The following is a 114,022-nucleotide window of genomic DNA, read 5'->3' on the forward strand; positions in this document are numbered from 1 at the left end:
CCTGCGTATCCGAAAAGCGAGGGCCACCGTAAATAATCGGGAAAGGCAGCGAGAAATCAGGAAACTTGCTCCATTCAATCTGATTCGGCTGCGTAACCGGTGTAAAGCTGAGTCGCTCGGCACATTGCAGCTGAGCCGTCGCAACAGACAACAGGCCCGGCCAAAACCCAGCAAAACAGAGGAAGAAAAAGCCAAATGAAACGCGCATTGCTTGAAGTTTCGCCAAAACTACGGAATTTTAGGAGCGTAAGAAGCGATTAGAATTAATCGCTCGTTACTGTTTTACATATGAAACGAAATAAACAACCCCATCCCGTTATGCATCCCATTCGCATTCTGTTCTTCTGTACAGTTCTGTTTACCGCCCTGACCGGTTGCTCGACGGATAACGGCACCGACCCGAATCCAACTTCAGCATCTCAGTCAGAATTGCTCGTTGCCAACAACTGGGTAACCAATCGGGTATCCACGCCCGACGGGCAGGAAATCAACAGAAACCGGCTAAACCAGTCAACTCAGGTTCTCTACGACCTAAACATGCAGTTCCGGAACAACGGTACGGTTCGGGCGCTCGACCCCAAACAGTCTAACTCAGTGGTTAACCAGGGCACTTGGGTGCTGGCTTCCGACAGCAAATCCATTGATGTCAACGTGCAGGGATTCAGAGGTAATTTCCCGATTGTACAGCTAACGAAGAATAAACTCGTCCTCCGCCAACGCGCGCCCGTCGACGGGAAAGACGCGGATATCAATCTGGAATTTATACCAAGTTTGTAAGTCTTTTTAGTCGGTAAGTCGCTGAGCAACGTTCACCCACTCCCCAGAAATGAAATTTAAAACCGAGCCGGGCTTTTTTATCCATGCCGACGCCTGGGGTGACCCGCAGAACCCACCCGTATTGCTCCTGCACGGGGGCGGCCAAACCCGGCACTCCTGGGGCGATACAGCAACTGTGCTGGCCGACGCTGGCTGGTATGCCGTGGCCCTCGATGCACGCGGGCATGGCGACAGCGACTGGTCGGACAAGGCCAACTACAGCATCGACTACCTGGCCAGCGACCTTCGGACAATCTGTGCTACCTTCGACCGGAAACCCGCGCTTGTTGGGGCATCCATGGGCGGTATGACGGCCCTTGTAGCGGAAGGCGAACGAGGGCCATCCTACCCGGAGCCTATTTGCTCGGCCATTGTACTGGTCGATATTGCCCCGCGCAATGAACAGAAAGGCATCGAACGTATTTTCGCTTTTATGAGCCAGAATCTGGACGGCTTTGCCACCCTCGACGAAGCCGCCGAAGCCGTGGCCGCTTATCTGCCCAACAGACCACGCCCGTCAGATAACAGCCGACTGGAGAAAAACCTGCGACTGCGGCCGGGACCCAACGGCAATCAGCGTTATTACTGGCACTGGGACCCTAACATGCTGACCATCTGGCGGCACAGCACTGGTCCGGACAAACAGACAGACAACGCAAATCGATTGTATCAGGCGGCCCGCTCGCTAACCGTTCCAACGCTGATTGTTCGCGGAGGCATCAGTGATGTGGTGAGCGAAAAGGTTATGGCCGAATTTCTGAACGCGGTTCCCCATGTTCAAAGCATCAGCGTGGCCGACGCCGGGCATATGGTGGCGGGCGACTCAAATCATGCCTTCACCAGGGCAGTAATTGACTTTTTAAGTGGAGTTAGTGAGGTAAGTAAATAGTGAAGTAAGTTTGTTGGCCCCCAACGAGTAACTTACTTTACTCACTTTACTTAATCAACCTACTCCACTTACTTCATAGTTTTCCCCTTGAAAAACTCCCCCCGTACACTAACTGCCTGGACATACTATGACTGGGCCAACTCGGTTCATTCGCTGGTAATTGTATCGAGCATCTTCCCGGTTTATTTTTCGGCTACCGCCCTTAACGAAACTGGCGGGCCGATTATCCGCTTTCTGGGATTTTCACTCAAGAATTCGGTGCTCTTTTCCTATACCATTTCGGCGGCTTTTTTATTTACCGCCCTGCTCTCCCCCATTTGCTCGGCCATTGCCGATTATAGCGGCCACAAAAAAGCCTTCATGAAGTTCTTCTGCTATCTCGGGGCCATCAGTTGCAGTCTGCTTTATTTTTTCACCCGAGAAACCACCACCTTTTCGGTGATCTGCTTCTGGCTGAGCCTTATTGGCTGGAGCGGCAGCATTGTCTTTTACAACTCTTACCTACCCGACATTGCAACCGAAGACCAGTACGACCGGGTGAGCGCCCGTGGCTTTTCCATGGGGTATATTGGTAGTGTGCTGCTCATGATCATCAATCTGGTCGTCATTCTGAAGCGGGAGTGGTTCGGCAACATTTCCGAAGCGCTGGCTTCCCGTATCGCCTTCCTGACCGTGGGCATGTGGTGGATCGGCTTTGCTCAGATTCCGTTTAGTAGATTACCGGAAGGAGTCAAGAAAGTGACGCCCCAAACTCAAAAAAGCAACTATTTACTAAACGGCTTTAACGAGTTGCGGCAGGTGTGGGCCAACTTGCAGCAGCGTCCGCTGGCCAAGCGATTTCTCGTGTCCTTTTTTGTGTATAACATGGCGGTGCAAACAGTCATGTATGTGGCCACCATTTTTGGTAGTGATGAATTAAAACTACCGGGACAAAGTCTGATCATCACGGTATTACTGATTCAACTGGTCGCTATTCCGGGCGCTTACGGTTTTTCCCGACTTTCCGAATGGCTCGGCAACACCTATGCACTCATGGTGGCGGTTGTCATCTGGATCGGTATCTGCGCGGGTGCGTATTACGTGCAAACGCAATCGCAGTTTTTTATGCTGGCGGCCATTGTCGGGCTGGTTATGGGAGGAATTCAGTCGCTTTCGCGGTCTACGTACTCTAAACTCATTCCGGCAACTACCGACACCGCATCCTTTTTCAGCTTTTACGACGTAACCGAGAAGCTATCCATCGTATTGGGAACGCTCGTTTATGGACTCATCGAACAAATTACGGGGAGTATGCGCAATTCGGTACTCGCTCTGTTACTGCTGTTTGTAATTGGGTTCCTGCTTTTATGGCGAATTCCTTCACAAAAAGTTTACCATACCCCTTTGGAGAACGCAGAAGTTTTGTAAGTTTGTGGCCCGATCAGCCATCATTGATCAGGCACGACAAAGGAGGTTAGCTCAGTTGGTTCAGAGCGCTGCTTTGACAGAGCAGAGGTCAGCGGTTCGAGCCCGCTACTTCCTACACCGATTACCAAACCTCGAAAACGCCCCGTTTTCGAGGTTTTTTTATGCCGCTCCGGCATCTCTGTTCTCCATCAATTTGCTTGTTCAACACCCTCCGCATACTCCGTTTTAAGCCGGACCAGAGATGGCTTCCATTGGTCAAACATAAACGATTATATATATTTACCGATCAAGTACTCTATATACACTCTATATATACTCTTATTGACTGGAATAGCTGAATAAGCGTGTATGACTGCCGCGAACAACGCATTCAACCAATAAAGCCACAGTCTGATTATGTCGTATCGGCTTGGCTTAAGTAACCCCACGACCTGCTTTATTCTCTTCACGCTAAATCTGAGCCTGTTCCTGACCGGTTGCAGACTCGTATTATCATTTTTCGAGGTGTTGACTACGACCTGTGCGGTCAGCAACTTTTTCTGTGAACACAATCAATACAATACCCTTTCTCTCCGCAGCATAACCATGAAAAAAAATCCACTCCTACTTCTTCTTCTTTTAGTATCCACTTTTTGCCGGGCGCAGGAAATACGAGGCTTAGTCCGGATTGTTGACGGAGGTACTTCCCAACCCGCGTCGCTGAGTATTGTGGGGCCCGATTCACTTGGGGAAGGAACGACCAAACCCTACCGTATCATCCTGACTTCGCCAACCGGCACTACCGCTGATGTTTCTGAAACGGCTCGTTTCTCCGCCAGCCGGGGTAGTGCATCCGGCCTGACCATTACTCCGGGCAAACCGATCAATTTGACCAACGCCAACAATACCGTTCGGGGTGATGACCGCATTACTACACTCCGGGCAACGTACGAAACCCTTAGTATAAGCCGGGAAATCGTGCTGACCGACGCCACCGCCGGCTATGTAGCGGTGGCCCCGCGCCTGGTAAATGCGACAGATATAAACAGGTGGCCGCAAATGAAAACCGGTGACCTGATTGTTGAAGGGGCCACATTCGTTGTCGCCAATCAGGGCGATTACTCCATCCAGATTCGATCAAGTCAGAATAATGTACCCACCTTGCAGCCAGGCGCTACGGTCTGGATCAAGGGCGCTAGGTACATCAATTTTACCCTACAGCTCAACCAGTCGCGGGTACCGGTCGGCCAGCCACCCATTCAGGTGAGGAACTACGATGGGCAGGTAGAAATACAGAACACATTGACCCTGCTGGGGGCGCAGGGAGCAAAAATTTCGGGGAAGTACGAAGCGGCTACGGGCATGGGCGATGCGGATTACCAGGGACATGGCAAGGGAAGTTATGCTTTTACCACCGGCCGGTATGGCTGGCTGCTCAATAACAAGTACCTCGACAAAACAAGACCTGCCCTGACTATGGACGGGGGCGTGCGCGATATTGAATGGGAGTTTATGGAAGTCAAGGCTGGCTATTTTACGGCCATGCTGTTCAATGCCCGCAATTACGACATGAACATCCCCACGTCGACAACTTACCTTCCCTTCGAAAACATCAACATCCACGACTTCTACATTCACGATCTCGATGGGGAAGGCATTTACCTGGGGTCGACCGAATTAAACCTGAAAGCCCATTTCAAGGGCGGCAGCTTTTACAATTCACGGGTGTTACGGGTTGGCAATGAAGGGCTTCAGTTTGGCCAGCTGAATGCAGGCATGCGTGTGTTCAACAACGTTGTCCATAGCAATTTCAACTGGCGGGACCCTTTCCAGAAGTATCAGGACAATTCGCTTCAGCTTGCCTTGTTCGAAGGCGTGAGGGTGTACAATAATCTCTTTCTGAGTGGAGGAGAAAAGCAGTTTACTGTCCTCGCCAGGGGCGATACGGCAATTGGCAGCATTGCCAGCCGCACCGATACACTGCTCATTCGCAACAACGCCTTCCTATACAACCGGGGATGGTACGAAGGTTTTCTGAGCACCCTGGGGGTGGCTGGTGTCAGAAACCCAATCAAAAACCTGACGCTGACCATCGACCGGAATCTATTCGGTAAAAATACATACGCCTATAACCAGGTTTACACCAATGTACCTGAACAGAACTACCTGCTCCTCTTCGATTTACTGGGTACCGATACCGACATACGGGTCACTAACAATGTTTATGATGGCAGCAGCAAGGCCCGGACAAGGTGGGTACTGAACTCAGGTCCCACCCCCATTTTTGAATCGGCAAATAGTCTGAACGGCATCGTTCCCCATCCCGCCTTTGAAAATTATTTGGGACTTCCCCCTGACTATCACTACTCCCGAATCGAGAAATGGGCCGGGGTCGTAGGCAGTGAAAGCGGATTTACGGCACCCGGTACTCTTAAAGGTACACTCATCACCGTACCCATTGGTGATATCCGCTTTCGGAATGGCATCGGCTATGAATCGAAAGCAGCCAACAATACCAACATTGAGCCAGCCGTAGCGTCAAATTGGCAGAACTACTGGAATGTCCTCTATTGGGATCGACGGACGGGCGAGTTGATCCGTAACCCAACGAACCTGTCTAACCTTTCCACAACGCCACCAGACAATACCAGGCTACTTAACTTTTATAAAGATCGGGGTATTGGTGTCTACTGAGTTGGCGTAGACCCTCCGGGGTAAGGTTACTATCCCCAACGAGTCTGGTCAGGCGGCTATAGGCATCTTTCCGATTCTCGACGGACGAATCGTCAAAGCGTTTGTAAGTCACCCAGTCGACATAAGCGGTGTTTTGATCAACATCGAGAATGCCCCCTCCTTCAACGGCCTTCCCATCGAGTTCAGGTACGTAAAGGACAGTAAGCGTAATAGCGGCTTCGCCTTTAGGATAAAATGTCCAGGAGAGTTTCATCGTTCGCTCTTAAGTTAAGACCAGGTAACCGGGCTACTATTTTATTTATAAAATAAAACTTCCTTAGTCTACCACTGTTAACTTAAGTAAGTTCTAGTTTTACGTTTTTCCGTTACCAGTAGTTCACTTGAAACCCTTTACAACACACGATTTCCAACAGGCGAAAGCGAATCATTTATTGTTTAAACGTCAGTTGTCGGCTAGCTTATACAACCAAACAACTGAACAAGATATTCGCATCCTGTCTCAATATGCCTGTACACTTGGTCAATGGCTTTATAATCATGCCTTGATTGACCATGAAGAAATTGATGAAGTGTATGAGTTAGAACGAGTTCACGCCTTAGTACATACCCGTAGCCGGGCGCTGCTGAAGACGTACACTACGGGGCATGTCGAGGAAGCCCGTCGGGGACTTCCGGAACTGGAGCAGGCAACGGATCGACTTGTGGAATTGCTCGATACACTCGAAAGAAAGCTCCTTCCCGGCACCCCGGAAATTCTGGATCAGGCAATTATACCGGGACCTGAGATACTGCAAGACTTCTTTGTGCACTCACCAGTAATTCATTGCATCCTCACCGGTCCCACGCATATTTATTCGTTTGCCAACCCGGCCCATGAAGCGTTGGTTGGCGGACGAAAGGTAGTAGGAAAGCCCATTCGAGACGTATTGCCTGAGCTGGCTGATCAGGGTTTTTTCGAGTTGCTCGATGAGGTGTATACCCAATCGAAACCCTATGTAGGCAGAGAAATGTCGATTGTGCTGGATAACGGCCGGGGAACAAACCGGCAGGCATACCTAAACTTCATTTACCAGCCCATAAAAAACGCCCTAGGCCAAACGGAAGGCATACTGGCTTATGGAACTGAAGTCACGGACCAAGTGGCCGCGCGAAAAAAAGTGGAAGAAAGTGAGGCTCGTTTCCGCTCGATCATTGAAGAGGCTCCAGTTGCTACCTGTCTTTTTGTAGGCCCCGACATGCGCGTTGATGTAGCCAACGATTTAATGCTTCGCTATTGGGGTAAAAGCCGGTCTGTATTGGGTCAACCCCTCATAAAAGGGGTTCCCGAACTGGTGGGCCAGCCCTTTCTTGACATTCTCGACACGGTATTCAAAACAGGAAAAACCTACAAAGCTAAAGCTGCCAGTGCAGAACTTAAGCTGAATGGTGTTTTGGGTACTTACTATTTTGACTTTACCTACAAGCCGCTTTTTAATGAACAGGGGCAGGTATACGCCATTATTGACACGGCCATTGATGTTACCAACCAGGTATTGGTGCAACAGCAGCAGTTACAGTTAGCCGCTATTGTGGAGAAGGTGCCCATCTACGTCACGATTACCAGCTTAGATGGCAACATTCAGTACATCAACCCTTTCGGTCAACAATTGCTGGGCCTTACCCCCGACGAAGTACGCACGAAGCACCTCCGTGATTTTTTTGTCGAAGAGGATATGAATATTCTGGGTAACGAGGCCTTACCGGCTTTACTGACCAGTCACCATTGGGAAGGCAAACTGCACATGCGCCATTTTCAAACCGGCGAATTAATACCTTTTGACACGACCTCCCTGGCACTAACCGATCCAACTACGGGTAATCTTGAGGCACTGGTTGCCGTTAACCGCGACCTGCGCCCCGAGCTTTTGTCAATGGCGCAGCAGGATCAGATCATGCAGGAACTCAAAGCCAGTGAAGAGCGCTACCGCCGTTTGTCCGCTCAACTGGAGGAGCAGGTAAACGAGCGCACGGCAGAACTGGCGGCTATTAATGAAGAGCTTGCTGCTACCAACGAAGAGCTTGCCGTCACCAACGAAGAATTAGCCTCTGCCAACGAGGAGTTTGCCGTTACGAACGAAGAGCTGGAAGAAGCCAACCAGTTGTTTAGCCGTTCCAACCAAAACCTCGAACGATTCGCTTACATTGCCAGTCATGACCTACAGGAGCCGCTTCGCAAAGTTCAGCAGTTCGGCGATTTACTAAGCACTCAGTACGGTTCTCAGTTGGGTGAAGGCATCATGTACCTTGAGCGTATGCAGGCAGCCGCCACTCGCATGTCGACTCTCATTCGGGACTTACTAAGCTTCTCCCGCATTTCCACCTGGCAGGACGTTACCGCCCTGGTTTCGCTAACCAATGTGGTAGAGACCGTACTCAATGATTTAGAACTGCGTATTCAGGAAACCGGGGCCATTATACAGGTAGAGCCTCTGCCCAACATTCAGGGCGACCGGTCGCAGTTGGAGCAGCTCTTTCAGAATTTGCTGAGCAATGCCCTGAAATTCAGGAAGCCGAACCAGCCTCCCCAAATTCATATTCATTACCAGGGTATTAGTGCCAAAGACCTTCCTCCCACGGTAAAACCAGCCCGGCAGGCACGGGCGTATTACCAAGTGCAGGTGTCGGACAATGGAATCGGCTTCGACGAAAAATACGTGGACCGGATTTTTCAAATCTTTCAGCGCTTACACGGCAAAAGTGAGTTTGCCGGAACCGGCATCGGGCTGGCTATCTGCGAGAAGGTTGTTACCAACCATGGCGGAGCAATTATTGCCAACAGCGAGCCGGGCCAGGGTGCCACGTTCAGTATCTATTTACCAGTCCAATCTTGACTTATTCTGCTAGCATCAGGGTAATTCATATTTTAGATTACCCTGATGCCGGTTCAGTCAGCCCGAACGAAACAGTCCCGCTTCGTTCGGGCTGACTGAACCGCACTTTGTGTGCCGACAAAATTCGTGTACCTTGGGTAATTCTAGTCGCCACCCATTGTAAACGCCCTTCCCCTATGCCTGTGCGATTTAAGTACGCACGTCTGCTGATTGTATTTATGCTGATCCAGGCAGGCGAATCCTTCAGTCAATCCAACTGGCTTCCTCCCTCTCTGGAGAATGCCCCCGACTCAGCCAGGGTGTGGACACTTGGGCAGATCGGCGATTCGCTGGTCAACGTAGGGCAGTTGAAGAATGCCCGGCAGGCATATCAGCAGGGGTTATTTTTAGCCCAGCGCATGGGTACACCCAGATCAATTGGGCTGGCCTATCGGGGAATGGGGTACTGGTACGAGCACGTGAGCGATTACACGCAGGCCATAGTCTACTACCAACAGGCCCTGTCAGAGTTTAAAAAAGCAAATGACGTTCGGAATACGGCCAGCACCCTGTATTTTATCAGCTTTAGCTACGATCAGCTTCATAACGACAAACAAGCATTCCACTACGCAGAACTGGGCATGAAACTGGCCCGCCAGGCTGAGATAAACGAAGTGCTGGTGCAGTTCTATGAGCAAATGGCTCATCTACTGAGTCATGGCAAGGACGAAAAACAGGCAGATGCCTACATGCAGAAAGTGCTGGCCTACTATAAAGACAAAGGCGATTCGTCAACCTACTACACGGCCCTGTTCAACTCGGCGTTGATGGACAAAAACTGGAAACTTTACACCCTGGCAGAAGACAAGTTCCGCCGGGCGGAGCAGTTTGCTACTAAGCAGAAAGATGCTTATTTCCTTGGGTTTATCTGGGCGAGTTTGCCCTACGCGCTCATTCCTCAAAACAAACTCGATGAAGCCGAAAAATACTGCCGGCAGGCACTCCGGTGGGTTCAGGAAACGGGAACAAATAAATATAGTATGCTCGCCGACATCAACGACCATCTGAGTCATATTGCCGAGAAACGGGGCGATTACCGGCAGGCGTTGTTCTACTATAAGCAGCAGGTAATTAACCGGGATAGTATTGTCAATGAAACAAAGAACCGCCAGTTGGCAGAATTGGAAACCCGGTATCAGACACAGCAAAAAGAGGTGGAAATCAACCAGCTTCTTGAGACCAATGCCGTACAGGAACGCCAGATCTGGGCGGGTATTGCCGGTCTGATTGTGCTTACCCTGCTGCTGGCTACTCTATACTGGCTTTACCGGCGCGTCCAGCACAGTAGGTTACACATTCAGCAACAGTCCGACCAGATGGCTCTGCTGATGAAAGAGCTTCACCACCGGGTCAAGAATAACCTCGCCATCGTTTCCAGCCTGCTCAAACTCCAGTCGAATCGGCTAAGCGATGAGAAAGCAGTGCAGGCCGTTCGGGAAGGGCAACAGCGTGTAGAAGCCATGGCCCTTATTCACCAGCGTTTGTACCAGACCGAACAGGTTACAACGGTCGATATGCGCGAGTACCTAACCGATCTGTCGGCCAGCCTGATGCGGGCGTATGGCCACGAAGCCGACGAATTCGACCTACAGTTGACGGTCGAACAGCCCAAACTGGACGTAGATGTAGCCATGCCCCTCGGGCTGATCGTTAACGAATTAGCAACTAATGCCTTTAAGTATGCCTACAACAGCAAACACAGGCCCTTTCTGCGAATAGCCTTACTAAATCAAGAAACGGAATCGGGTATTACCCTTGAAGTGCAGGATAACGGACCGGGAGTTGATGTAGCCGCCTGGCAACTGACCTCTGGCCCTTCCTCGTTCGGAAAACGCCTGATTGCTTCCCTCAGCGAACAGTTGGAGGGCGAGTTTAAATTTCACCGGCAGGACGGCACTCTGTTCCGGCTGTATGTGCCCGAAGTTCGCCTTCAGGCTTGAGCCAATACCTGTTCACGCGGTAGTAAAAGTTGCGGCTCTCCCACTTTTCGCATCGACCGTTTCGCGTATTCTTTTATCCATGACGACTGCTCAAAAAATCGAACCCGTTCAGGCAAAGCCCCGGGCTTTTACCCATAAAATTCGTATTGTCACCTCGGCATCCCTGTTCGACGGCCACGATGCCGCCATTAACCTGATGCGTCGGCTCATGCAGTCGTCCGGGGCCGAAGTTATTCACCTGGGCCACAATCGTTCTGTAGCCGAGATTGTGGATTGCGCCATTCAGGAAGATGTACAGGGCATTGCCGTGACCAGTTATCAGGGTGGCCATCTGGAGTTTTTTAAGTACATGTATGACCTGCTGCACGAACGCGGGGCTGGCCATATCAAACTGTTTGGTGGTGGGGGCGGCACCATTCTGCCCACCGAAATCGACGAGCTTCATGCCTTTGGTATTACCCGAATCTACTCCCCGGACGATGGCCGGGCGATGGGCCTGCAGGGTATGATCGATGATGTATTGACCCAGTGCGATTTCGACACGCCCGCCCCTACGCAAGTCAGTACACCCTCACAAACAGACACTCAACTCATTGCTCAGCTGATTAGTCAGGCAGAAAATCATCCGGATCGGTTTGTCGGCCAGTTACGTGTTCCGGGCGCTGTACGGCCAACACCCGTATTGGGCATCACTGGCACGGGTGGAGCCGGGAAGTCCTCTCTGGTCGATGAACTGGTACTTCGTTTTTTGCGCGCCTTTCCCCAGCAGACGATCGCCATTATTTCCGTTGATCCGTCCAAACGCAAATCGGGGGGTGCGCTGCTCGGCGACCGAATCCGGATGAACGCCATCCACTCGCCACGGGTGTACATGCGCTCGCTGGCTACCCGTCAGTCCAATCTGGCCCTGAGTCGCCATGTTCAGGATGCCATTGATGTGTGCCGGGCAGCTCAATTTGACCTGATCATCGTGGAAACGTCGGGCATAGGACAGTCCGATACAGAAATTACGGAACATGCCGACAAAACGCTTTACGTGATGACGGCCGAGTACGGAGCGGCTACGCAATTGGAAAAAATCGATATGCTCGACTTTGCCGATGTCATTGCCATCAATAAGTTCGACAAACGTGGCTCACTCGATGCCCTTCGTGATGTGCGCAAACAATACCGGCGCAATCACAACAGTTGGGATACTCCAGATGATCAACTTCCTATTCTGGGCACCATTGCGTCGCAATTCAACGATGCGGGCATGAACCAGCTCTTCGACCGGCTGATGCGGGTGCTGGGCATGGAGCATTCAGCAACCAACATGTCGTCTATGGCCAATGAGCCGCAGCCCGCTCCCGCTGCCATTATCCCCACCGATCGAGTTCGCTACCTGGCCGAAATTGTGGAAGAGAGCCGACGGTATGCCGATTTTGTGGAGGAACAAACGACCCTGGCCCGGCAACTCTATCAGCTTGAAGGGGCCATCTCGCTGATACCCGACGGGGCTGCCAAGGAAGAACTTCAGCGTCTACTCGCTGACCGGGAGGGGCGTCTCGCTCCTGACAGCCGCCAGCTTTTGCGGCAGTGGCCCGCTATGCAACAACGATACACGGCCGAGTTTTACGAATTTACGGTGCGGGATAAAGTGATCCGCCAGCCACTGTATACCGAAACCCTTTCGCACCTGAAAATACCGAAAGTCAGTTTGCCCAAATACAACGACTGGGGCGATGTACTGCGCTGGCTGCTGACCGAGAATGTGCCGGGAGAATTTCCGTTTACGGCGGGCGTGTTCCCGCTCAAGCGCGAGGGCGAAGACCCCACCCGGATGTTTGCCGGTGAGGGCGGACCGGAGCGCACCAATCGCCGGTTTCACTATGTGTCGAAAGGTTTACCGGCCAAACGACTCTCTACCGCCTTCGACTCCGTTACCCTCTACGGCGAAGACCCGGCCATGCGACCCGATATTTTTGGCAAAATTGGTAACTCAGGCGTCAGCATCTCTACCCTGGATGACGCCAAGAAACTATACTCGGGCTTCGACCTCTGCAATCCGTCAACGTCGGTGTCGATGACAATCAACGGACCGGCCCCTATATTGCTGGGCTTTTTCCTGAATGCGGCCATCGACCAGCAGTGCGAGAAATGGTTGCGGGCCGAAGGTAAATTCTACACACAAGTCAATGGTCCGACCTATCAGGGCGAACTTCCGGAAGGAAATGACGGGCTGGGGCTGATGCTGCTGGGTACCACCGGCGATCAGGCAGTGCCGCGTGAGGTCTACGAACAGCTTAAAGCCGATACGCTCCGAAAAGTACGCGGCACCGTACAGGCCGATATTCTGAAGGAAGATCAGGCCCAGAACACCTGTATTTTCTCGACTGAATTTGCGCTCAGGATGATGGGCGATATTCAGCAATATTTCACCGACAACCGGGTACAGAATTTCTATTCCGTTTCCATTTCTGGCTATCACATCGCCGAGGCCGGGGCTAATCCGATTTCCCAGCTGGCCTTCACCCTGTCGAACGGGTTTACGTTCGTTGAGTACTACCTGAGCCGGGGCATGTCTATTGATGCTTTTGCGCCTAACCTGTCGTTCTTTTTCTCGAATGGCATGGACCCGGAATACACGGTGCTGGGTCGGGTGGCCCGCCGGATCTGGGCCAAAGCCATGCGTCATAAGTACAAAGGGAACGAGCGTTCCCAGAAGCTGAAATACCACATACAAACGTCGGGGCGGAGTTTACACGCGCAGGAAATAGCCTTCAATGACATACGCACCACCTTACAGGCACTACTGGCCATTTATGACAACTGCAACTCCCTGCATACCAACGCCTACGATGAAGCCATCACAACTCCTACCGAAGAGTCGGTCCGGCGGGCCATGGCCATTCAGTTGATCATCAACCGGGAGTTTGGCCTGGCCACAAACGAAAACCCCTTGCAGGGCGCATTTATCGTCGATGAACTGACGGAGTTGGTGGAAGAAGCCGTTTATCAGGAATTCCTGGCCATCAACGAGCGGGGCGGGGTATTGGGCGCTATGGAGCGGATGTACCAGCGCAGTAAGATTCAGGAAGAGTCGATGTACTACGAAACCCTGAAGCACAATGGCACCCTGCCGATTGTAGGCGTCAATACCTTCCTCGACCCGGCGGGCTCCCCTACCATTGTACCCGCCGAGGTTATTCGCTCGACGGAGGCAGAAAAACGCTATGCGGTCGATTCGTGCCGGGCGTTTCAGGAAACCCACCGGCAGCAAGCGGAGCGAGCACTGACTAACCTGCAAACAGCAGCCCTCACCAACGAAAATATTTTTGAAAGCCTCATGGAAGCCACGAAAGTCTGTTCGCTAGGACAGCTGACCAATGCCCTCTACGCCGTAGGCGGGAAGTATCGACGAAATATGTAAGGCTTTTTCGGACAACCAGCCCCGTGACGACTAATCGGGCATCACGGGGCTGGTTGTCCGAAAAAGTATCCTCGCCTGATCGTCCTCACCATTGGCATACCCATTCCCCGGAGTTGAGTCAGGGTCGGCCTGATCCGTGCTGGCAATCTGCGCCTGGCTCGTGAAAGTGCCGGTTTTGAGTGCTTTCACCAAATACTTCAGCGTGGCCGACTCCCCTACGGCAAGTTTACCAATTTTACCACTGACCACGCCACCAGCAACACTCATTCCCGAAACGGAGGATACAAACTGACTATTGGAAGCTAGCGGACTGCTTACCACCGTATTCGTGGCTTCGGCTCCCCCCCGATTATGAACCATCAGGCTAACCTCTATCGGCTGACCAACCGCAGCGGCAAGCTGGTTTAACCAGATTTGCAGGCTCAGATCGGCTTTGCCGGGGTCAGACGCAGGTTCATTACTGATTACCGATGCTATCGGGGCCTGCGCTGGATTGGGCGACGTATACACAGCGGATGAATTCGCTATCGTCCTTAAGTCGACGAGTGCCTCATCCATTTCGCCATTTGCCGAGCCATCGTTCGAAATCGCATTGTCATTTTTATTGGCCATAGCCGTTATTTCGGACGAAATCTGGTAGTAGCCGGGGGCAGTAACCCGAGCCACATACTGGCGTACTATTGTTTCTCCCGACAGTATAGCCGGTATAGTTGTACTTACGGCCTTATTGTCGAACGTCACAGCCGGACCTAACGAAACAACGCTAACAGTTGATGGAAGACGGCTGGTTACGGTAACGGAAGCAGCATCGCACTCACCCGTATTGCGCACGAACATGCTGAACCGGACACTATCGTTCAACGCCACTACGCGACGGGATGTCTGCATACGTAACTCCAGATCAACACTGGCTAACCCAATAGTTTGTGATACCCCACCCGAAAGGCAGCCGTAAACCGGATTTTTAGCTTTCAGGGTGTATACCCCCGGTTGGGTAACCCGTATGGATGCCGCCGTAGCTCCACTACTCCACTCCGTCCACGCGCCGGCTGATGACGTTAGCGTCAAACCGGTGGAACGACAGATCGTCCAGCTCTCATTTTCGGAGGTTACCGTTGGCGGGCTGGGCAGAATGTCGGGGGGTACGGCAATGGCAGGTGGAAAGAATATTGTGGATTGTGGGCTTTTAATTCGTGCGGAGTACGTTCCGGGCCCAGCAGTTATGGTTTGTAAGGTACTGCCGTTTGTCCATTCGTAAGCGTAGCCGGGCGGCTGGCTAAGCGTTAGCGCATTGGCTCCGGCACAACTGATACTGGCCAGAGGTTGTAGCTGGGCAGGAAAGGGCGTTATCGAGCGCAGCACATTGTTTATGGCGTTAGCCCATGACTCCGCTGCCTTAACCTGACCCGCTGTAGAAAAGTGAATCCCATCAGGGCGGTCATCCTGCGAGTTTATATTATCCAGATCAGGGCCCATATACGTTTCGAAATTTGGCTGGCCAATGATCCTGAACTGAGCCGACCTCACATTATCGAAACGAGTATCAACAAACGACGATATAGCCACGATGAAACCCAGCTTCGGCATCCGAAACTCCGTTCTTACCTTTTCAATAACCTTTTGGTAATACTTATAGGTTGAGTCTTCAGGATTTCTCCGATCGTTTTCGCCATGCTGGACCAGAACGGCCCGAATACCCGTAGTGGGTACGTACATATTCATGACATTCCGGACATTGACATAGGGCATGCGCAGGTCATACCGAATAAACGAATGCTGAAACGGAATATCATACGCAGCATTATAATTGTCTTTCATGGTTGTACCCCCGAATCCAGCATTATAAAACAGCACGGGTACATTGATGCGTCGCACGAGTTCATCCCCCATATGCCCCCAGAACCAGGCAATTTCGGCAAAAGGCGAACTCCCACTTTTGGCAAGCAACTGACTGAATACGAGACCAGGCAAATAGTGGGTATCGGCCGTATTTCGGTACTGCTCCATGGCCGCACTGTTTTGGTCAACACCAACAACATTCACCCGTTCATCGGAGGCACCGTCTAGTGACTGGCATTTATTTACCCCATCGAAAAAACACGTTGTTCCCTGCGCATTGGAATGGCCCATGATCAAAAACACCTCACCGACCCCAAAGCGGTCAATTGAGTCGACGGCGACAAGGGTACCGTTTTTTGACCCTCGCACAAGAATTTTATACCAGCCTCCGGCAACGTTTATACGGCCGTTGAATTGACCATTTTTAGGGTTAGCCTCTACCGTTAACCAGGCCGTTGTAGTACCTTGACCGGCATTTTTGGCAATGACGCGGGCCTCAACAAGGTCTATTGACTGGCTGTAACTACCGGCAATTTGTACGGATGCATTATTGTCAGCATCGCGCTGAACGACCATTCGGCTGACAGGGTATGTAATTTTTAGTTGAGCTACTGACTTGACTGGGAACAATAAAATACTCAGACATAAAAAACTAGCAACAAAAAGTGCACAGATACGCAAATTCATTTTGATCAGGAAAAAGTTCGTTACGGTTGCTGCTATAGCCTCATAACACAGAACTCACCCAACCATTATCTTCTTGACAATCAAAGGAATAATCAAGCTTTAACCGGTAGTATCAGGACTAAAAAGAGGCCAATAAGCAGATATTTTTATTGAAGCTGGCCATGGATAGACGTAGTAATGACTGACTTTACTTAGAGTAGAATCTATAATTTCGTTAACTCTACATCAAGTAAGAGATTATATATTCAGGCAAATGTACACAATTAGTTATTTATACTTCTTATATGTATACAATTTTAATTTTCTTTTTCTCTATTGTTTAATCAAATGCATTTAAGTTTGCCCCTGTCTCAGGAGACCTCTGACAAGACATCATCATAAATAAAGGCAGAGATTTGAGTAGCGGCTGTATTGTCGATTAATCCTAACTAAACCGGATGCACACCTCAGTATTTTGTAGGTACGTAGCCTTTCTGATTGAAACTGATTGAAAGTCTTTTCCAGACAACCGATTTAACATTCCAGAACTATTGATTTTTTCGTCTGAAAAGCATTTTTCACCGAAAAATTGGCCGCTCAACGGAGCAGATGATTTAGCTCACCGAATACGCTGACATTCGTCAGTGAGCAAGCTAATTAACCGCTATACATTTGAATGAACGTAACAATTAACCTTCATGCTATTATTATTCACAACCCAGGACATTAACGCTAGCCAGCGAAATTTTTCATGGTGGTTTACTACCATAGAGACAGCCCTTGACGCACTCAGCAGTATCGCATCGAGAGAAAATAAGCTTATTAAAGCGGAGCTAATTGATGAAGATCATCGCATTTCACTTCCTGTTGATGCCTTCGACGGCAGCTTCTTATCACCTGTAATCAACGAGCTAGAACTAGAGTGGCAGTTTCTATTAAATGAACCTGCCTAACGCAGGTAGTACCTGTTCCGTTTAAGACTAATTTCAATAAGCATGGAGTAAAATCCCACCGTTAACTTTTACTGCATAAACCGTAACTAGGCTTAATTTATAATTCGTTCTGCAAGAGATATTACCGTAACTGAAGATAACATGAATGATTGCAAGGTCCGGGATTAGGCCTCAACTGGCTTAATCCCGCCTTAACTTAGTGTAGTCATAAACCATACTGTTGCCTATTACTTTAGTAGCTATATATACTATTTACCAGATTAAATGCTTTACACCCTACCCTAAACTTGTAAATGAATAACACAAGCGGACAGGCAGGTGGTGAAGTCTCTCCCGGGTGGCACGTTAGCCGTTCGGGAGAGTTTTTTTACAGGCATCTTAGTTAAAATGTTCGGGCTCTTAATCGCAAACAGTAACATAGTATTGTTGTACTGCTTATTTCTGTACGTATTTTGCATTAATTTGTAATTCGTTGCACTCCAATAAATCCAGCTCTTTCCTCATGCGTGCTACGTATACCAAACGACTCGGCCTGTTCCGAAATCCGGCAGTACAACACGAATTGGAGCGTCTTGACCCCATTCGCGACAACCAGCGTATGGTGCACTTACTATCGGCCTACGAATTTCCCTTCGATATTACCCGGGCACTGGAACTGGCCTTGTTTCACACTTACGCCAGTCCGCGCGTATCGGGTTTACTGGCCCGCACCGGCGAATTTGAGCGACACGGACAAAAGCGGTACGACGACACCAGCCGCCTGATTTCAGAGTTCCTCGAATCAGGCTACGACAGTGATAAGGGCATGCGGGCCATCACCCATATGAATCAGATTCATGATCACTACAAAATCGATAATGCCGATTTTCTGTTTGTGCTGGCCACGTTCGTGTTTTATCCCATCGACTGGCTACGCCAGTACGGGTGGCGAAAACTAACGGTGGCGGAAGAGCAGGCATTCTTTTATTTCTTCCGGGAGGTAGGGCATCGAATGAACCTGCGTGACCTTCCCGATACCCTTGATGAATTTCGGACGGCTACCGACGCCTATGAAAACCGGTATTTTCGGTTTACGGAGAGTAATCGAAAGATAGCGGATGCAACTGTTCGTATCGTTCAGGGCTGGTTTCCCCGCCTGCTGCACCCGGTTGTGCAGCCCGCTTTCTCGGCACTGATCAACGATAAACTACGGCTTGCATTTGGCTACCAGAAACCGCCGGGCTGGTTTACGGGGTTGATATCGGCCTCCCTATGGATTCGTAAATGGCCGCTCCGCTGGATTACCTTCAAGCCTTACCCTGCCCTCATCGAAAACGCAAGCTTTCGCTATTATCCGGACGGCCCACCCGATATTGAAGCTGTCGGCCCGGAACATCTTGTAAAGGGGCAACCAGAAATCTAGGGGGCAGTATTACTTTAATCTCCTGCCAGTATGTACCGGCAGGAAGACGCTAACAGCCGGATGCATGGTAAAAAGTCGAAACTCAGACCCGTCATTCACCAGAATTCCACTCGACCGATTCCCGCCGACGATAGGATTACCGTTGTATTTTGTCCAGTGAATCAAGTCTTTCGATACCGCTACGTTAGTAGACCATTCCCGCCAGTCGGGAAAAGCCGATGCATGGTAATAGGCATAATAAGCTCCCTTATAACGAATTACCTGATTCATTGCCACCGCGTAGCGATCGTACTCGGCTGGTCCTTTGGTTAGGACCGGCTCATCCTGCACATTGGTCCAAACGGTCAGGTCTTTGGATGTTGCGAGCCAAACGGCCGCATCCTTCCGTTCATAAAACAAGTACCATATTCCTTTTTCCCGCCAGATTGTGGGCGTACCGTAAGGCCCTTCACTCAGTGGCTGGTTATTCGTGTACCGAATATCAAGCGGCCCCTGTTCTTTCCAGTGGATTCGGTCGGTGGAGGTAAGCAGGTGAGCCACATCGTTCTCCCCTTCCGCAAACATGTAGTATATAGAACCGGATTTACTTACCGACACATCTTCAACCCAGGAGGTGGAATGGATTGGATTGCCTTTGTAACGGGTCCAGGTGAGCCCGTCCGGCGAGGTGGCATATCCTAAAGAGCGGTTTTGATTTGCCCCGTCCCGGTAACCCGTATACCACATGTGGTAGATCCCGTCTTCGTGAAGAATATACCCTCGCTCCCGAATCTTCTGATCCCAGGTGTCGGCGCCTGTTCCCGTAAAAACCGGATTGGACGGACCCGGTGAGAACGTAGTCAGCTCAGCCGGGAAAGTTGGTGCCGCCGGTTTAGAAAACGGGCTAACCGGCACAAACGACAAGCTGACCGCCACAAGAACCAACGCTGAAAATACGGTATAAGGGGCTATTCTGACGGAGGTTTGCATAAGTATTTTAGAGGGTAGAAACCGGCGAAACTGTAAAAAGCATTTATATTATGTTACCAGACCAGGCTTCCTACAGCACCACTGGCCAGCGTCAACCGGGCGTGTCTGCCTTTATTTATAATACGAACGGGCTGCGCGGATGGGCTATCGTTCAGCACGATCACAACCGTTTTTCCGTCAGGTGTTTTAAACGCAACGTTGGGTAGAAACGCAGGCAGGTTAGACTCAATGCGAACAGAACCCGGCCGGACAAATTTTGCCGCCAGCGCAACAATGTAATAGGCCGGGTTGCGCTTTACGGTATTGCCCCTGATGGTCAACGCACCCAGGCATTGATCGCATCCGCCGGGTGTATGCGGCTTTTGTTCAGGATCAGCGGCCAGATTCCATTCCAGTACGGTGCGGCTCCAGTTGCGGGTAGCTCCGATAATCAGCTCCCGAACATGCCAGTTCAGGTCGCCTTTCAGATTGCCCGGCGCACCGATCCACTGTTCAGTGAAATAGATATTCTTATCCGGATACGCTTTATGCACCTCCGAGAGGGCGCTGATCGGACCAGCATACAGATGAAACGCCGACCCATCAACGTATTTTCGAGCCGCTGGATCAGCCAATACCGACAGGGGGTAGTCGGGCCGATCGGCATTATGATCGTAAAGAATAATTTTAGTTTTAAGTCCGGCTTTTTCGAAGGCTGGCCCCAGGCTTTTCCGAATGAAAAGTGCCTGTTCGGCAGGCAGCATCAACAAACTGGGGTTGTTGCCCGGATGTAATGGCTCATTCTGAATAGTAATCGCATCAATCGGAATACCCGCCTTCTTCATGTCCTGAATGTAACGGACAAAATACTGTGCGTAAACATCGTAGTATTCCAGTTTCAGACTTCCCCCCTTTGAGTTTCCGTTGGATTTCATCCAGACGGGTGGCGACCAGGGCGAGCCAAGGATTTTGAGCGCAGGATTTATTGCCAGAATCTGTTTTAGAACCGGAATCAGATATTGCTCATCAGGGGCCAGGCTGAATTTAGCCAGGGTTGGGTCGGTTGCTCCCGCTGGCAGATCGTCATACGAAAACACGCGTTCATCCAAATCCGATGCGCCGATGCTTATCCGCAGATAACTAACCCCGATTCCCTTCCCAGCCGTCGAAAAAAGTTCGGTCAGCAGGGCCTTCCGTGTTGTAGCTTCCATCTGATCGATCAGCTGTGCACTACCTCCCGTTAAGGTATACCCGAACCCATCAATAGACTGATAGGTTTTAGTCTCGTCTACCCGGATTGTGGCTGGCAACTCTGCTTTGAGCGCGCCATCATGAAAGGCAAGCGGAGTCTGCTTCCTAAACAAAACAGCATGAACAGGGTCTGTCAGCCAGAATTCGACTTGCCCTGCGTTACCCGATTTTATGGGCGATTGGGCAGCGGCAAGCCCACAAACAGATAGAAGCAGGCTGAGAGAAAACCAGCCAGGCGGTTTAAATCGTTGCATAAGTGAGTTGACAGCGAGCCGCAGACTGGGCTTTTGTCTGATCGAAAAGACACATATGCCCGCGTCTCTACTGAATTGAACCGGTAATCGGTAACGTATCCGCCTGTATTTCCGTTGCTCCGCGTTTTCGTTTACGCTGGTTCAACACCACATTTTTCAGTTCGTACCGAATGCCCTGAATGGATGCTATGTCCTGGTAGTCATGCAGCATGTTGTAAATATCGTGGTCGATAAACAGGGCTTTACTTCCATCAATCAACACATCGTCGCCCGGTTGTAGTGAATTGAGAGCTTCCTTGAGTTGTGGCTTACTCAAAAAATAGAGGTCTTTCTGAAAGTCAATCGTTACATGGCTACCCTCGCGAACCAGGCTGAACGTTGACTGGAAATTGGTGTAAAGCACATAGATAATCCCTATTACCGATCCCAACGCAATACCAATCAGCAGGTCGGTAAAGACAATCCCCGCCACGGTCACCATGAAAGGAACAAACTGGTTCCAGCCATCATGATAAGTCTTCTTAAAAATAGCAGGCTTTGCGAGTTTATACCCCACCATAATCAGTACGGCCGCCAGACAGGATAACGGAACGTAGTTTAATAGCGGCCCGCCCAGAAAAACAGCCACGACTAAAAACACACCATGCAGAATAGCCGATATGCGTGTACGCGCTCCCCCGTATACGTTAGCTGACGTGCGCACAACAACCGACGTGACGGGCAACCCGCCAATCAGCCCCGATACGATATTACCGATACCCTGAGCCACTAACTCCTGACTTGTGGAGGATACCCGTTTGGCGGAATCCAGCCGATCCGAAGCTTCCAGATTCAACAGCGTTTCAAGGCTGGCAACCAGGGCGATGGTTGCAGCAATACCATAAATTTTAGGGCTTAACAGCACACTGAAGTCCGGAAAATCAAAGATGGACAGTATACTCGTGCCCGGTGTTAGGGTCGGTATCTGCACCATATGCTGATGGGCCGTATTACCCAGATACCAGTCTGGAACAGCGACCCGAAAATACTCATTGAGGGCAACGCCTAACACAACGACAACCAGAGCCGCCGGAAAATTCTTAAAGAAGGCCCGCGTACTTCGTCCCGCTGTTCGCTCCCATACAATCAGAAAAGCCATTGATATAAGGCTGATTATCACGGCACCGGTGCTGGCCGTTTCAATAGCCCGGTAAATTTCTGAGATCGTATTTTCACCATCAGCCAGTTGCTGAAATTCAAACTCACCTTCGTAATCGTTATCGCGGCCCAGCGCGTGGGGAATTTGCTTCAGGATAATGACAATGCCGATAGCCACCAGCATTCCTTTAATGACGCTGTCTGGGAAAAAACTACTAAAACGACCGGCCTTGATCAACCCAAAAATCAACTGGATTAGGCCAGCCAATACCACAGCCGCTAAAAATGCCTCATAAGAGCCTACTTTTGCAATGGCATCGGCAACGATAACGGCCAATCCAGCAGCAGGACCACTCACACTAACTTCCGAACCCGAAAGCAGCCCAACCACAATGCCCCCAATTACACCGGCCACCAGGCCCGAAAATAAAGGAGCTCCAGAGGCCAGGGCAATGCCCAGACAGAGCGGTAGGGCCACTAGAAAAACGGATAACCCGGCCGGAAAGTCATAGCGAAAGTAACTCGCCTTGTAGTGCGTGAGGGTGTGAAGCGGATTAACACGTTTCATACGAAGAGTATAATAGTTGAGTAGGCTTACCCGCAACACTGAGGTATCAATCCAGGAGGCAGAAATTAAAAAGAGATTAAAAGGAAATTAATACTGATCGTGACCATGCTTTCTTTACCTGAACGGGTGTACATACGAAACCACCTGACCGACGATGTCCGGGCCTTATTACTGAAGACCGCACCGGCTGGGATGGACATCAGAAAACTAGCGGCTCAGATAGCGGCCCGGCAGAAAGCAAAAGAGAAATTACCTACCTGGTATGCCAACGATGACCTAGTGTTTCCGCCGGGTCTTTCGGTTGAACAGGCTTCTTCTGAACAGACAGCCCGGTACAAAGCATCGTTCGTGAGCGGGCATCAGCTGCTGGATCTTACTGGCGGGATGGGTGTTGATACCTGGGCTTTCGCTGAACGAATGGAACGGGTTCTCTACGTAGAACGTAATCCCGAATTGGCCACTCTGGCCGCGCATAACCTTCCGCTTCTGGGTGCGACCAATGTTACCGTCCAAACCGGTGATGGGCTGTCATTACTCACAGCATCAGACAATGCGCCCGTCGACTGGCTTTATCTGGACCCCCACCGGCGGGACGAAGTGGGGGGCAAAGTTGTTCGGCTTCAGGACTGCGAACCCGATATTACCCGGCCCGAAACCCAACTGGCTTTACGAGCAACATCGAAGCGTATTTTATTGAAAGCCTCCCCCCTGCTCGATATCGATCTGGCGATCCGTCAGTTGGCAAATCCCGTGAAATCTGTGCATATCGTGGCCGTTGAGGGCGAAGTTAAAGAGGTATTATTTATCCTTGACAATCAATACATTAACCTTGATAAGATAGAAGTTAACACCGTTAACCTACTCTCTGATCGACGCATAGAATTCGGTTTCAGCTGGGATGATGAGCGTTCGGCAGATGTTGCTTTCGGCGACCCGCAGACCTACCTCTACGAGCCCAATGCCGCTGTATTGAAAGCGGGTGCCTTTCGGCTAGTGGGGAATCGGTTTGGTTTGACAAAGCTGGCACCTAACAGCCATTTGTACACCAGCAGCGAACTTCAGGATGATTTTCCGGGGCGTATTTTCAGGCTTCAGCAATTAATTAAACCCGATGCAAAAGCGCTTAAACTGGCAGTACCTCATCTAAAAGCAAACCTGACAGTTCGAAACTTCCCGCAAACGGTAGCTGAGTTAAGGAAAAAATTATCTTTACGCGAAGGAGGAGACGTTTACATCCTTGCAACTACCCTCCTCAACGGCGATAAGCGCCTGTTGATAACCGAAAAAGTTGCCTGATCTTTTTTATCAACTCACGCCCGGCTCGGTGCCAGGCTTACCCACTACCCCATGAAATCCATTCTACGTATCATTCTGATCTGCTGCCTTTTAGGCCCATTCTCTTCAACGGTTGCTCAAACTGTCTATACAGGTGAAGGCACCGTTGACAAAACCAAATTAACAGGCCTTTATTTAACCATTCAGGGCGATGGCAAGCAGATTGAAAAAGATTGGGAAACCAAACTGCAGACGTTTGGGCGCCTTATTTCATCAAGAGGAACGTATCGTGTAACCAATGCCAGTATCCCATCTATTTCATCAGAGCCTATTAATCTGGTAAGCACGGTAAAGTCAACACGTACATCGGCTACGATTTTTTCATCTTTCGATCTTGGCAGTGGGAATTTCGTAACAACCGGGGGCACGGGTTACGCGGCAGCCGAAACCCTTCTGAAAGAATTTTCGAATAGTACGCTGTTTGGACAGGAGGTTCGACTGGCAGAAAGCAGCTTCGATGAGGCACAGAAGAATCACCAGAAACTTGTGCGTAATGGAGAGCGACTTGTGCGTGAAGTTGAACAGAATGCAAAAGAAAAAGAACGGTTGCTAAAACGCATTGACGAAAACGCCAAGCAACTCGAACAATTAAACAAAGATATTACGACAAACAAAACTGATCAGGAAGCAGCGCTTGTCGAGTTGGAAAGCCGAAAAAAGAACGTCGAAGCGGTGAAGGCGAAAAAGAGTAATTAAGGCCACACTGCAACCGGTTACCAATAGCTTCTCTGCAAGGCTTCCGTAATTTTACCACCACGGTCGTACAGCCTACGATATGATTTTATCAATTATTAATTCACTTATACTAACCTTTAGCTCAGCTGATGAGTTAGTTAATAAAATATTTTAAGTTTAAGCTCAAATTAAGCTGATATCTGCCAACAATCTGTGCTAACAAGACGTTGAAATCACTAGAAGGCGGGAGACTGCTTTCGTAGGGGTGCTCAGGTATCTAATTTGAGCGCTCCTAGGTGTGGATAGATAGCGGAAAGCCCGGTTACACTGTAGCCGGGCTTTTTTGTAGGTAAGCTCCAAAGATTTTATAGACTTGATTTGCTTGAGTAAGTAGTTTTAAATTCCTGAAGCCTTCTCCTACTATTATTATAAATGGTATAGGGAATCAACCGCCCGGCTGCAATGTGGCTGGGCGGTCTTGTTAAAAAACACGTCAATCGAACAGATCAATATGAAAATCTTTAGTATCGCGTTTGCTCTTCTGGTTGCTTTTTCCGGTCTGGCCTCTGCACAGACAAAGTCTATCGAAAGCGAAAAGTTTGTTCTACTGAACAATGGAGCCACCCTTGGCATGATCATTAAATCAGTCATCAAAGCGGATAAACAACGACTCAAATTAACCGATCAGCAAGTGCCGAAAGCTAAAGAAATTATTACCAATGCAGTCGTAAAATTTAATGACGGTGTAAAAAAACTGAAGTCATCCGGATTGACGAATAAAAAACTACGAGCGCTCGCAGTAGCCATAGAAACAAATAAAGTACTTGATTACAAAGCCATATTAACACCGGCCCAATACTCCATTCTAGTAGCCAGCCATAAAAAGATATATCCGGAAAGTAACGTTTGAAAATGGATAGACTCTTACAGTTTGATCAATATAAAAAACGCCAGTCCAAACATGAACTGACGTTAGTATATTCACAGTAAAATTGTCAACCTATTCAAATATAAATCGGAAACGATTTAATTGAATCAATATATGTAATTATTATAATTTAAACTTGCTGAAATGTAATGCTTTTCTAAACGCTGCTGGCGCATGAATTATCTACTCCTCCTCATCGGCTTGCTACTGCTTTTGGCCTGGTACATCCGGGACAGAATACTTGAAAAGAAAAAACCGGCAGCTCCACCGGGCGACTATTGGGGAACTGTGCTGAAGCCGACAACCGGTAAGCAAGTGGAGGAATGCTCACCAGATAATACTATGGATTCAACCGCCAACCCGACACCGGGCAATGGGCTAGGTCGATTGTATTATGGTGTTCCTGGCCGAAGCTACAAAGGCTATATCTGGAATGGGCGTATAATCACCAGGAGAAGTTAAGACACAGCCAGGCGTCCGTTTTCTCCCGGTGACATTTTGTAATCCGGCCTAATGACCGGCTCCTCTTTTAGTTTCCTTCCTTAAAAAACACGCGCTTGACCCGCTCACTTACGCTGGTCAGAATTTCGTACGGGATGGTTCCCATTCGCTGGGCCAGGTCTGTAATAGGAAGCTCAGGGCCAAAAATAATCACCTCGTCACCTTCGCTGACCGATGCGCTCGTCACGTCGATCATGGTCATGTCCATGCAGACACTCCCAACGGTTGGGCAGTGGGTGCCATTGACCCATACATCTCCAACTCCATTCCCCAGCCGACGGTCGTACCCATCCGCATAGCCAATCGCCAGGGTGGCAATACGGGCGTCGTGGTCCAGCACGCCCCGGCGGCTATACCCAACCGACTCACCTGCGGCAACCGTTTTAATCTGGCTGACAATGGTACGAAGGGTGCCGACTGTTTGCAGGGCTGACTGCTCGGTGCCGGTTGCTTCGACGCCGTACAAGCCGATGCCTAGCCGTACCATGTCCAGTTTGTAGTCGGGGAAGCGAACGATACCCGCCGAGTTGAGCAGATGACGCTTGGGCATATAGCCAAGCTCTGCCGCCAGAAATGCAGTACACCGCAAAAAGGTCTCGTACTGCTGTCGGGAAAAAGGGTTAAACTGGGCATCGTCGGCCCCTACCAGATGACTGAACACCGTGGCAACGTGCAGGCTTGGCTGGCGTTTCAGAAAGTCGGCAACGACGGTCAGTTCACGCTCCAGAAACCCAAGCCGGTGCATTCCGGTATCTATTTTGAGGTGGATGGGATACGTTGTCGACTGCGCACTCCCCGCTGCGTGCTCCCGACCCCTTAAAAACTCCTCCCATTCCCGCAGAAGCCGCAGGCTGTAAATTTCGGGTTCCAGCCTGTATTCGAGCAGGGTGGCGAAGGTTTCGGGAGCGGGATTCATGACCATTATCGGCAAATCGACGCCATTCTGTCGGAGCGATACCCCTTCATCGGCATAGGCGACGGCGAGGTAATCGACCCGGTGAAACTGAAGCAGTTGCGCCACTTCGGCACTGCCGCTGCCGTAGGCAAATGCCTTGACCATCACCATAATCTTCGTTTCGGACGGGCCATCGTCCCGACTGATGCGCTCGCGGTAGTAGTTCAGATTATGCGTCAGCGCGTCGAGATTGATTTCCAGAACCGTTCCGTGGACTTTACGTTCAAGCCGGTGTACAATCCGCTCGAACGAGAACGGCCTTGCTCCTTTCACCAGAACGGTACTGTCTCGAAGCTCGCTAAACGAAAACTGCGCCAGAAACTCCTCCGTTTTTGCAAAGAATTGACTGCCATCGGCGAAAAACTGCCTGTTCCGGCTTACGACCGGTCCAATACCAATGAACTGCCCAATGTCATTGGCCCGCATCAGGTTACCCACCTGCTCGTACAACTCCGCTTCGGGCTGGCCCGTTTGCAACACGTCCGACAGAATGACGGTACGTCGGCTGCGGGTGCCCTGCTGGTTGAGAAAACGAAGGGCGAGTTGCAGGCCAACCATGTCGTTATTATACGAATCGTCGATCAACTCACAATTGTTGATACCTTCTTTTTGCTCCAGCCGCATGGATACGGGCCTTAGTCGATTCAGGCGACTTTGCAGTTCAGTAGCCGACCAGGTCCGTAACGACAGCATCGTTACCAGGCAGTGCATCAGGTTTTCGACCGAAGCCGGGTCTGTAAACGGGAGGGTCAATGACTGATCAAACCCGATGTTATTGCCCGTGAGACTGACCTGATCGCCCTCAACCCGTCCCTGATAAGTCGCTTTTTGACCGGTTACCGACCACGTGATGAGCCGCATGTCGGGATTAACGGCCTTCAGCAGTAGGTTTACTTCCTCGTCGATATCTGCGTAGTCCGTGCAGTAGATGAGCGTACCAGCATGAATAAAGAGCCGGAGTTTCTCGGCCACTTTCTGCTTTCGGGTGCGGAATCCCTCATCGTGGGCGGTGCCTATGTTCGTAAAGATGCCGATGGTAGGCCGGATCATGGCTTCGAGGGCCTGCATTTCCTGGGTTTGCGAAATACCGGCCTCAAAAATCCCCAAGGTATGACTCTCGTTCAGCTGATGTACAGACAGCGGTACGCCTAACTGCGAATTGTAGCTTTTTGGACTTCGGGCAATCACGTACTCATCAGCGAGGAGTTGCGCCAGCCATTCTTTTACAATCGTCTTTCCATTACTTCCGGTAATACCAATAACCGGAATACGAAACTGCCGGCGGTGTTCAGCAGCCAGCGTTTGAAGCGTTTGTAAACTGCTGTCGACCTCGATAAACTGAGCCTCGGCATAGGTTGTCAGTTCCTCCCGTCGCTCGCGGGTCAGTGCTGATCGCTCAATAACAAACTGGCGAATACCTTTGCGATACAGATCGCCGATGAACGCGTGTCCGTCGTGGTGCTCGCCCTGAATGGCGAAGAAAACAGCATCATTTGCCAGCGAATCCGCTGCATGCCCCGTTACCTGCCTTGAATCGGTAAACCATTGGCGGTTTACCGATTGATTTTTTGTTGTTACCATATCCTTAATTACATCCACCGTCGCCGACGAAAATAGGCGATCATGCCAATTGTTACCAACGTCATGATTGCCCAAACAACAAAGTATCCATTCCTGGTGTGAAGTTCCGGCATATTGTCGAAATTCATTCCATACACGCCCACAATAAACGTCAGTGGCATGAAGATAGCCGAAAAGATCGTCAGCGTTTTCATGACCGAGTTCATCCGGTTGCTCACGATGGAATAATACACATCCATTAAACCGGCAATTAATTCCCGATACGAGTCTAGGGTTTCAATTACCTGATTGACATGGTCGGACAGGTCCCGCAGATACGGAATTGTGGTATGCTGGATCATGTCTGATTCGCCCCGAAGCAATGTACCGACAATATCCCGCAGCGGGTTGATGGTTCGCCGGATAAAGGCCAGTTCGCGTTTGAGTTTATAGAGCGTAGACAAGGTTTGCTGGCTGGCTCTTTCTTCCACGATTTCCTCTTCCAGTTCATCCATTTTTTCACCAATCCGTTCGGTGATCAGCAAATAGTGATCGACCATCACATCCATCAGTGCATAGAGCAGGTAATCGGCCCCGTTGCGACGGGTTTTTCCCGACGACGCTTTTATGCGTTCAATTACCGGCTCAAAAATATCCTTCGATCGCTCCTCCTGAAACGAGATAAGGTAGTTCTTACCGAGCACCAGACTAACGTGCTCAATATCGATTTCCTGCCTCTGGCGGCTGTGGTGCAGGTATTTTAGGGTTATGAATACAACGGTATCGTCGTACAGATCAAGCTTTGGCTTCTGCTCCGTATTGACCACATCTTCGAGCAGCAGTGGGTGCAGGTGATACTGCTGACCAATAGCCGATACCACTTTAGGTTCGTGAATGCCATCTACATCCACCCAGCTCACAAAAGGAGCTTCGGCCGGAGGAATTTTGCAGGCACTCAGTTTACTGCTATCGTCAATGGAATAATCGGTGGCGTTATAATTTATTCGTTTGATTTTCGTAGCGTGTTCGATCTCCTGCCCTACATAAGTAAGCGTGCCGGGCGATGTGCCGAGCAGTTTTTCGGCCGAGCGATTGTGCCGGTGTTTCGACATAAAGTACTAAGTAGTCCGTCTGGTAAACGGGTGTAACGTCTCGCAAAGATAAATCAACTACACGGCACGTTCGGGAATGTTCAGAAAATGATGTTTTACCGGCCAGCGTGTCTAGTCAAACAGCCCGTCCTCCTTACCTTTGCCCATCAGCCCAAACGCTGACTCACAACGCTATACTTCCTATGAAAAAAGTTCTTTCTATCGTTACCCTTGTGCTGGTGCTGCTCGGGCAAAATCTGTTGGCTCAAACCACAAAATCGCATCCATATGTCGTCATCGGCTACGTAACCGGCAACGGCTGGACAAAAGATCAGATCGAAGCGCAGAAACTGACCCACATCAACTATGCATTTGGCGTTCCGGACGAAAAAGGCGAAATCGCCCCCCTTACCGCCAAAGATGGCGAGAACCTGGCAAAACTCACTTCGCTCAGAGCCAGCAATAAAGATCTCAAGATCTTACTTTCCATTGGTGGCTGGGGCGGCTGCAAATACTTTTCTGATGCGGCTCTCGATGATGGCTCCCGCCAAAAATTCACGAACAGCGCCGTTGCGATCTTAAAAAAACACCAGCTCGATGGTATCGATATCGATTGGGAATACCCCGATCAGATCGGTGCCGGGAATATCTACCGCCCCGCCGATAAACAAAACTTTACCCTGTTCCTGAAATCCCTGCGGGATGGGCTGGATAAACAGGGGAAGCTGGACAAGCGCACGGGCAAAAATCATTACCTGCTCACAGCCGCCACCGGGGGCGACACGGCTTTTGTGAACCATACGGAATTAGGCCAGGCCCAGAAATACCTCGACTATGTCAATATCATGACCTACGATCTGTATCATGGCAACGACAAAGTGACGGGCCACCATAGCCCACTGTTTCAATCGGCCAAGGGCGACCATTCCCGAAACAGCAGCGCCGATGCCGTCGATGGGCACATACGGGCGGGCGTACCGGCGAGCAAAATCGTGCTCGGACTCCCTTTCTACGGGCGAGGGTGGTCCGAAACACGGGATCAGGATAACGGACTTTTTCAACCATCGACGGGTAAACATTACTTTATCAGCTACGATGAACTGATGGCTAAGTACATTAGCAAGAATGGATACACCCGCTATTGGGACTACGATGCCAAAGCCCCGTATCTCTGGAATCCGGACTCGCGTACGTTCATCTCCTACGCCGACCCCGAGTCGTTCATCTACAAAGTTGAGTACGTAAAATCGAAGAAACTGGCCGGGGTGATGTTCTGGGAATACATTTATGACCTTCAGCAGAAAAGTATACTGCTGAACACATTGGTCGGGGAATTAAACAAACAGAAGTAAACTGGATTATCGTACGCATAGGCACGGCGACAACAGCGCTTTTATAACCTGACTTATAGCTACTTACCCGCTGTATTCTCCGTGTCTATGCACTTAGTAACTACGTTTTATTGCTCAGGGCAGTCGTTTACCCGGTTCAAACTGACACAACATCAACGATGACGGATATCAATTCTTCTGCCCTGACGCACCTCGCTCAGGACCCGGTTATGGCCCGCATTATAGCGGACACCCCAGCACCTAAACTATTTAACGACTATGCCGATGATGTGTATCTGGCGCTGCTCGAAAGCATCGTTTCACAGCAGATTTCGGTGAAAGCGGCCGATGCCATCTTCAGCCGCTTCCGGGCGCTGTTTCCAGATAAGTACCCTCAGGCGAATGCACTGCTCCTGAAAACCACCGATGAACTGCGGAGTGCCGGTTTGTCGTTTCAGAAGATAAAATACTTACAAAGCGTAGCGGAGTTTTCGCTTGAGAAACCCATCGACCGAGTACATCTTGATGCGCTAACGGACGAAGAAATTGTGCAATACCTGCTCCCCATTAAAGGGGTTGGCCGGTGGACGGTCGAGATGCTGCTGATGTTTGTGCTGGATAGACCTGATATTTTCCCAATCGACGATCTGGTTATTCGTCAGCGGATGCTGCGGGCTTACCCCGAACAAACCAATGGACTGACGGGTAAAGCCTTGTACAAAGTCCTGCTCAGCATTGCAGAGCCCTGGAGACCGTACCGAACTACCGCCAGCCGGTACCTCTGGCGATGGCAGGCAACCTAAGCACGAACTCCTTCCGCCGTGCCCGTTGCTGCTTTAGAAGCGTTTGACCTTCACGGCTACTTTCGATTTCACCTTGATTAATAGCTGCACTCCATCGGGTCGGATCACAATTCGCTGAGGCACCAGTCGGAAGGTATCAATATTCAGCGCCGTCTTCTGTCCGACTTTAGCTTTAGCAAATGCCGTTTCGATCTTGTCGGGAATGGATGATATCTGTTGACGTAGTGGAATAACCATGGCCGCCTGAATGGTGTCGCGGAGGTGATCATGCAAAAGCCAGTCTGCGGTAGCGAACAGCCGCTCTTTAGTATCGACGTCAAAGTCGACATCATTCATGCGCAGGGTGTTGGTAAGGGTATCGTACTCTGGATTGCCGTGAAAGAACAAAGAACCGGATACTTTCCCACCCACGTTTGCTTTCAGAATCAGCTTGCGGCCACTCCCATATACCGATGCGCTTTTGATAGTGATGTGCCCACCAACGAGGTTCAGTTTCTGTTTCGCGAGTGTGCGGGCCAGGACTGTGTTCACCTCCGAGTATGGAATGAAGGCCAGCACTTCAATGCGGGCAGAATCGGGCAGACTTTTTCGGCGCAGCAACCGGGGCAGCATGATTAAAGAATCAACCATTGGCTTGGGTCCCAGATGCGTTTTTACCCGAAAAGCAATCTGGATGGGCACTGTTATCTGCGTTGCATTGCCATAAACAGGAGCCACAGCAATACTGAACGGTTTGGGAAGCAACCAGAAATTGTCGGGCACTTTGGCAATTCGCAGCGGATTTTGCATGTCCCGCCATACCTTACTCACCTCCCTGTCGAGACGCAAACCGTCATACACCGCCTTGTCGATAGCCTTCTCTATATCAGCCTTTCGTTTGTTAAGTATTTTTTCGGCAATACTTTTCACGTTGACCTTTATTCCCAGCAGTTGGACTTTAGGTTCCTGGAGCCATTGGTAGTTTTCAAACCTGGATTTAGTAGCAAGCCGCCAGCTTGTTCCAACACCAACGGGACTATTAAACGTTACGGAGAGTGCGCAGAGCGTACGACTCTTGCGTTTTGAGCTTTTACGGAGTCCGATAGGGTTCGTGTACCAGACCTCCAGCGGAGCAGAGAAATAAACTTTTCGATTGGCATATCGAATGCGAACCGGGCCGGTTCGGTCTACCCGGAACCGCCAGGCTTCGCCTTTGTGGCCTTCAAAGGTCTCTTCCGGTACAAGTGTGGTCTTTAACGATTTATTTATTTTGGCTTCCAGATCACGGATATTGAAGGTCAGGTTCCCGGCCATGTAGGATACGGGTTCCGTGATTGGGGGTTCAAACTCTTCCTGAACCGGCGCGTCCGGACGAACGTGTTTGCACGCTTCCAGACTAAAAACAAAAAGAAGTATAGTGAAAAATACGGTGATTCGCTGAGTATTCATTTCCTCAACAAACAACCGTATTTTAAAAATGTTATCCGCAAAATCCAATATTCATTTTTCGGCAGCCCTGACCGATGCACGGGTATCGGTCGCACAGCCACAGCCCTTGCCGCAGCCCGCTTTTTTAGCCGAAAAACTCTGGTACGCCCGGTTGCTTAAATACACAATCGCGACAGCAAAAATCAGAAAAATGATGAGTTCCTGCATGGTGTATAGGTATGCTGTAGTATGAACGCCATTTGATTGCCGCAAGTAGTATCTACCTCATACTTCCTATATTATACACTTTTCTCAAGCCATCCGTTCCGTTCGGCCAGGCGGTAAGCATGCTGGTAATGGTGCTCACCATGCCACGCATACATTGCAATCACCTCCCGAAGGCCAAATGTACGCTGACTGCCCGGGTGAAAATAGGTACGATCCAGATCAGTATCCGTAAGCGACTCCAGCACGGTAACCCACCGGCGATGAAGGTTTCGCAGAATAACCAGCGACGGAGCAATATCGAGGGTGGAGTCGGGCAATTTAGCCCATTCACCTTCCTCATAGGGCGTAATCGTTGGGTTGGTTTCGGTGAGGGCCAGCTTTGTGCGAACGTACGCATTGATGTGGCTATCGGCAATGTGGTGTACCAGTTGCCGGATTGTCCAGCCTTCGGGTCGGTAGGGCGTATCCAGTCGCTCATCACCCCATTTTCCAACCAGTTCCGTCAACTTAAAGGGCATCTGATTGATCGCCTTGATGTGCTGCGCTGTCTCCCCAGCCGAAAACGACTGACCATAGGTAAAATCACCAATTGGGTACTTCAGGTTTTGTAAATCGTTCATAAGACTAATTATGCTTTACGAAATAACTACGTCAAAATGGCTGAAGCCCCGGCTGGGGCAGAATAATAGGGATGCGGCCCCGAAGTACCAGATAGCCTTTGGCTGTCTGTAAAATTACTGTTCAGTAAAATGTAAACTCGTTATCGGCTTTAGTCAGACAGCCAGAAACTGTCTGGTGCTTCAGGACCAAAAGCTCTGAATCACCTTAATCAACTCCGTGTGAACGCCACTACCAGCCACCACATCACCCCGAAAAAGGAAGGCATCGCCCCCTTCGAAATCAGTCACCAGTCCGCCTGCTTCGCGAACGAGTAGTACTCCGGCGGCCATGTCCCACGAGTTGAGATTGTATTCGTAAAAGGCATCAAAACGGCCACAGGCTACATAAGCAAGATCGATAGCGGCAGAGCCCATCCGGCGCAGGCCGTGGGTTTGCTGCATCAGCGACTCCAGAATCTGTAGATAAGGCTGCATCTGAGCAAAGGTGTAATACGGGAAGCCGGTAGCAATCAGGCTTTCGCCCAGTTGAGTAGCGGGCGATACAGCGATCGGGTTCCCGTTGCAAAATGCTCCTCCACCCTGCCAGGCCGAAAAACACTCGTTGCGGTTGGGATCATAAATGACTCCGGCAATGGGAGTACTCCCCTGCGCCAATCCGATACTTACCGAAAAAACGGGCAGATCATGAATGAAATTGGCGGTTCCGTCGAGCGGGTCGATGATCCAGTTCAGGGCCGATTGGTCAGCTTCCTGACCGGTGGTGCCTTCTTCTGTTATAAATCCGGCTTGGGGCAGTAGCTTACTCAGCTTCTCGACCAGTTGCTTTTCGGTCTCTTTATCTACGTACGAAACGAGGTTATTCAGGCCTTTGTATTCGATAGCATCGCGCTGAAACCGGCTTCGCTCCTGAAGCAAAAAAGCACCGGCATCCATAGCGATGGTGCAAATTTCGCGGGTAACCGCAGCTAAATCAATGGTCATGGTATAAATAAAGTTGGTCTGTTAAAAGGAAGACGTTTGCTGACAGTATAATGGCAGGATAATCGCTGGCGCGGGTTTGAACCGCACAGGTGACCCTGCCGTGCCGTTCAAACCCGCGCCAGCCATACACTACTTATGCCATTATCTTACCCAATGCATTATCATACAGATTCTTTGCTTCGGCCAGCGTCATCACCGGCGCATTATCGACAACAAACGCAGGGGATGTGCTCGTTACCGTTCCTAATAACATAAACGGCATGATGGTATCGTGCAGGTAACCCTCAACTGTCTTTTGATGTTCGGGCGATACCGTTACTACGACGCGGCTCTGGCTTTCACCGAACAGGAACGAGTCGAGCCGATGCCGGTCGTCCGATACGATCTCGAAACCTTTATTACCCGCCATTGCCGACTCGGCCAGGGTAACGAACAAACCACCGTCCGATACATCGTGCGCCGAAAGGATCCAGCCGTTCCGGTTCATGGTTTTGATACCTTCCTGAACGTGCCATTCATCGTCGAACTCGAAATAAGGTGCGGGCGAAGCTTTGATGCCCAAGTATGAATACAAGTATTCCGAAGAGGCAATATCATTGGTCGACTGCCCGATGAGGTAAATCAAATCGCCCTCGTTTTTGAAGTTGAGCGTCAGTTGGTGAGCTGGATTTTCCATGATACCGAGCATACCGATGGTTGGCGTCGGGAATACCGGGCCATCGTCGGAGCTTTGGTTGTAGAAACTCACGTTACCGCCCGTTACGGGGGTGCTGAACCGGCGGCAGGCTTCGCCCATACCCTGAACGGCCTCTACGAAATGCCAGTACACTTCTGGTACATACGGATTTCCGAAGTTCAGGTTGTTAGTCACGGCGAGCGGCTCGCCCCCGCTGCAAACAATGTTACGGCAGGCTTCGGCAACGGCAATCTTCGCCCCCTGACGCGGGTTGGCGTTCACATAGCGACTGTTGCAGTCGACGGTAATCACGATGGATTTATCCGTTGCCGGAATGCCCGGACCTTTCACGCGCACCACAGCCGCATCAGACGGTGCGTTGGTGCTGCGGTTGCCCGTACCCACCATAGAATCGTACTGTTCATACACCCACTTGCGCGAGCAGATGTTTGGGTGCGACAGCAGGTGCTCGGCAATCTCCCGGATATCCTCCCGCTCAATGTCGTCTACATCAGCGATGTCGAACTTGGCGAACTCCTTAATATAAGCAGGTTCTTTATACTCCCGGTGGTAAATAGGTGCACCGCCCCCAAGCACAAGGTCGTAAGCGGGCACGTCGGCGACGAGTTCACCATTCCGGTAGAAATGCAGTCGACCGAGGTCGTTTTCTCCTTTGGCGGTCACTTCGCCAATCTGGGCGCAGTTGAGGTCCCACTTGTCGAAAATACCCTGGATAATATGCTCTTTGCCTTTTTCGATGACCACCAGCATCCGCTCCTGCGACTCCGACAGCAGAATCTCGAACGGGGCCATGTTGGGTTGACGGGTGGGCACTTTATCGAGGTCAATAATCATACCGTGTTCACCCTTCGCGCTCATTTCGGAGGTCGAGCAGATGATCCCGGCGGCACCCATATCCTGAATACCGATTACGTAGCCCGTTTCAATAATTTCAAGGCTGGCTTCGAGCAGAAGTTTCTCCATGAACGGATCGCCAACCTGTACGGCCGGAAGTTTATCGGTCGATGCGGCCGAAATATCTTCCGATGCAAACGTAGCCCCGTGTATTCCGTCTTTGCCCGTTGCGGAGCCAACGATGAATACGGGATTACCCACACCATAACTAGTTGCTTTCGCCGATTTACCTACCTCAACGATGCCCGCCGAAAATGCGTTAACCAGCGGATTGGTATTGTAGCACTCATCGAAGTACAATTCGCCACCAACGGTTGGAATACCGAAAGCATTCCCATAATCGCCGATACCTTTTACAACACCGCGCAACAGACGCCGGGTTTTGGGCAATGTCAGGTCGCCAAATCGGAGTGAGTTCAACTGGGCAATGGGCCGCGCGCCCATCGTAAATATATCGCGGTTGATTCCACCAACGCCCGTTGCCGCGCCCTGGTAGGGTTCCAGCGCCGACGGGTGGTTATGCGACTCAATCTTGAACGAACAGGCCAGTCCGTCGCCAATATCGACAAGGCCCGCATTTTCTTCTCCGGCTTTGGCCAGCATCCGGTCCGAGTCGCGAGGGAGCGTTTTAAGCCAAACAATGGAGTTTTTATAGGAACAGTGTTCCGACCACATCACCGAGAAGATACTCAGTTCTGTAAAATTTGGCCGACGCCCTAAAATTTCGGCAATGCGGTCAAATTCTTCGGGCAGCAGGCCCAGTTTGCGGGCAGTTTCAAGCGAGGGTAGCGATTCGGTTGCGTCCATGTTAGCGAATTGTGACTGAGCAAATTAGGGAACGGGTCAGCGGGTGCAGACCTATTTTGGGGCGTTCCGTACCGTACTCAATCCTTCATTGAAGAATGCCCAAAATTACGGTTTTTGACTGAAATGGGACCTAAAAGGTTGACAAATCTCAAAACGTTCGTATATTTGCACCCAAGAAAGAGAGATGGCAGAGTGGTCGATTGCGGTGGTCTTGAAAACCACTGACTGTAACAGGTCCGGGGGTTCGAATCCCTCTCTCTCTGCAAAATAACCTTCCTATGTGACCAGGTGCCCGAAACAAACCCGTTTCGGGCTTTTTTTATGCCCTTTTTTCACCTGTAAGCGTTGCTTTCCTAGAAAATTGACAAACCTGGTGACGCACCCTGATTCGTGGTGACGCACCATTCCTGTTGTGCACGACTGAACTGTGGCAAGCCTGTCAACTTCGTAATAGTACGGCCAGCTACTTACCGCCCAGTAAAATTTGGAGGTTTTTTTAACCGTGCTTTAATCTCCTCCCCTATCATCCACTTACCAGCGCTACCACTAAATCGGTAGCGAAATGAACATTAAACGAATGGAAATTAGCTTCTGGCGACGCCAGAGCCGGCAAAAAGGCAAAGTTCAAATTTATTGCCGCATCACAATCGGCGGAGAACGAATTGACCTGGGTAGTACAGGCATTACAACCTGGCACGATCACTGGGATGGCCAGCAAATCACGGAGTCCGATCCGGAGTCATTTTTCAAAAACGAGCAGCTCGACATCATGCGTAACCAGCTGCGGGCCATCTTCAACGATTTGTTCCGGCGAAAGGAAAAAATTACGGCCGCAAAAATCCGGCGGGCCTACATGGGCGGCAGTGAAACGGTATCACTGTTATCAGCGTTCGAGCTATATCTGAAGGACAGCGAAAAGGATCCGGAGCGCTCCCTGAAAGACTCGAGTCTGGAGGTGTACGACAACGTCCGCAAAAAACTGATTGACTTTCTCATCAGCCAGAAGGCCCTGGATCTGCTGGTGGAGGATTTTGATTTAAGCTGGGTGAAACGCTACCGCGTCTGGATGAAACAAATTAAACTGGAGGGTGGTAAAATTGGCCACGCCGACTCCTACATTGTTAAGCATACCCAGACCATCAAGAACGTACTGGTGTGGGCGAAACTTCACAAACTCTCTGATTCAAATCCCCTCGAAGGCCTGCGCATTAAAAATGCCACCTACGACGATCCGGTCTTTCTAACGGAAGATGAATTCCAACGGTTGCGTGGGCACCAGTTTAATAATAAACACATCCAGCAGGCAGCGGATGTGTTTATTATTTTATGCCGGTGTGGCTTTCATTACGGGGATCTGCTGGACTTTGTTAAAAAGCACAAGACGGCACTCCGGAAGGGTGTCGATGGTGATCTGTGGATGATCAAGGACCGGATTAAAACCGAAGTCAGTCAGCGCGTACCCCAGTTCGAGGAAGTGAAAACCATCGTCGACAAATACGGTGGCTGGGAAAAACTTCCCCTGACGTCCCTGGCCAAGTTCAACACCTGGCTAAAGCTAGTGGCGGCCGAGTTGAATCTTCCGTCAGATCTTTCGAGTAAGGCCGGCCGTAAGACGTTTACTGACTGGTGTTTTAACACCCTGCTCCTTAGCACGGATTCGATCAAGGTGCTTCTGGGCCGAAAATCAGATAAAGGCCTGGAGGTATACGGCCGGCCAGATGAGCGTCGGGTAGCTGGTGAGCTGGCGGCCAGTAAGGTGATGCAGCAGCGAAAGAAAACGCTGAAATCACGCTAATGCAAAACGCCCGACCGTCACCGATCGGGCGTTTTTTGACCTAAAAGTTACAAGTCAGCTTTAACCTTTTGCTGTTCCTGTTGGCGACAACTCTCTTCCAGATCAAATTTTCGGTTCAAACCGCTAACAGTATTCATTGACAAGATAATTGCCCCGGTCGCAATACCCTCCAGACTCACATAAGTCTTATTCCCGCTCCATTTAAGGACCGTTAGTAGTGAACCCCCCAATTTTTTTTGATCTATCTCAGTAGGTTCTCCATACTCTTCCCGCATTGACTTGGCCAGCATTAGCCACTTATCTTCGTCATATCCCTTAAAGAGGACAACTTGACTCAAGCTATCCTGGGTGTAGGTCAATATGAGTTTATCAAACTTTATCGAGCCCAGTGACATGTAAGGACCCTGGACACATTCAAACTCGCTTATTGTTTTACAGGAATTCGTTTTGGCCAAAACGAAATTTCCTTTCTGGGTAAGCGGCTGACTCGACGACTGAAAGCTCAGATCTTTATAGCCTGACTTGCTATCAACTTTCAGATTTTTATTCTCCTGGGTTGTTGAACACCCACAAAAAATTAGCCCTAAACAAAGAGATAAAATTGCTTTCATAAAATGTAGAAATGGGGAAAGACGAATCTACATAATTTCACTTACTAACCGCTTACTCAAGAAACATGACAGTAGTTTTACCTATTCCTTTTTAACGGTATTACATTTATTCATTTGGTGGTTTTGACGACCTATAGGTTAATAAAAGAGGGCATTAAATCTATTAATTTCGAACCCTAATACTCTCCGTAACTTAACTTATATGCTTTTCCAGGACCCCGTTCTCTTCGAGCTACCGGTATTGCCGCGTGTCCAAAAATTCATCCGGACTAAACTGCATGACCAGGCTGGCTATCCTCAACCGATGCTGGCTGTGCCCACCGCCCCGGGCGCTGGCCTGATGCTGTGGGCCATGGCCCAGGCGGAGATGATCTACCTCTCAAGAAGTCCCTCGCGCAATAAGGCGACCCGGCACGCCCAGCCCGAAGCCTTTACCGCCAAACTAGGGATCGGCATTTATGAATTCCATCCAACTCGCCAGCGGACACTGCTGAATCATCCCGAGCTACTGGTCTTCTCCAACATGGTCGACCACATGATTCAAAATGAGCTTGTCCTCTTCTGCCAGCAGGCTCCCAAGACCCCGCCCATGGTCCGCATTAAGGCCTTTTGTGATCATTACGATTTCTCGGAAGAGGATTATTCGGAAGCAGCTCTCAAGCAGATGTATCTGCGTTACCGGCGGGGCACGGGCTCCCACGGCTTTGCGCCCCAGCTAACGCAGCAGTTCGCCTTTGTACCCGTTAGTCTGGCCGCCTGATGCTACTTGAATCTCCTTCTCCCCTTATGATCGGCCTGCGGGAGCCGGCTGATGAAGTAATTCTTGAACTCAAGACTCTGGCCATGCGTGAGGCAATGACGCTAACCCTGTGCGTGTTTCCGGAGCATGCGATCGGACCTCCCCAGCGGATCCACATTGAACCGCCAGCTCTGAGGGGCTTTTGGGACGGATTGGAGGAAACCATTGACGACCGACCTGTTTTACCCCGCCGAACGTTCCAGGATGTTATGATCATTGGGGGTCACCCAACAGGTGCCCTGCTAAGCGCTCATTACCACTTTCTCAACCAGGCGCATGCCCTTGAATTAGCCAGCAACGAGCTATCAAAAAATTTACAAAAGAGTCGGGCCACGTTTCTTGAGCTAAAGGAACTGGCTAAACCTGTTGGCTGGAATCCGGTATCTGCGCAAAAACCCTCGCGACGGTCGGGCCAAAAGAACAAAGGCTATAACGCTGCCCGCGACCGTATTATCGCCAAAGAAGCCTATACCCAAAAACGGAAATGACCCTTTTTGACGCTTCGCTGCTGGTCATGCGCCTGTTTACCCTGATGGGCTTTATTGTGTTTCTAGCCGGGTTTATCCTGATCTATCTGCTCGCAGCGGCCGTGCTGATCAGCTTCGTTTCTAAGCTGGGATTTCGCTACGATTACCGCAAAAAGCATCCCAATCTCTTCCGGTCGTGCATCTTTCAGACAGAGGCCGGCGAGTGGAAATCGACGCCCCGCAGCTGGGTCTGTAATTTTATGCCTGACTACCTACACCATTGGTCCCACTGGATAGCAGTTAATTAAGTACACTATGATAAAAGTTCAAGAACTAATCGTAACGGATTTATCTAAACGGGGATCCGGCAAAGAAGCCCTTAGTCCGGTTAGAACTATTCTGGAGGTGTATACCAAAGAGGGCAAGATGCTGGCGTCTAACGATCCACGGGGCAACTACTCAGTCGAGGATATGGTAGCCTTCAGCAAGGCCTGTTTGGCAGAACCCGAAAAGTCGGTTGAAGAGATTTTTGAGAAGTGGATGCGCTAACGACCTACTTCTTTCTTGCTTTATGAACGAACTACTTGAGGAGTTACGGTTAACCTTAGAGGTCATGCAGGCCATCACCACCCTGGAGTATCATGACCAAACCCAGTTGGCGGATACGTTTCCCGATCGCTGTAAAACCCGGCAGATCCAACTCGATAAATGCCTTAAGCTGGTCAACCAAATCGGCGCTCAACCAGGCGATCCGGTTCAGTATGCTGCTAAAATCGATCCGGGATTTAGTTCAGTGTCGATACCGGAAAACCTGGTTGCCGGGCAAGCCAAAGAGCCGGCCAAATGTCCCTCCTGTTATGCCCCTTGCCCAAATTGCCGAACTATCCCTCCCCCTCCAGCGCCCCCTGAAAACCGCAGATTGACCCCCTTGGGTTAATTTTTGTGCAGGGTGTCGCGGGCAAAGGCAGGCGCAGCGGATTTCTTTGCGCCATGACGGACATGACCTTTGCTGGTGGAAACAATATCGCCGGAGGCTACAAGCTCCGGTGTGTGCCGGTGGTGGGGGTGCAAAGCCTGCCCACCCCGGCCACCAGTGGTCCGATGAATGCTCCTCCCCTCACCCTGAAATCCGGTTTTACCTGGATAAACATCTACGGTACCGAGCAGACAAAAGATTATAATGAGGGTGAATCGGAAACCGATAATGGTCCCTTGTGGGCCGTCTCGACAAGTCTGTTTCTGCCCGGTGATTCGGCCGATCAGCGCCGGACCCTTCTCCAGATGAGCCGGCATACCTTCATTGTCGAATGCCAGGACAATGTTGGCCTGTGGCGACGGCTGGGAACGCTGACCGAAGGCCTCAGTTTTGCCTATAAGTTTACCATCGATGCGCAGGCAGGTGGCCAGCGTGGCGCTCTTCTGACCTTTTCGGGCAATTTGACCCAAATACCTCCTTTACTAACTGGACAATAATTTTCGGTGGTTTTTTCATTTTAGTGTAATCTTTAAACTGATCCTGCCCTGCCGGATCGGTTTTTTTATGAGCTGGTGCAGGGTGTCGCGGTTACTCCCCGCAGCCATTGCCTATTTCGTCTCAATCTTACGTGATAGATACCTTATCAAACTTACCGATGCCTACTTTATTCGTTTTTCACCAACGCTGCCTGGGTAGCTAATTACCCCCCTTCTATTCCTATACCGCTCCTAAATCGACGCTGCCCTCAACTGGCAGCGTCGATTTTTTTAGGGTGTGTAGGGTGTCGCGGCTGGCCTGATTAGTCCCGTGCTCCTTTGCATCCATGAATCGGCAATTTCGCACAATCTCTAGCTTTATGCGCGGCACCTGGCTGATTGAGCCAACGTATGCCGAAGCCCACATCCCCTATATTAATTCGTACCTGGCCGGCAATCTGCCGACCAAGCAACTCCTTGAAGAGGATGACGATGACCAGGAAGCTGACCCCCTTGCCAAGATTGGTTTTGCCCTCTCGGCCACTACTGATACTGGCTCAGCCCCCCAAACGCGCTACAGCTTAGACGATCCCGAACTGCCCGATAATTCCGTATTCGTCCTCGATATCCGGGGCGCGATCTTTAAGGAGAGCACCTGCTGCTCGGTGGGCACAGAGGATTACTGCAAATTACTCGACCAGGCCTACGCCAATGAGAAGATCATCGGCATTGTCTGTCTGATCGATTCCCCGGGTGGCCAGCTCTCGGGCACGCCTACCCTCTACGATGCCCTGCGCAATCCGGCCAAACCCACCGTATCGGTCATCAATGAAGGCCTGATGGCCTCAGCGGCCTACTGGCTGGCCTGTGGTTCGGACGATATCTACGCGACTCAGAAGTCCGACCAGGTAGGCTCCATCGGCGTGTTTGTGCAGTTTGAAGACCGCACCAAAGAGCGCGAGCTGAAGGGCATTAAACTCATCTCGGTCTACTCTGACCGCTCGGGCCAGAAAAACAAACCCTTCCGCGATGCGCTGGCCGGCGACGACACCCTTTTGCGGGAAGACCTCAACCAGGCGGCTGATCTGTTCCGGGAAGCCGTCGAGCAGGGACGGGGTGCCCGGCTGAAGAATGGCAAGAAGGGCTCCGCCGACGACGTCTTTGAAGGTGGTCTTTTTTACGCCAGTAAAGCGCTCCAGCTGGGCCTCATTGATGGGTTCGGCAACCTCAGTACCGCCATCGAGCGGGTTTCCCAGCTGCACAACGCCAAAAAGAGCCAGGCTCCTGCCTCGGCTTCAGCGGTGCGCTCGGAAGTAGTCACCTCCATTTCTGTGGAAAATCCGGCTCCCGTTGGGGCCGAAACGGCCGCCCCCGCATTGGGCGATATACAGCCAACGCCTGCCCAGACAGGTTCCGGCACTCCTGACCAATCTTCAACCCAAAACCAAAACGACCCCATGTTTGGATTTACCAAACTGCCCGCTCTGGCGGCAGTAAAAGGCGTGGCAGCAGCTGACATCACAGCCGCTCAGATCGACGCCATCAATGCAGAGCTTACCGCTGAGGGCTACAACATCGGCGTTGTCAGCCAGGCTGATTTTACGGCCGCTCAGACGCTCCAGACCCAGCTGACCACCGCCAACACCACCATCACGACCCAACAGGCCGAGATCGAACGCCTGGGCAAGCAGCCTGGCACGATGGGCTCTACGGTCCCTAAAGCGGAAGAAAGCATTTCGAGCGCGGGTGAAACGGCCCTCAGCGAAACTGATCAGATGCTGAAGGATCTCAAACAAGGCATGGCGGGCGGCAAATAAGCCTGCTGCCTTTTCCAAGCCCTCTTCTCCCTCGTAACTCTTAACACTTAACCGTTTACCCTGCCGTGGCAACACCTCAAAACGACATTACCGCGATTAACAACTACGCGGGCCAGTACGAATCCCGGATCCGCACGTCGATCTTCACTGACCTCGACATTGCCAACGATCTGAACCTGATCACCAACCTGACCTCCGCCCGTATTCTGCCTAAATACAAGGCAAACGACGGCCTTCGTCCTTACGATCCGGACGTCACCGAGCCGGACGGCACATCGGGCGTGTTCTCCAAGCGGAACATCGAGCCCCGCACCGGCATGAAGATCCTGAAAGTGGTTCCTGAGGAGCTGCGCAAGACGTTCCTCAGCGAGCAGCTTCGTGCTAATGCCAAAGATTATCCGGGTGGCTTTGCCCAGTACTTCTGGGATGAGCAGATCAAAAAGCAAAAGGCCGAAATCAACAACAACTCGTATATGGGTGTTGATGGGCAAGGTGTTCCCGCTTATGACCCATCCGTTTCCTACACGGTAGGTGCCCGGATGCTGTTCACCGACCGCTCGTACTATTCCTGCATCGTGGCCACCACGGCGGCTCAGACGCCAGTTACTCACCCGGCCAAGTGGCTCAAGGTCAACAACAGCTCGATCACCAAAGGGCTGGGCGTGATTATCGCCGAGGAGTACGCAGGCCTGCCTACCCGCAACAAGATTGCCACCGGCACGCTGGACGCCACCAACACCTTCGACAAGGTAACTAACTTCTATTTGTCGTTGCCCGAAGAAATCCGGGCGGCCGGCGGTATCATCCGCTGCTCGCAGGGTACCTACGACAACTACAACATGAGCGCCCTGGCTAAATTCCAGAACGGCACCTCATTCCTCGACGTGCAGAACGCGGGCAAAATCATCGGTAAGTCGATTCTGGGCTCGGATGGCAAATTCATCCTCAAGCCAGCGTCCTGGATGTCGGGCTCCAAGCGCCTGATTGCCGATATCAACCAGAACCTGTACATGGGTACAGACCTGGTATCGGATCTAACGGGCATCGGGCCAATGATTCCCAACATTCACGGCTACAGCTGCAAAATGCAGATGATTCTGGCCTACCAGATTGCCGATCTGGAGATCCTGTTCGTCAACGACCAGGCGTAAGCCAGCACCTACCCTCATTCTTTTTCTCTAATCGACAAATTTGGTAACTGCCAGCCAGGCAGTTACCAAATTTTACAACCCCAACATCGATCATGGCGGAACTAACCGACGATCAAAAACTGATTGCCAGCCTGACCAAACAGGTGGAAACGCTCACGGCCGAGAAAGTCAAAGCCGAAAACGATTTGGCCGAGGCCGTTAAGGTGGTCACCGAGCTGAAGGGCAAGCTGAGCGAAAAACAGGAAGCCGGCAGTAAGCTGCCTACCCTGAAAGTAGGTGAGGATACCTACGAGCTGGTGACTGAATTCCTCTACCAGAATCAGGAGGTAACGCACCAGGTGCTTAAAGAAAATCCGGACCTGGCAGCCGCCCTGGTGGCCGATGGCTGTGGCAACTTGAAAAAAGTGGCCAAAAAAGGAAAGTAATCCTTTCCGATTTGATTGCGCTGATCATTCGACAACCCTTTAACTGCTTTTCCCTAAATGGATTACAAAGAATTAACCGCGCCGGATGGAGAAGATGTGAACATGGGTGGTACCCAGCAGACGGTGTACTTCGCGCCTGTTTCTCACATCGGCACCTATCCCGCAGCGGCCACCACGGAAGGGGCCAACCCCTACGTGATGACGACGCCCTTCGTCATGAAGCAGGGCAAGAAGTTTATCCCCATGTATACCACCCAGGACATGTCCGATCTGGACTTTGGCTCCAACGGGGAGGCAGACGGAAAAAGCTTTAAACCGGTGCTTAAACTGTTCTACCCGGGTCTGACCGACGACGCCCTGTTGTTTATCAACAACATCAAAAACGACAAGATTATTCTGCTCGTTCCCCTGGCCAACGGCAAGGTGCTGCAGCTAGGTAACGGGCAGTTCTTCATGACCGTTTCGCCAAACTTTAAAACCGGCACTGTCAGCGGCCGGGGCATTGGTACCGAGATTGAGGTAATGGGGTATCTGCCCTATATCTACCGGTACGCAGCTGCCATTCCGCTGGTGGCCGCAACCTGATGGCGAAGCCTCCCAAATCGCCCGATGCCGCTCCCCAGCCGGAGGCGGCTCCGGCGTTCGACATCGTGGGGCTTGAGCTAGCGGCATCCATGCCGATCTATTTCGAGAACCGCCTGTTCGATCTGGCTCACCTCTCGGCCGATGAGGCAACCTACCTGCTGGGCTTCCCCGAGCAGGTGCCTTATCTGCGCGTTACCATTTAATTTTTTACCAGGCAACTGGCATTTTGTGTAGTGTGGCAAAGAAGCCCGGCCTTGCCGGGCTTCATTTGTGTTAGGTCCAATCTCCATTATGAACTCTCCCATTGACCTGCTTACCGCCTGGCTCCAGCGACCCGTCTACAACGAAGGGGTTGTGCTCTATGAGCGCCTGATCGGGGGGGGCTTTTTGCTGACCCTGCTCAAAACGGGTGAAGACGACTACAACCGCGAAAAGCTGACCACCGCCCTTTCAGACAAACTGCTCAGCCTGCAGGCTGATGAGAAAGCCCTGAAAGAAAGCTATCCCGTCAGTTTAATTACCCAGCTGGACGGGGGCGGTCTGCTGATGGATGAGCGCACCATTCTCAAAGAGCGCATGCGTACACTGCTCAACGGGGGCGTTACCAAATCGGAAGAACTCAAACAAATGGCCTTCCGGATCCTGGCCATCAAGGATGAGCTGGACGGTATTTACGGCAGGAAGCATTTTTTCGAGCAAAACGGCTTTCTGCCCGAACAGGCCAGCCTAGCCCCCGAGCTCGAAGCCCCCGAGCTGCTGCTGCGCCGGCGCAACACCCTGCGCACCTACGTGACCAAATACACGGCCCTGCTAGCTCAGCCACTTGCGCCCAACCGGCAACGCAAATACCTTTCCAAGCTCGAAGGCTTTCTCCAGGAGCTGCATGGCATCGATACCCACCTGGCTGTTCTTTCCCCAACTGCCCCACCGCTATGAGCAAACAACTGACGCTCCTCAATGATAACGACCCAGGCCGCTGGGATGACAAGTTCGATCTGATCGTCAAGTGGTACAACGACGAGCGGGAGGAGGACGATCCCCGGAAAATCAAGCTGCCCGCTCCCCTTTTCGAGCAGATCGGCCGCTGGAACTGGCTCTACGCCATGGTCACCATGCCCAAAAACCGCTATAAGTCGGACCCGCAGCTCATCAAACTGCTGCGCGTGCAGTACCCCGACCTCAGTGAGCGAACCGCCCGGCGCACCCTGCGCGATATGCGCCGTTTTTTTGGGGCTGTTGAGCAGCCCGAACTGGCCTGGGAAAAGATCATGCTGATTGCAGGGATAAAAGAAACGATTCGCAAGGCGGGCCTTGCCAAAGACTTTCGGGCGGTTGCCTCTGCCCAAAAGAACCTGGCCAGTGTGCTGGGAGCCGACAAAACGGCGGAAACCGTCGAAAACAAGACGATCATCAACGTCATCAACTTCAATCCAGTGCAACTGGGAGCCATTCCCATGTCTCAGGAAGCCCTCGACAGCATGATTGAGGAGATAACGAACTACGATAAAAAGAAAGCGGAGAATCCCTTTGACGACTTTACCGATGTCACAGACCAACCAGCCGCCTGATCGGCTTGATTTGACCGAGCTCATAACCGACGATCTGGCGCTGGCCACGCGCCTGGCGCACGTCGAGCACGATGTGCAGAAGCTCTCCAGTGATGTGGAGGTCATTGAGCGTCATTACAACAAACCCCAGATGCGTTCGATGCTGGTGGGCGCCAACGAAGAGTACGCCGTCTGGGGACGGGGAACGGGCAAAAGTGAAGGCCTGATCGCACCCAGGAGTTTCCGTAACGTCGAGGTTATGCCCCGGGCGCACGGGTGTTTTGTCGGCGCTACCTACATGCAACTTCTCGAACGAACCCTGCCGCCGGTCATCAAGGGCTGGGAGCAGATGGGCATGGTGCGGGGCCGCGACTTCTGGATCCGGGAGCGACCACCGGCTAAGCTTAACATCCCCCAGCCTATCGTGGGGCCCGTCACGTCGGATCACTGTATTTTCTTTAAAAACGGGGCCGTGGCCAGTATGGTCTCTCAGGACCGGCCTGGCTCTTCAAATGGTAAGACCGTCCACTGGATCATCGGGGACGAAGCTAAATTTTTAAACAAGCCAAAGCTCGACAACGAGCTGCTGATGACCAACCGGGGGGATGAACGCTACTTTGGGGGCATCCCTGAGTTCCACTCCCTGCTGTTCTGCACCGACATGCCCACCACCAAGGCAGCGATGTGGATCCTGGAGCAGGAAAAGCGCATGATCGAGCAGACGGCACAGCTCGGCCACGACCGCGTCAAGTCGCTGCTCAGCATCCGGGCCGTTATTTTCGATCTGTACGACAAGCTGCTAAAAAACCCGAAAAAGCGGCCCCAGATTCTCCAGGAAATCGCCCGCCGGCAAGCCCAGTGGGACGCCATCCGGGCCAATACGATTTATTTCTCGGAGGCCTCCACCCTGGACAACGTGCACGGCTTTGGCATCAAGAACATTGCCCGTCTCAGAAAGCAGCTGCCTCCGTTTATCTTCCGGACGGCTATTCTCAACCAGCGCCCGTTCTTATCGGAAAATGCGTTCTATCCTGATCTGGACGAACATCACTTTACCGATGCGTATGATTATGGCTTTATCGATCAGTTTGAGTTTGGCCAGGGCCAGTACGCGGACTCCCGAAAAGATGCCGACGTCGACAAATGGCGTCCCCTGGATATCGGGGGTGACTACGGCTCCTCCATCACCCCCATGCTCGTGGGTCAGCCCAATGGGCGTAAGTATCGGGTGCTGAATGAGATCTATGTGGGCTATCCCAAGAAGGTAAAGGATGCGGCCAAAGCGTTCTGTGAGTATTATAAACACCACCCCACCAAAGAAGTGCGCTACTTCTATGATCACACCACCATCTTCACCAACGCCTCGATGGATATCAGCTATGCCGATGACTTTGCTGACGTGCTCCGGGCGGAGGGTTGGGATGTGAACATGATCTATCTGGGCCATACGCTCTCCCCTATGCAGCGCTATGAGATGTGGGGCAGATGCTTGACGGGAGGTGACGAGAAGATATTCGACGTGAGCTTTAACCGCAACAATACCCAGTACACGCGCATCTCGATGCAGCAGGCCCAGATCAAACAGGGAGGACGGGGCTTTGAGAAGGACAAAGCTGACGAGAAGAAAACCGAGATCGATCAGCGCACCACTACCCACTTCTCGGATGGGATCGATACGCTGTTGATCGGGGCGCACGTGTTCCACCAGTTCGAAAGTCAGGAGGCCTTCGATGCAGTCTTTGTCAGCAGCTGATGGGTTGATGCACGTTCCTTTGTTGGTTTACATTCCGGGCCTGCTTCATCAAGCAGGCCCTTTTCATATATGCAGGGGACTCTCTTTTTGCAATTGCATATCAGCTCAGTGCGTGGCATTGGGGGGCAGAGCGCCAGGTGCACACGCTTTTTGCCATATTTCACCCTTAATTGCCTGATTTTAAGCCCAAATGCCCTAAAATGGATGTCAAAACGGGCCGAAAACTGAATTCAGTGGGTAGACGGCCGCTTTTTTAGCCGTTTGGTTATCAATTCATTAGGCCCAATTTTTGCAATTCTAATCCCTACTCACCGGCATGAAAAACGACGAAACTCCAGTAAAAACACCCGATTTTGCCCCCATTTTACCCCAAATCCCGACTAAAAAGGGCATCTACCGGCTGCTGCAGGCCGGTGAACGTCTCCAGCCCCGTGACGCCGTTTACTGCGCGGCCTCTGACCAGTGGTGGCCCCTGCCGGCCAGCCTGATGGGCTCGCCCTACAATCCCGAGCTAACCGGTCCCGTGCGCCGGTTCAACAAATAAGGCCCGCTCCTGCGCGTTTCTGGCATCAACCAACCGCTCGCCCTGTGTAGGGTGTCGCGGTCTGGTGAGCCGTGCTGTCCCACTTTCGCGCCTATGATCAAGGTGGCGGACATGATCCAGCAAATGCGCAGTGTCGATGCGAGGGGAAAGCCCCGAGCCTTCGATCTGGTGGTCTGTACGGCCGATCGGGCACGTAACACGGGCGGTGAGCTGCGGGATATGCGCAAAATTGTCCTGCTGACCAAAAAACGGCAAACCGAACGCTATTTGCTGGTTCAGGCACTGGGCACCAAGGAAGTCATTCGACTCCACCTCGATCTGATTCTTTATTTCAACAATCAGGAGGTAGTCTAAATGGCCAAGAGAAAAAGTAGCCCGGTTGCCTATTTTGAGGGCGATCAGTACGATGCCGGCATAATGGCATCGGCGGGTATCAGCGTAGCGTTTGAAAACGACCGGCCGGCCTCCAGTCGGGCAGGTGCCTTTCCTCCGCCGGGCCAGATGCCCGGCGCGGAACCCAGCTCGGTCGTTCCTGATGAGTCGCTCTACGCAGGCCTTACCGATCTGATGCCCTGGGGCGAAGGCAACGACTTTCCCCAGCGCATCGTCGAGCTCTATAACCGCGATCCTATCATTCCCACCACCCTGGGCAAGCTGTCGGCCATGCTGGTCAGCCGGGGCATTATGGCCGTCGAAGTCGATATCGACGAGAAGGGCAACGAAGTGGTTCGCAAACTCACCGGTGACCAGGCGGTCATCGATGCGGTCAATGCCTTTATCGATTCACGTAAATTCAAGCTTTATCTACGGGAAATGGCCGGTGACGCCACCTGGTTTTTCAACGGTTTTCCCGAAATGATCGTCAGTAAGGACCGCAGTATCATCACCGAGCTGCATCCGCTCAATGCCGAGGAGTGCCGCTGGTGCCGCATGAGCCCCACGGGTAATCTTCCCCACATTTATCTGGATGCCAACTGGCCCCGCCATTCGGCGCAGCAGGCCAAAAAAATCCAGGCCATCGATCCCTACCACCCCGATCCGGTGGGCTGGCTGCGCGATCAGTCGGTGTACAACTGCGTGTACCCCATCCGGTTTCCCACCCCGGGCAAACGCTACTACGCCCTGCCGCACCACTACAGCCTGGTTGAATCGGGCTGGCTCGACGTGCACCTCGGCATCCCGGCCTACAAAAAGCACGTCATGAAAAACCAGATGGCCCTGAAGTATCACTTCAAGGTCGATAAAGATTACTGGCCCATGCTGTACGGGGAAAAATACACCAAGGCCACTGCCGAGGGCAAACGCGCCCTGAAGGTAAAATGGCTGGAGAGCATGAACAAGCAGCTCACCGACGTCACCAAAGCGGGCAACTCCATCATTACCGACGTGACCTGGGACCAGGTGAACAAGATGTTCAAGGATCACATCACCATAACGGCCATCCCCGATCCGCTCAAAGACGGCAAGTTCATCGAAGACAACATGGAGGCCACGGCCCAGATCTTCTACGCGCTGAACGTCGATCCGGCCATGGTGGGCTTTGCCGGTGGGGATAAGATGGGGGCTAAATCGGGCGGCAGCGACAAACGCGAAGCCTACCTGATTGCCCTGCAGATGCTGTCACCGTTCCGGGATATGCTGCTGGAGCCGCTGATGTTTGTCGCCGAATACAACGGCTGGAAAGCGGCCCTGCCCAAACTGGGCTTTCGCTTCCGGGATACCATTCTGACCACGCTGGATACCGGTGCCGGTACCACTAAAAAACTAAGCTAATGAACTCCTTCTTTACCGGGCCGGCCGCTGAATTCCGCACGCTGATTCCCAGTGTTGTTAAAAACTTCAGCATGGGAGCCGTGCTGCCCCTGTTTGATCAACTGGCCGCTCAGCTGCTGCCCCGGTTTCTGGGGGAAGCGCTGGCCGGGCGGCTCAGCGAGCTGGACGGCTACGATCCCACCCTGGACCCCTTCCTCAAGCAGGCTTATGGACTGGCCCGCTCGGCGGTAGCGAGGCTCGCCTTTGCCGATTATCTGCCGTTTGCCGAGCTACAGATCGGCGATGACGGGGTGACGGTGACGGCCTCCCCCGATCGCAAAGCGGCGTTTGAATACCAGACCACCAAGCTCGATAAATCCCTGCGGGAAATGGGCTGGCAGGATCTGGATGCGCTGCTTAAGCTGGTAGCCGCCAAGCCGGCGGTGTTTCCCGAGTGGTTAGAAGCACCCTATTTTCAGGAGCATCAGGATGCGCTGTTTAAAAGTGCCCCCGAGTTTTCAAAGTATTACCCCATTCAGGACAAATGGCTCACCTTCTGGGCGCTGAGACCCTTTATCCAGGCCGTTGAGGAAAATCAGGGGGCACAGGCTCTGGCCCGGCTGGAAGCCCTGCCGGACAGCGATTCGGGGGGTCAAAAAGCGGTCCTCAGACGCAATCTGCTGCGGTCGCTGGCCTACCAGGCCGTCATTTTGGCCCTGCCCAACCTGAGCATCGAGCTCAGTGGCACCAACGTGCAGGTGAATTACGCCGGTCAGTATGCCAACTCGACGTACTATACTCCTCCCGGGCGGGAGATGCTTGACTGGGTAAGCCAGAACCTGCAAAAACAGGCGGATCTGTTCTGGTCAAACTTTGAGGATGGGCTGTCGGCCCTGCTGCCTTCTCAGGCGGAAGACGATGAGGCCAGCGGCCTGATTGAATCATCCGGATCTATTGTCTGGCTATAACCTATTTCACGTATGGTTACTAAAATTAAACACTTCTTTTGGTCATCGATGGCGTTTCTGAGCGCTTTACTGGCTCTACTCACCTGGATGGGAGTCCTGCTGCAAAGCTGTCATTCCAAAGCCAAACCCGAACCTACCCGCATTGTGATTTACGCCGATACCACCCGGGCCAAACTGGTCCACCGGGCGGATTCGTCGAGCCAGGCCGTCACGATTTTAACCGCTCGTTCAACTCAATCCGTAACAACCTATGAAAAATCGAAGCAGACCTTCGACTCGATCCAAATCGAACTTCCCTGACTGGATCATTTTGCTATTCTTCTTTGGACTGGCCATGCTCTGGGCTGCCCTGAACGCGGCAACCGCCCAGTCGGTGCAGTCCATGGTCAAAAACCAGCCTTTTCCCTTTGCTCAGGGCGTGGCCATGGATACAGTCTTGTACAAATCCGTTAAAGCCAAGCTGCAGGCCGCCGAAGCCCTGAAAATTAGCTCCGAGCTGGCCATTTCGTCCCTGAAGACGGAACAAAAAGCCATCCGGCAGGCCCTTGCCGACCAGCGGGCGGTTAGTGCGTACGACACTAAAAAATTAGACTCGCTCAGTACCCTTCTGGTCAACACCATAACTCGGTTGGAAGCGGCCCGGCAACTGGCTGGTCAGGCGCAGCGGATGACCGATGAGGTGTTGTCAAAACTTCCCCGCTCGATTCGTAAAACGCTGGTTGGGGCCACGCCCGAACGGATTGCCACGGCAACCCTCGACTACATCCAAACCTTGCGGGTTCGTAAATGGTACTGGGCAGCCGGCGGAGCGGGCATTGGTGGGAGTTTGTTCACCCTGTTACTGCTTAGTTTGCGATGAGCGCCGATAAACGACTGACGCTGGCCGACTACCAGGCAGCAGCCAGCCTGCTGCGCACCGGCGTGGCCGAGATCCGGGCCGTGCGCGACGTGGAGAGTTCAGGCTACGGTTTCCTGCCCGACGGTCGCATTTTGATCCGCTTTGAGGGCCACCGCTTCCGAAAGGAAACCGGCCGTAAATACGACAAAACGCACCCAACGCTCTCCCACCCCTATATGGCGAACTGCCCCTACAACAAGGGACCGGTTTCGGACTATGGCCGGCTGGCTACGGCCATGGCGCTGGATGCGACGGCCGCGCTGCTGTCCTGCAGCTGGGGTCTGTTTCAGGTGATGGGGGATGAGTACTGGCGCTGTGGCTACAAAAACGTGCATGACTTCGTCGATGCCCTTAAAACGGGTGAAGCGGCTCAGCTGATGGCGTTCTGCCGGTTTCTGATTTCCAAAAAGCTCGACGACGAGCTGCGCGACCACGAATGGGACGGGCTGGCCTACGGCTACAACGGCGAGAATTATCGCGATAATAAGTACCACATCAAACTACCCCGGGCCTACGCCTGGCATGTAGCCCATCCAGAAGGATAATGCCCATTATCAGCCCCGCTCACTGATTACTAACTACCTCAATGAAACGCCTCCTCCCTTCCACCCTACTGCGTAATTCATCTTTTTTCTGCTCCACCAACAGCCTGCTTTTTCTGGCTTGGGGTGAACAGATTGGCCTCTGGGTTGTCGCCCTAGGTGTTGACTGGGCCAAACTACCCTGGGCCTTTGCCGGGGCGACGATCGCCACGCTTAAATCAAAAAAAGACGCTTCCGGCCAGCCGGTTCATAAACCCCTTTGGGAGTTTGTCAGCAGTGCGCTGGGTGGCATGGTGATTGGTATGGCGGCCTGGAAAGACGTGATGAGCTTTACCAAGCTCAGCCCCGAATTTTCCACTGTCATTGCCGGGCTCATCGGCTGGCTGCTGGCCGATATCATCTTAAAAAAGGCCAAAACGCAATTGTCTGAAACCGTTACTCCCCCTAAACCCTAACCGGCCATGCTTCACAATCCCTTATTCTGGCTCGCCCAGATCGGTCTGGTGCTCTGTCTGATCAGCGCAGCCATTTTAGTTTTCCGTTTACGGCACCGCACCCGGCTCCTGACAGTTCCCATCTGGCTGCTCGCCTTCTCGGCGATGATGCTGCTGGTACACCCCGTCCGCTTTGCGCCCCCTTCATCGATCTACTACCTGCTGGAGCTACTAATGGGCCTGCTGATGAGTGTGGCCGCCTGGCATTTAAGCTGGAAAGGTCCCAAGCCCGGTACGCCCGGTGAGCAGCTGGTCACTAAAAATATTGTCCACTGGGGCATTCTGGCGGGTGGGGTGGCGCTCTCCTACATTTTCTTTAAGCTTAAGCAGATGAGCCGCTAAGGCTTTTGAGACGTTTTCTTACGATGACAACCATCGACCTGACGATCGCAACGCCCGCCGGACGGCCCCGTAGCTGGCGCTTTGAGGGGCCATCGGGCTGGGATAAGCTTAGCCCCGCGCAGGCCGTGGCCCTGATGCGGTTTCGCTACCGGGTAGCCGGAGAGCCCCAGACGATCTTTCCTGTTCTGGCGCTCATTTACGGCTTTACCAAAGAGCATCAGCGGTGGCTGTTCGACGAGCGGTTTCTGCGCCGAAAGAATATTCCCGAAGAGACCCGCTTTCAGGCCCTTCAGTACGGGCAGGCGCTGATCGATTCGATTCGCTGGATTGGGGAAAGCCAGCCCGGCCCCAGTTTTCTGGTGAGTCAGTTTAGCCAGTTTTCTTACCGGTATGGCACCCCGCGCGTACTGCTGCGTCGACTTTTTGACCGGCAGCGGTATTATGCCCCCCGCGAAGGCCTCTCCAGCAGCACCTTTGAGGAGTTTATGTACGCCGAGAAGGCCTATAAGGACAAGAATTTTGCCCTGCTGACGGCCATTCTGTACCGGCCGGCCACTTCCGAAAAACAAAAGACGGGTGACATCCGCCTGCCGCTCGATAAGCACACGGTCGAGAAAAGGGCCAAACGCTTCGAGCGGCTCGAACCGGCCCTGATTGCCCTGGTGGTGGCGCACTACGAGGCCTGCCAGCAAAATCTGCAACGGGCATTCCCCCGCGTTTTCCCAAAACAGCTCATTTTAGAGGGGCAGCAACCTCCTAAACCGCAAAAAAATGCGGGAAACTGGCTGGACGTTGCGCTGGGGCTGGCTAAACTCGACGTGACCAAGATCAGCCAGATCGAGCAGACCAATCTGTATCTGGCCCTGAAAGTGCTCGACGAGCAGATCCGGCAGGCAGACGAGCTGGAGAAAGAGCTTGAAAAAACCCGCAAAACGTAGTCCCATGACTGAACCAGAATACATTGCTTATTTCGAAGGGCTGGCCAGCAAGCACAAGGCCATTCGCCACGTGCCCGGGGATGAGTCCAGCCAGGGGTTCTTTTTGGTACAGGATGATAACATGGCGGAGCTCGAGCAGGCCGTTCGTAACAAACTCCAGCTGCCGGCCCTCCTGCTCGACCAGTACTTTGATGAGCTCGATACCACTCAGGATAACAACCGTCTGCGCATTGAGGGCGGCTTTTCCATTATCTGTAAGATCGAGCAAGGTGATACGGCCTCCATTCGGGCCGCCCGCCACCAGGCCCGGCTCATTGCCCGGAGCGTCCTGGGCCGGCTCCGTAAGGAACTGCGTCCGGGCGGAGGCTTATCGGCTCAGAACGTAGTCATGCTCCCCGTCAATGCCGGCGAGCCAACGCCGATCCTGGGCGGCAATGCCACGGGCTGGGGCTACGCCATCACCTGGCAGATGCCCACATCCATGGCCGTTTCGACCGACGACTGGCTTGATTTATAAAATCCGGGTGGTGTAGGGTGTCGCGGCTCAGAGCAGCGGCGGAGGGCAACTTTGGCCCATGCCGGTCACACTTGTTTCCTCTCCAGACCCCTATTCGCTCAGTAAAGGCGGGCGCACGTTGTACCGCTTTTCAGGGTCAGGCCGCTACGCCAGCACGGGGGTAAAGGCCGTCACCAGCCTGATCATCAAAGGTCAGCCTGTTCCCGATGGCACTGTTTTACGCCTGCGCTGGAACGGCAAAGTCATCACCCTGACGGCCCGCACCACCCCGACACTTCCCACCGAGTTTCCTGCCGGCAACGGCTCATCGGCCTACGCCACCATTCTGGCCATTTGGTTTGGTAGTCTTTTTGCGTTTCGCTCGGATTTTACCATCTCCCGCGTCGATGCAGGCATTTGGTCGCTGATCAAATTCACCGCCCGAAAACCCGGCGTTGCCTACACCATCAGCCTGGATAACAACACCGGTGCGGGCCCCATTGATCTGGGCGTCGATACGGCCGGAGCTGACCCGGTGTTGCGGGTGCAGTACAGCGTCTATTGTGCGGTGTATTTGCAAAAGCCCGGCTCGCCTGGCACCGATCTGGAGGCCGACTACGAACAGGTTTTCGCTCCCGTCGTGGAGATGGACAGCGATGGGCTGGCGCAGTTCGATGTGGGGGCCGTGCTGCACGACGCCCTGAAAGCCGACTGGCCGGACTGGTCAGCTTCCACCACGACCCTCTCGCATACCTCCGCCCGCAAGTACTACCTGGCCTACGCCGAGGCCTACGGATCACCCATCGAGGTGGGAAGGCTGTACACCGACCAGGTGCGCTATATCCTGCTGGGGGGTACAGACTATCAGCACCGGGCTTCCGGCGGGCAGAATCTGCTGCAGCGCTACACGAATGATCCGGCTGCCGATCCGGCCCTGCGCTTTGGTGCCACCACACGCGTTGTTCGGCCTGATGAGCCCCAGTTTCTGAGTTTTCTCAATTCGCGGGTTGACCGGCTCGGCTCGGCCCTGCTGATCACCCTCACCTTCGACGACGACAGTCAGCTGGTCATGAACGATGTGCTCAGTCAGCCGGTCGACGTGCTGGCCGGCCAGAAAGTGACCTTCGCCGTGGGGGCACCTCAGCAAAAGCTGTTCGACAATCTACCCGCCGGCCGGATCCTGAAGGAATACACGGTGCGGTGGGTTGGCACCTCGCTGGGCACAAGCCCCTTAAGCGCCGAATACCGCTTTATTCTTAACTACGACTACCAGCCCCATACGCGCTATTTCGCGTATCTGACCAGTCTGGGCGTCGTCGATACGCTGGCCACCTTTGGCAAAGGCAGCTCCGAGCTGGCCCGTTTCTACGAGCAGGCCGAAGTCTACCTGCCGGCTCTTTATGAGCTGGCCGACGGGCAGTTTACCGACTACGGCATCTCCCTCCAGCGCAGTGTGGAGGTCACGACGGGCTTTCGCTCCCAGACTGAACTGCGCCGTTGGGACGACTTCTACCGCTCACCAAAGCAGTTCCGACTGGTGGACGCACAGGCCTTGCCGGTGGGCATCACGGCCAAATCCATCAAGGAAAACAAGGACGGCGACACCCAGTTTGCGCACCGGTTTGAGTACGTCTACCTCTTCAAAGACGATTTCTATGCGGAAGGAACCGAAGCGGCCGAGCCGCTGCTGCCCCCCGGTTTTGTGGGCGGTGGGGGTACGGTGGTTATTCAGCCGACTCAGACGGTCTATGCGGTCGATCCAACCGTGCCAGCTTTCGTGCGTAACCTGACGGCCGTCGACATTGCCAAGTTCCAGGTAGCTGCTGCCCGGCCCAACCCCGAAACGCTGGGCTTTCTCAATCAGACCACCGCAGCAGGCCTATTCCGGGGCAAAGAGCCGATCTCTTTTGCGACCGATATCACCGATAAGCCGACCACGCGTGACGCATCGGGCCTCACCGACGTGCCTACCGTCAGCGAGATCTTCAAGACTGCCTTCATCAAACCTCACCTCTCCAGCTGGACGGGCGATCAGGAACCTCCTCAACTCCTCTAATTATGCCTATACGCATTGATAAGCCAGTCGGGTCCGACTGGCAGTACTCTCTCGACCAAGCCAACTGGCAGATCAGCAACGTCTTTGACAAAGCGGCCGGTGGGGTTGATTTCATCGTCGGCAACGTCTACCTGGTGTATTGCCGTAACCAGGTCCAGAACGCCTTCAGCCAGGACGCCATCATATTTGGCGATAAGAACAACCAGACGCCCACCCTCGATCAGGTTGCCAAAACGGGCAGTGCTGCTCACATGGGTATCACGGATGCCCTGGTAAAGCTTTTGGGCGGTCTGTTTCTGGGCAATATTCCCACCACGACCGAGAATTTCCCCCAGCTGGTGCTCGATGCTGATGGGAAAGTGTGGAAACGGGAAGGCTCCGTGGTGACGCCCCCGCCCGTGCGTAGCAACGCGTTTCGGAATTTCCAGCACTACGAATTCGTGCCCAAAGTGGTGGCAGAAGCGCCCAAAATTGCCCGGATTGACGTCAACGATTGCCAGCGGATTACGGGCTGGGGGTATGGAGGCCCCTTGCGCATTGAGCGTGATGGCGTGCCGGTAGCCTATATCAACCCGACTATCGCCCGACCTGACGTGGTAAGCTATTTGGCTACGCAAGGCATCACAGCGGACAGTGACGAGTTGGGCTTTGTGTATTACAAGTCTGCCAGTGAATCGGCGGGTACCCACACCTGGGAGGTATTCGTGGGCAGCAGCAGCGTGAAGGCAACCACCGATGTGGGCGCACCGACTTCGGTGACTTGTTCGGTACCTGACCCATCCAACCCGGCTCCCTCGCTGGCCAATCCTACAGACAACTGGACGATTACCGCCTTCAATGGTACCTCAAAAGTGCTGGCCCAAAACCAGTTCAGCGACAACGCGGGCGACACGGGTACGCTCAGAGCCTATTTCTACAATGAGCAGCTCAAGTCGTACATGTCCCTGCCTGACTGGCTGGTTTTTGACCCGGCCACCCGAACCTTCGCGCAACCCCCGGCCGGCACGCCAAACCAGACCCTTACCATTCGCGTCGTCTACGTCGACAGCGCCTACCAGTCGGCTGATGATGAGTTCGAGCTAAAAATTGACGTACCGGTTACGGTGGTTCCCCTCATCACGCAGGTAAAGCGCAACTGGTCAGGATCATCGGTCCTTTATTCTGTCTACGGCAACAACCTCAACATCGGCAGTGGCGACCCCTTTGGCCTGCAAATACGCTGGAAAGTAGGCGAGCAGGATAGCTGGTCGGCCTGGGAAGGTCCCGCCAGTGCCACGGCCAGCGTGCCCGGCACCTTCGGCAAAAACGTCGACCCTGATACAACAACCGTCTTCGAGGTCCGCATCGTCAGCGCCCAGGGCAGTGTCCGGGCGGGCAGCACCCTGCAATTCGCCTTCACGACAACCGCCTCCGCGCAGGCCCAAACCACCGTCTACCCGACAGAATAACCATGGCGTATTTCACCGCAATATTCGATGATTTCGAGGACGGCGTGCTGCTCTCCAGCACGAACGTCATTATTCCCTATGATGGAGATCAGTACACCTGCTCGCAGATCGAGCAGTACCTGGCCTCGCTCACCTCTGAGCAGAGACTAGTTTGGCGCAGTCTGAGCACTACCCAGCCGCCACCGCCACCGACTGACTTCGAGGTAGCCCTGCGCGGTTGTTCAGGCCCCATAACCAGCAGCTCATGGTCAGCCGATACCGATTTTGGTCCTGACCTGATCGATGACCGGCCATCGTGGGCCCTGCTGCTGCGCTACTCCTACGCAAGTGGTGTGCTGACGCTGGAAGCCCCCGACACCATCGGCCAGATCAAATTCGAGCGGCAGGATGGCACGGCCTTCAGCACCACCAACCCCGACAATGTACCCATTCAATCGGGCAATTTCTACCCCTCTGGTGATCTCGATGACGGCAACTACAAACGTCGCTGGCAGATCAATCTGGGCATTTTCCCCATGAAAATCACGGCTGAGCAGGATGGCGGCTCAGCCACAGTCGTCTATCAGTTCACCCCCACCGCAAACGCTAATCGCATCAATCTGTAATGAAAAAGTTATCACTTCTCCTGCTGGGGCTGCTCCTGGCGTTTACCGCTACCTACGCCCAGACCTACAAACTTCAGAAGGTCAAACGGACGTTCTCCGGCACTGTTCAAAAAGGATTTAGTCGCCGTGACATGGGCCTTTATCCGGCGACCAGCCAGGGTAATACCAATTTCTTTACCGCCCTCAATGCGGGCTGTGTATCGCTTACCCTCAACTCGGGTCAGGTAATTCCGGTATCGTCCGGATGCTCGTCCGGCGATACCCGCCCCTTCTGCTCCAGAGGGCCAACGGTGACGAACCTGACGGTAAACTCCCCTTCGTCCATGCTGGTCCAGTATGATGGGGATGGTCTGAGCAGTATTGACTGGAAAATCGAGCAGAGCGGCACGGCCGTTCGTTCGGGCAATTCAGGCACGCTCACCACCAGCACGTTTACCATTAATTTAAGTTCGGCCCTTTCGGATGGCAGTTACACGCTCGTGCTGGACGGTACGATCTGTAAGACCACCGACCCGGCCGCTGCCCGGCGAACCTTTACGGTCAGCACCACCACGACGACACCACCCCCGGTCACCACGACGGCCTACTTCCGGGACGGCTTTGGTGAAGGAAGCGTCAGTCAGCTCATGCTGTCGGCCCCCTTTACGCCAAATTTTAGTGACGCGTCGAGCAATCAGTACTCCTCACTTCCCTTGGGCAACCAGACGATGTACATACAAAATGCCAACATAAAATTCGGCATTGGTAAAGCACTCGGCGGGGCGATAAAGTGGCTGAGCATTGGCAATGGCGAGAACCTGGTCAACACCAACGCCGACGGCTATAAGGGGGTATTCGAAGGGCTACCGGCTCCCGATGGCGGGCGGTCTGGCGGCTGGAGCATGTACGGCACGCCGGGGCATGACTTCCATGATAACGGCATGAGCACGTCAGAGTACTTCGACACGGGTATGAACTGGGTGCACGGTGGTAGTACGTATCACGATATGTCCAAAATTACGTGGTACGAAAAACGCAATATTTCAGGGTATGGGGAGGTCATGTACTGCCGGGGCGTACCGCGTCAGTGGGCGATTCGGAACTCGTATGGCCAAACCGTCTATCACTGCTGGTGGTGGCTGGAGGGCAATTCAGTGCGCTACTTCTCGATTCTGGAAAACAACCGCACCGACACCCAGATGATCTATCAGGGTAGGCAGCAGGAAGCCCCCTTCATCTTCCCCATCGCTAAAATGTGGCACCACAAAGTGCCCGTGCCGGGCGGTATCCAGACCATTACACCCGTTCCTCCAGTGGAAGGATCGGGCACGGATGGGGTTCGGTGGACTGATATTTATGCCGCATCAGCCCACTGGTTTGGGGCCGTCAATGACAATGATATTGGCATTTTCAATATCCCTCAGTTCAATTCCCGCTTTCAGGGCAGCATTTCGCAGGCTATTTCGGGGGATGAGTTCTCGAATGCCACGAGCTACAATAACTCGGCCGCGATGATGCAGTGGGCTGATCTGCCGGGTACCAATGTAGCGTTTAGCGGGGCCTTCTACGCGGGTTCACTGACTAATTTTTTGAACTGGTACGACAATTCGGGCTTCACCTACACCAAGTTTGACTGGTCGTTTGGCCAGAACCAGACGGCGGGCTGGTGGAGTGAAAATGGCGCGGCCAAGTTCATCAACAACCGGTACGCGCTCAACATCGGCTATGGTAGACCTGGCGATAATGGCACTCCGTTGGAGGGACAGACGGTGCATTTTGCGGCGCTGGCCTCGCCGTTCGGGACATGGCCTGCCTCAACCATTCCCACGATCTACATTAAGGGAACGTTCCCCCCGAACATTACCAGCTACGTGCTGAAGTGGAAAAAGTGTGGGATGGATAATAGCCCCGAATACACCAAGACGTTCAGCGTGAACAATTCGGGTACCGAGCAGACCGTGGCCATCCCCATGAGTGGGGTCAGCAACTGGGACGGGCAGATTGCCAATATCCGAATCCAGATGGCGGATTTTCTCCAGCCGACGTCAGGCTCCGAGCTATTCGTGCCAAGCTATATCGGCAATATCAACCCCAATTCCGCTTCTGACTGGCAAGCCCTGTTAACACTTGCGGTTGGCCTGGGGACTGGCTTAAAGCGACGAAAAAACACACTGTCCGTTCGCCAACGGCGCCCAAAGCAGCAACTACGTAGACCCCAATTAATACCATGAAAAACCTGCTCTTACAACAGGCACTGACCGCCCTGCTGGCGGCAAACCCCAAACTACGCTACGATGATGGTTCAGGGGATTCATCGGGTGAAAAGCTCAAAATTGTCCGGTTGCCCTGGTGGCGAGTCCGGCTCTGGAAGGGCGAACGGGACGGCAAAGCCGAAGCCCGGCTGAAATACTGGGAAGAGAACGTCCCGGCTTCAGCGGAGCTGTGTGCCCTGCTGACAGCCCCCAACTCACTGGTGAGCTTCAAGCGCAACATCAACAAGGACGTTAAAGTCGACCTCTACATTCTGGTGTCGTTTGGCTGGTGGTACGTCGGTATCAAAACCACCCTGATCGAAACTTAGTCGGGGCTGGGATCGGCCACTCGAAGCCGATCCCAGCCATCTGTTTTTTCTTTTTCTATTAATCTATCTAAGCAATGATTCTCACTCGACCGGGCAACAAACGACGCATCGCCCAAGCCATTATCGCTCACTTCCCTGAGCATGACACCTATATCGAACCCTTTTTTGGGGCGGGTGGCCTGTTCTTCAGTAAACCAAAAGCTAAACACAACATCGTCAATGACTACGACAGCGAAGTCTACAACCTCTTTAAGGTAATCGTCGATCGAAAGCCTGAGCTTATGAACTTCTGGTCCATTATGCCGGTGCACGAAGACCTCTGGAAGTACTGGAAAGCCAATCCGGAAGGGGATCCGATTCGAAAAGCGGCCCGCTTTCTGCTGTTTTCTAACTTCTCCTTCATGGGCCGCATGACGACCATGTGTTTTGGCCAGAGTAATGCCTACCCACTGGTGGCCCAGCGCATCCAGCAGGTGCACGAGCTGATGCGGGGTGTCCAGCTGATGAACTGTGATTTCCGTAAAATGCTCAGCCGCATTTCGATCCGGCCCGGCTCCGAAAAGCGGGTCTTCATCTACTGCGATCCGCCGTATCTGGAAACCAAAGGGGGTAATTACGAAGGGTTCACCGAGACCGACTGCGATGATCTCTTTGACGCACTTGTCTCGTCTGGCTACCGGTTTGCCATTTCGGAGTTTGACCATCCCTATATCCTTTCGCTGGCCAGCAAGCACAAGCTGAATGTGATTCACATAGGCGAGCGCCAAAACATGAAGAACCGGCGAATGGAAATCCTGATCACCAATTACAGCCTGCCTTCCGCCTAGAGGCCCAGCCTGAAGTGGAGCAGTAAACCAGAGTATCCCACCAGCGAGCAAAGGCTGGTGGGCTTCCTAAACCCAATTCAAAACTTGTACCATGAAACCACTACTGTTTTTATTGTTCCTCTTTTCTCTCGCCATTCCTCTACGGGCTCAGGTGTCCGAACCCACGGCCATCCGCATCTACCGCATCAGCGACCAGATCACTACCGCTGACGCGGCCGGCAACATCACGGGTTTCTACCCTTATGCCGATGTGTCAGTTAAAGCGGAAGGGGCGCTCATTAAAGTAAGCGTTAAAGGGGTTGGTACTCTTTACTACTCGCCTGCTCTGTTCTGGACCGAGCAGGGAACCCCCTACGGCTCGACCGTTAACGCAGCACTCAACCTGTATCTGCTCAGTATTCCGGCTAGCTCATCGGGCGGCAGTGGGGGTACAACGGCAGCCACGACCAACGCCGGTGCACTCGTCTCGGGTACCCTGGACGACGCCCGGTTGAGTGCGAACGTAGTCAAAACGACCGGCTCCTACTCAAATCCCACCTGGCTTTCGGCTCTCGATCCATCACGTATCAGTCAGAACAGTTTGAACCGGTTTACCAGTGATGCTGAAAAGGACGCCTGGAATGCCAAACAAGCTCCACTCGTTTCGGGCAGCAATATCAAGACAATCAACGATATCCCCATACTTGGACCGGGCAACATAGTCATTGGCGGTGGAAGCGGAGGCACAACGACCAGTGCCACTTCGCTGACGGCTGGCACACTTGACGATGCAAGGCTCTCTGCCAATGTGGTCAAGACGAGCAGTACGTATTCGAATCCCGGATGGATCACCGCCTTTGATCCGACACGAATTACCCAAACAAGCCTGTACCGGTTTGTGAGTGACAATGAGAAATTAGCCTGGAACAACAAACAGGATGCGTTGGGGTTTACGCCCTTCAATAATGCGGATGCTCTAACCGTAAACTACACCGGGGCTGGCGTCTCGGTCAACCAGGTCGACAAAACCGTGACGGTTACCATTCCGGGGGGAACTTCCGTGGTAATCGATCAGGCATTAAATAGCTCATCCGTCAATGGGATTGCCAACGGGGTGGTCGCTTCAGCCCTCAATACACTGACAACGGGATTGTCGACGGCTAATGGCAACATTGCTACTAACACAGCCAGTATTGCTACTCACACGACCGGCATTGCTACCAATACCAACAGCATTACAGCCAATACAGCCAGTATTGCTGCCATTTCATCGGCCATCACAGCACTCAATGCCACGGTGGTCAGTCTCCAGTCGCAGGTAGCGGCACTAACAGGAACGTTCACCATTGCAGCACCGGCGCTTACGGCGAGTAACATCACTAACACCGGAATGACCTTAAGCTGGCCCGCGTCAACGAGTGCGACCAGCTATGCCCTTGAGATGGCGACCAACGCCGGATATACGACCGGCCTGGTGAGTCTGACGACGACGTCGGCCCTGAGTTATGCCGTTACCGGCCTGACGCTGGGTACCCAGTACTGGTTCCGCATTAAGGCATCGGGCGGGGCGGGCACTACGGCTTCGGCGTATGGTACCACCACGGCAACGACCACATCGGTGGCCGAAGCTAGCTATACCGTTACCCGTATCATTCGGGGTCAGAACATGCAGTCGACGTTCGCTGTCGCCACAACCGCCAACGTCAACCAGCTGAAGCCGACGGCGAGCCAACTTACCACCGCAGGCGGTGGGTATACCTCCCAGAGTCTGATCACCGAAACGGGTACGGCTTCGGGGGTCACCCTGAGTATTACGGCTCCGTTCGCGCAGGCCTCGTCCTCGCTGAGTACGTCTGCGGTAGCGGGTAGTTTGTACCCCCTCGATATGTATAAAGGTGCCTGGATGGTGACCTCGGCAACGCCAGCGCAGGTGAGCTTCAACAACCTCGACCCAACCAAGAAATATCGACTGCTCCTGTATCCTGTGTCGGCAACCTCAACGGGCTCCACGGCCTTCGTGGTTGGTGGCGTCACCAAAGAAAAGGCTGTTTCCAACAACTTTGGTGTCGGTGGCGGAAACGAATTAGACCCCAACACGGCGCTCGTCGAATTTAAGAATATCACGCCTGACGGTAACAACGCCATTTTGATGAACGTCAACCGGGGTACTGTAACCGGTTCCGGCAGTGTACCCTGGAACACGTTTGTGCTGGAAGAATATAGCGGAACAAGACCGTAACTGATCCATGAAGAAACTTATCTTTCTCCTGCTCCTGATCGCAGTCGGTCAGGGGCAGGCACAAAGCCTGAGAATGCCCTGGCGCACAGTGACGGGCAGCAGCACTAGCCAGCCCACAGAGCCTACTCAGCCGGTATCCAATTCCAACATCGTCACCCTGACGATTACCTATGCCAGTGCGCCGACATCGCCGACCGCTACGTTTGCCCCACTCAAGTACAACAAACAAGCCTGGTTCCAGTATGAGCGTGACGATCTGCTAAGTGCTACCTGGACCGACTATCAGTTTTTTCAGGGGAAAACGCACACCGATGGAGCGGGTAATGCCGTCAAGTGGCGGGGTAGTACCGTCGTAAATGCCCGGTCGAACTTCAACAATGGCGATTTGTGGGGCATTGCGGGGAAGCTGACGGCCGCTCAGATTGCGACGATGGTACGCGACGGTAAATGGGGTGTACTCAATCACGGCTATTACCATGATACGCCAACGTCCAATAATTTCTATCCCCCCTCCAGTGCAACCTATTCGCAGGCGGGCTGGGATTTGGCCGAAAACCAGAAGTTCACCTACGACAAGTTAAAAGCCGAAGGTGTAGAATATGCCATGCGGGGCGTTGTGCTGCCCTCTTCCCATGCGGGCTTCGTGCGGGGGGCTGATTCGCTGCAATACCTGGGCATTACCACCACGGCGGCAAGGGATGGCTATACCGGCTATCCCACGAACACGGCCTACAATCCTGCCAACGATGGGGCCAATTTCCTGAATGAAGAAAGCTTGCCGGTCGCCGGAACCACGCTGTTTGGCAATACGGGTTTTGTGCAATACACGCGAAATCTTCAGGACAGCTGGAACGCGACCACTGTCGGCACACTCAAAGCGCAGTTTGTGGATCTGCTGGCCAAGAGCAATGCCAGTAAACACCTCGGCATGCGCCTTGCGACGCACTCAGGTACGTATCCGGAAATGAGCGATTTTTTCAATTACGCCGATTCGGTTGCCGCCGATCGGGTCTGGTTCGCGGGTATGACCGAGCAGCTTGAATACCGGGAAATGAAACGGCTGGCCCAGAAGAGTCAGGCACTTTCGGGTAATACGCTGACGGTTAGTCTGGACGTGAGTTCAGTTCCGTCTGTGAACCGGTTCCGGGATATGAGCCTGTTGGTGGGCGGTGGCACGATCACCAGCGTGACGGCTACGGGCGCCCATGACCGGATGTCGTACAATCCCAGTACCGGGCTGATTAATATTTTCTGGGAGAAAACGACGGTCGCTAATCCGGATCTGGTAGCGGCTGGCAGCACGCTCGCCATCGTCGGCCCTGACTCGGTAGCGGAAGGAGCCTCCGGCAGCTATCAGATAACCAGAACAACACTGGCCGGTACCACATCGGACGTGACCGCCAGTGCTTCTTTGTCAGCCAGCCGGGGAATGGCTTCCGGCCTGACCATTACGCCCGGCAGTCAGATTACGCTGGCCAATGCAACGAATGTGGTGAAAGGCGATCATCGCATAACGACCCTTACGGCCAGCTATCAGGGGAAGACCGTCACGCGGGAGATCGTGCTGAAGGATGCGACAGGTACGCCTTCATCCATCGCGCACCGGATGGTGACTGCTGACGATATTAGCATGTGGCCGCAAATGAAACTAGGCGATCTGATTGTGCCAGGCGCAACGTTTGGGTTTGGTAGTGCTACCGATCACTCGATTCAGATTAGGACCAGCCGCCAGAACGCCCCCACCCTGGCACCTGGCTCGACGATCTGGGTCAAGGGAGCTGACTACGTGAACGTGGTGATTCAGCTTGATTCATCCCGAACGACGGATGGTCAGGCACCCATCCAAATCCGGAACTACGACGGTCAGGTCAAGGTCCTCAACTCCCTGAATATTCTGGGGGCACAGGGATTGCTATTGTCAGGACGGTATGACCCGGTGAGTGGGGCTGGGGATAGCGACTACCGGGGCCATGAAGGGAATTATCCGATCCGGGCTGACCGCTACGGGTTTCTGCTCGATAACCGATGGACGGATTCGAGCAAAAATGGCTTAGTGATGGATGGCGGCTGTCAGCGCGTGGAGTCTGAATTTATGGAACTTAGAGGGGGCTACTTCGCGCCCGTGTTCGTCAACGGGAGGAATTACGATATGCGGGTTGCGGGCAGTACGGTGTGTCTGCCCTACAAGAATATGAAATACCACGACCTTTATATTCATGACTCCGAGTCGGAAGGGTTCTACATGGGCAATACAGCTGCGGACGTGTGGGCCAAATTTGACTCGTTGGAGATCTACAACAATGTCATTGTGCGGGCGGGAACGGAGGCCATTCAGGTGGGACAGCTTCACAAGGGAACGCGTATCCATCATAACGTCGCCATGGGAAATTTGAATGCGAAAAATGCTTTCAAAAAATTCCAGGACAATAGCCTTCAGACTGATCTGCGGCAGGGCGGGCACCTGATCGAGAAAAACCTGTTCATTCGCGGAGGTGAGAAATTCATCAATGGTCAGTCACGGTTAACGGAAGATGTATCGAAGGTGACGCTGGCCACTGACACGGTGCTGATCCGACGCAATGCGTTCCTATTCAATACCGGCCTGTTTGAATCCTACTATAACACGACAGGCGGCCAGACGGCTATACCTAACCTGACGTTCGCGTTTCAAAACAACTGGTTTGGCCACAACCGATTCGTCTATAATCTGATCTATCCGACCGCGCCCAGAGAGAACTTCATTATGAAGTTTGAGGTGAAAGGGGCGAACTCAAAAGTAATCGTTACAGGGAACACCTTTGATGGCAGTTCGCCGGTCACAACTTGGGTCAATAATACCAGTCCAGGGAATACGACCGTCACCGAGTCAGGTAACACGCTGTCAGGTACGGTGCCACATCCGGAGTTCGTCAATACCGGCTTCGGGCCAAACTTCGACTTTACCACGCTGGAATTCTGGACCGATAAGATCGGCAATTCATCACAGTTTCCCACCGATGGCACCGCGAAGGGTACATTGGTGACAGTACCCGTGGGTGAGTTTCGGTCGTATCACGGCATCATCTACGAATCGAAAGCGGCTAATAATACCGCCATCCGGCCGGGGTATCATGTCAACTGGCGGGATTACTGGAACCTGATTTACTGGGACCGGACAACGGGTGCAATGGTGCGGAACCCTACCGATTTGAAGAACCTGTCGCCCATTCCGCCCGACAAATACAAACTGGTGCCCGGCTCATTCTACCAACAACAGGGGTTGGGACCCTCATTTTAATACCAAACCCTCTACCATGAAATCACTTAGTTTAATCTATACCCTGCTTTTCAGCCTGCTTATGGCCAGTGCGCAGGCTCAGTTTTCCGAATCATCGGCCATCCGCATCTACCGCATCGGCGATCAGATTACCACGGCTGATGCGGCCGGCAACATCACAGGCTTTTACCCTTACGCGGATGTGTCGGTTAAAGCGGAAAGGTCACTCGTCAAGGTGAGCATCAAAGGAACCGGCTCGCTCTACTACACCCCTGCTCTGTTCTGGAGTGAGCAGGGAACCCCTTACGGCTCGACGGTTAGTGCTGCACTTTATCTCTATCAGCTCAGCATTCCCCTGACTACATCCGGAGGAGGCAGCAGTACTGGAGTTGTGACCGATGCTTCGCTTATTTCTTCAGGTGTTTTTTCTGAAGCCCGGCTACCGGCAAGCGTTGTCAAAACCACGTCGACGATCACAAACCCCACGTTTATTACGGGTTTGGATCCAAGCCGAATTACCCAGGGTCCAACCGCTCGATTTGCGTCTGATGCTGAAAAGGAAGCCTGGAATGCCAAACAGGGGGCTATCACCACAACGACGGATTTAACCCCCCGAAATATCACCGTGAACGGTACGCTAACGGCTCCTACGCCCGTCACCGGCACGGCCAGTAATGTGGTGGCCACAACGAAATACACTCTCGATGAGGTCATGCGCATTCTGAGGGACTCCCTGCTGGCTCAGTACATGCCCCAGTTTGATCCGGCCCAGTTTGTCAGCGTCGATACGCTGGGTACGTCGTTCATTCGCATCAAGCCCGGGTTAGTGACTGCCTCGACGTCGGGAACGGCAACACCAGCGTCGGTAACCGGCCGGGTGGCCCTGACCTTCACCGACGCTGGTGTTGCGGCCCCGATCGTCGCGATCGACAGCTCCAGTACTGCGCTCAGGTATTACAAAGGGGGCAGCCCAGTCGACTGGGACAGCGGTCCCAATAGCGGGGTTTCAACAACCAGACTACCCGCGGGTACTGAAGGCTATCTGGAAATGCGCTATTTCCCGATGCAGGATTTTGCCGCTATTGGCTTCAACACATCGGGCATAAAGACTGAGCAGAACCTGAGCCGCTATCAGGCGGGCGTCTACGTCAACAGTTCCGGCAAGATTGCCACCGTTGTGCAGGGCCGGGCTTCGCTGGAAGTGGCCAGCACCTTCACCGCAGCACCGGGCAGTTACATAAGACTTCGACGGACAGCGACGGGCACCTTCAACGTGGAGTACTCTGCTGACGGAGCGAGCTACAGTACCATCCTGACGGACATACGCTCGAGCGTTCCTTCGGTTACGCCCATCACCAGTATCCTGTATGCCGGTGTGGCCATCCATTTCAACGGACGGGTGTATATGCCCTCCTCCTCCAACAACTTCGTAACGTACTGATGAAGACCAGGCTTTTATTTATTCTGTTGATTGGGTTTAGCCTGAGTAGTCTGGGACAGGTTCGCCAGAAGCTCAGCAAGCCCAATCCGGCCGTGCCGACCACCAGGGGAGCACTCAAAAAAGCACCTGCTCAACCTGGTGCCGTACTACGGGCCGCCATCAGCCGACCCGTGACGGTGACTGTTTCCGGCTCCTTTACCCTCCCGGTAGCAGCCAGAGCCACCCTGGGGGTGTATGCTCAAAATGGCGAGCTGGTGCGGACGGTTTATGCGGGCGTTCAAAAGGAGGCTGGCACCTACACCGAGACCTGGGACGGCAAGAATGACCTGGGTGAAACCCTGCCGGAAGGCGACTATAAACTGCGATTGCAAACCAACAATGTGCAGTACAAGTGGATGGGCGTGCTGGGTAACACCTCCTTTAACCGGGCAAATCCGGCCGGGATGCAGAAGGGATACCGTCGGATCCAAACCATGGTCATCGTAAACGGTATCGCCTACTTTGGCAATGGCTACGCCGAGGGCCATCCGTCCCAGGCTTCCTTCGATGTGAGCAATCCACAGGTACGGATTGACTTCTTTCGGGATAGCAAGACCGGACAGGCCACGCGCATGATGTGCAGCGACGGCATCCGGGTGTATGCCGGAGGCCCCGACATTTTCAGTGTTGACAAGAAGATCAACTTCATTTTTGGCTGGACAGTCAGCACCAACGCTGAATACAGCTTTACCGGTGGCGGGCAGCTCTTCAAGACCGCCCAGGGGCAGGACTGGGGCGAAACCTATAAGTCAGCCCTGGTGATCACCGATACGGCCGGTTTACCCAAATATACCGACCTCATCAAAGGCATGGCCGTTCAGAAAACGGGCAACTACCTGTTTGCCTCACTGGGCTCGACTAAAAACGTCATCCGGATCTGGCATAAGGTAACCGGGGCCTTCGTGGCTGATGTGCCTGTTACTAGTCCTGGCGCACTGGCTATTGATGCCCTCGATGACAACAAGCTCTGGGTCACCCAGGGCACGACCGTTTCGGCCAGAACCATTGGAGCGGGTAGTTTGAGCAGTCCGGTACTGACGCTTGCCGGCCTGGTCAAGCCGATGGCGATGGCCTGCCGGCCGGGGGGTGGTGAACTGGCCGTGTGTGACGGGGGCAGCTCGCAGCGGGTGATGTTCTACAACCCGGCTACCGGCGCTAAAACCGATTCGCTGGGCGTAAAGGGCGGCTACCGCAACGACCCGTCGGTGAGTTTTTATAAGTTTTATTTTGACGACCCGGCTCTGTCCATTGATGATACCTACCTGGCCTACCAGGCGGATGGCTCTTTCTGGGTGGGCGATGACGGCAACTACCGAAACCTCCGTTTCTCGGCGGCAAAGCAGTTTGTGGACCATGTGAGCTACATGGAAAACTGTTACACGACGGGTGTCGACAAGGCCAACCCGACCCGGCTCTTTGGGCAGTACATGGAATTCTCGGTCAGCGACTACGCCAACCTGACGGCTACTTCGTCCTGGACGCTGGTCAAGAATTACCGATCGATGATGCCATCGGAGTACTTCGAGAATGAGTACAACCGGATGCAGAACATTTTTCAGGTCAACATCCTGCAACAGGTGATCACCATTGGGGGCCACACCTACGGCCTCATCCAGCGTTTCACCGATAAGAAGTATGCCGTTGTGGAGCTGATGCCAAGTGCGCCCCTGAAGTTTACGGGTCTCTATCTGGGCACCGGTTCGGTATCCAATCCAAATTCAGAAAGCTGGGTGCTGCTGCCCGACGGCAGTTTAGGCGTACACCGCACCAGCCTCAGTGGCGGCAATGGTACCGCTACCTGGTACAAACGCCCGTTTCTGGGCGTGGATGGGTCGGGTAATCCCGGCTGGGGAGCCGAAATCGCCTTGCAGAGCGTAGCCGTGACGCCAAACGATCCGTTTCCGGTCTACGGCGGCTCCGAGCCGTTTGGCATCACCACGGACGGCACCATCGCGGCCTTCAATTCAACCCTGTTTAACCCCACTACCGGAGCGGGCCTTGGCTATCATTTGGGTGGGGTACGAGCCAATAAATGGCAGTGGAAAGGGGCGCTGGCCACCCACAAGGAGTACAAGGGAGACTTTCCGGCTGATGGCGGCTATGACATTGGCAACTCGGTCCAGTACGGCGGAGGCAATGCGCCGGTGGCAGGCAATGACATATTCTGGACGTATCATGGGGAGTTCTGGAAAGGCAGCCAGACCAACAAGTTCAATCACGTTCGCAGTAATGGCTTGTTTGTGGGTACGTTCGGGGTAACGGGGCCGGATGCGGTGCGCGATCCGGCGAATAATCCGGGCATGGCCGGTAATGTCTTCGGTGCGACGGCCGTGCCGGCTGCCAACGGCAATATTTATTTGTTTCATGGGGAGGAATACGGCTGGTCGGGTATTCACGGCTGGGAGGTATCGGGCCTCAGCACGATCCAAACCCAGGAGGTGACCGCCACGGTCAGCAATGCGCCCGACCCAAGAGGCATACCCATTTTCGGTGGCCTGCCCAAGTACACGGTGCTGGCCAGCGGAACCGCCGGCTTAATTCGGTCTCCTCTCACTGATGACGGGGAGTACACCGTCCGCACCAACGCCCTGACCTACGCAAAAATTGGGGCACCCGATTTCTATTTCCAAAACAACAATAGCAGCGGAGAGAAATTTGCGACAGTCCCCTTCTCTACCGCCACTGGCGTTACCAGCTGGACAGTAAGCTTCACCCTTCAGGCGACCCAGTACTACCCTTCGGTGGGCGAGTTTGGCCAGGCCAATTCCGGTGGGGGCTACATCCGCATTCTGGATAATACGGGTAAGATTCTGGTCCAGTATTTCCAGAAAATAAGCGGCTCGAATACAATCATGGGTTTCAATGGCGTAACGGCCTATACTCGTCCTGGAGCCGGTGTGCCCGCTTACGTGCCCATCACGCTCGAATCAAACGGCACGACTATCAAATGCACGTACGGCAGTTACGGTACGGTCACCGTACCTCGGTATGACAACACGGCCAGCCTGACCGCTCCGGCCGCAGTGCAGGTGTTTTCGTGGGTCAACGGCAACAATACGGGCCGGGTGTATGGCCTGCTTGACGCCTGGTTTCGGGCCAACTAATCCAACTACATACGCGCTATGAACAACCCAAACATACCCTCCGCCATTACCATAGAAGGCTATCCTGGCAACCCGATTGAGTTTACGATCTATTCGGGCATCAAGCAGGCGGGCGCTCCCCTATCGGCCACCTTACGCGACAATCCAAGTGGATACCCCTTACCCCCTTCGTTCCTGCCCAGGCTGAGTGTTGACGGTAGTGATATCCGGATCGCCTGGGAAACCACGCTGTTTTTACCTAAAAAGAGCTGGCTGGAAATTCTGGAAGATTCCATAGTGACGTTCGCCGGCTGGCTGCTGCTCGACAAATCGAGCAGCAGGAACCAGGCCAGCTCGGTGTCGGTCACTCAATACATTCTGGCTCAGGTTGGCCCCCAGGGTGAAAAAGGCAATACCGGCGACAAGGGTGACAAGGGTGATGCCGGTGAAAAAGGAGACAAAGGTGAAAAGGGCAATACCGGCGATAGAGGTGAAAAAGGCGACAAAGGCGATACCGGTGATAAAGGAGAAAAAGGTGATAAGGGAGATAAAGGTGATACCGGTGAGGTATCCACCCAGTTTCTGGATGCGGCCCTGCTTCAAGCGAATAATGCGGCTGATAGAGCCAGCAACGCTGCCACTCATGCAGGCGAACTATTGGCCAGTACATTCCAATTCCAGTCGGTCACCAACAAAACGACCCTGTTGGCCGCAGCAACGGGTAGTGTGAAGAAAATCATTGTCTGTGCCTCAGACCCTGACTACAGCACAGACCCCACCATTAATATCTGGGACGGCATCAATCTGATTGTCCTGGCAGGCGAAAAACGTAACTAACTAACCATGGCTTTTAAAACAGAAGATACCCTCATTGAGGGTGTGCAGGACGACGGAACCGCAGAAGGCGTGATCCGTGCCAAAATTGTATCAGGTGAACTGGTCAAAGTACCCGCCTGGTTTTTGGACTGGAACGATACGACCAAAATCAACACCTTATTACAGACTGATAACAACGACGGTACGGGCTCTGGCTACAACCTGTCGGTTGTTGCCGGTCTGCCTGGCATTGCCAGTATCTCGACCATTATCTACGGGCGGGTGATCGGCATCCGCTACCGCCGTCCCAACTCGGCCGTTCCGGACTTCACCGTTGTCATTGACGGGGTGCCCTATGCCGTCAAGCCCAACGTCATTGCGCCACGGGCATCCAACATCGGCAATATGCTCGACCGGGAAACCCTTGTAATCATTGCCCAGGACCTTTCTGACACGGCCCATACGGTAGAACTGGTACTGCATGCCGATGCGCTGGCCAGCCGATCAGTTGTCATCTACGGCTTTCTGGCCGAGCGGCGGGCGGGCTATCAGGAACGCATGCACAATGATTACATTATTACACAGGGCACATTAACCATAGCCGCAGTAGCCTTTCCCACAGCTGATCCGGCCAACAGCCGCCCTCATCAGGGAGTCAAAAAAGTCTGGTATTACAATAAAAATACCACGACGGCCCGAAAGGTAACGCTCCAGTATGCCGGCTCGACGATTCGCGTCATCGACGTTCCTGCAGCCGGTACCGTTGAGGTGAATTTATCCGAGCGGGGCCTGATTGTTTCCGGCGCTTCGGCCACCACGGGGCTTAACCACTTTGCTGACGTTGACGCTGAGGTAACCTTCACTCTTTTTGGCTTAAAATAATGAGAAAACGACAAGACAAATCCGCGCTGTTTCTAGCCCAAACCATTACCGCCATTGGCGACTCACAGACTGATCTGAAAGCAGGCTACGGCGTAGCTGCCTATAACATGTGGACCGCTCAGCTTTCCAAGCGGCTCAACACCCTGGGCTGCAGCACAAAGCCCCGCTGTTTTGGGGTATCGGGCAACACAACCAGCGAAATGCTGGGCCGGGCCGGTCTGCTGTTTCTGTATGACACCCCGGCCATTGGGATTATTTACGGCGGTGTCAACGATGCGTTTGTTACCCATTCCGGGACAGCCACTGGCGGGACAGCTTCGACCATCACCCTGCAAAATACCGCTTCGGGCACGCTGGGAGCTTACCTGAACTGTACCATTACCATCACCTCGGGGGCGGGGGCTGGTCAGAGCCGAACGATTACCGCCTATAATGGTGCGATCATATCAGGAGCCAACTACGTGGCCAGCGTCGATACGCCCTGGGTGACTCTGCCAACCAGCACATCCGTTTATTCAATTGGCTTACCGCCTGCTGCGGCCACCCAGGCGCATCTGCAGGCGCTGAGCAAAGTGCTCAAATACGGCGTCAGAGGGGATGAGCAGGGTCGGTTCGTCCACGTCTATTCTCAAGCTGATCTGCCCGCCAAAGGCAACATTGGTCAGCGCTACGTGGTCCTTAAGGACAGCTCCGCCACCGGCGGCGTGCAGGGCAGTCTCCCTGGGCAGAATGCCACCATTGCCGGCAATTATTCAGCATCACCCAAACAGTCGGTTTGGGAATACAGAAACCCCCAGGCGGGAGAGCTGGGCTGGAGCCGGATCGCCATCGACGGGACGGCTCCGTTTGCGGATGGTGTACAGAAAGTGGTAATTGTTTCGACCAACTACCAGAACTGGTCAAGCGGGGGTGACAACTACAATACCAGCACGAGCACCGGCACTCAATACGCCCAGTACATACCTATTCGTTCGGCAGCCAAAGCGGCGGCTCTGGCTGATGCAGTGGTCTACTGTGACCTGTATGATTTTCAATCCAAGCTCATTTTTGGAGGCACTTTCAGCGGGCTGACCCTGAGCTCAGAGGCTGTACAGGGTTCGGCCACTTTTCACTATATCGACAACAACCAGCATCACGGGGATTATGGTCATGATACGGTGGCACGGGCCATACTCCAGACGATTACTGCGCAGGGCTGGCTGACCAGCCTGCAATCTTGATAAGGGTGTACTACGGTGTTTACTACACTCCTCGTATATTACCAACTCATTTACCGTAACTATAACGGGATGAACACGCCCTCACCGGCGTGTTCATCCCCTGCTTAACATGTGGAACGTCATTTACCCCTTTCAGCTCATTCTGCGAGAGAATGAGACTACCTACGTTACGCGCTATCGTCACTATGGCGAGGCCATCGCCCAGCAGATCGAGTGGGAAGCCCGTAACATTCCGGGCGCCACTATTGAACTGCTGGACCTAACCTCCTCTCCTCTCCAACTGGCGACCGTATGATTGCGATCCTTAACGATTCAGGCCAGAGTCTCAACCTGATACCGGGGTTGAACCTGGTGACCGAACGGGCTGCGGCCTGGCTCTCGGATGATGACTTGCCGGGTGAATTCTCGTATGCGATCGATTTACCCCTCAACGAGAACAACAAGCGCTTCGTGGCCCATGGCTACCGGCCTGACCTGGCACAGCCCTTTTCAGAGATGCCCGTTACGGCGCAGATGAGCGGAGTCCTGTATCGTCGATGCACGTTTTCGTTTCGTCTCAACGAGGGCAAGTTATCGGGCTTTCTAAAAATCGATAGCGCTGAATTTTACGACCGCATCCGGAACCTCTCGCTGTTGGAAGCCTTCAACACGCCCCTAATTCTGGGCGACGGGCTGCTGACGGGCACGGATTTTCGTACCCGTTTAAAGCAGATTGCCGCCCTGAAGCCGGGCGAGTTTCCCTGCACGTTTTTCCCTATTCGCAACGACGGCTTCTGGGAGAGCGACTTCGGGGCCGAGCAGTTGCCGGGTTTTGCGGGGGGCGTGTTTCTGGGTACCGACGAGCTTAGTCCGGTTACCTATTTGAATCCCTGGGAAAAGCTGGAGGGTGGTGGCGTAGGCTTCGTGGTCGACCAGCCGAGTGTGCCCCGCTACGGCCGGGCGATCTGTCCCCAGTTTTACCTGGCCTACGTGCTGGAGGGCATCATGAAGCTGGCCGGCTACCGCATTGAAAGCGACTGGCTGGCCTCGGCCGAGGTGCAGGCCATGACGGTACTGAACCTGACGGCCATGAATCAGAAGCTGCCCTTTGCGGAGCTACCCATTGGCCACAAGCTCACGCCAGGCCTGTTTTTGCCCGACGTATCGGTATCGGAATTTCTCAAAGCGGTCAAAGGCCGCTTTGGGCTGGTCTTCACCTATGACGGCAACGCCCGGGTGTGCCACATCACCCAGTTTGTGGGCACCATCCGGGCGGGAGCAGCCATTGACTTAACCCCTTATCAGGCGGGGCCCTACAGCACGGACTTTTCCGACGGATCGGGCTACAGCGTTCGGGATTTTTACGATTCGGGGGATGCACTCTACAAAGATGCCGATGGCAAATCCATCGAAGCGCCCGCCCAGGTAGTGGGCAGGGGCCGAACGCCGGTGACCCTCAGGGCCGGTACCACGCAGCTGGTTCGCGTCAGGTCCAATCTGTCGGCCGATGCGCTCTGGTTTGTGCCCACTGTATATCAACCGGGCAATACGCTCGACCCCACTTATTCGGCGTCGAGTCGGTATTTAAGTAAGGAAGGCAAGCGCCCCAACTCAGTCGGCATCCGGTTTTTGTCTTACCGGGGCATGACCACCGACAGCAAGGGAAATTCCTACCCATTGGCCAGCCCCGACGTCTACGATGGCCAGCAGGTGGCCCGCTCGAGTCAGGCGCTGACCATGGGCGGGCGGGCCGGCAGCTGGCGAAACTACCTCAGGGCGTATTATTACTTTCGGGATCAGACTCAGCGCGTCACCCAGCCCCTGCTGATGCCGGTCGATGTGCTGGCCAGCCTGCAGCTGCACCGGATGATCTGGCTTACGCTGGAAGATCAGATACGGCGGTCGTATCTGATTTTAAAACTACGCGCTGATTCGCCGAATGAGGACGGGAAAGTAACCGTGCGCCTGGAAGCGCTCACCCTGCCCTCGGGCATCGAGCAGGTAGCGGATCCTGCGGACCCCATCGTGTGGGTGGAGTTCATTTTCGGGCCGGGCACCTATCTGTCCAATCCGATTCGTCAGTATGCGGTGCTGACGGTGAAAACCTGGGTCGATGCCGCCAAGTCGGCTCCGGCCCTGGTCACCAACCTGCCCATTAACATCCGCTTTCAGCGCTCGCATCTGGACACGCGCGGGGGTACGAATGGAAATGATAGGCTGGTGGATTATCTGGAGTACGTCAAAACCTACATGGCCAACGGCTCAACGACGGTATTGGAAACGGCCTTTCTGGGCCAGTACATCGACCCGCTGGATCGGAACTACCGGTATTACAACTATGACTTCGCTCTGGATCCGGGCGAGGGCTACAAGATTCTGGGACCCAGGATCAATTTATAACTGGCCATGGAATACAAAAAGTTAAACATCAATGAGAAGATCAACTTCAAGGGGCTGGTGGGTGCCTGGAGCAACATTACCATCGAGCGCTTTCAGGCACAGATCGACAAAAAGGTGTACGGCCGGCGCAGGCGGGGCCTGATCCGGGGTAGCGAGCAGCGGGATGCCAAAGGGCGATACGTGAAAGGATCCGGGAAGTACCGAAGCGTGCGCACCTATAAGCTGCGCTCCGACTGGCGCAAACGGCTCTACCTCGACGCGTCCAATGGTGGGGTTAAAGGCTTACAGTTAAGCTTTTTGCTCTACGGCCGGTTCGTCGACATGGGGGTGGGTAAAGGTAAGGATTTCGCCCTCAGCCGCTGGCAGCGCAAACGGCGCAATGGGGAAAGCTCAGCGCGAACGCCGGCCCGCTGGTATTCCCGCGAGAAGGGCTACCAGGTGCACCGGCTGCGTGAACTGCTGGCTAAATACTACGTAAACATTACCCTCTCCTCGCTCGAGCAGGTGCTGACCGATTCAGTTACCGTGCACGTGTAAGGGACACACTACACGACTTTTAAGCTAGTGCCTGGCCGCACCCCTAAACCAAAAAGGCCATGGCCAATTCTTCTTCCGACCGGGCGGTCATTGATCTGGTGATCAATGGCCAACAGGCCCAAACCAGCCTGAAGCAAGTCAGTCTGGAGGTTACCCGTGCTACGGCTGCAATCGTCAAAATGAAAGAGACGGATGCAGGCTATAACGATAAACTCAAAGAACTCCACGCCCTGCTGGCTGCCCAGCGCCAGATGCGGGCGCAGATCAACGACACCTCGACCGCCTGGGGCCGCTTTAAATCCAATGTGGCCAGCACCGCCGTTGGCGTGTTGGGCGGCAACATTTTTGGGTCGGCTCTTCAGTCGGCCGTAAGTGCCATACCGGCGGCTATCGGACGCTACAGAGAGTTTACGTCTGCCTCCGCCGACATGTCAGCAAACCTTGGTTTAGCCGCTAAGGATGTCGACTACTTTAACGCCAAGGCCCGGGAGATGGGACCTACGCTTGGAAAGTCCGCTTCTGAAGTACTGGAGGGTTTCAAGCTTGTGGGCTCGGCTAACTCTGACCTGGTAAAAACACCGGAACTACTCGCCGACGTAACCAGGCAGGCCATTACCCTGAGCCAGGCGTCTAAAATGACCCTGGCTGATGCAACTGCCTCATTGGTTGGCAGCATGAACCAGTTCGATGCCGGTGCCGATCAGGCCCAGCGGTTTATCAACGTGATGGCGGGTGGCGCTCAGGTTGGTTCAGCGGAAATCAGTGACATGGCTAACTCACTGAAAGCCTCTGGTATCGTGGCCAACCAAACAGGGCTGAGTTTCGAGCAGACCAACGGAGCCCTGCAAAGTTTATCCAAGGAGTCCCTGAAGGGTGAGCAGGCTGGTACCATGTTGAGAAATATTCTGTTGACCCTTGGGGCCGGAGCCAATGAGACGAATCCGAAAGTGGTTGGTTTGGATAAAGCCCTGGATAATCTGGCTAAACAGAACCTGAGCACCGCCGAAATAACGAAACTCTTCGGCAAGGAAAACGTAACGGCGGCTTTATCGCTGATCAACCACCGCGACCGGGTTGCTGAATTTACCAAAGGGTTAACCGGCACTACGGCCGCCTATGACATGGCCGCCAAAAACAATGCAACGCTGGACCACCAGCTGGAGCTATTCAGCGCCCAGGTCGACAAGGCAGCCCTGTGGTTAGGGACCAAGCTCGTGCCGGCCTTCACCCAGGTTGTCAAGGGAGGATCCGACTTTCTTACCCTTTTACCCCAGCTGGGAAGCTGGCTGGCCAAAAATGGCGAATGGCTGCTGATAACGGGCATTCCCTCCCTGATTGCCTATAACGGCACATTAATTAAGGCGACCGCATCGGCGGCGGCCAACACCATTGCAGAGGGTTATCGACGAGCCGCCTATCAGGCGGGCTTTACCTGGCTGGTTATTTCCGAAGCAGCCACCAAAGCCTACGCCCTGGCGACGGGTGTACTGACTGGTCAGATTAGCCTTCAGACAGCGGTCGTGACCATCGCCCGGACTGTTTGGGCAGGCTTTTCGGCTATTTTACTGGCTAACCCGATTGGCCTGGTCGTCGGGGCCCTGGGTGGCCTGGTGGCAGCTATGAAGTATTTCTCGGAGCACACCCAACGAGCCCTGGATCTGGAGCGCAAAAAAAGTGCCCTTCAACAACAAGGGCTGAAAGATACCCAGTCGAATGCCCGGGCGCTTGAGGACTTGAATACGAAAGTAGCCAATGCCAACAATCTGTCCCAAACCGAGCAGGCCAACCTCAAAAAGACCATTGCCTTAAAACAGCTGGAGGCCAGAGCCCGTCTGCAAAATGCTCTGGCTAAAGCGCGTGAAATTGCTCGCCAGGAAGCCGAGCCTACCTTCTGGCAAGGGGTAAAATCCGGGGCGGGTGCCTTGCTGACCGGAAATCTGGGTGCACTGGGCAATCTGGATGAGCAGAAAAAGCAACAAACAGAAGCCAATAAAGCGGCTGCTTATGCACAGGCCAAACAATTAGCGAACGTTGAGCAGCTACAGGCTGATTTGGCACAACTCGACAAACTGGGTTCGCAGGCAGGAAAAAGCCCGGACCTAAAATCGCCGGCTGGCAGCGGTGGTGGGCTGACCGATGAGCAAAAGAAAGCGGCTAAGAAAGCCGCCACCGAGGCCGCACAGGATGCCCGGCAGCTTGAAAAAATGCTGGCCGATGCCCGGATGGATGCCCTGAAAGCCGAACAGTCGGACTATGATAAGGCCGTGTTTGCCTTTGCCGAGAAGTACGCCAAAATGTACGAACTGGCGGGAACCAACACCAAAAAGATCAAGGAAATCGAGACCCTGAGCCTGGTGGAGATGAGTGCCATTGAGAAGAAATTCGGCGAAGAGGAGTTAAAAAAGACCTATGAGTTGAATGCGGCCAAGCTGGCAGAATTTAAAAAAGCGGCCGAAACCAAACTTGACCTGGAGGTGCAAGGAGGCAGCAAGACCCGCCTGCAGGCAGATGCTGAAAAGCTACGTCTGGAAGAGCAGTACCTGGACGCCAGTGAACTACTCAACCGGGCTTATTATAAAACCCTGGAAGAACTCAACCAGGGCTCAGCCGAAAAACTCGGCAAAATCAATGCCGACAAGCAGGCCGCTTTGCTCAAAATTGCCCAGGACCGGTTAGATAACAGTAACCAGAAAAAGGAAAACAAGCGGACGCCGGTTGATGCCTTGCTTGAGAAGGATTTAGCCGATCTCCAGCTTAAACATGATCAGGAGCTTACCCAAATCAAGAAAAAGGCTCGTCAAGGGTTACTGACGGAAACTGAAGCGCACAATCAGGAACTCTCGATCGAGCAACGGTTCCTGCTCGAAAAGCGCAGACTCTACGAGACCCATTACGATGTACTCTCTAAACTGGGTGTTCTGTCGGCGGAAGAACAAACGAATCTGCAACGGCAGAAAAACCGTGAGCTGCAGGACATTGATAACCAGTTACTGGACAGTGAGCAGCAGCAGTACGAAGGGCGGCTCGGCTCGCTACTAAAGTTTCTCGATGAGAAGCAGCAGTACATGAATGATGCGGTCACCATCCTGCAAGGCATCTTCAAGGTTGACCAGCAAAAGCTGGATGTTGGCCCGCTGCTGGATGAACTGGATCAGTTGCAGCATAAAACCAAACTCACCAGCGGTGAACAGGATCGCATGAAGACCATCATTGCCCAGGTGGGCAAAGTGATGCCGGATGCCGTTTCGGGAACCGATGCCTATGGGAATGCCATTGCGATCAACACCGGCAAAGCCCGTGAGGAGGTAGAGGCCCAAAAGAAACGGGCTAACCTGATGCAAAAGATAATGCTTGCCGAAAAAGCGTGGGCTCTGGCCTCGGTCGGCATCAGTTATGGTCAGGCGCTGATGGCAGCCATCAAATCCGCCATTGGCCTTCCTTTTCCCGCGAACCTGGGGGCGGTTGCCAGTGCCATGGCTATCCCTACGCTGAATTTAGGCGTAGCAACCACCAAAATCCTGGGATCCAAGATTGATGCACCAGCCTTTGCCGATGGGGGCTTTACCGGTTCTGGCGATGGACCGGCGGGCTTTATCAATGACCCAACCCTGTTTACCATGGGTCAGCGTAAATTTATTGCGGGTGAAGCGGGTCGGGAGTTTGTTATCTCCAACAAAGCGCTGCAAAATCCGGTGGTGGCTGACTTTGCCCGGATGATGGATATTGCCCAGAAGACGGGCAATTACGGCATGTTGGGCAGTAGCTCAAACGGCGCATCAGGCGGTAGCCAGATGATCACCGGGGGCAATTCGGCCGGTGGTAGCATGAGTGATGAGCTGGGCATGGCCATGCTCCAGCAGCTGCAACGCAATAACGAACTGTTAGCCCAGTACGCCCAGCGACCGATTTCCTTTGACCTGTTCGCCTTTCAGCGCAAACAGCAGGAAGTTGAGTTTGTACAGAACGCGACAAAAGGGTAATGCTCCTTTTTTGCTTATCTTTGCTCCCGCTTAGATACCTTTTTTTTACACTTACAGGAGAATGGTGCCGCCTTATCGAGTAGGCGGTGCTGTTCTCCCGTATCCTTATTGTAATGGTTTGGATAGAACGTCCTGTAAGTGGAGGTATCTGAGCAGCGGGCCAGAGCAGCACCTCCTTTTCGGAAATAGATCTAAACAAAATACCCCGGTCGTAGAACAACCGGGGTATTTCCATTCGACGCTATTGCCGATTTACTTATAGACCTTGTCTTTGATTAGTTTCAGGTCGTTAAGCTCCTCCACAATCACTATATCTTCAGCCGGGATAATGCCCCGGTTAATCCAGTTTGAAATAACGCTGATGCTTTCCAGCCCGTAGCGTTTGGCATATTCCTTCAGCGTTACCCATTCGGATAAGCTGTACCGCTTGCCCTGAGTCTCCAGGAAGGCGGTTGCTTGTTGAATCAACGCCTGGTTCTGTTCCAGAAGTTGTTCGGTGCTGTTCAGTTGAGATAACATAATCGAAAGGGGTTATGAAAAGAGATTACGAAAACGGATTACGAAAACGGATTACGAAAACGAAAATGTATTGAAACGAAAAATGTATTAATAGAGGGTGGGGTTTTACCCCCCACCCTTACTCATCAAATTGTTGAAGGAGTTCAGTTAAAACTCCTAGTTGGTCAAGTAGCTTGTTTTCCTGCTCTTCGGATAACTCGCTGTCGGGATGGCCAGCCCGTTTATCGGCTAACTCATTTTTGGTTGCGGCAATGGCTGCCTTAATCTGTTTAATAAACCCTGCATTCATTAGCGTCGGTAGTGAGTGGGATTGTTAACTCACTTAACAAAAGTAACTCTGTTAAGTGAGTTAACAAAATTTTGAGGTACTTATTTTCGTCTTTCTCATAAAAAACACCCGGTCAGAGTTGGCCGGGTGTTTTTGCTTCTATCCACACCATTTGTAACAAATGATTGCTATTCTTTCTCCGAGACCAAAAGCTTCGAGAGCAACTTTAACTTCTGAAAGTATTTATTCCATAGTTGTAGGTTGAGGTGGCCCTTGGTTTGGTTCATTGGATTCGTGCCAGTGTCATAGAGCCACACCATACATATTTTACCTCCTTCATCCCGCTTTATCCTTTTCGGATCATTGTCAGCAATTGCCAACAGCTTTTTATCGGTTAAGGCTTCATACTTAGTATAGAGGGGCAAATCCAATTTTTCAATGTGAGTTTTGGCTCCTTCGTTATTGAAGCCAATAGGAACGTATTCTCTATTAAATGCATACCACTCATCCTTTTCATTACGACTAATACCATAAGGCAGGTTAATGTCGAAAAAATCGCCAAGCATAAGGTTTAACGTTTAGATGTTTATCCCCAAAGTAATAAACAATAGTTAAAGAAGAAACAAATGGGTGGTTTGGAATACCAAAACTGGGTGATTTGGAATAGAGATCATCTAAATAAGAAGTTTGGAGTACATAAACTAACCTATATAATATTATAAAGAAAATATATAAATATTTAAATTTTATAAGCTTACCTAGGCAAAGTACAAGACCAATTCCTGTTGTTTGACGCATCGTATAGTGAATTTGTCACACTTAAATAGGAGGTTTGGAGTACTAAACACAGTTATTGTGAGACGTAATTTTGCTATTCCTCAAGACAGACTTTACCAATCTTTAACAACGGTTAGCAGTACCAGGAAACGATCTTATAAGATACTATTAGCAGTATACTCAAACGCTTCTTTACTGACAGGGTCGTGACTTGGCCAATGTAACCCTATTCTTACTCGAAAACGGTTTACTATTGTTATTTACTTAATCAACGTTTATTTTAGGGGTATTCTACCCGTTAAAGTAAACCATTTATGATTATCGGCTACGGACGCGTATCAACCACCGACCAGAATTTGAACCTGCAACTCGATGCCCTCTCCAAGGCCGGGTGTGAGCGTATCTTTTCGGAGAAGTTTACCGGTAAAACCAAAGACCGGCCGGAGCTTAACAAACTCATGGAACACCTTCGAGCGGGTGATGTGCTGATCGTTTGGCGGCTGGATCGGCTTGGCCGCTCGACCACTGATCTGATTGAGCTGGTGAACACCTTTGAGAAAAAGGGGGTCATCTTCAAAAGCCTGACCGAGAATATAGACACAGCCAGTGCGACCGGTCGGCTGTTCTTTACTTTCTTTGCGGCAATGGCTGAGTTCGAACGCAACCTCATTCGGGAACGGACCAATGCAGGTTTACAATCGGCCCGCGCTCGTGGCCGGGTTGGAGGCAGGAAACCAGGCCTATCGCAGGATGCCCAGATTAAGGCTGCAGCGGCCAAGACTTTATACGAGTCGGGGAATACCGGCACGCAGATCTGCAAAATGCTGGGCATTGGCAGTAAGCGTACCTTGTACAGTTATTTGCGGGCGAAAGGTGTACGTGTTGGCCTAGCAACGGAGGCCTAGACCTATAGTGATGTTAACAGTTAAAGAGGTTGAGTGAGTTAGAAATGACATTACCGAGTTCTCGGAGGGATTAATAGACACATGATAACAGAACTAAAAAACATTGCAAGAGAAATTGCAAATTCACGAGTTAGGCTTTCGCATCCATACCAAGGCAAGCAAACTAGGCAAGATATACTAGATGAAGCTAAACGTTTGGAGAATGTTGAACTGACGCTTCACAGACTAATAACTCAACTCGAAGAAAAAATTGAAAAGTGGGTGTAACATTGGAGTGCTAAACAGAGTACGAAAAAGCCCGTAAGCTTTTGTTTTCTTTCGTGGTTATTCACAAGCCAGGTATTTCTGCTTGGCTTATTAATTTATAATCAATGGGAAAAACACCACTACCCGGCTCACTGATAGGCCGACTTAAAACACCGATACTTGAACAAGAAAGATACCAGCATGAGTCTTTAATAAAATCATTACCAATTGGGACTGCTGAATTTAGAATTGCGCTGCTTAAACTTCGCCAGTTCGATGAGCAGATAAAGCAGGCTAAACTGGACGACGAGCTGGTGATTCAGCAAGTTAGAGAAGAGTTGGTTGCTTATTCCCGTAATCGATGAACTCAAAAAGCTTAGCCAATGACTGAACGCATCTACTTTACGTCTATCAATTTATCTCCTGATGAACAGGAACGGCAGGTTCGGGAATTTGATGCCGCCTGGCACAAATTTGTAGGCCCGTTTAAATTTGAACATGACCAGGCGCTGACTTCCTTTGCAGCAGAGACATCTGGACCGATTGTTTTCAAAATTTCCTATCCCCAACTTGGGTTTGAAAACTTTGAAGAGGCCCTGGAGTACATGAGAACAGGCAAAATCAAACTTAAAGAAGTAAAGCCCGAGACACCCGTTGTCTTGCGGCTCCACAACGAAAAAACGACAAAAAGTGATGGATGATATTATCGCCCTAGTTGAACTGCTTATAAGTGATCCCGCTCTCTGGCATAATGATGACGAGTTATTTTATCAACTTAAACTTAAACGACTAATCAACGAATACGCCTTAGAAATGAATAGGTCTTCTCAACCGATCAATTCAGATCGGCCCTTTGATTTACACGATATTGTCGGTAAAATGATTGACAGGCTTAAGAATAGCGACCTTGTGGCTAAAGTAATAGTCGGCCACGAGGGTACTTTACTTTTAGAAGAAATGAACCGAATTGCCGTTAAGCATTACAACGTTGCCGGGTTAATCTATAATCAGGATTTAAATTACAAAAGCCAATACATAATCAGGCTTAAATACTAGTGTGTGCTGGGTGAATCAAAATCGTACTCTTGGGCCGGGAGGGTAAATCCCAGGAAATGATTCATCAGGCTCCTGATCCGAAGTGGCGGCAAACTCTTGAAGTCCTTCAACTATCTTCTGCTTGATCCATACCCTTGGAACCCCATTCCAATCTGACCATGGGGCATAACTTGTAATCCTATTAAGAATTTGCTCTGCTTTTTCTTCAGCATTCATAGCTTTTCAAAATGAAGGGTTAACCTAGCAGTAACGTCCTGTCCGATTTCATGCGTTGGTACATGGTTTGCCCATCAGTGAGTAATGCATAAGGTAACATCACTTCGGGCACTGAAGCCAGGCCCGCTTCTACTATCGCCATTTGAGCTTCAATCCAGTCTTTAACAATGCGCCAACCCGTCCGTTGTGCTTGTGCAGCCGTACAGTTTGAGCGAGGTATTTTCTTATCCTTCTGCATTGCCAACAAAACGCCTTGCCAATTGCATGGCAGGGCAAAATAGACTGCCTGGCCATCCAGTTCAACATGGAAGGTCACCCCAACAGCCAGTCCACTGGAATCGAAATCGGTGATGATCTTGCGGGCTCCATGTTTCACCAGGCATTGCTGAATCTCACTGATGGTTTTAATCGGATCAATCTTTGTGGTGTAGTTCAGAATTGCCATGTTTTGTTGAGATTATACATAAGCCGTGTTGGTGTTGGGTGTGGTCAGGCAACCACACTAAGGGCATAACCCGCGCATCCATCCTCGGACTTCCCTATTGTATCGCCGTACATCTCATCCATGAGAATGTAGAAGATAACTTTTGGGAGCGGCACCTTAATTAGCGAAATCAATTGCTCGAAAAGCAGGTGTTTAGCCGTCACCTTATCGGATGGTTGAAAACATTCCTGAATGGGTTTGAAATCCATTCCGTGCTGGGTTGGATTTGAAAGGATTTGCTTATAAGCACTAACTTCTTGGGGACTAAGCGTCATGTTTGTCTAGTTTTCCGCTGATAGGCAGCGCGTGAATGACTTTATTTGGTACCAGCCTAACACCTGAAGGCTTGAGGACTCTTCTTTGCTCCATCTTTTGTTTACTCAGCTTATCAAGACCGCTTTTCAACTTCGCTAAATCGGTCCGGATGGCATTTAGATCAGCCTGAACACGTTGAAGGCCTTTCAACACCGTAAGCAGCCCTTCGCGTTGCTGTTTAAGCACCAGTGCACTCCGTGCCTGATAGGTGGAATCACTATAAAATGGCGAGGTGATCGCTTCGCGTTGCTCCATTACCACTTGAGTCTGCGCAATGGCCGCATACGAGCAGATAAGCAGAAAAAACAGGGGTTTCATAATTTTAGGTAGTAACGTGCTCTGCTCAAATCACTTCTCCGAATGCCATATCTGAACCCTTCTCACAACATTGAAGCTGTTGTTGACCTTGGTTAATGCCTTTTTACGTTCCTGATCGAGATTGGCCACTGACTTTTTATGAAAATAAACCATATCAATGCTGTCAAGCTCCATAATCAGACTCGGTGACTGTAACGATTCAGTCTTGAGGGCTAGATATATTCTGGGGGGCTGGCTATCCCAGTACCTGATGGTATTTTTATCAACCCAGTACCGCATATAATGATTTTGGATGTCACTTTCGGCTTTTAAAAACCCGATATATCCACCATCAGGTACAGAATGACGAACGCTATCCCAATAGGCGTAGTGAGCATTTGTGATTTTCTCCTTTTCCATAAACTTCTCAAGCCGTAAATATTGGATGTAATAGCCAATTGCTGACGCCAGCAGTATCAGTATTATGATGGGATAATACTTCCTTTCTTCTTCCAAGTCATTCATGGTTTTTAGGTTTGGCCAAGTTAATTAACAGATAGTGGGTTAGAGCGCGGCCTCTCCAATCACTTTACCATAGCCTTGTTGCTCAATGGCAAACCGGATCCACCCGACATTATTATACACCTGTAGCACGTAATAGCCATTTAGCATCAAATAGCCCAGGTTTCCATTTTCAACCAAAGCCGCAGCCCCTAAAGCCTGCACTGTTTTATTAAAGGCATCCGGATTGGGGCAATCAATGAGCAGATTTGTTACCGAGTTAGTCATGGTTGGGGAGTATTGAATAGGTGGGCGTTGACAGCAAATCATCGATTTTGCGGCAATCATTATGATCCTCGGCACTGCCGAATAGCACCTCCAAGATCCGGCGGGAATACTTGGCCGATGACGTGGTAAAGAAAATATCGTCGATCTTATCCGTTTCCCACATGGCCAGCATGATAAAGTCCCGCTGGCCATCCGATCGGGCAATCCAACCATACACCACATAATACCCGTCGTCGGTTTTGGTATAGCGGTCCCACTGGATGGGAATGTTCATTGATAACTCGTCCATTGCTTCAATGACAATGAGCTTACGATCCGGTTTATTCGTCGTCGTCATCATTGTGGTTAGTAGCCATGGTCATCGTCATCTCGTAGAATTTCTGCTCCTCGATGCAGTCAGGGCAACGCCCATCACCGGGAACAATGTCGGTTTCCTCAGAGCAGGATCGGCACTCACCCGGCCGTAAATCCGCTAGAAAATAGTCAGTTTGGCTAATCATGGTAACATATGTTTACAGCAGTAAATTAAATTAGGCTTTTGTCAATCAATGATTTACAATTAATCTACTCACTCTGCGAATCTTCAATAACGGTCATCAATAAAAATAACCGGTTGCGGCCCTCTTACATAAAGCCGGGAGCTGAAATACAGGACCATCTCCCGCGTGCTGAAAGCCTCGGCCAGCGCCTGTATTTCCTGGGTACTATAGAACATCGACTCGTTGGCCACTAGATTCCAGATCTCCCGCAGTTCGGTTTTGCTGCGGCAGAGACCAATCCACTCGGTAGCCTCTGCCGCTGTAAATGTCTGTTTTTGCATCAGGACACCCCTCCTGGCGCGGTAGGTTTGAGATAGGCAATAAGGTTCCTGACGGCCCGGATGGCATCGGCCACCAGGTGGGTGGCCATCTCTTCGTCAAGCGTCGCCACGGCGGTTGAAAAAAGCGCTCTTTTCCCCTTCAGGGTTTCTTCTGAGCTGACCGTTACCAGGTAAGTCGGGTAGTTGTGTTTTCGGCAGAGTGCGTCAAGTTCTTTGGCAAACGCTTTGAGCTGCTGGTCCTTTTCGGTGCCGGCCTCTTCGGATCGAGGATCACACGTGAAGTTGATTTTAGGCTCTTTACTCATTTGTCGATTCGTTAGTCGGCTGTTCATTAATTTCATTGGTTTGCTCTCCAGTGGACGGCTCAGTCGTTTCCTTTTTGAGCTTCCAGTATTTATAGCACTGGGTAGCCACGATGCTGGTATCGAGCAGAAACCCTTCATTATCGGGCATCATTATCAGCAGCGAGCCGTCTTTTTGAAAAGCCTTCACCCGCACGTTACCTTCCGGCATTTTAAGGCTACCCACGTCCACGTAGGCTTTATTACGCATCTGGCGGTTGGGGATGGCCGTTAAGAGCTGGGCGGCAACGGGTACGATTTCACCCACCAGGCTGGGCGTTTGGGCTTTGGGGGACTCTTCGGGTTGTTGATCCATCAGAATAGCGTTTAGTGGGTTGATAAGTTGCTGTTTATAACCGGCAAACAGGATACGCACCTGGTTGCGACGCCTTCGGGCGACCGGCAGAATCTCCCCGGTGCTTAATTTGAGGGCGGGCTGGTGGCGGTATACGATTGTCACATACGCCAGGTTAATGACGTGCCGTTTGTGGATCCTGACCAGGCCGGGCAGACGGGGCAGCAGTTCGTTGATGGGCAGGGCAAGTTTGAGTTGCTGGCCATCGACAAAGTACAGAATACTGTAGCTGGCTGCTCCGTCGATCCGGATGATATCGCTCAGCCTTACTTCCGTCCGGGGCCTGAGCAAGATCACCCGGACGGAATTGGCTCTATGGGGCATACTAAAAGGGAAGCTTATAAAATACCCCGAAAGGGGCGTTACTGATGAATATATACGTGCGTAGGTTAAGCAGGGACTTGCGAAGCAAAGACGGCAATACCGTCGACGGTAGCATTTTTAGGTGTTGTAACAGAGGCTATGGCGATTAATACACCATTGATAAAAGCGTTAAAATTTAGTATTTCCTTCGCTAAGTTCTGCTGTTGATCTTCGGCTTTCATTATAGCACTCCAAAGCTTAAGCGCATGCGCCCGAATGCCCGAGTAATTGAGAGAAGTATCCTTCATTGGAATGGACTCGAGCTCACGCTGGCAAAACCGGGTATCTTCAATGCGTGCCAGACTGAGCGGAAAGAATTCAGCACCTTTTAGGGGATACCTTCTTCCATGAAGATTACGCAGGTAAGCCTCTTTTTCACCTTCCTGCTCGACGATCTCCCAGTAATCCATTTGGTAGAGTACAACTTTCTTGGTTGGAGTCGGCTCAGGGCAATCATCGAGGCCTAGTTTGAACGGATTAACGAGGTTAAGATCAATGGTAATTGCTTCAGTATCCGTTTGCTGACTTTCCAGATAATGCGTTTCAATGTCTTTTGCCAGATTTAAGCTATTGTTGACCAGGCCTAGTAAAGGCAATTGAGCCTCCCGATTCAACATGGCCACTCCTGTTTGAAGCTTTTCGAGCTTAACGATCAATTCGGTACACGTTTCCTTTGTCATAATGGTAAAAAGTAAGCGATTGATTAGTTGAAAAAGGGTAAGATCTTGCTCAGAATGCCAACCAGCAACAGGACCACAACCAGGAGAATCAGCGTCCAGGGGCCTGGTTTAAATCCGTTTGCGTTGCTAGTCCTCATTTGGATGATACGGGGTATAAAAGCCGCGGACGGCAGCGCCAACAACATCATACATCAGATCATCGTCAGGCTCCTCCTGACTACTCGGCAGGCGGGGATCTGCCTCCGGCTGGGCCTGCTGAGCGGCTTCAAGTTCATAGCTATGCGTCGACATGATCAGGCAGTGGGTTTTCGGATGATTTGACGGGACTTTCCTCGCCGTATTTGACACCGCAAAACGGACAGTACGTATGCTGGAGTTTAAATCGCTCCGGGGTTTTCTTTCCCTCGACGCTGATTCTGGCCTCGGTAAACGTCATGGCTCGCAGTTGATTTGACTCCTTTCCCCAAACAAGGCCCAGCGGCAAGTCAACCGCCGTAACCAGCTTCCCTTTAGGGTGTTTATAGAGAACAGGTTTTTGTAATTCACTGATACAGCTACACATAAGCTTGATTAGTTAGGTAAGCTTTAAGGCTTTACGGCACGCTCTGCCATTTTATTAAGCGTCTTCGCTAGCTGATCAAAGGCGTACTCGACTGCCTGCGGCTCGGACTTGCCGGCTTGTTTGGCCTTTCCGTACCAGGCGTCGATCAGGCCAATCAAGGATCGTCCAATCCCCTGGGAATGGTCAAAGGCCACGATGTTTTTAACGTCCTGAAGCGTCATCGACGCTGGTAGTTTTGGCTGCCTTACCGCCTGCGAACTCGAATCCGGCCGGCTCTGCGCATAACTCGTTCCCATCGCTACCGTGCAGGTTAGCAAAGCGATTAAACGTGATCTCATATAAACGAATGGATTGGTGATTGATTGACGGGTAATTGCTCGCCGTACACAACTCGAGCGGCCTCATCCGAGCATAGAAAAGCCAGCAGCATTGGATCAAAGGGAACACGTATGCCCAGCCAGTGCGCGTACTCGTTATCCACGCTACTGGCTATCCACTCGTCATAGGGTTGAGTGGATGCTAAAAACATGGTTTTTAGCAAATGACAGAAATCATAGCTGCTCACCTCGAAGCGGTCGATGCGCTCCTCCAGCAGGGTATGCTTGCTGAAATTTATGTGGGTACCCGCCGTTCGAATCAGCTTCCGGCCCTTGTAGACGTGAAAGAGTACACCTCTTTTAAAATAGTGCAGGTCAAGCCATCGCCCTTCAAAAACCGCTATGCATTCGTTGTTGACGCAGAATTCCAGCCGTTCACAAATCGTCATGACGTTGCCGGATTCATCACGTACAACAGCGTATAAATGGGTTTGCAGGTGTTCAAAATTGTTCATCTTCAAGAAAATAGCCCTAGTTTTGCGGTCGGAACAGTAATGCACTTTTTTGATCCCCCGGCCGGTGGCACGCGCCCGGGGGATCGTTCATTAGTAGCCAATGAGCTCGCCGATCACGTGGGCCTGGCTGGTGGGACTCTGGTAATTGATCACCGCCTGATCGAGTTTAGCCAGCAACAGTTGCTGATGCGCCGTGAGCAGCTGCGATTGCATCTCCTGATACAGGGCCAGCGCAACCGTCAGTGGCATCGACAGCTTGAACTCCCGGTCGGTTCGCCTTCCTTGCCAAATCAGCAGCCGGCTGACTTTCCAGCTCTGGAGGTAGTTCAGCAGCACTAATCGGTGAAGGGACTGATGCACCAGCGGGACCTGGTCCTGATCCTGGGTATTGAACCTCAGATACCCGATGAGCACCCGGAATTCGGCGGGGTAAAGCTTGAGGGTGATCATGATCAGGCGTTTTTCTGCCAGCCCCCTCTGGCTTTGATCCACTGCAGAATCTTATCGCCCCGATTCCCGTCGAAGCTGTGGAATATGGCGGCTTCACTCACCCGTCCCTCCCAACCGGTTGGCGATTCTTTCTCGATCCGGTATTTCCAGTACTGGACCCAGTAGGCGACGTGCTTATACTTCCATTTGTTCTGGTTTAAACAGTCGATATCGCGGCTGTAGAAGGTGCGGACGTTACCATCCACAAATTTGACAATCACCTGAATACAGGCGTGTTGTTTGAGGGGATCAGCCGAGCGGCTTGACATACTGGCACGGGGTTGCATGATGAAACAGTAATTAAGTGGCACTTACTTTTTGAAATTCCTGGTGAAACCAGGGGTGAGCTGGGGCTTTTTTGAGCCTAACGTGCTGACCAGGGTTAAAAACCGCTCGACCGCTTGTGGCCCGAACCGCCCTATCTTGTGCTGCAGGTGGCGGAAGGCCTCCACGTAGGTTTTTTGCTGGAGTGTGCGGGGCGCTTTGTCCACCCGGTGCAGCTGCAGGTGGCGAACGGCCAGGTTAATCTGCTGCTGCTCATAGCTTTTGCGGTAATTGCGGTTGTTTTCCTCAACCCAGGCCAGCGTACCGCCAAAGCCCCGGGTGTTTGCCTCGTCAAAATAGCCTGTTCCCGGTCGGTGCAGTGCGTAGGGGTCAGGTACCCATTTATCCGGATGGCGCTGGTAGTAGCTGGCAGCCAGCTCAATACGCTTGTAAAGTTCAGTTTGGTAGGCGTCCCACTCTTTTTCGGTAAGCGCCGGACCAAAATTTCGATAAACGCCTGACCGGATGGCATTTAGAATAAGCGGCTCCTCGTAGTCAGCGAACACTTTTGACGAATACAGCAGCTGTTTGGCGTAATTCCAGAAGCTGATCAAATAACCCTCCAGAATAGCCTGGCGCTGGGCCTCGGTGCGACTCGCAGCCCGCCGGGCATCCAGATCCGATTTGGTGAGCCTGGCTTTAGCCCGCTGGCCTGCCGATCGGGGGCTATCCGGGTTATCCACTTGTCCACAAGAGTCGGCCGCGCCCGGCCCCCCCGCCCCCTTGTCACTGTGACCAACGGTCCCTAAGGAGCCATTCGGGCCTTCGGATACCCGGGTTGGCTGTAGCCGTTCGGTGTTGCCATGATGTTCGTCGCCGTGCTCAACCTTCGGAGCGTCGCTGTGCACATTTCCATCCGCTTTTTTTTCTGTTTCACTGTAACCTTGAGTTACACTGGCTTTATATGCGGTAAAATTTGCCGTAGGGGTAGAAAATGTTACTGTTTGAGAAAGGTGATTAACAAGGGGTTGCGCGTTCTTAACAGCCGGTTGTGGATAAGCCCGTTCGGCTTGAAATAAGAGCGCAGGATCGATCCAAATCTCAAAGGCATGCCGTGACCCTCTAAACTTATAGCGCGTAATAAAGCCCGCTTCCCGCAACCTACGTAGGTGATTGTAGGCGGTCTTCTCGGAGATCGTACGCCGGTTGGCCAAGGTGAGCCGGCACGTTTGCAGGGGAGGCATGTCATCTCCTACAGCGGCACTCCCAACCTGTTTAAGCAGCCCGTGGTACTGCTTTACGTAATCCTTGATGAGTCGCTCGGCAGTGGCCTCAACACTGCCGGTGATGGCCTTAGGCTTGCGCTCGTATTCGACCTCCTGGCCGTTGATTAGCTTCTTGAAGCGTCGGGGTGGAACGGCTTCATTAACGGCCTGCACGCGTTGATGAAGCCGGGTCAGACTGGACTTCTGGCAAATCAGAATGGTGGCGGGATCGATCGTACTCATGACTGGGTTGCCGGTTTAGCTTCACCAAATGCCACGTTATAGGCATCCAGTTGCGTCAGTAGATGGCGGACATTAATCCAGACAACAGCATCTTTGTTATTCGTCGTATCGCCGGCCATCACCTCGCCACTTATGTGGAGGATGATGTAGCGAGTTGCTGAATTAATGACCAGCTGCGGCCCTGCCCAGATACCTATCTGGAGGTGCTCCAGGACCGTTACTTCCCCAAACGCTTTAGAAAACAGCGTTTGGCATTCTTCCATACTCAGACTCGAGAGCGGTCTTTTGGGTGGCGTAATGTGTTCACTCATGAATTTTCAAGTACAAGTTTTTAAACCTGACTCCCCTTCGGAGGGAGTCAGGGTACTAAAATTGGCCTTAGCCTACTTCGGTGGCGATCTGGGCAGGAATCGAACCTGCCACTCATGGCTTGCTTGCCAGGTGCTCCCATCGAGCAGCCAGATCTGTTTTGTTTTTAATGACGCTGGCAGCAGGACCGCCAGCGTCACTCCCCATCTTTATCCCACAACCTTCAGCATGCTGGACCCTCCAGCATTGTCAGCATGGCTGGATTCGAACCAGCAGGGGCAAAGTTTCCCTTACCCGGCCCCACCCGGCCTCACCCTGTTTTCTATACCCTCTTCCCTCAACTGCATCCCGGATCCTGATCAGGATCCGGAGGGGTCTTCCCCCACTCGCCCGGCTGTTAACAGTGCCACCCCTCCTGGCTGCGCTTGGCCGCTCGCTCGTATGCCTTTCCTCAATCAACTGCCTGGCCCCAGGCAGCTTTCTGATCTTGGCGAGCTGTCAATGGCAGGGCTTATCGTTTCAAATGGCAGTTTGCGCCTGCTGCCAAGTACTACCAGGACTTATCCAACCTTGGGCCTGCGCCGATCCAACGGCTGTAGATTCTGTCGACTTTCCCCCTGCTCAGCCGACCCGACACCGCATTGCCAGCTCCTTCGGCTGTTTATATGGTTTGTGGGGAGGACCGGAGTCGAACCGGCGCGTAACACATGATCATATATCTGATAATGAGCTACGTTCTACCAACTGAACTACCTCCCCAAGTCTATCCGGCTGGATCAGGCCAGCCGGATAGTACCGCTTCTATCCACACCATTCACCCTGTGGGTTAACCGTCAGGGCGGCTTTGAGCAGCGATTCGACTGCTCGAGAGCGTCTTTCGGCCTTTAACAGGCCATCTAGTAATGTCTTCTACAAAAAGTCTAGTCCTAACTCCATCGCCTCCCAGGCCAGATCATGCAGCTGCTTCCAGGTTGATACCTCGAACGAACGGGCCTTGAGGTCATTGAACTCGGCCAGCCCTATGTCAAAAAGGGGAGCATGCAGGTAGTAGATCGACCACTGACGCAGTACCTGAAAGTCGTCCTCCGACAGCGACGGTGGTGAGTCAACAAACTGGCCCTGGCTGTCTATGCAATGGAGGTAATACTGGGTGATCCGCTCCCGGATGTTGCGGGCCTCACCCCCTACATCCGTGGCCACCGACATACTCTCCGGACCCACCGGCAGTCCGCCCGGGTACATAGGCTCCCCCAGCCACCGGGGGATAAAAGGCAAATCACTTAATTGCTGGCGTTTCGTCTCCATTTATGGCGTTTCAGCGTAATATTGCACCTGTGTGTTACTCACACGTTTAGATTGTATTCCAGACAGCCCGTCTTTCACTGAAGTCGGGCTGTTTTCCCAAAACGGGAGCGCCAGTTGACCCTCACTGAAGCGTTTCTTTAGCTGCTGTTTAGCCAGGTTATCCAGCCGGTCATAGGCGAAATGACAGCGTGGACACATGGCCATAAGTTCACCGTCTATTGTCTGCTCCGGTATCCGATTGAGGTGCGCTGTCTGCAAACAGACGATCTTACCTGTTTTCGGATGGGGCTTCCCATGCTCTGCCCGGCATTCGGGCCACTCGCAACGTCCACCCGCCCGGCCGAAGCGGATCCGTCTGCTGGTTTGTTTCCAGTCGGGCGGGTAGCGTTTGCGATTAATGGGCATTGACTTCTTTCCTGACTATCCCAGCCGTCGCCCGGGTTAAAAAGCTGCGGGCCGAGGTATCCGAAAAATCTAAAATGAATGAGCGGGCGGCATGCAGGTTTTCGCAGTCAATCCACTCATCGAATCGGATCTCGGGAAAGGTGTAGGTCGAGATCAACACCTTCCATTTTTCCTCTTCTTCCAGCCGCTCGAGCAGTACCTGGTACGACCCGATCTGAATCACTCGAAAGTCCATTTAACGCGTTAGTTTTTTGGACTGCTCGGCCGTGCGCTGCACACTGCTAACTACGGCTATCGCGGCTAACAGGATCACCAGCAGCAGCCCCCAAAAGAGCATATCCGCATGCGCTATTAAAAACTCCAACAGGGGTTCTGGCTTCATACCATTACGTTAATAAGGGTTGTGTAATTCAGCAGTGAGGTCAGCAGCCTATCGTAAGCCACCGCCTTCTCAAAATCTTCGATATCCCGGGCCAGCACGTAATACTTGACCACGTAGGTAGCCAGTTTCCGGCATTCCGGATGGGTATAGATCACGCTGGCTTTGCCGGATGCAGGCGAGCGGTTCAGCAGGGCCTCCAACTCGATCAGCTCAAAGAGGGTATAGCCAATTGGGCGGTGGCCCAGGCTTTTCCCTTTAATGTCGAGCTCCAGCTGGGTGCGCAGAAAGTCCGCCCCTTTCTCATCGGCTATGACCGAGACATGCAGGGGTTCGGGCTCTATTTCGCTCAATTTGGGCTCAGAACGCTTGCTGAAGAGACTTTTGAAAAAGGATTTTACGTGTGTGTCCATTTTACGTTTAGATATATATGTTGACATTGGGTAATACACAGTTAAGCCTTTGAGGGTCTTAGCACCTGGTTTCCGGTTGAGCTTGACCGGGCCAATTGATCCAGGCGTTTCCGATAGTACTCGACGATGACCTCACGCAGGTCCGGATCATCGTCGAAGAGCTGAACCAGGCGTTTACTTCCATCTATAAAGCAGATGCCCACGATGGCTGAGGTTTGTATTTCCTCCAGCCGCTGCTCGGCATCGGTAAGGGCGTCGATCCAGGTTTTCATGGGTGTAGATGGTAAGCGATAGAATGTTGCGGATGGGGAGTTAAGTTTGAGTGTCTAATTCATGTTTTACTTAATCTCCCCATTACCGCAATGACTGATCAGAACCCTGTCGTTTCAATGATTCTTGACTTTTCCAGAAATGAACTGCTGTCGCAGATAAAGCCAGTACCAAACCAGGGTATGGTAGAAAGGCAAATCCTTTCCCGATTAAATCTTAGCCTTAATAAGGTTGCCAAAGAGATTGAGTCGGGCCAAATGGGCAAAAACCAGATTCTCTCCCTAAGTGTCTCCGCTTATCCTCTTGGGAACGATACGCAGTTTTTATGTACCCTCCTCTACCGGCCTGTTAGCTAAAAGCAGAGCCGCTTCTTGCGGATCAATTAGCTCAGAACCAAGTGCATCCAGTTCACCTTCCCTGCCTTCAGCAATGATCGCCTGCCGGGCCTGTTGCTGCTCGGGAGAGAATTGAGCAGCTACCGGATAGGTCAGATCAAGCTTTTCATACACGGATACGGGCGAAAACGGAGCCTCGACAAGTCTGTGATCCAGTCGTACCTCCAGGCCAAGCTTATTGGCCTGGAGGACTTTATCCGATAATTGCAAGAATAGCTCCTGGATGCTTTGGGCTAAGGCGCGTTTGTTTGCCAGGGATGCAGGATTCATGTATGGCCCATCGCTTGTGCTCATATTGTAGTACTGTTTGGAAGTTCAACGAAGTGAAATATCTCCAGGATTTTAGTGGTATTCACATCGGTAATCTCGAAGGGATCGAGCGCCGACTTAAGACTTGCCTCCACCCGCTCGTAAGCCTGTTTGGGGTTTTCTCCATTGACCAGCATCAGGCTGGGCGTCTTTTTCTGCTTGCCCGTTTTTTCATCGTCCGTGATAAACAGGGCCTTTACCTTGTACCAGGTCTCCCCCGCTCCATCGATGGAAAAGATATCGGCCAGTTTCATCCGGCTGATACCGCTGATTTCAAAGTCAGGTGTATTGGCCGCGATCTCCTGATAGAGCCGGGCTTCGGCATCGGTGTAGCTGACAGCATCGACCAGATACGTCTCCGTTACGGTCTTTTGCTTGATAAACTCCTCATTCCGGGTACCCACGTTCGAATCATCGACGGGTTGTTGATAGCGAATACTTCCAAGAAACCAGGTAGGCATTTTAAAGGGTTTTAAGAGTTGACGGTAGGGTTACACCAAAGTAGGGAGCCGTTTCGGGCATGACTTTCAGGAAGATATCCCGCAGGGGCGCTTTAGCCAGATGAAGGTCATATCCCTCCTTGCTAGCCACTGTTTGCCAGTGCCTATACAGGTTTTGCTTTTTGAGTTCAAGAAGGATTTCGCTGTGTACTAAAGGGGCTGCATTTTGATAGACATCCCACAGCTTGTTTTTCCGCATTGTACTTTTTTGAGCCGTTCCCATAGATAAACTTGCATTTCATCAGCCGAACACAGTATTTTGCGTCAGGCAACACAACAAATTGTGTTGCAATAGTAGTACGATGGCTTTAATTATGCAAGTCTTACACAATAAAATATTTTCACATGGCACAACTACTTGAGAGAATTAAGGACCGTGTTGCCCAAAAAGATAGCCCAATTCGCACTGTAAAGGGTGTAGCAGAGGCTATAGGTATGTCAGAGGCTGGTTTTTATGTAATGATAAAAAGAGGAACCAGTAAAACGGGAACTATACTGGCAATAGCAAAAAGCTTAAACGTAGAGCCGTCTTACCTGCTTGATGACTTAAAAAATGACAGTATACCTCAATCTAAAATTTTAGCCGAGGGAGACTTACTTGAAAGAATTGAGCAAAAAGTGCAGGACATGAAACAAATGTTCGAAGAACAACTTCGAGCTAAAGACCGGCAAATTGAAAGGCTGCTGGATTTACTGGGAAAGCCTGAGGGTGCTGCTGAAGAACCGCTTTCTACTGCACAAATCGAGTTCAACAAAATCTTTAACGAATACCGGGGCATAGCCTTAGATCAGACGTTAAAAACCAAAAACCCGACAAAACGCATTAGCAAAGTTGGTGGCACCCCGTTCTCGTACGCTGAGAACACGGTCACAATCAAGTAATTATTTTGAAGAGAAGGAATCCCTCTCTCTCTGCATAAGTTTCTGATAAAGACCAGGCCTCCCCAATAAAGGGAGGCCTTTTTTGTTTAGGCTCAACGCTTTTTCCTATTTGTCAATAACATACGTTTGCAGACAGTAGGAGGCCCCTTCGGAGGCACTTAAATCTACGAGGTGGCAACTAAAATAAACATTTTGTTACCGTTCATTATATATTTTAAAGTCAATAGGTTTGCGGGAGTAACTTAAAAATTAACCTGAAAATCTTATTGAATGTCACTTAACAGAATGGAAAAATTGTTTTGGGCTCATCCGTCCAAAAAATCAAAAGACCTTGTAACAATCTATTTCCGTATTACAATAAATGGGAGCCGAGCCGAACTCGGCTCGACCGGAATACAAGTCTTAAGAAGACATTGGAACCCCGAGGCCCAACGCATTACCGCCCGAACGCCCGAGGCTCAACAACAAAACCAAACGCTCGACATTTGGCGCGAGAAAGCCTCGGCTATCTATAACGACTTACTCCGCAAAGCGGAGCCGTTCACCGTTAATAACATAAAGAAACTCTTTAAGCAGGAGGGGAAAGGCTTTTCGTTTGTTGCGCTCTTTGAGCTTTACCTTAAGCATATCGCCAAAGACCCCGAAATCTCGGCCGGGACCTGTCAAACCTATGAAGTCGTTAAGAATAAAGTCGCTGCCTGGTTAACCTCCGACATTAAGCAAGCCGATCTACCGGCCGAGTCGTTCGGGCTCTCCTACATGGAAAAGTATCGCTATTGGATGCGCGTCGATGAATCCAGAAAACCGGCAACGATTCGCAAACATACCCAAACCATTAAGCAGGTTCTTACATGGGGATTTCTTAACGACTATACGACTCGGGACTCGTTGCGCGGGTATCGGGTTTCCAGGGTTAAACCGAATGACCCCATTTTCTTAACCGAGGCCGAGCTCCTGAAATTCTTAACGTATCAGTTCGAGCCCTCCGAGCGAGTACTTTCCGAGGTCCGGGATTACTTTCTGATCTGCTGCTTTACGGGTCTCGCGTTTACCGATATTAAGAGCCTCCGCTCCGAGCATTTCAATTACAAGGTTTTGCCGAGCGAGGATGCCGAGCCGGTCGGTCTGATCTGGTTGGAAAAGGAGCGCGTAAAAACCGACGTTACCGCCCGGCAACCGCTTCACCCTATCGTTAAGTACATCCTCGAAAGCCGTTACGAGGGTAAGCCTGAAAAAATCCACGTTCGGCCAAACCAGAAAACGAACCTGTATTTAAAAGTGATCTCGATGCGGGTCGGCATCACAAAGAATATAACGACTCATGTCGGCCGCAAAACGTTTGCAAACCTCTGCTTAAACGGAGGCTTATACTCGGACTCTTTCGCGTCGTTTTGTCCCGAGGTCCTCCTCTTTAAAAACCGGAGCTTTTCGACCGAGAGTACTATCGCTATGATGGGGAGAACCTCGGCAAAAGGCCTCGAGGCTTACGCCCAGGTAGACGAGCGGCGAATCATGCTCGAGCTCAAAGCCTCGAATCCGAACTTTGTCGATGAATCGAGGTTTATATTACATAACAAGAAAATTGCCCTCAACTAATAAAAAAAGCCCGAGCTCGGGCTTTTTTTATTCGCTTTCCTCCTCCTCGGTCGTCTGGAAAGCGGCCTCGAGCATATCGAGGCTTTTATTTATCTGGCATTTCTCCTTTACCTCGAGCAAGGCCTCGAGGCTCCACGTTTCCCGGCTTGCCAGTTGCTCGAAAAAGTAGGTAACAGAGGCTTGCAGAGCTCCGGCCGAGCCCTTAAGTTCCTCAACCTCGAGCGCGTAATTTTCGAGCTCGGTAAGGATGTCGTTAAATTTCATTGATTTTGGAAATTGGTTTGTTCGTGGGAGACTGGTAAGGTGTCTAACTCGGCACAATATTAACGAATAGGGCAAACTAGTAACAATTAATATTTGACTAAATTTATTAATATCCTGTTAATTAACCCTTTAAATAAAGATTTCCAAAGAAAAACAGCCTAAAATTTGGTGTTTTAAAAAGTTGCACCCTAAAAACAACTAAAACGGCTGATTATTAGCTGGTTTACTCGGAAAAACTCATAAAAAAGGCCTCTTTTCTCTCTCTCGACCCCGCCCTTTAGCATTTTGGAACTTTCCAAAATGGAAAGTTTCCGAATATATGAAAGGCCGGTCGAGGCCGGTCGAGCTCCGGGCTCGACCGGCCTCGACCGTCTGGTTACAAAATTGTTTCTCTCGTTAGAGGAGCGAAACGTCGAAGTCGGAGTAATTAACGGTTGCCCCTCCTTTCAGTTTCCAAATGATAAAGTAATCGACTGTATCGCTTAAGTGAGTCGCTCGCTCCTGTTCTATGCCTGAGCTCTCGCTCCCTTTGTTCTTACTATAGTCGGCATTGAGCGGACTGTTCTCGATACTTATTACCGTCGCCTTACACTTGTTACCGTCGAAACGTACCCGAAAGAGGTTCGGGTCCCGCTCCGATAGTACGTCCGAGATCAAGACAAACTTGTCTTTGTGAGGAGGGTTAAAATTCAATGGGCTTACGGTAACGAGCCAACCCTCGGCCCGTAAAATCTTCGCTACCTGGTCGAACATTGAATCGGTAGAACCGGCACTTTTATTCTTGCCGTTACGGTCTCCGGTTAGCGTTACCTTTCGCTTTCGGTGTTCGCTATAGTCAGCCACAAACCGAGCCGCCCAGGTTTGCGCCATCGTAAGCCCCTCGTCGGCCTCCTTAACGAATACGTTATCGACTTGCCTCGAGAGTCCGGCCTCGGATTGCCAAACGCTCGCACTTGTAAAGTGAGCATTGAAGTCGAGGCTAAGCTCGAGCTCCTGGTCGTTCTGATAGAAAAGCTCCCCATTATAGACCGTTGCCTCGAGCTCCTCGAGATCGGCCTCATCTTTTACAACGTGTACGTTATATTGGAAATTCGGGTAAAAGCCGTTGGGTAGTTTGGAGATACGCTCTCCCTCAACCTCGACTTTAAACTCGAGCCGGGTAAGCTGCTTCCGTAAACGAGCGATATAATTCTCGGGTAAAAAGGCTTGATTATCCTTTGTTTTTACCTCGAGGTAAAAGTAATTGTTGGGCTCCTTTTTGGAGAGGTCCTCGATTTCATGGAGCCAAGCGGCATCCGGTGTCCACGGTGGCGAGGAAAAAACGGCTAACATTTGGTGCAAGGGAGAGCTAAATTTCCCAACGTTGGCCCGGAGTGTGGGTAAAACCACTTTTAACCAGGCCTTTTTAAAATTCAAGCCCTCGTCAATAACGTAAAAGTCGAAGTTCGAGCCCCGGTTTTCGTCGGCCGAGAGCTTGAAACTTTCCATTTCAATAACGAAACCGTTTGGAAAGCTGATACAGTTCTCCCAGTTATCGGGAGACTGATACGGCCGGTCGAAGTGAGCCGGAGGCTCCCGCCAAAGAACGTAACAACCGAGGCCGGTTTTAAAATCGTACTCGGTAATACCCCAACGTAACCAGGCCGATTTGATACCGGCCGTAAGTTTACTTTTCGCTTTGGCTACCGTCTTAACGCCCCAACCGCCCCGAGCCTTTGGCATCTCCTCCACGCAATACATTAAGAAGTCTCCGAGCGTTACGGATTTGCCCGAGCCCCGGCCTCCTATCATAGCCGCTACCTCGTAATGATGCGAGGTAACGGCTTCTAAAAAAATGGCTTGCTTTTCGTTAACCTCGAGCTCGAGCTCGAGCTCCTCGGCCGGTTTATTTGTCGAGCTCATAGGTTGCATTTTCGATTTGTCGGGGAGCCTCGGCCGGAGCTCCGACATTCATCGTTTTTACTTTAATGGTGATTTTCGTCGGCCGCTTGTACTGATCGGAGTTAATGTTCGATTCGGAGGAGTAAGCTCCGTCGATTTTCGCGGCCTCTTTCAATAAGAGAGCGGCCGCTCGGAAATCGAGATTTTCGATAGCCTTTTTGTAGGCATCTTTGAACATTTCCGAATACAGGTATTTTATACCGTCCTTATCCCGATTGGATCGGAGCTCGGCAAATACCGAATAAGCTAAGGCTAAAATTTCCCGAGCGCGTCGGTCCTGAATGTGCTCTGACCGCTTAAGCATCGTTAAGACCTGCGAATCGGAGTAGCCCTCCCGTAACCAGGTACGGGTAAGCTCGATACGGTCGAAAACGTCTAATTGAGCCTGTGTAAGCTCGGTTTTATCGTCAATTAAGTATTGTTGATAAATAAGGAGCTCCTCCTGTACTTTTTGTAGGTACTTATTATTCTGTCTCATATTTCAAGCGGATAAGCTCGGTTTCGTACTCGTTATTGATTGCCTCGAGCCGAGCGAGATCGGCCTCCCAGGTCGGCCGGTTTCGGTGCTCGGGAGCGTTCTCGATTTTCTTTTTGTTCTTGGAGATATTAACCCGGTTTTTTTGGAGCTCGAGCTTAATCTCGGCCTCTGACATCCCTATTCGAGCCTCGGTCGGTTTCTGGTCCCGCTCGAGCGGAGGCCTCCTAACTTGTCCGGTCTCAAGTTCGTGTTGCGCGTCCTTCCAGGCCTCCCGGAGCTCGAGGATTGCGTCGATTACATTCTTACGCCCTTCGACATCATGCTCGGCAAAATCCGGGAGGCTATTCGACAAAAGAGCGGCTTGCTTATGCAAACTTTCCGCTTGCATAGTAAGCCGCTCTTTACGGTCCTCCTCGACTGAATGAGCCGGGTTAATTAGCTCGGATTCTCGTTTTTTTTTACGTCCTCCGGCTTAACAGAGTCGGCCTCGACGTTCGCTGTCGATGTAACGGCCTCGGTCGTTTTTTCGGCTGCTTTCTCCTCGGTCTCGGCCTTATCTTTCTTCTCTGCTTTCTTTGCCTTAAGCAAGGCCTCGAGCTCCTCGATAGAAAGCTCGGAGGCCGTTTCGATAACGACCTCGGGTTTCGACTCGCTTTCGGCCTTAACGGGCTCCTCGGCAACCGGCTCGGCCTGAATTGGCTCGGCCTCGAGAGCCAGTTCATAGGCTTTCTGCGCGTTATCAAATTCGGCCTTTTTGCCATCGTTTTTCGGGTCGGCTTTATGGTGCATTTCGGCCAATTGAGCGGCCGCTTTTAATTGTTTGATCTCCATAGAAAATTTTGTTTTTGAGCGGATCTGTCGTCGATTTTTCGAGCGATTATTTCGATAAAATGGATTATTGGTGTTTTTTGACTCGCTTAACGTTTATCCCCAAGTGCTGAAATGCTTCGAGAGTCTCCTTAATTGCCTCTTCCTCAATGGAAGAAACCGGAGGCTCGGGCTCCTCGATAACATCGACATACCGGCCGGGATACTGTTTAGCGATATACTCGGCCTCCTCGAGCGGCATCGAGGCCGAGACTTTTACCTCCCGGTTTGCAAAGGAGAACATAAGGCCGGGAGCGGGATGTAAAACGACTATTTTCTTTGCCATTGTGATAAAAAAAGAGCCTCCCCCATCGGAGGAGGCTCTTTTGCTTAAAAGGTGAATTTTTGAGCGGATTGTCTTTTTGCCTTAAGCGGCTGCTACGCCTGGTATCGTAACTGTGTCGGCAATCGGCATATAATTGTGCATAAAGCCGTCCTGTTTGGCTTTCAGCGTCCATTCTCTCCGGTCCGAGCCTTTGGCTCCGGTGGTGTGCGTAATCTCGAATTGTAATCCCAGGAGAGACGTACCCGAAACGGTCCGTACCCCATCGTTAAGGATACAAACGGCAACGACTTCGGTGTTAATGAGCTTCTCGATTGCGTCGCATTGCTCTTTTGTGAAACCGGCGATTTTAACCTCGAGCGATTGCTCCCAGGATTGATAACCCGAGGCTCCTTTCAAAGCTCCGTCCTGTTTTAGTGAGTTATCACTTACCTGTACCTCGACAAAGACCGGCGCGGTCCCTCCGGTAACGAAGCTCGGAGCGGCCGTAATCTCTCCGTCTACGATGTCGGCCTTTTTGGGCCATTCTTCGGCAAAATTATCCGTCGCCATTAGAAACAGTTTGCGACCGCCCCCAGGGTTAATAGTCTGTTGTTTGGTCCGAGGAATCGAGGCAAGCGTCGTAAACGCAACCTGGTTTAAGTCGAACAATTGAACTCCGGTTGCATAGGTAACGCCCAACGAAACGGCCGGAATCGAAACCAGACCGGCAAGCACATTACCTGTCGAAACGGCAACCAACGAGCCGATAAGCAAAAGCGCAAAACCGGCAATAATCGAGTAAACTCCTTTAATCTTCATTTGTGATTTTTGAATAATTCGGATTGATTGAAAGAAAGAAAAAACAGGGAGGAGCGGCTCCGGCCGGTAAGCCGGAACCGCTATTCCTTACACTTTATCGTTCGGGAAAACGAGCTTACCGAATCCGTAATCGAAACCGACTGACATACGGATATTGATGTCATACCCTTTTACGGTCTCAATGGCTTTCAGCCGGTAAGCGGAAACGTCCTCGTTACAGACAAAAAACAGGTTCGAGGCCGGAGTAATAACCATCGTTTGCTTGCCCGAGAGACCGACATCGGCCTTAAGCGTTACGTTATCGTAACCGTCGATTGCGGTCATTACGTCGTCCGGCCGGAGCACGTTCGAGAATTTCGCTTGTCTGCGACGGTTAACCGAGCGAGCCAGCGAGGGAGACAAACGGAGTTGCAAGGGGATGTTTAACAGAGCCTCGTTAGCGGCCTCTACTTGCTTACACATGGCGATAACTTGCTCATACGAGTTTGTATCGTCTATGGTCGCTGCGGCCGTTAAAACGTTCTCGCTCGGGATGTCTCCGTTTACCCCGCGTCCGGCCGTTAGTTTAGCCAAAAGGCCGGTAATAGCGTAAATCGAGCCTTTGTTCGCTCCGTTCTTAACGGCTTTCCAGCTTGCCAGCGTCCGTAAGTTGGCCCGAGCGGTTTTAATGATCTGCTCCAAGAAAAAGACCTGAAACGGATTGGCTAAAACGTCTTTCTCGCTCTCAAGGCCCTTAACATACTGCAAGTACGAGCGGTACATCGTTTGTATTTCCCCTACTGTAAAATGGAGGTCGATGTCCACATCCTCAAAGCTAGGAACCCGAGCTCCAAACTTGAGAGCTCCCTCGGCCGGGTCGAACTCGTCGGAGGCCGCTTTCAACACGTCCATTACTTCGAGGTTGATTAACGGGCTTTTGTTGTCCGTTACCAGCATCTCAAAATCCGCCCGGAGGGAGGCCTCTCCGTCTACTAAAACGGTCGTAACGATGTCCTTACGACCGTCGAAAACCTGCATTAACTCGGTAGGTAGTTTACTAAAATCGTACCCTTTAACTGCACTCATTTGGTAGAGAATTTACGTGAAAAAAAATTGTTGTTTACTGCCTTTAAAAGCGGGTGTTGTTGCCTGGTTAGTTACCTCCTTTCTCTTTGCGGAAATAGGCTAAAGCGTCGGCGTTATAGTCCGACAATGCCTCGGGCTCGCTCGAGCGGTTGGAGGCATCCTCGGCCGGGAGACCCTTACCGGCTGCTTTCTTTTCCTCAAACCAACCTTTGTACTTATCCCGGTCGGTTTCGGCCTCGGTAAGCGAGCCCTCGAGCTCGGTTATCCGGTTGGTTTTCTCGGTGAGCGCGTTCTCGGCCGCTTCTGCCCGAGTCGTTAAGCCGGAGACCGTTTCCTCGAATCCCGAAACCTGTCCCTCGAGCTCGGTAATTCGCTGCGCGGCCGCTTGTGCGTCGGTCGTAAACTGGTTATACTCCTCGCTCGAGAGCTTCTCGGAGATTGCTTGCTCGGAGTTTCCGAACATTTTTGCCACTAATGCGGCAAGGGTTGTTTTTACTGCTGCCATAGAAAAAATTAAGATTGTTTAGCGAGTTGGAGAGCGCGTTTAACCGCAAAGTCTAAGGAGCCTTTCGCGTCAGCAAGCCCGATTTTGAGCGCGTCCTTAACGGAGAACATATCGGCCGAGGTCCATTCGTCGGAGGTCAGGAGTCCGGCCCTCCCGCGTCTTACGTAGCCGTGAAACTCCCGCTTTGCGTCGTTAAGAGAGGATTGTATCGAGGCGATTGTTTCCTCGGAGAGCGGCTCGATACCATTAAGCGGAGCCTTTTTCTCGCTTCCATCGGAGCGGAAAATCCGAACGTCTATCCCGGCTTTTTCGAGGGCTCGAGCCTGGTTCGCGTAAATCATAATGACCCCTATCGAGCCGATCTCGGTAACGCTCTGATCTTCGAGGATAATCTCGTCGGCTTGCGAGGCAAAGTAATAGCCCGCACTTGCACAAAACGGAGTCCAGACGACAACCGGCTTACTGGTTGCCCGAACGCTCTCGGCAAAGGCTTTTAAGCCATCGACTCCCCCTCCCGGCGTGTTTGTCTCGAGCACGATTGCCTTTGTGCTCGGCATCCGGTCGGCCGCTTGCATGAGGCCGGTAAGGTCCTCATACCCCCAGGAGCAAGCCCCGTACCGGCTGAGCGGTCCGATAACCGGAATAATAGGAACCTCCCCTCCGGTTCGTTTGGCGTAAGCATCGACAAAGTACTCGTAATAGCCCGAGGTCCCGGCTTGCGGCCGGTTATCCTCACGGCCTCCCATAAATGCCGAGGGATGCTCTCCTCGCATAGAGGGAGGAACCGCGTCTCTCCCGGCTCGCATACGTGGGACTATCACCTCCTGTAGACGAGCCGCGTAAGCGAGCTCGAGAGCCCAAAGACCGGCAAATGAAGAATAAGTAAAGCCTCTCATTTAAATAGCTAAGTGTGCTACAAAAATGAGAGGCTCGGTACTGCTTAAAAAGGACCTAATTACTCGACCTTAACGGAGGCTTTACAGAACTCGGTCGGGCTCTCGGCCTTAATTCGGAGCGTTAAACTCGGCGTGTTCGGCGGTAGTTGTACCTCGATAAAGACCTCCGTCCAATGCAAGCCGACCTGTCTCGAAAACGTGAGCACGTTAAGCGAGTTAAGCTCGAGCTCACAAACGAGCGTTGTTAAATCGTAAGTATCGGCCGTAATCGAGGAGCCCTCCGGGTAATTGCCCGAGCTCGCATAGATCGGAGGATTATTCCGAGCGGTCAGTTTGATCTGTACTTTACGGGTCCGCTCGGTCTCGGTCGAAAAGTTAACGACTTGACTTAAATAATTATTCGAGCTAAGGGTAACGACCTTATCGGCTCCAATCGGCAAGCTGTTATCGATTGGCGTTGTCGGTGTTAGGCTCCCCGTTGCGGTCCATCCCGAAAGTGGGCTCGAGATGTTGGTCGTTGTCAGGAGCTCCGGCGTTGCTAGGTCAACCGGCAAAGCGATTTGAGTAAGGTCTTTCCCCTCCACTCCGGCCCATTCGTAATAAATATCAGTGAGCGCGAATCCTCCGGCCTTGTAGAGTAAAAACGTTACGACATCATAATTAACCTGAGTTTGTGGGTCATTGAGCCCGAAACCGACCACTCCGCTAACGGTCGAGCTCGTCAGTTGTACCCATTGTAAATTCGTGGCATCCTGAACAAAAACGGTAACGCTCGGGTCAGAGAGGATAAGCCGGAAACTCGAAATATTCCCCGCTCTCGCATTAACGACACAACGAGCGAGCGCGTAATCCGCAAACGAGATACTCTCCTTATTGATTAGAGACATATACTCGTAAACCTTTGCGCTCGGGACCGCTCCCAGGCCGTTAAGCGTCGTTAAATCGTCGTAGTATTTCTCTACGCTCGGTGCAAGTCCGTACTGGTTAATATTGATCTCCTTAAAGAGCTTGTTTAACTCGGTCCGGTTTTTAAAGTAAAGGTCGGTACTCGAGGCCGCACTAACCGAGCTCCGTTTCCGAAAGAGTTTAATAGCGGCTTTCGGTCTCGGGAGAGCCTGGATATACTTAAGCATCGGCCCCCAAAACAAAGCGTTCGTTCTTACGCCCGGATGTGAGCCGAGCCAAAACGGAGGATACTCGTTTCCCTTGAGGATTCTCGCTCGCTGAGCAACGTCAGCAAAAACGTATCCTTTGCGGGTGCAATACTCGCTTAAGGCCGTTTGTACCAGGTAGCCCAGGGAGCCCGAGTTAATGAAGTACTCCGAGGAGACAATCGGCCGAAAGCCTAAATTCTTAACGGCCTCGGCAACTTTCTCGAGGTTGGCTAAGTAGACATTTAGCTGATCGGTGTTTGTTATGGTCCCGGAAAATTCATTCCGGTAACTGATTAAAACCGCGTAACCTCCTCCTTTAAACGCCCTTATCCCTAAACTCGGGTGAAACGTGGCATCATTGCTTTTTATCCGGCTGAGAATCATATCGAAACGGTCTCCCGATTTACTGTAGTTCTCAACGTTCCAATCGGTAAACATGGACAATAGATAAATGTATCCTTTCCCGTTTAGCTGATAGGAACCGGCCGAGTAACTGTCTCCGCAAATAAGAATCCGCTCGCAATCAGCAAGCGTTACTTTATTGGTTTTCGTAAACGTCGGGATAAGAGCTCCGTCTACTGAGGTAAGCGTTTTTTGTGGGGAAAAATAAGCCTGAAAGCTCGAGGCCGCTCCCGCTTGCTCAAACTGAAACGTCCCTTTTTTGGCGATGTAATACGAGACGCGAACAAAGGCAACTCCGGCCGGGACCGTAAACGTTGTGATAGCGTTCGAGGAGCCTCCCGTTACAACCCCTTTCGAGCTATTGTAAAACGTCGTTTTCCTCATGCCGTTTGTTCCGTCCCATCCGGTATAAGTAAGCCCCTCGGTAACGGGAATAAAGTCGGTATAACCGTACCCCGCGTTTGTCGTTACGGCTCCGGTTGTTTCCAGGTAAGCCCCATCGGTAAAGGTTGCCGGGTTAGCGAGGTTTTTACTCGTTACGAGCTCATAAGCAACGGCCGAGCCGCTTAGCTTGCCATTCCAGGCCGTTTTTTCGGCTGCGCTAACGAGTTGGTTGTTTGTATCCTGGTTAAGCGAGCTCGGGTCGATTCGCGTATTAAGGAGCTTATAGCCGTACCCCTCGTAAGCCGATGCAACGGCTCCGGCTTCGAGTTGGATGCTTGCCGATGCCTGAGCGAGCGTAAGCACACTCGAGGAGTGTCGAATCGTAAAGACGATAAACACACAGTTAGCCGGAGTCGTGAACGTTAACGGAAAGCTAAAGGCTCCGTTTTTTCCGGCCGAATAGTAGTCGAGGAGCGCACTCGAGGCCGACTCGAATCGCATACCGAATTGAGCACTGGTAACGGCAATTAAACCCGATAAGGTGTATTGCGTGTTAGGCAGAACCGGCACTCGGCCCGAGCGGGCAAACCCGGCCGTCGCGGTAATGGCTCCGGCTCCGGTGCTTACGTAACTTCCATCGACAACCCCGCTCGAATCAAATCCATTTTTACCAAGAACCCGGAGGGCTCCGTCCAGCTTGCCATTCCAGGCCGTTTTTTCGGCTGTGCTAACGAGTTGGTTGCTCGCGTCCTGGTTAAGCGAGCCCGGGTCGATGCGGGCTCCCGTTAGTTTCACTCCGTACCCCTCGTAAGCGGTCGCAACGGCTCCGGCTTCGAGTTGGATACTTGCCGAGGCTTGAGCGAGGGTAAGCACACTCGAGGAGTGCCGAATCGTAAAGACAATAAAAGTACAGTTAGCCGGAGTAACGAACGTAAGCGGAAAGTTAAAGGCTCCGTTTTTTCCGGCCGAATAGTAGTCGAGGAGCGCACTCGAGGCCGACTCGAATCGCATACCGAATTGAGCACTGGTAAGAGCAATTAAGCCCGATAAGGTGTATTGCGTGTTAGGCAGAACCGGCACTCGGCCCGAACGGGCAAAACCCGAGCCCGAGCTTATCGAGCCGGTCCCGGTGCTTACAAAACTGGCATCGACAACCCCGCTCGAATCAAATCCATTTTTGCTGTAGGTGAGAAAGCTCGTTTTGTTGGGCGTAACGGCTTTCTCGACTAGCTTCTCGGTTGTAACCGTTAGATCGGCCGGAGCTCCTCCCTGTGCGACGACATCCCAAAACGTTAGATCGAAAGCGGCTCCCGAGGTTCCGCTCGTTTTGCGTCGGTAGGTGTTGCCTCCGCTCGATACGCCGTCTCCGGCTGCATAGTTGGTAAGCGGAGCCCAGGCTCCCCGCCAATTCAGGCCGACCGCTCCCCGGATGTCGGTTGCCTCGGCTAAACTGTCAACAAGCCCCAACGCTCCGACGTATTTCCCGGTTGCCGGTTTTCCCGTAAAGCCCCCGGTCCAGTCCCTAACCTGTTG

At 52.1% G+C, this 114,022-nt stretch carries 123 protein-coding genes, 2 tRNA genes and 1 pseudogene (2 of these 126 only partly in view); 68 read left to right on the top strand and 58 right to left on the bottom strand.

Annotation, left to right across the window (positions count from 1 at the left end):
• Positions 1–208: the beginning of a T9SS type A sorting domain-containing protein gene (locus NT073_RS18570; protein WP_297376414.1), read on the bottom strand. 1,442 nt of this gene lie to the left of the window's left edge; 208 of the gene's 1,650 nt are visible here — the first part of the coding sequence; its start codon is at positions 206–208; its stop codon lies off the left edge, out of view.
• An 80-nt stretch (positions 209–288) separates the two neighbouring features.
• Between NT073_RS18570 and NT073_RS18575 the strand changes: the two genes are divergently transcribed.
• The 5 genes from NT073_RS18575 (at position 289) to NT073_RS18595 (ending at position 5,785) form a co-directional block, all read left to right on the top strand.
• The gene (locus tag NT073_RS18575; protein WP_297376415.1) at positions 289–777 is read left to right on the top strand and encodes a hypothetical protein; all 489 of its coding nucleotides are present in this window, start codon (positions 289–291) and stop codon (positions 775–777) included.
• Between the two features lie 49 nt (positions 778–826).
• The gene (locus NT073_RS18580; RefSeq protein ID WP_297376416.1) at positions 827–1,705 is read left to right on the top strand and encodes an alpha/beta hydrolase; all 879 of its coding nucleotides are present in this window, start codon (positions 827–829) and stop codon (positions 1,703–1,705) included.
• Positions 1,706–1,792: 87 nt separating this feature from the next.
• The gene (locus NT073_RS18585) at positions 1,793–3,112 is read left to right on the top strand and encodes an MFS transporter (RefSeq protein ID WP_297376417.1); all 1,320 of its coding nucleotides are present in this window, start codon (positions 1,793–1,795) and stop codon (positions 3,110–3,112) included.
• Between the two features lie 40 nt (positions 3,113–3,152).
• Positions 3,153–3,227, top strand: a tRNA-Val gene (locus tag NT073_RS18590).
• Positions 3,228–3,697: 470 nt separating this feature from the next.
• Positions 3,698–5,785 carry a hypothetical protein gene (locus NT073_RS18595; RefSeq protein ID WP_297376418.1) on the top strand — a complete coding sequence of 696 codons (2,088 nt, stop codon included), beginning with the start codon at positions 3,698–3,700 and terminating at the stop codon, positions 5,783–5,785.
• Here the strand turns inward: NT073_RS18595 and NT073_RS18600 are convergent.
• The gene (locus NT073_RS18600) at positions 5,748–6,038 is read right to left on the bottom strand and encodes a hypothetical protein (RefSeq protein WP_297376419.1); all 291 of its coding nucleotides are present in this window, start codon (positions 6,036–6,038) and stop codon (positions 5,748–5,750) included. The genes NT073_RS18595 and NT073_RS18600 overlap by 38 nt on opposite strands.
• A 127-nt stretch (positions 6,039–6,165) precedes the next feature.
• On the opposite strand from NT073_RS18600, the gene NT073_RS18605 reads away from it, so the two are divergent.
• From NT073_RS18605 to NT073_RS18615, 3 genes are all read left to right on the top strand, one after another.
• A complete protein-coding gene (locus NT073_RS18605; protein ID WP_297376420.1) occupies positions 6,166–8,655 on the top strand; it encodes an ATP-binding protein in 2,490 nt (829 codons plus the stop codon).
• 176 nt (positions 8,656–8,831) lie between these two features.
• Positions 8,832–10,634: a histidine kinase dimerization/phosphoacceptor domain -containing protein gene (locus tag NT073_RS18610; protein ID WP_297376421.1), complete on the top strand. Its 1,803-nt coding sequence runs from the start codon at positions 8,832–8,834 to the stop codon at positions 10,632–10,634.
• A 79-nt stretch (positions 10,635–10,713) separates the two neighbouring features.
• Positions 10,714–14,046, top strand: coding sequence for a methylmalonyl-CoA mutase family protein (locus NT073_RS18615; RefSeq protein WP_297376422.1), 3,333 nt, complete (start codon positions 10,714–10,716; stop codon positions 14,044–14,046).
• 30 nt (positions 14,047–14,076) lie between these two features.
• Here the strand turns inward: NT073_RS18615 and NT073_RS18620 are convergent, their stop codons facing one another.
• Complete coding sequence (locus tag NT073_RS18620; RefSeq protein ID WP_297376423.1) at positions 14,077–16,461, bottom strand: sialate O-acetylesterase; 2,385 nt, start codon at positions 16,459–16,461, stop codon at positions 14,077–14,079.
• A 788-nt stretch (positions 16,462–17,249) separates the two neighbouring features.
• Here NT073_RS18620 and NT073_RS18625 point away from each other — a divergent pair.
• Positions 17,250–17,504, top strand: a complete 255-nt coding sequence (locus NT073_RS18625; protein ID WP_297376424.1) for a hypothetical protein — start codon at positions 17,250–17,252, stop codon at positions 17,502–17,504.
• 502 nt (positions 17,505–18,006) lie between these two features.
• On the top strand, positions 18,007–18,906 hold the full coding sequence (locus NT073_RS18630; protein ID WP_297376425.1) for an oxygenase MpaB family protein: 900 nt from the start codon (positions 18,007–18,009) through the stop codon (positions 18,904–18,906).
• 9 nt (positions 18,907–18,915) lie between these two features.
• Here NT073_RS18630 and NT073_RS18635 read toward each other — a convergent pair whose 3' ends face one another.
• From NT073_RS18635 to NT073_RS18645, 3 genes are all read right to left on the bottom strand, one after another.
• A complete protein-coding gene (locus NT073_RS18635) occupies positions 18,916–19,875 on the bottom strand; it encodes a glycosylase (RefSeq protein WP_297376426.1) in 960 nt (319 codons plus the stop codon).
• Between the two features lie 53 nt (positions 19,876–19,928).
• A complete protein-coding gene (locus NT073_RS18640; protein ID WP_297376427.1) occupies positions 19,929–21,359 on the bottom strand; it encodes a glycoside hydrolase family 30 beta sandwich domain-containing protein in 1,431 nt (476 codons plus the stop codon).
• Positions 21,360–21,426: 67 nt separating this feature from the next.
• The gene (locus NT073_RS18645; protein ID WP_297376429.1) at positions 21,427–23,064 is read right to left on the bottom strand and encodes a SulP family inorganic anion transporter; all 1,638 of its coding nucleotides are present in this window, start codon (positions 23,062–23,064) and stop codon (positions 21,427–21,429) included.
• A gap of 105 nt (positions 23,065–23,169) precedes the next feature.
• On the opposite strand from NT073_RS18645, the gene NT073_RS18650 reads away from it, so the two are divergent.
• From NT073_RS18650 to NT073_RS18665, 4 genes are all read left to right on the top strand, one after another.
• Positions 23,170–24,360 carry an SAM-dependent methyltransferase gene (locus NT073_RS18650; protein ID WP_297376431.1) on the top strand — a complete coding sequence of 397 codons (1,191 nt, stop codon included), beginning with the start codon at positions 23,170–23,172 and terminating at the stop codon, positions 24,358–24,360.
• A 51-nt stretch (positions 24,361–24,411) separates the two neighbouring features.
• Positions 24,412–25,095: a hypothetical protein gene (locus tag NT073_RS18655; RefSeq protein ID WP_297376432.1), complete on the top strand. Its 684-nt coding sequence runs from the start codon at positions 24,412–24,414 to the stop codon at positions 25,093–25,095.
• Positions 25,096–25,585: 490 nt separating this feature from the next.
• Positions 25,586–25,984, top strand: a complete 399-nt coding sequence (locus tag NT073_RS18660) for a hypothetical protein (RefSeq protein ID WP_297376434.1) — start codon at positions 25,586–25,588, stop codon at positions 25,982–25,984.
• A gap of 192 nt (positions 25,985–26,176) precedes the next feature.
• The gene (locus tag NT073_RS18665; protein WP_297376435.1) at positions 26,177–26,464 is read left to right on the top strand and encodes a hypothetical protein; all 288 of its coding nucleotides are present in this window, start codon (positions 26,177–26,179) and stop codon (positions 26,462–26,464) included.
• A 67-nt stretch (positions 26,465–26,531) separates the two neighbouring features.
• On the opposite strand, the gene NT073_RS18670 is transcribed toward NT073_RS18665, so the two are convergent.
• Positions 26,532–29,039 (bottom strand): bifunctional UDP-N-acetylmuramoyl-tripeptide:D-alanyl-D-alanine ligase/alanine racemase, encoded by a 2,508-nt coding sequence (locus tag NT073_RS18670; protein WP_297376437.1) that lies wholly within the window; start codon positions 29,037–29,039, stop codon positions 26,532–26,534.
• A gap of 8 nt (positions 29,040–29,047) precedes the next feature.
• On the bottom strand, positions 29,048–30,130 hold the full coding sequence (gene corA, locus NT073_RS18675; protein WP_297376439.1) for a magnesium/cobalt transporter CorA: 1,083 nt from the start codon (positions 30,128–30,130) through the stop codon (positions 29,048–29,050).
• 182 nt (positions 30,131–30,312) lie between these two features.
• On the opposite strand from corA, the gene NT073_RS18680 reads away from it, so the two are divergent.
• Together NT073_RS18680 and NT073_RS18685 are read left to right on the top strand one after the other, a co-directional pair.
• Complete coding sequence (locus NT073_RS18680) at positions 30,313–31,461, top strand: glycoside hydrolase family 18 protein (RefSeq protein ID WP_297376441.1); 1,149 nt, start codon at positions 30,313–30,315, stop codon at positions 31,459–31,461.
• Between the two features lie 158 nt (positions 31,462–31,619).
• A complete protein-coding gene (locus tag NT073_RS18685; RefSeq protein ID WP_297376443.1) occupies positions 31,620–32,243 on the top strand; it encodes a DNA-3-methyladenine glycosylase 2 family protein in 624 nt (207 codons plus the stop codon).
• Positions 32,244–32,276: 33 nt separating this feature from the next.
• On the opposite strand, the gene NT073_RS18690 is transcribed toward NT073_RS18685, so the two are convergent.
• The 5 genes from NT073_RS18690 to purL all read right to left on the bottom strand — a co-directional run bounded on the left by NT073_RS18690 (position 32,277) and on the right by purL (position 37,877).
• On the bottom strand, positions 32,277–33,671 hold the full coding sequence (locus NT073_RS18690; RefSeq protein ID WP_297376445.1) for a DUF4403 family protein: 1,395 nt from the start codon (positions 33,669–33,671) through the stop codon (positions 32,277–32,279).
• 51 nt (positions 33,672–33,722) lie between these two features.
• Complete coding sequence (locus NT073_RS18695) at positions 33,723–33,878, bottom strand: FeoB-associated Cys-rich membrane protein (protein WP_297376447.1); 156 nt, start codon at positions 33,876–33,878, stop codon at positions 33,723–33,725.
• Positions 33,879–33,949: 71 nt separating this feature from the next.
• A complete protein-coding gene (locus NT073_RS18700) occupies positions 33,950–34,498 on the bottom strand; it encodes a YfiT family bacillithiol transferase (RefSeq protein WP_297376449.1) in 549 nt (182 codons plus the stop codon).
• A 180-nt stretch (positions 34,499–34,678) separates the two neighbouring features.
• Complete coding sequence (locus NT073_RS18705; RefSeq protein ID WP_297376451.1) at positions 34,679–35,479, bottom strand: inositol monophosphatase family protein; 801 nt, start codon at positions 35,477–35,479, stop codon at positions 34,679–34,681.
• Between the two features lie 133 nt (positions 35,480–35,612).
• A complete protein-coding gene (gene purL, locus NT073_RS18710; RefSeq protein WP_297376453.1) occupies positions 35,613–37,877 on the bottom strand; it encodes a phosphoribosylformylglycinamidine synthase subunit PurL in 2,265 nt (754 codons plus the stop codon).
• A gap of 178 nt (positions 37,878–38,055) precedes the next feature.
• Here purL and NT073_RS18715 point away from each other — a divergent pair.
• Together NT073_RS18715 and NT073_RS18720 are read left to right on the top strand one after the other, a co-directional pair.
• Positions 38,056–38,140, top strand: a tRNA-Ser gene (locus NT073_RS18715).
• Positions 38,141–38,439: 299 nt separating this feature from the next.
• Positions 38,440–39,672, top strand: a complete 1,233-nt coding sequence (locus NT073_RS18720) for a phage integrase SAM-like domain-containing protein (RefSeq protein ID WP_297376455.1) — start codon at positions 38,440–38,442, stop codon at positions 39,670–39,672.
• Between the two features lie 47 nt (positions 39,673–39,719).
• Here the strand turns inward: NT073_RS18720 and NT073_RS18725 are convergent, their stop codons facing one another.
• Positions 39,720–40,283: a hypothetical protein gene (locus NT073_RS18725; RefSeq protein WP_297376457.1), complete on the bottom strand. Its 564-nt coding sequence runs from the start codon at positions 40,281–40,283 to the stop codon at positions 39,720–39,722.
• A 202-nt stretch (positions 40,284–40,485) separates the two neighbouring features.
• Here NT073_RS18725 and NT073_RS18730 point away from each other — a divergent pair, with 202 nt between their 5' ends.
• The 42 genes from NT073_RS18730 (at position 40,486) to NT073_RS18935 (ending at position 84,600) form a co-directional block, all read left to right on the top strand.
• Positions 40,486–41,043, top strand: a complete 558-nt coding sequence (locus NT073_RS18730; RefSeq protein WP_297376459.1) for a hypothetical protein — start codon at positions 40,486–40,488, stop codon at positions 41,041–41,043.
• A complete protein-coding gene (locus NT073_RS18735) occupies positions 41,043–41,570 on the top strand; it encodes a hypothetical protein (protein ID WP_297376461.1) in 528 nt (175 codons plus the stop codon). The genes NT073_RS18730 and NT073_RS18735 overlap by 1 nt, the downstream gene beginning before the upstream one ends.
• The gene (locus NT073_RS18740; RefSeq protein ID WP_297376463.1) at positions 41,567–41,857 is read left to right on the top strand and encodes a hypothetical protein; all 291 of its coding nucleotides are present in this window, start codon (positions 41,567–41,569) and stop codon (positions 41,855–41,857) included. The genes NT073_RS18735 and NT073_RS18740 overlap by 4 nt, the downstream gene beginning before the upstream one ends.
• Before the next feature lie 7 nt (positions 41,858–41,864).
• Complete coding sequence (locus NT073_RS18745; protein ID WP_297376465.1) at positions 41,865–42,098, top strand: hypothetical protein; 234 nt, start codon at positions 41,865–41,867, stop codon at positions 42,096–42,098.
• Between the two features lie 22 nt (positions 42,099–42,120).
• Entirely contained in the window at positions 42,121–42,486 is a 366-nt protein-coding gene (locus NT073_RS18750) for a hypothetical protein (RefSeq protein WP_297376467.1), read from the top strand.
• A gap of 53 nt (positions 42,487–42,539) precedes the next feature.
• Positions 42,540–43,022, top strand: a complete 483-nt coding sequence (locus tag NT073_RS18755) for a hypothetical protein (protein WP_297376469.1) — start codon at positions 42,540–42,542, stop codon at positions 43,020–43,022.
• Positions 43,023–43,348: 326 nt separating this feature from the next.
• Positions 43,349–44,818 (top strand): S49 family peptidase, encoded by a 1,470-nt coding sequence (locus NT073_RS18760; protein ID WP_297376471.1) that lies wholly within the window; start codon positions 43,349–43,351, stop codon positions 44,816–44,818.
• A gap of 65 nt (positions 44,819–44,883) precedes the next feature.
• Complete coding sequence (locus NT073_RS18765) at positions 44,884–45,969, top strand: hypothetical protein (protein ID WP_297376473.1); 1,086 nt, start codon at positions 44,884–44,886, stop codon at positions 45,967–45,969.
• A gap of 92 nt (positions 45,970–46,061) precedes the next feature.
• Entirely contained in the window at positions 46,062–46,394 is a 333-nt protein-coding gene (locus tag NT073_RS18770) for a hypothetical protein (protein ID WP_297376475.1), read from the top strand.
• A 57-nt stretch (positions 46,395–46,451) separates the two neighbouring features.
• Entirely contained in the window at positions 46,452–46,979 is a 528-nt protein-coding gene (locus tag NT073_RS18775) for a hypothetical protein (protein WP_297376477.1), read from the top strand.
• Positions 46,979–47,182: a hypothetical protein gene (locus tag NT073_RS18780; RefSeq protein ID WP_297376478.1), complete on the top strand. Its 204-nt coding sequence runs from the start codon at positions 46,979–46,981 to the stop codon at positions 47,180–47,182. The genes NT073_RS18775 and NT073_RS18780 overlap by 1 nt, the downstream gene beginning before the upstream one ends.
• Before the next feature lie 88 nt (positions 47,183–47,270).
• Positions 47,271–47,915: a hypothetical protein gene (locus tag NT073_RS18785; RefSeq protein ID WP_297376480.1), complete on the top strand. Its 645-nt coding sequence runs from the start codon at positions 47,271–47,273 to the stop codon at positions 47,913–47,915.
• Positions 47,912–48,547 carry a hypothetical protein gene (locus NT073_RS18790; RefSeq protein ID WP_297376482.1) on the top strand — a complete coding sequence of 212 codons (636 nt, stop codon included), beginning with the start codon at positions 47,912–47,914 and terminating at the stop codon, positions 48,545–48,547. Before NT073_RS18785 ends, NT073_RS18790 begins: the two co-directional genes overlap by 4 nt.
• On the top strand, positions 48,522–50,279 hold the full coding sequence (locus NT073_RS18795) for a hypothetical protein (RefSeq protein WP_297376484.1): 1,758 nt from the start codon (positions 48,522–48,524) through the stop codon (positions 50,277–50,279). Before NT073_RS18790 ends, NT073_RS18795 begins: the two co-directional genes overlap by 26 nt.
• Before the next feature lie 316 nt (positions 50,280–50,595).
• A complete protein-coding gene (locus NT073_RS18800) occupies positions 50,596–50,823 on the top strand; it encodes a hypothetical protein (protein WP_297376486.1) in 228 nt (75 codons plus the stop codon).
• Positions 50,824–50,916: 93 nt separating this feature from the next.
• Positions 50,917–51,177, top strand: a complete 261-nt coding sequence (locus NT073_RS18805) for a hypothetical protein (RefSeq protein WP_297376488.1) — start codon at positions 50,917–50,919, stop codon at positions 51,175–51,177.
• On the top strand, positions 51,178–52,596 hold the full coding sequence (locus NT073_RS18810) for a hypothetical protein (RefSeq protein ID WP_297376490.1): 1,419 nt from the start codon (positions 51,178–51,180) through the stop codon (positions 52,594–52,596).
• Positions 52,596–53,543, top strand: a complete 948-nt coding sequence (locus tag NT073_RS18815) for a DUF6712 family protein (RefSeq protein WP_297376492.1) — start codon at positions 52,596–52,598, stop codon at positions 53,541–53,543. Before NT073_RS18810 ends, NT073_RS18815 begins: the two co-directional genes overlap by 1 nt.
• Positions 53,544–53,555: 12 nt before the next feature.
• Positions 53,556–53,843 carry a hypothetical protein gene (locus tag NT073_RS18820; RefSeq protein ID WP_297376494.1) on the top strand — a complete coding sequence of 96 codons (288 nt, stop codon included), beginning with the start codon at positions 53,556–53,558 and terminating at the stop codon, positions 53,841–53,843.
• Positions 53,794–54,402, top strand: coding sequence for a hypothetical protein (locus tag NT073_RS18825; protein ID WP_297376496.1), 609 nt, complete (start codon positions 53,794–53,796; stop codon positions 54,400–54,402). Before NT073_RS18820 ends, NT073_RS18825 begins: the two co-directional genes overlap by 50 nt.
• Positions 54,403–54,464: 62 nt before the next feature.
• On the top strand, positions 54,465–54,986 hold the full coding sequence (locus tag NT073_RS18830) for an N-acetylmuramidase family protein (RefSeq protein WP_297376497.1): 522 nt from the start codon (positions 54,465–54,467) through the stop codon (positions 54,984–54,986).
• Between the two features lie 41 nt (positions 54,987–55,027).
• Entirely contained in the window at positions 55,028–55,438 is a 411-nt protein-coding gene (locus NT073_RS18835) for a hypothetical protein (protein WP_297376499.1), read from the top strand.
• Between the two features lie 6 nt (positions 55,439–55,444).
• Positions 55,445–55,819, top strand: coding sequence for a hypothetical protein (locus NT073_RS18840; protein ID WP_297376501.1), 375 nt, complete (start codon positions 55,445–55,447; stop codon positions 55,817–55,819).
• Between the two features lie 23 nt (positions 55,820–55,842).
• On the top strand, positions 55,843–56,757 hold the full coding sequence (locus NT073_RS18845; RefSeq protein WP_297376503.1) for a hypothetical protein: 915 nt from the start codon (positions 55,843–55,845) through the stop codon (positions 56,755–56,757).
• A gap of 4 nt (positions 56,758–56,761) precedes the next feature.
• Positions 56,762–57,274, top strand: coding sequence for a hypothetical protein (locus NT073_RS18850; protein ID WP_297376505.1), 513 nt, complete (start codon positions 56,762–56,764; stop codon positions 57,272–57,274).
• A 58-nt stretch (positions 57,275–57,332) separates the two neighbouring features.
• Positions 57,333–59,309: a hypothetical protein gene (locus tag NT073_RS18855; RefSeq protein WP_297376507.1), complete on the top strand. Its 1,977-nt coding sequence runs from the start codon at positions 57,333–57,335 to the stop codon at positions 59,307–59,309.
• A 2-nt stretch (positions 59,310–59,311) separates the two neighbouring features.
• Positions 59,312–60,757 carry a hypothetical protein gene (locus NT073_RS18860; protein WP_297376509.1) on the top strand — a complete coding sequence of 482 codons (1,446 nt, stop codon included), beginning with the start codon at positions 59,312–59,314 and terminating at the stop codon, positions 60,755–60,757.
• Between the two features lie 2 nt (positions 60,758–60,759).
• A complete protein-coding gene (locus NT073_RS18865) occupies positions 60,760–61,362 on the top strand; it encodes a hypothetical protein (RefSeq protein ID WP_297376511.1) in 603 nt (200 codons plus the stop codon).
• Entirely contained in the window at positions 61,362–63,572 is a 2,211-nt protein-coding gene (locus tag NT073_RS18870) for a hypothetical protein (protein WP_297376513.1), read from the top strand. Before NT073_RS18865 ends, NT073_RS18870 begins: the two co-directional genes overlap by 1 nt.
• Complete coding sequence (locus tag NT073_RS18875) at positions 63,569–63,922, top strand: hypothetical protein (protein WP_297376515.1); 354 nt, start codon at positions 63,569–63,571, stop codon at positions 63,920–63,922. The genes NT073_RS18870 and NT073_RS18875 overlap by 4 nt, the downstream gene beginning before the upstream one ends.
• Positions 63,923–63,996: 74 nt before the next feature.
• Positions 63,997–64,749 carry a DNA adenine methylase gene (locus NT073_RS18880; RefSeq protein ID WP_297376517.1) on the top strand — a complete coding sequence of 251 codons (753 nt, stop codon included), beginning with the start codon at positions 63,997–63,999 and terminating at the stop codon, positions 64,747–64,749.
• 91 nt (positions 64,750–64,840) lie between these two features.
• Positions 64,841–66,967 carry a fibronectin type III domain-containing protein gene (locus NT073_RS18885; protein ID WP_297376519.1) on the top strand — a complete coding sequence of 709 codons (2,127 nt, stop codon included), beginning with the start codon at positions 64,841–64,843 and terminating at the stop codon, positions 66,965–66,967.
• A gap of 7 nt (positions 66,968–66,974) precedes the next feature.
• Complete coding sequence (locus tag NT073_RS18890) at positions 66,975–70,244, top strand: hypothetical protein (RefSeq protein WP_297376521.1); 3,270 nt, start codon at positions 66,975–66,977, stop codon at positions 70,242–70,244.
• A gap of 16 nt (positions 70,245–70,260) precedes the next feature.
• Positions 70,261–71,664, top strand: a complete 1,404-nt coding sequence (locus tag NT073_RS18895) for a hypothetical protein (protein WP_297376523.1) — start codon at positions 70,261–70,263, stop codon at positions 71,662–71,664.
• Positions 71,664–74,807, top strand: coding sequence for a FlgD immunoglobulin-like domain containing protein (locus tag NT073_RS18900; RefSeq protein ID WP_297376525.1), 3,144 nt, complete (start codon positions 71,664–71,666; stop codon positions 74,805–74,807). The genes NT073_RS18895 and NT073_RS18900 overlap by 1 nt, the downstream gene beginning before the upstream one ends.
• Positions 74,808–74,825: 18 nt before the next feature.
• A complete protein-coding gene (locus NT073_RS18905) occupies positions 74,826–75,623 on the top strand; it encodes a collagen-like protein (RefSeq protein ID WP_297376527.1) in 798 nt (265 codons plus the stop codon).
• Between the two features lie 6 nt (positions 75,624–75,629).
• Positions 75,630–76,484: a hypothetical protein gene (locus tag NT073_RS18910; RefSeq protein WP_297376529.1), complete on the top strand. Its 855-nt coding sequence runs from the start codon at positions 75,630–75,632 to the stop codon at positions 76,482–76,484.
• Positions 76,484–77,704, top strand: a complete 1,221-nt coding sequence (locus tag NT073_RS18915) for a hypothetical protein (RefSeq protein WP_297376531.1) — start codon at positions 76,484–76,486, stop codon at positions 77,702–77,704. The genes NT073_RS18910 and NT073_RS18915 overlap by 1 nt, the downstream gene beginning before the upstream one ends.
• A 109-nt stretch (positions 77,705–77,813) precedes the next feature.
• Complete coding sequence (locus tag NT073_RS18920) at positions 77,814–77,999, top strand: hypothetical protein (protein ID WP_297376533.1); 186 nt, start codon at positions 77,814–77,816, stop codon at positions 77,997–77,999.
• On the top strand, positions 77,996–80,083 hold the full coding sequence (locus NT073_RS18925) for a hypothetical protein (protein ID WP_297376535.1): 2,088 nt from the start codon (positions 77,996–77,998) through the stop codon (positions 80,081–80,083). The genes NT073_RS18920 and NT073_RS18925 overlap by 4 nt, the downstream gene beginning before the upstream one ends.
• Before the next feature lie 6 nt (positions 80,084–80,089).
• Positions 80,090–80,620, top strand: a complete 531-nt coding sequence (locus NT073_RS18930; protein WP_297376537.1) for a hypothetical protein — start codon at positions 80,090–80,092, stop codon at positions 80,618–80,620.
• Positions 80,621–80,679: 59 nt separating this feature from the next.
• Complete coding sequence (locus NT073_RS18935; RefSeq protein WP_297376539.1) at positions 80,680–84,600, top strand: phage tail tape measure protein; 3,921 nt, start codon at positions 80,680–80,682, stop codon at positions 84,598–84,600.
• A 252-nt stretch (positions 84,601–84,852) separates the two neighbouring features.
• Here NT073_RS18935 and NT073_RS18940 read toward each other — a convergent pair whose 3' ends face one another.
• The 3 genes from NT073_RS18940 to NT073_RS18950 all read right to left on the bottom strand — a co-directional run bounded on the left by NT073_RS18940 (position 84,853) and on the right by NT073_RS18950 (position 85,953).
• A complete protein-coding gene (locus NT073_RS18940; RefSeq protein WP_297376541.1) occupies positions 84,853–85,119 on the bottom strand; it encodes a hypothetical protein in 267 nt (88 codons plus the stop codon).
• 118 nt (positions 85,120–85,237) lie between these two features.
• Positions 85,238–85,408 (bottom strand): hypothetical protein, encoded by a 171-nt coding sequence (locus NT073_RS18945; RefSeq protein ID WP_297376543.1) that lies wholly within the window; start codon positions 85,406–85,408, stop codon positions 85,238–85,240.
• Positions 85,409–85,575: 167 nt separating this feature from the next.
• Positions 85,576–85,953 carry a hypothetical protein gene (locus tag NT073_RS18950; protein ID WP_297376545.1) on the bottom strand — a complete coding sequence of 126 codons (378 nt, stop codon included), beginning with the start codon at positions 85,951–85,953 and terminating at the stop codon, positions 85,576–85,578.
• Between the two features lie 525 nt (positions 85,954–86,478).
• Between NT073_RS18950 and NT073_RS18955 the strand changes: the two genes are divergently transcribed.
• The 5 genes from NT073_RS18955 to NT073_RS18975 all read left to right on the top strand — a co-directional run bounded on the left by NT073_RS18955 (position 86,479) and on the right by NT073_RS18975 (position 88,371).
• Positions 86,479–87,069: a recombinase family protein gene (locus tag NT073_RS18955; protein ID WP_297376547.1), complete on the top strand. Its 591-nt coding sequence runs from the start codon at positions 86,479–86,481 to the stop codon at positions 87,067–87,069.
• A gap of 81 nt (positions 87,070–87,150) precedes the next feature.
• The gene (locus NT073_RS18960; protein ID WP_297376549.1) at positions 87,151–87,336 is read left to right on the top strand and encodes a hypothetical protein; all 186 of its coding nucleotides are present in this window, start codon (positions 87,151–87,153) and stop codon (positions 87,334–87,336) included.
• Positions 87,337–87,440: 104 nt separating this feature from the next.
• Positions 87,441–87,680, top strand: coding sequence for a hypothetical protein (locus NT073_RS18965; protein ID WP_297376551.1), 240 nt, complete (start codon positions 87,441–87,443; stop codon positions 87,678–87,680).
• Between the two features lie 18 nt (positions 87,681–87,698).
• Positions 87,699–88,016, top strand: a complete 318-nt coding sequence (locus tag NT073_RS18970) for a hypothetical protein (protein WP_297376553.1) — start codon at positions 87,699–87,701, stop codon at positions 88,014–88,016.
• Positions 88,009–88,371, top strand: coding sequence for a hypothetical protein (locus NT073_RS18975; RefSeq protein ID WP_297376555.1), 363 nt, complete (start codon positions 88,009–88,011; stop codon positions 88,369–88,371). Before NT073_RS18970 ends, NT073_RS18975 begins: the two co-directional genes overlap by 8 nt.
• A 15-nt stretch (positions 88,372–88,386) precedes the next feature.
• Here the strand turns inward: NT073_RS18975 and NT073_RS18980 are convergent, their stop codons facing one another.
• From NT073_RS18980 to NT073_RS19110, 27 genes and pseudogenes are all read right to left on the bottom strand, one after another.
• Positions 88,387–88,587 carry a hypothetical protein gene (locus NT073_RS18980; protein WP_297376557.1) on the bottom strand — a complete coding sequence of 67 codons (201 nt, stop codon included), beginning with the start codon at positions 88,585–88,587 and terminating at the stop codon, positions 88,387–88,389.
• Between the two features lie 19 nt (positions 88,588–88,606).
• Positions 88,607–89,032: a hypothetical protein gene (locus tag NT073_RS18985; RefSeq protein WP_297376558.1), complete on the bottom strand. Its 426-nt coding sequence runs from the start codon at positions 89,030–89,032 to the stop codon at positions 88,607–88,609.
• A gap of 44 nt (positions 89,033–89,076) precedes the next feature.
• Positions 89,077–89,280, bottom strand: coding sequence for a hypothetical protein (locus NT073_RS18990; RefSeq protein WP_297376560.1), 204 nt, complete (start codon positions 89,278–89,280; stop codon positions 89,077–89,079).
• 55 nt (positions 89,281–89,335) lie between these two features.
• A complete protein-coding gene (locus NT073_RS18995; protein WP_297376562.1) occupies positions 89,336–89,704 on the bottom strand; it encodes a hypothetical protein in 369 nt (122 codons plus the stop codon).
• 30 nt (positions 89,705–89,734) lie between these two features.
• The gene (locus NT073_RS19000; RefSeq protein WP_297376564.1) at positions 89,735–90,208 is read right to left on the bottom strand and encodes a hypothetical protein; all 474 of its coding nucleotides are present in this window, start codon (positions 90,206–90,208) and stop codon (positions 89,735–89,737) included.
• 39 nt (positions 90,209–90,247) lie between these two features.
• The gene (locus tag NT073_RS19005) at positions 90,248–90,472 is read right to left on the bottom strand and encodes a hypothetical protein (RefSeq protein ID WP_297376566.1); all 225 of its coding nucleotides are present in this window, start codon (positions 90,470–90,472) and stop codon (positions 90,248–90,250) included.
• On the bottom strand, positions 90,465–90,812 hold the full coding sequence (locus NT073_RS19010; protein ID WP_297376568.1) for a hypothetical protein: 348 nt from the start codon (positions 90,810–90,812) through the stop codon (positions 90,465–90,467). Before NT073_RS19010 ends, NT073_RS19005 begins: the two co-directional genes overlap by 8 nt.
• The gene (locus NT073_RS19015) at positions 90,793–90,972 is read right to left on the bottom strand and encodes a hypothetical protein (RefSeq protein WP_297376570.1); all 180 of its coding nucleotides are present in this window, start codon (positions 90,970–90,972) and stop codon (positions 90,793–90,795) included. The genes NT073_RS19010 and NT073_RS19015 overlap by 20 nt, the downstream gene beginning before the upstream one ends.
• An 83-nt stretch (positions 90,973–91,055) precedes the next feature.
• Positions 91,056–91,292 carry a hypothetical protein gene (locus NT073_RS19020; protein ID WP_297376572.1) on the bottom strand — a complete coding sequence of 79 codons (237 nt, stop codon included), beginning with the start codon at positions 91,290–91,292 and terminating at the stop codon, positions 91,056–91,058.
• A complete protein-coding gene (locus NT073_RS19025; RefSeq protein ID WP_297376574.1) occupies positions 91,292–91,624 on the bottom strand; it encodes a hypothetical protein in 333 nt (110 codons plus the stop codon). Before NT073_RS19025 ends, NT073_RS19020 begins: the two co-directional genes overlap by 1 nt.
• Positions 91,590–92,312 (bottom strand): LytTR family DNA-binding domain-containing protein, encoded by a 723-nt coding sequence (locus NT073_RS19030; RefSeq protein WP_297376576.1) that lies wholly within the window; start codon positions 92,310–92,312, stop codon positions 91,590–91,592. The genes NT073_RS19025 and NT073_RS19030 overlap by 35 nt, the downstream gene beginning before the upstream one ends.
• 65 nt (positions 92,313–92,377) lie before the next feature.
• Positions 92,378–93,031, bottom strand: coding sequence for a hypothetical protein (locus NT073_RS19035; protein WP_297376578.1), 654 nt, complete (start codon positions 93,029–93,031; stop codon positions 92,378–92,380).
• A 126-nt stretch (positions 93,032–93,157) separates the two neighbouring features.
• Positions 93,158–93,322, bottom strand: a complete 165-nt coding sequence (locus NT073_RS19040) for a hypothetical protein (RefSeq protein ID WP_297376580.1) — start codon at positions 93,320–93,322, stop codon at positions 93,158–93,160.
• Entirely contained in the window at positions 93,309–93,593 is a 285-nt protein-coding gene (locus NT073_RS19045; protein ID WP_297376582.1) for a hypothetical protein, read from the bottom strand. Before NT073_RS19045 ends, NT073_RS19040 begins: the two co-directional genes overlap by 14 nt.
• A 23-nt stretch (positions 93,594–93,616) precedes the next feature.
• Positions 93,617–93,931: a hypothetical protein gene (locus tag NT073_RS19050; RefSeq protein WP_297376584.1), complete on the bottom strand. Its 315-nt coding sequence runs from the start codon at positions 93,929–93,931 to the stop codon at positions 93,617–93,619.
• Positions 93,928–94,425, bottom strand: coding sequence for a hypothetical protein (locus NT073_RS19055; protein WP_297376586.1), 498 nt, complete (start codon positions 94,423–94,425; stop codon positions 93,928–93,930). The genes NT073_RS19050 and NT073_RS19055 overlap by 4 nt, the downstream gene beginning before the upstream one ends.
• A gap of 90 nt (positions 94,426–94,515) precedes the next feature.
• The gene (locus NT073_RS19060) at positions 94,516–94,875 is read right to left on the bottom strand and encodes a hypothetical protein (protein WP_297376588.1); all 360 of its coding nucleotides are present in this window, start codon (positions 94,873–94,875) and stop codon (positions 94,516–94,518) included.
• Between the two features lie 2 nt (positions 94,876–94,877).
• A complete protein-coding gene (locus NT073_RS19065) occupies positions 94,878–95,201 on the bottom strand; it encodes a hypothetical protein (protein WP_297376590.1) in 324 nt (107 codons plus the stop codon).
• A gap of 24 nt (positions 95,202–95,225) precedes the next feature.
• Entirely contained in the window at positions 95,226–96,686 is a 1,461-nt protein-coding gene (locus NT073_RS19070) for a hypothetical protein (protein WP_297376592.1), read from the bottom strand.
• Positions 96,683–96,997 (bottom strand): hypothetical protein, encoded by a 315-nt coding sequence (locus tag NT073_RS19075; RefSeq protein WP_297376594.1) that lies wholly within the window; start codon positions 96,995–96,997, stop codon positions 96,683–96,685. The genes NT073_RS19070 and NT073_RS19075 overlap by 4 nt, the downstream gene beginning before the upstream one ends.
• 671 nt (positions 96,998–97,668) lie before the next feature.
• A pseudogene (locus NT073_RS19080) lies at positions 97,669–97,754 on the bottom strand.
• A 150-nt stretch (positions 97,755–97,904) separates the two neighbouring features.
• Entirely contained in the window at positions 97,905–98,300 is a 396-nt protein-coding gene (locus NT073_RS19085) for a hypothetical protein (RefSeq protein ID WP_297376595.1), read from the bottom strand.
• Complete coding sequence (locus tag NT073_RS19090; RefSeq protein ID WP_297376597.1) at positions 98,301–98,705, bottom strand: hypothetical protein; 405 nt, start codon at positions 98,703–98,705, stop codon at positions 98,301–98,303.
• Positions 98,695–98,940: a hypothetical protein gene (locus NT073_RS19095; RefSeq protein ID WP_297376599.1), complete on the bottom strand. Its 246-nt coding sequence runs from the start codon at positions 98,938–98,940 to the stop codon at positions 98,695–98,697. The genes NT073_RS19090 and NT073_RS19095 overlap by 11 nt, the downstream gene beginning before the upstream one ends.
• Positions 98,941–99,087: a hypothetical protein gene (locus NT073_RS19100; protein WP_297376601.1), complete on the bottom strand. Its 147-nt coding sequence runs from the start codon at positions 99,085–99,087 to the stop codon at positions 98,941–98,943.
• Positions 99,084–99,497: a hypothetical protein gene (locus NT073_RS19105; RefSeq protein WP_297376603.1), complete on the bottom strand. Its 414-nt coding sequence runs from the start codon at positions 99,495–99,497 to the stop codon at positions 99,084–99,086. Before NT073_RS19105 ends, NT073_RS19100 begins: the two co-directional genes overlap by 4 nt.
• A gap of 41 nt (positions 99,498–99,538) precedes the next feature.
• Positions 99,539–99,769, bottom strand: coding sequence for a hypothetical protein (locus NT073_RS19110; RefSeq protein ID WP_297376605.1), 231 nt, complete (start codon positions 99,767–99,769; stop codon positions 99,539–99,541).
• Positions 99,770–99,859: 90 nt separating this feature from the next.
• Here NT073_RS19110 and NT073_RS19115 point away from each other — a divergent pair, with 90 nt between their 5' ends.
• Positions 99,860–100,123, top strand: coding sequence for a hypothetical protein (locus tag NT073_RS19115; RefSeq protein WP_297376607.1), 264 nt, complete (start codon positions 99,860–99,862; stop codon positions 100,121–100,123).
• Here the strand turns inward: NT073_RS19115 and NT073_RS19120 are convergent.
• Genes NT073_RS19120 through NT073_RS19130 form a run of 3 tightly spaced genes read right to left on the bottom strand, consistent with a single transcriptional unit; the run spans position 100,091 to position 101,194 of the window.
• The gene (locus NT073_RS19120) at positions 100,091–100,432 is read right to left on the bottom strand and encodes a hypothetical protein (RefSeq protein ID WP_297376609.1); all 342 of its coding nucleotides are present in this window, start codon (positions 100,430–100,432) and stop codon (positions 100,091–100,093) included. The two genes, NT073_RS19115 and NT073_RS19120, sit on opposite strands and share 33 nt — an antisense overlap.
• Before the next feature lie 20 nt (positions 100,433–100,452).
• Positions 100,453–100,932, bottom strand: coding sequence for a DUF4494 domain-containing protein (locus tag NT073_RS19125; RefSeq protein WP_297376611.1), 480 nt, complete (start codon positions 100,930–100,932; stop codon positions 100,453–100,455).
• Position 100,933: 1 nt separating this feature from the next.
• A complete protein-coding gene (locus tag NT073_RS19130; RefSeq protein WP_297376613.1) occupies positions 100,934–101,194 on the bottom strand; it encodes a hypothetical protein in 261 nt (86 codons plus the stop codon).
• Between the two features lie 122 nt (positions 101,195–101,316).
• Between NT073_RS19130 and NT073_RS19135 the strand changes: the two genes are divergently transcribed.
• Both NT073_RS19135 and NT073_RS19140 read left to right on the top strand, forming a co-directional pair.
• On the top strand, positions 101,317–101,853 hold the full coding sequence (locus NT073_RS19135; RefSeq protein ID WP_297376615.1) for a hypothetical protein: 537 nt from the start codon (positions 101,317–101,319) through the stop codon (positions 101,851–101,853).
• Positions 101,854–102,138: 285 nt separating this feature from the next.
• A complete protein-coding gene (locus NT073_RS19140) occupies positions 102,139–103,449 on the top strand; it encodes a site-specific integrase (protein ID WP_297376617.1) in 1,311 nt (436 codons plus the stop codon).
• A 27-nt stretch (positions 103,450–103,476) separates the two neighbouring features.
• Here the strand turns inward: NT073_RS19140 and NT073_RS19145 are convergent, their stop codons facing one another.
• The 11 genes from NT073_RS19145 to NT073_RS19195 all read right to left on the bottom strand — a co-directional run.
• Positions 103,477–103,713, bottom strand: coding sequence for a hypothetical protein (locus NT073_RS19145; protein WP_297376618.1), 237 nt, complete (start codon positions 103,711–103,713; stop codon positions 103,477–103,479).
• A gap of 396 nt (positions 103,714–104,109) precedes the next feature.
• A complete protein-coding gene (locus NT073_RS19150) occupies positions 104,110–105,615 on the bottom strand; it encodes a hypothetical protein (RefSeq protein WP_297376619.1) in 1,506 nt (501 codons plus the stop codon).
• A complete protein-coding gene (locus NT073_RS19155; RefSeq protein ID WP_297376621.1) occupies positions 105,599–106,132 on the bottom strand; it encodes a hypothetical protein in 534 nt (177 codons plus the stop codon). Before NT073_RS19155 ends, NT073_RS19150 begins: the two co-directional genes overlap by 17 nt.
• Complete coding sequence (locus tag NT073_RS19160; RefSeq protein WP_297376623.1) at positions 106,119–106,520, bottom strand: hypothetical protein; 402 nt, start codon at positions 106,518–106,520, stop codon at positions 106,119–106,121. Before NT073_RS19160 ends, NT073_RS19155 begins: the two co-directional genes overlap by 14 nt.
• A 47-nt stretch (positions 106,521–106,567) precedes the next feature.
• Positions 106,568–106,963 (bottom strand): hypothetical protein, encoded by a 396-nt coding sequence (locus tag NT073_RS19165; RefSeq protein ID WP_297376625.1) that lies wholly within the window; start codon positions 106,961–106,963, stop codon positions 106,568–106,570.
• Positions 106,964–107,027: 64 nt separating this feature from the next.
• Positions 107,028–107,285: a hypothetical protein gene (locus NT073_RS19170; protein ID WP_297376627.1), complete on the bottom strand. Its 258-nt coding sequence runs from the start codon at positions 107,283–107,285 to the stop codon at positions 107,028–107,030.
• Positions 107,286–107,366: 81 nt separating this feature from the next.
• Positions 107,367–108,083, bottom strand: a complete 717-nt coding sequence (locus NT073_RS19175; protein ID WP_297376629.1) for a hypothetical protein — start codon at positions 108,081–108,083, stop codon at positions 107,367–107,369.
• Positions 108,084–108,170: 87 nt separating this feature from the next.
• Positions 108,171–109,148 carry a hypothetical protein gene (locus NT073_RS19180; RefSeq protein ID WP_297376631.1) on the bottom strand — a complete coding sequence of 326 codons (978 nt, stop codon included), beginning with the start codon at positions 109,146–109,148 and terminating at the stop codon, positions 108,171–108,173.
• A gap of 67 nt (positions 109,149–109,215) precedes the next feature.
• Positions 109,216–109,653 (bottom strand): hypothetical protein, encoded by a 438-nt coding sequence (locus NT073_RS19185; protein ID WP_297376633.1) that lies wholly within the window; start codon positions 109,651–109,653, stop codon positions 109,216–109,218.
• Between the two features lie 8 nt (positions 109,654–109,661).
• Positions 109,662–110,459, bottom strand: a complete 798-nt coding sequence (locus NT073_RS19190) for a S49 family peptidase (protein ID WP_297376635.1) — start codon at positions 110,457–110,459, stop codon at positions 109,662–109,664.
• Positions 110,460–110,608: 149 nt separating this feature from the next.
• Positions 110,609–114,022, bottom strand: partial view of a hypothetical protein gene (locus NT073_RS19195; RefSeq protein ID WP_297376636.1) — the 3' portion only. 483 nt of this gene lie beyond the right edge of the window; the window shows 3,414 of its 3,897 coding nt (coding positions 484–3,897); its start codon lies beyond the right edge, outside the window; its stop codon occupies positions 110,609–110,611.

It is taken from the genome of Spirosoma sp., assembly GCF_026391055.1.
Lineage (GTDB): Bacteria > Bacteroidota > Bacteroidia > Cytophagales > Spirosomataceae > Spirosoma.

Coding starts and splice junctions, on each gene's coding strand:
- NT073_RS18575 (WP_297376415.1), top strand. CDS start 289: ATGAAACGAAATAAACAACCCCATCCCGTTATGCATCCCATTCGCATT.
- NT073_RS18580 (WP_297376416.1), top strand. CDS start 827: ATGAAATTTAAAACCGAGCCGGGCTTTTTTATCCATGCCGACGCCTGG.
- NT073_RS18595 (WP_297376418.1), top strand. CDS start 3,698: ATGAAAAAAAATCCACTCCTACTTCTTCTTCTTTTAGTATCCACTTTT.
- NT073_RS18600 (WP_297376419.1), bottom strand. CDS start 6,038: ATGAAACTCTCCTGGACATTTTATCCTAAAGGCGAAGCCGCTATTACG.
- NT073_RS18610 (WP_297376421.1), top strand. CDS start 8,832: ATGCCTGTGCGATTTAAGTACGCACGTCTGCTGATTGTATTTATGCTG.
- NT073_RS18615 (WP_297376422.1), top strand. CDS start 10,714: ATGACGACTGCTCAAAAAATCGAACCCGTTCAGGCAAAGCCCCGGGCT.
- NT073_RS18620 (WP_297376423.1), bottom strand. CDS start 16,461: ATGGTCGTTCAGCGCGATGCTGACAATAATGCATCCGTACAAATTGCC.
- NT073_RS18625 (WP_297376424.1), top strand. CDS start 17,250: ATGCTATTATTATTCACAACCCAGGACATTAACGCTAGCCAGCGAAAT.
- NT073_RS18630 (WP_297376425.1), top strand. CDS start 18,007: ATGCGTGCTACGTATACCAAACGACTCGGCCTGTTCCGAAATCCGGCA.
- NT073_RS18635 (WP_297376426.1), bottom strand. CDS start 19,875: ATGCAAACCTCCGTCAGAATAGCCCCTTATACCGTATTTTCAGCGTTG.
- NT073_RS18640 (WP_297376427.1), bottom strand. CDS start 21,359: ATGCAACGATTTAAACCGCCTGGCTGGTTTTCTCTCAGCCTGCTTCTA.
- NT073_RS18645 (WP_297376429.1), bottom strand. CDS start 23,064: ATGAAACGTGTTAATCCGCTTCACACCCTCACGCACTACAAGGCGAGT.
- NT073_RS18650 (WP_297376431.1), top strand. CDS start 23,170: ATGCTTTCTTTACCTGAACGGGTGTACATACGAAACCACCTGACCGAC.
- NT073_RS18655 (WP_297376432.1), top strand. CDS start 24,412: ATGAAATCCATTCTACGTATCATTCTGATCTGCTGCCTTTTAGGCCCA.
- NT073_RS18660 (WP_297376434.1), top strand. CDS start 25,586: ATGAAAATCTTTAGTATCGCGTTTGCTCTTCTGGTTGCTTTTTCCGGT.
- NT073_RS18665 (WP_297376435.1), top strand. CDS start 26,177: ATGAATTATCTACTCCTCCTCATCGGCTTGCTACTGCTTTTGGCCTGG.
- NT073_RS18670 (WP_297376437.1), bottom strand. CDS start 29,039: ATGGTAACAACAAAAAATCAATCGGTAAACCGCCAATGGTTTACCGAT.
- corA (WP_297376439.1), bottom strand. CDS start 30,130: ATGTCGAAACACCGGCACAATCGCTCGGCCGAAAAACTGCTCGGCACA.
- NT073_RS18680 (WP_297376441.1), top strand. CDS start 30,313: ATGAAAAAAGTTCTTTCTATCGTTACCCTTGTGCTGGTGCTGCTCGGG.
- NT073_RS18685 (WP_297376443.1), top strand. CDS start 31,620: ATGACGGATATCAATTCTTCTGCCCTGACGCACCTCGCTCAGGACCCG.
- NT073_RS18690 (WP_297376445.1), bottom strand. CDS start 33,671: ATGAATACTCAGCGAATCACCGTATTTTTCACTATACTTCTTTTTGTT.
- NT073_RS18695 (WP_297376447.1), bottom strand. CDS start 33,878: ATGCAGGAACTCATCATTTTTCTGATTTTTGCTGTCGCGATTGTGTAT.
- NT073_RS18700 (WP_297376449.1), bottom strand. CDS start 34,498: ATGAACGATTTACAAAACCTGAAGTACCCAATTGGTGATTTTACCTAT.
- NT073_RS18705 (WP_297376451.1), bottom strand. CDS start 35,479: ATGACCATTGATTTAGCTGCGGTTACCCGCGAAATTTGCACCATCGCT.
- purL (WP_297376453.1), bottom strand. CDS start 37,877: ATGGACGCAACCGAATCGCTACCCTCGCTTGAAACTGCCCGCAAACTG.
- NT073_RS18720 (WP_297376455.1), top strand. CDS start 38,440: ATGAACATTAAACGAATGGAAATTAGCTTCTGGCGACGCCAGAGCCGG.
- NT073_RS18725 (WP_297376457.1), bottom strand. CDS start 40,283: ATGAAAGCAATTTTATCTCTTTGTTTAGGGCTAATTTTTTGTGGGTGT.
- NT073_RS18730 (WP_297376459.1), top strand. CDS start 40,486: ATGCTTTTCCAGGACCCCGTTCTCTTCGAGCTACCGGTATTGCCGCGT.
- NT073_RS18735 (WP_297376461.1), top strand. CDS start 41,043: ATGCTACTTGAATCTCCTTCTCCCCTTATGATCGGCCTGCGGGAGCCG.
- NT073_RS18740 (WP_297376463.1), top strand. CDS start 41,567: ATGACCCTTTTTGACGCTTCGCTGCTGGTCATGCGCCTGTTTACCCTG.
- NT073_RS18745 (WP_297376465.1), top strand. CDS start 41,865: ATGATAAAAGTTCAAGAACTAATCGTAACGGATTTATCTAAACGGGGA.
- NT073_RS18750 (WP_297376467.1), top strand. CDS start 42,121: ATGAACGAACTACTTGAGGAGTTACGGTTAACCTTAGAGGTCATGCAG.
- NT073_RS18755 (WP_297376469.1), top strand. CDS start 42,540: ATGACGGACATGACCTTTGCTGGTGGAAACAATATCGCCGGAGGCTAC.
- NT073_RS18760 (WP_297376471.1), top strand. CDS start 43,349: ATGAATCGGCAATTTCGCACAATCTCTAGCTTTATGCGCGGCACCTGG.
- NT073_RS18770 (WP_297376475.1), top strand. CDS start 46,062: ATGGCGGAACTAACCGACGATCAAAAACTGATTGCCAGCCTGACCAAA.
- NT073_RS18775 (WP_297376477.1), top strand. CDS start 46,452: ATGGATTACAAAGAATTAACCGCGCCGGATGGAGAAGATGTGAACATG.
- NT073_RS18780 (WP_297376478.1), top strand. CDS start 46,979: ATGGCGAAGCCTCCCAAATCGCCCGATGCCGCTCCCCAGCCGGAGGCG.
- NT073_RS18785 (WP_297376480.1), top strand. CDS start 47,271: ATGAACTCTCCCATTGACCTGCTTACCGCCTGGCTCCAGCGACCCGTC.
- NT073_RS18790 (WP_297376482.1), top strand. CDS start 47,912: ATGAGCAAACAACTGACGCTCCTCAATGATAACGACCCAGGCCGCTGG.
- NT073_RS18795 (WP_297376484.1), top strand. CDS start 48,522: ATGTCACAGACCAACCAGCCGCCTGATCGGCTTGATTTGACCGAGCTC.
- NT073_RS18800 (WP_297376486.1), top strand. CDS start 50,596: ATGAAAAACGACGAAACTCCAGTAAAAACACCCGATTTTGCCCCCATT.
- NT073_RS18805 (WP_297376488.1), top strand. CDS start 50,917: ATGATCAAGGTGGCGGACATGATCCAGCAAATGCGCAGTGTCGATGCG.
- NT073_RS18810 (WP_297376490.1), top strand. CDS start 51,178: ATGGCCAAGAGAAAAAGTAGCCCGGTTGCCTATTTTGAGGGCGATCAG.
- NT073_RS18815 (WP_297376492.1), top strand. CDS start 52,596: ATGAACTCCTTCTTTACCGGGCCGGCCGCTGAATTCCGCACGCTGATT.
- NT073_RS18820 (WP_297376494.1), top strand. CDS start 53,556: ATGGTTACTAAAATTAAACACTTCTTTTGGTCATCGATGGCGTTTCTG.
- NT073_RS18825 (WP_297376496.1), top strand. CDS start 53,794: ATGAAAAATCGAAGCAGACCTTCGACTCGATCCAAATCGAACTTCCCT.
- NT073_RS18835 (WP_297376499.1), top strand. CDS start 55,028: ATGAAACGCCTCCTCCCTTCCACCCTACTGCGTAATTCATCTTTTTTC.
- NT073_RS18840 (WP_297376501.1), top strand. CDS start 55,445: ATGCTTCACAATCCCTTATTCTGGCTCGCCCAGATCGGTCTGGTGCTC.
- NT073_RS18845 (WP_297376503.1), top strand. CDS start 55,843: ATGACAACCATCGACCTGACGATCGCAACGCCCGCCGGACGGCCCCGT.
- NT073_RS18850 (WP_297376505.1), top strand. CDS start 56,762: ATGACTGAACCAGAATACATTGCTTATTTCGAAGGGCTGGCCAGCAAG.
- NT073_RS18855 (WP_297376507.1), top strand. CDS start 57,333: ATGCCGGTCACACTTGTTTCCTCTCCAGACCCCTATTCGCTCAGTAAA.
- NT073_RS18860 (WP_297376509.1), top strand. CDS start 59,312: ATGCCTATACGCATTGATAAGCCAGTCGGGTCCGACTGGCAGTACTCT.
- NT073_RS18865 (WP_297376511.1), top strand. CDS start 60,760: ATGGCGTATTTCACCGCAATATTCGATGATTTCGAGGACGGCGTGCTG.
- NT073_RS18870 (WP_297376513.1), top strand. CDS start 61,362: ATGAAAAAGTTATCACTTCTCCTGCTGGGGCTGCTCCTGGCGTTTACC.
- NT073_RS18875 (WP_297376515.1), top strand. CDS start 63,569: ATGAAAAACCTGCTCTTACAACAGGCACTGACCGCCCTGCTGGCGGCA.
- NT073_RS18880 (WP_297376517.1), top strand. CDS start 63,997: ATGATTCTCACTCGACCGGGCAACAAACGACGCATCGCCCAAGCCATT.
- NT073_RS18885 (WP_297376519.1), top strand. CDS start 64,841: ATGAAACCACTACTGTTTTTATTGTTCCTCTTTTCTCTCGCCATTCCT.
- NT073_RS18890 (WP_297376521.1), top strand. CDS start 66,975: ATGAAGAAACTTATCTTTCTCCTGCTCCTGATCGCAGTCGGTCAGGGG.
- NT073_RS18895 (WP_297376523.1), top strand. CDS start 70,261: ATGAAATCACTTAGTTTAATCTATACCCTGCTTTTCAGCCTGCTTATG.
- NT073_RS18900 (WP_297376525.1), top strand. CDS start 71,664: ATGAAGACCAGGCTTTTATTTATTCTGTTGATTGGGTTTAGCCTGAGT.
- NT073_RS18905 (WP_297376527.1), top strand. CDS start 74,826: ATGAACAACCCAAACATACCCTCCGCCATTACCATAGAAGGCTATCCT.
- NT073_RS18910 (WP_297376529.1), top strand. CDS start 75,630: ATGGCTTTTAAAACAGAAGATACCCTCATTGAGGGTGTGCAGGACGAC.
- NT073_RS18915 (WP_297376531.1), top strand. CDS start 76,484: ATGAGAAAACGACAAGACAAATCCGCGCTGTTTCTAGCCCAAACCATT.
- NT073_RS18920 (WP_297376533.1), top strand. CDS start 77,814: ATGTGGAACGTCATTTACCCCTTTCAGCTCATTCTGCGAGAGAATGAG.
- NT073_RS18925 (WP_297376535.1), top strand. CDS start 77,996: ATGATTGCGATCCTTAACGATTCAGGCCAGAGTCTCAACCTGATACCG.
- NT073_RS18930 (WP_297376537.1), top strand. CDS start 80,090: ATGGAATACAAAAAGTTAAACATCAATGAGAAGATCAACTTCAAGGGG.
- NT073_RS18935 (WP_297376539.1), top strand. CDS start 80,680: ATGGCCAATTCTTCTTCCGACCGGGCGGTCATTGATCTGGTGATCAAT.
- NT073_RS18940 (WP_297376541.1), bottom strand. CDS start 85,119: ATGTTATCTCAACTGAACAGCACCGAACAACTTCTGGAACAGAACCAG.
- NT073_RS18945 (WP_297376543.1), bottom strand. CDS start 85,408: ATGAATGCAGGGTTTATTAAACAGATTAAGGCAGCCATTGCCGCAACC.
- NT073_RS18950 (WP_297376545.1), bottom strand. CDS start 85,953: ATGCTTGGCGATTTTTTCGACATTAACCTGCCTTATGGTATTAGTCGT.
- NT073_RS18955 (WP_297376547.1), top strand. CDS start 86,479: ATGATTATCGGCTACGGACGCGTATCAACCACCGACCAGAATTTGAAC.
- NT073_RS18960 (WP_297376549.1), top strand. CDS start 87,151: ATGATAACAGAACTAAAAAACATTGCAAGAGAAATTGCAAATTCACGA.
- NT073_RS18965 (WP_297376551.1), top strand. CDS start 87,441: ATGGGAAAAACACCACTACCCGGCTCACTGATAGGCCGACTTAAAACA.
- NT073_RS18970 (WP_297376553.1), top strand. CDS start 87,699: ATGACTGAACGCATCTACTTTACGTCTATCAATTTATCTCCTGATGAA.
- NT073_RS18975 (WP_297376555.1), top strand. CDS start 88,009: ATGGATGATATTATCGCCCTAGTTGAACTGCTTATAAGTGATCCCGCT.
- NT073_RS18980 (WP_297376557.1), bottom strand. CDS start 88,587: ATGAATGCTGAAGAAAAAGCAGAGCAAATTCTTAATAGGATTACAAGT.
- NT073_RS18985 (WP_297376558.1), bottom strand. CDS start 89,032: ATGGCAATTCTGAACTACACCACAAAGATTGATCCGATTAAAACCATC.
- NT073_RS18990 (WP_297376560.1), bottom strand. CDS start 89,280: ATGGATTTCAAACCCATTCAGGAATGTTTTCAACCATCCGATAAGGTG.
- NT073_RS18995 (WP_297376562.1), bottom strand. CDS start 89,704: ATGAAACCCCTGTTTTTTCTGCTTATCTGCTCGTATGCGGCCATTGCG.
- NT073_RS19000 (WP_297376564.1), bottom strand. CDS start 90,208: ATGAATGACTTGGAAGAAGAAAGGAAGTATTATCCCATCATAATACTG.
- NT073_RS19005 (WP_297376566.1), bottom strand. CDS start 90,472: ATGACTAACTCGGTAACAAATCTGCTCATTGATTGCCCCAATCCGGAT.
- NT073_RS19010 (WP_297376568.1), bottom strand. CDS start 90,812: ATGATGACGACGACGAATAAACCGGATCGTAAGCTCATTGTCATTGAA.
- NT073_RS19015 (WP_297376570.1), bottom strand. CDS start 90,972: ATGATTAGCCAAACTGACTATTTTCTAGCGGATTTACGGCCGGGTGAG.
- NT073_RS19020 (WP_297376572.1), bottom strand. CDS start 91,292: ATGCAAAAACAGACATTTACAGCGGCAGAGGCTACCGAGTGGATTGGT.
- NT073_RS19025 (WP_297376574.1), bottom strand. CDS start 91,624: ATGAACAGCCGACTAACGAATCGACAAATGAGTAAAGAGCCTAAAATC.
- NT073_RS19030 (WP_297376576.1), bottom strand. CDS start 92,312: ATGCCCCATAGAGCCAATTCCGTCCGGGTGATCTTGCTCAGGCCCCGG.
- NT073_RS19035 (WP_297376578.1), bottom strand. CDS start 93,031: ATGACAAAGGAAACGTGTACCGAATTGATCGTTAAGCTCGAAAAGCTT.
- NT073_RS19040 (WP_297376580.1), bottom strand. CDS start 93,322: ATGTCGACGCATAGCTATGAACTTGAAGCCGCTCAGCAGGCCCAGCCG.
- NT073_RS19045 (WP_297376582.1), bottom strand. CDS start 93,593: ATGTGTAGCTGTATCAGTGAATTACAAAAACCTGTTCTCTATAAACAC.
- NT073_RS19050 (WP_297376584.1), bottom strand. CDS start 93,931: ATGAGATCACGTTTAATCGCTTTGCTAACCTGCACGGTAGCGATGGGA.
- NT073_RS19055 (WP_297376586.1), bottom strand. CDS start 94,425: ATGAACAATTTTGAACACCTGCAAACCCATTTATACGCTGTTGTACGT.
- NT073_RS19060 (WP_297376588.1), bottom strand. CDS start 94,875: ATGATCACCCTCAAGCTTTACCCCGCCGAATTCCGGGTGCTCATCGGG.
- NT073_RS19065 (WP_297376590.1), bottom strand. CDS start 95,201: ATGCAACCCCGTGCCAGTATGTCAAGCCGCTCGGCTGATCCCCTCAAA.
- NT073_RS19070 (WP_297376592.1), bottom strand. CDS start 96,686: ATGAGTACGATCGATCCCGCCACCATTCTGATTTGCCAGAAGTCCAGT.
- NT073_RS19075 (WP_297376594.1), bottom strand. CDS start 96,997: ATGAGTGAACACATTACGCCACCCAAAAGACCGCTCTCGAGTCTGAGT.
- NT073_RS19085 (WP_297376595.1), bottom strand. CDS start 98,300: ATGGAGACGAAACGCCAGCAATTAAGTGATTTGCCTTTTATCCCCCGG.
- NT073_RS19090 (WP_297376597.1), bottom strand. CDS start 98,705: ATGCCCATTAATCGCAAACGCTACCCGCCCGACTGGAAACAAACCAGC.
- NT073_RS19095 (WP_297376599.1), bottom strand. CDS start 98,940: ATGGACTTTCGAGTGATTCAGATCGGGTCGTACCAGGTACTGCTCGAG.
- NT073_RS19100 (WP_297376601.1), bottom strand. CDS start 99,087: ATGAAGCCAGAACCCCTGTTGGAGTTTTTAATAGCGCATGCGGATATG.
- NT073_RS19105 (WP_297376603.1), bottom strand. CDS start 99,497: ATGGACACACACGTAAAATCCTTTTTCAAAAGTCTCTTCAGCAAGCGT.
- NT073_RS19110 (WP_297376605.1), bottom strand. CDS start 99,769: ATGAAAACCTGGATCGACGCCCTTACCGATGCCGAGCAGCGGCTGGAG.
- NT073_RS19115 (WP_297376607.1), top strand. CDS start 99,860: ATGACTGATCAGAACCCTGTCGTTTCAATGATTCTTGACTTTTCCAGA.
- NT073_RS19120 (WP_297376609.1), bottom strand. CDS start 100,432: ATGAATCCTGCATCCCTGGCAAACAAACGCGCCTTAGCCCAAAGCATC.
- NT073_RS19125 (WP_297376611.1), bottom strand. CDS start 100,932: ATGCCTACCTGGTTTCTTGGAAGTATTCGCTATCAACAACCCGTCGAT.
- NT073_RS19130 (WP_297376613.1), bottom strand. CDS start 101,194: ATGGGAACGGCTCAAAAAAGTACAATGCGGAAAAACAAGCTGTGGGAT.
- NT073_RS19135 (WP_297376615.1), top strand. CDS start 101,317: ATGGCACAACTACTTGAGAGAATTAAGGACCGTGTTGCCCAAAAAGAT.
- NT073_RS19140 (WP_297376617.1), top strand. CDS start 102,139: ATGGAAAAATTGTTTTGGGCTCATCCGTCCAAAAAATCAAAAGACCTT.
- NT073_RS19145 (WP_297376618.1), bottom strand. CDS start 103,713: ATGAAATTTAACGACATCCTTACCGAGCTCGAAAATTACGCGCTCGAG.
- NT073_RS19150 (WP_297376619.1), bottom strand. CDS start 105,615: ATGAGCTCGACAAATAAACCGGCCGAGGAGCTCGAGCTCGAGCTCGAG.
- NT073_RS19155 (WP_297376621.1), bottom strand. CDS start 106,132: ATGAGACAGAATAATAAGTACCTACAAAAAGTACAGGAGGAGCTCCTT.
- NT073_RS19160 (WP_297376623.1), bottom strand. CDS start 106,520: ATGCAAGCGGAAAGTTTGCATAAGCAAGCCGCTCTTTTGTCGAATAGC.
- NT073_RS19165 (WP_297376625.1), bottom strand. CDS start 106,963: ATGGAGATCAAACAATTAAAAGCGGCCGCTCAATTGGCCGAAATGCAC.
- NT073_RS19170 (WP_297376627.1), bottom strand. CDS start 107,285: ATGGCAAAGAAAATAGTCGTTTTACATCCCGCTCCCGGCCTTATGTTC.
- NT073_RS19175 (WP_297376629.1), bottom strand. CDS start 108,083: ATGAAGATTAAAGGAGTTTACTCGATTATTGCCGGTTTTGCGCTTTTG.
- NT073_RS19180 (WP_297376631.1), bottom strand. CDS start 109,148: ATGAGTGCAGTTAAAGGGTACGATTTTAGTAAACTACCTACCGAGTTA.
- NT073_RS19185 (WP_297376633.1), bottom strand. CDS start 109,653: ATGGCAGCAGTAAAAACAACCCTTGCCGCATTAGTGGCAAAAATGTTC.
- NT073_RS19190 (WP_297376635.1), bottom strand. CDS start 110,459: ATGCGAGCCGGGAGAGACGCGGTTCCTCCCTCTATGCGAGGAGAGCAT.